Raw genomic sequence first — 115,343 nt, forward strand, 5'->3', positions numbered from 1 at the left:
GACTCCCTGAAAAACGTCCTGGGGGGCTCCGTCGACGAGTTCCTGAAGGGGGCCTGGCCCTCGGTCGCCGACCACCCCTACCACTCGGCCATCGCCGCCTTCCGGCTCAAGGCCACGCGCGACCACGAGGACTACAATCAACTCCTGGAAGGGGTGGTCGTCCCGGACATCGGTTACAATGAGTATCCGTTCATTTACCAGGTCGGCCAGGGCGACCTCGCGCGGCACGTCCATCTCCTCTCGATGATGCTCTCGCACGGCGACTCCTCCTACCGCGACTTCGTCGGGCAGTTGACCCACCTCAGGCCGGATGCGATGGCGGTCTCCGCCAGGGAAATGGGCCGGACTTGCCCCCATTCCCCGCTCTGGAAGGCCCGGCTCATCCAGGACGACTGGGGCTACGCGGGACCGTTCGCTCGCGAGTGGGAGGAAGGGGCGGGCGAGCACCCCGACATCCTCTCGTCGCTCGGCTCGAGGTTCCTCCACCTGGGGCGCTGGGATGACGCGGTGCGCTGCCTGAAGCGGGCCGTCGAGCTATCCCCGGACATCTCGAGCTCCCGACTCCTGGCCCGGGCATACCGGAAGCGGGGCGACCGGGCCTCGTGGGAGAAGACCCTCAGGGCTGCCCTCGAGACCGAGGATCTCGGCCTGGGCCATATGGTCGTCCGGGTCGAGCTCGCCGACGACGCGATGAGCCGAGGCGAGTGGGCGAAGGCCCTGCCGTTCGCCGAGGCCGCCGCGTCGAGCGGGGCGAGGGACGGCCTCCTCTGCCTCGCCCGCTGTCGGGAGGGCCTGGGAGACTGGCGCGAGGCCGAGGACTGTCGTCGCCGGAGTGCCCAGCAGCATCCGTCCGAGGGCTGGATGGACTGGTTCCTCTTCTGCAAGCGCACGGGCCACGGCGACGTCGACGGGGCCAAGAAGTTCGCCCAGGACTACGTCGCCTTGTCGGGCGAGCGCCCCGCCGAGGAACTCCTCGAGAAAGTGGGATACCTGCACATCGTCGATGGCAAGTCGCGCGAGGCGATCGACATCCTCCGCCCGCTCTACCTGAAGACCGTTGCCCCCTCCACCGGGCTCATCCTGGCCGCGCTCCTCGACGAGCTCCAGGAGCCCGCCGAGCGCGACCGCATTCTCAGCGAGCTCTCTCGGTCGCCGCAGACCCGCGTCGAGAAGCTGGACGGCCTCATCAACGTCCTCCGCCAGGGCTTCTCGGCCAAGGCCTCGGGGCCCTTCGACCCGGCGGCACTCGCCGACTCGCTCAGTCACATTTCCACGCCCCGCCAGTACACCGCATATGTTTTCGCGGCCTCGATTTTGCATAATCACGGGGAGTCCGAGAGGGCGAAAGTCCTCCTGCGCCAGGCACTCACGGCGATGCCCGACGACGCCTGGGAGCGGGCGTTGGCGACGATCTGGCTCAAGGCCTGGGAGCACGAGGCCGGGGCCGGGAGAACTCCACCGACGGATTGACGATGACGACGGGGACAGCCCAGGCCGGGTCCCCGAAGACTGCGGAGTGCTGACCCAACTGTCGCCGGGCGGTCGACCGGCTCTCACAAGGAAGGAGCGCCCGGATCCATGCCCGCCCGCACGATCGCCATTGGAGACATGCACGGCTGCGCGAAGGCCCTCGAGGCCCTGCTCGAACTCGTCCGGCCCCGCCCCGAAGACCTCGTCGTCACCCTAGGCGACTACGTCGACCGGGGACCCGACAGCCGAGGCGTCCTCGACCGCTTGATCGCCCTCGGCTCGCAATGCCGCCTGATCCCGATCCTGGGCAATCACGACCAGATGCTCCTCGACGTCCGGTCGGGGACACATCCCCTCCACTGGTTCCTCGACATCGGGGGAATCGCGACCCTGGATTCCTACGGTCAGGGGCGCGACATCGCCCTCGTCCCGCAGGACCACATCGACTTCCTCGAGGGTTGTCGCGACTTTTACGAGACCGACACGCACATCTTCCTCCACGCCAACTATTACCCCGACCTCCCCATGGACGAGCAGGAGCCGGCGATGCTGCGCTGGGAGTCGCTCCGGGGAATCCTCCCCGGCCCCCACGAGTCGGGGAAGACGGTCGTCGTCGGCCACACGGCGCAAAAGAAGGGCGAGATCCTCGACCTCGGCTATCTCAAGTGTGTCGACACCTTCTGCTACGGCGGGGGATGGCTCACGGCCCTGGAGGTCAACACCGGCGACGTCTGGCAGGTCAACCGAGACGGCAAGCCCCGCTCGAAACGCTGAGGGTAGCTCCGGGAGGCCTCGTGGTTCGTCCTCGCGTAGTCCCGGTGGGCGGTGCCCACCGGGCTATACGTGGTCTTCGCTGGTCTATACGCCTTCGGTTGGTAGTGTCCGCGATCCGTCCGCTCTCGACGTTGGGGCCAACCTCAGGGCGATTGGGTTCACTGGGAACCCTTCGGGCTCGCCGTCCTGGGCAAGGGTTGGCCGGTCGCCCCCTGGCGTTGGAATTCCTCGTCGCGTTGTTCCCAGACCGCCGCGAGTTCCTTGACCTTGTCGGGATGGCTCGCGGCGAGGTCCTGGGACTCGGCGCGGTCGTGGGCGAGGTTGTAGAGCTCCCAGGGGCCTCCCTTGACGGCGACGATCTTCCAGTCGCCGACGCGCAAGGCGCGATTGCCGATGTGGTGGAAATAGAGGAAGTCGCGAGCGACGGCGACATCCTTCGCGAATGCGGGGACGAGGCTCCGACCGGCCAGGGGGGGGCGGGCTTCGTCGTTCCAGGTCGCGGGGGATGAGAGCCCTGCCAACTCCAGCAGGGTCGGGACGACGTCGACCAGGTGCGTGGGGGTGTGCCGGAGCTCGCCGCGGGACGGGATTCCGGCGGGCCAGTGGACGATCACGGGGGTGGAGATCCCCCCCTCGTGGACCCACGACTTGTGCAGCCGGAATGGTGTGTTCGACGAGGTCGACCAACCCGGCCCGAGGCTGAGGAAGGTCTTCGCCGAGCCGGCAGGGGCGGCGGGGTCGTGGCCGCCGCCTCGGATCAGGATCTCGGCGCTCGCGCCGTTGTCGCTGGCCACGACGATGATCGTGTCGTCGAGGTGATGCGACGCCTCGAGCCTCGCCACGATCCGGCCGATCTCGCGGTCCATCCGGTCGACCATCGCCGCGTGGATCGCCATCTTCGTGGCCTGGAAGGCCTTCTGCGCCGGGTCGAGGTCGTCCCAGGCGACCGCGTGGTCGACCTCGCCGGGTCCGATCCGCTTCACCAACTCGGCCTTGGTGGTATTCCAACCCGGGACGGTCTTCGGGTCGCGTGCCGACAGGGACGTGTCGACGATCCCGAGCTCGCGCTGTCGCTCCAGGCGACGCTGGCGGGTCCGGTCCCAGCCCTCCAGGTAGCGGTCGCGGTAGCGGGCGATGTCCTCGGGGAGGGCCTGGATCGGGAAGTGGGGGGACGTGAACGCCACGTAGAGGAAGAACGGATCCCCGCGGTGCGTCGCCTCGTGCTCGTCAAGCCAGTCGATCGCGTGGCCCGCGATCGCGGTCGTGGCGTAATATCCCTCGTCGGCCTTGGGTTGAGGAAGTCGACGGTCGTCGAGGCTGTGGAACTTCGGCGAGAAGAAGCGGTCGGTGTCCTCGAGGTGGTACGACCGCGCGAACCCCGCGTCGAGGACCGGCCCGTCGACGTGCCACTTCCCCGAGTGGTACGAGCGATACTCGGCGCCTTTCAGCAAGTCGGGGAGCAGCGCGGCCCATCGGGGACGCTCCCCCGCCGGGTCGCGATTCACCTGCTGGGCATAGTAGCCACTCAGGAGCGCGGCCCGCGACGGCCAGCAGCGGGCCGTGTTGTAGCCCTGGGTGAACCGAATCCCCCCCTTCGCCAGCCGGTCGACGTGCGGCGTCTCGATCTCGCCGCCGTAACAGCCCAGGTCGGAGAACCCGAGGTCGTCGGCCAGGATCACGACGATGTTCGGCTTCGGAGCCGCCGCGAGGGTGTCGCGAGCCGATGCCAGCGGGAGCATGAGGGCCAGGGCTATTGCCAGGCCGGATATTGAATGTGCCAAGATCACACCTCAAAAGAACAACGACCCGACATCGGGCGAGATTCTACCACGTTTTGGGCTCTCGGTTTTTAGCCTCGGGTAGAACGTGGACCAGAGAAGGCGGTTGTATCATTGTATAGTGAAAACTTATGAAAGTAAAATATATTAAAAATGGGTGTGTTTATCTGTGCCATCTGCGGATCGTCTCCAGCCCTTCCTTTGCTCGGGCGAAAAACCAACCACAACCAAAGGGTTCGCCACCGGATGGATGCGTCCTAGCCCGCACTCGGGCCGTTGCTCCTCGATCCCCGAGGCCCGCGATTGGCGATAGCCTATAACTTTAAATTGGGATAAGCAAGATTTGAAAATCATAAATTCGATCGAGTTAGTGAAATTTGCGTCTTCACCCACCCTGCTTGGTTCTGTAAAGTCTTGGTGAGTCAGGTGGATTGTGCTGCCGAGGGCTGCCCGAGTGTTGTCGCCCCTCCGACTCTCGGTGAAGTTGGGAAGGGCATGTGTTGTGGAAACCGACGCCCGGCGGGCTCGTTTGGGCGATCAGTGCTCCTACTTTGGACGACACCCACCCGGACCGAGTGCTCTTCGGGCCGGCGGTGAGGCGAGTCAAAATGGTGGTGAGACTCGGGAAGTCTCGTCGGTTGCCGTCCGATCCAAGGCCTCGACTCGGACCTGGATATTTGGAGAGTGGTGATGCGAATCGTGATGATGATTGCCGCGGCCATCGCGGCCTGGGTTTTCGCGGGCTCGTCGTCCGGCGCGGCCGAGGGACCCCGGAAGCCGAACGTGGTGTTCATCCTCGCGGATGACCTCGGGTACACCGACGTCGGATGCAACGGGGGCGGCTACTACGAGACCCCGAACATCGACCGGATGGCCGCCCAGGGGCTCCGATTCACGAGCGGATACTCCTGCGGCCCGAACTGCCAGCCCACCCGCGCGGCCCTGATCAGCGGCCAGTACGGCCCGCGCACCGGCGTCTACACGGTCGGGTCGATCGAGCGGTTCCCTTGGCGGACCCGGCCGCTCCGGCCGGTGGACAACGTCGTGACCCTCCCGCTCGAGAAGGTGACGCTTGCCCAAGGCCTGAAGTCGGCGGGCTACGCCACCGGGCTGTTCGGCAAGTGGCACCTCGGCCAGGACGGCCCCTACCATCCCTCGCGCCGGGGGTTCGACGAGGCCATCGTGTCGGCGGGCCGGCACTTCGACTTCGACACGACTCCGAAGACCGACTACCCGCCCGGCACCTACCTCGCCGACTTCCTGACCGACCGTGCCGTCGGCTTCATCACCCAACACAAGGAAGAGCCCTTCTTCCTCGCGCTCCACCACTTCGGCGTGCACGCGCCCCACCAGGCGAAGCCCGAGTTGATCAAGAAGTTCAAGGACAAGGCCCCGGTCGGAGGTCACTACGACCCCACCTACGCGGCCATGATCGCGAGCGTCGACGAGAGCGTCGGTCGCGTGCTCAAGACCCTGGACGACCTGGGCCTGTCGGGCGAGACCTTGGTGATCTTCGCGAGCGACAACGGCGGCGTCGGCGGCTACGCCCGCGAAGGGATCAAAGGCGGCGGCAAGATCACCGACAACGCCCCGCTCCGAGGCGGCAAGGGGATGCTCTACGAGGGGGGGATTCGGGTCCCGTACGTCTTCCGATGGGCCGGCAAGATCCCGTCGGGGACGACCAGCGACGAGCCGATCAACAGCGTCGACCTCTACCCCACCCTGCTCGAGCTCTCGGGGGGCCAGGCCCCCGCGAACACGACACTCGACGGCGTCAGCTACCTGCGCCTGCTGACCAGCGGCGGCCGGTCCAGCCTCGGTCGCGAGGCCCTCTACTGGCACTTCCCGGGATACCTTGGCGCGGGCCCAGGGGACTGGCGGACCACCCCCGCCGGCGCCGTCCGCGCCGGCGACTGGAAGCTGATCGAGTTCTTCGAGACCGGCAAGCTCGAACTCTACAACCTCCATGACGACCTGAGCGAGACGAAGGACCTCGCCGCGGCCCACCCCGACCGCGTCAAGGATCTTCACGCCAAACTCCTCGCCTGGCGCAAGTCCGTGAACGCCCCGATGCCCACCCCTCGAAAGCCCGGAGATGCCACGGAACCGGCGCCGAAGAAGACAAGAGCCAACGCCGAACCCGATTGATCGGCCAGACATCCCCGGTATCCGACCTTCGGGGGCCCTAACCCTTGGCTATGCAGGGCCCCTTCTGTCTCGATGCCCTGAGAGAAAAATGTTGGGAGGTTCGAGACCTCTTAGCGATGATAACCATTCGGCCACATCGCCAGGGCTTCGGCGTACAGGCTGGAGTGAAGGTAATACGCCGCCAAGATGTCGGCAAGTATGCATGCCGACAGCCAGGCGACGCAAGCCGCCCGGACGAATCGCGATCGCTTCGAATCCAAGCTCATGGCGAGGCCGATGACACCGCAGACCCCCAACTCCAGAGTCGCCAAAATTGAGACCATCCCGGCCGTCAGCCCGATCGACCAAACTTGATGGATCGGTGTCCCCGAAGGCCACCCATTGGCCCAACCCGGGGCGAAATAAAGACCGAACACGAAGAACACCTCGAAGGGGACCACCAGGAAGGCGAACAAGCTGAGTGCGCCGAGCGTGGATTTTTGCATGTCAATCTCTCATGAATGATTGATGAGGGGCAGATTTCGCTCAAGTTGACGATTGGTTTGGCACGATTCATCCGTGTTCACCCGGGGAATCGGTCCGGGACCGCCTCGGAGGCGAGATCGATGGTGACTCTCGTGCCACGCCCCTCGGCTCCGATCTTGAAGCCGGCCGACTCCTACGTCAGGGCCGAGACACCTCTCGCGGACGGCTCGGGCAGGCGACGCCGAAGGGCGATCCGGGTCGTGCGGGCAGGGACGAAGATTGATCGGGGACTGGGCCATGATCGCGTTCACATGCCAGGGATGCGGCAAATCGTTCCGGGCCGAGGAGGCTATGGCCGGGCGTCGTTCCCGCTGCAAGCAATGCGGGGCGGTGACGACGATCCCGGTCGCGGAGATCCCGCTCTTGCCCGTCGCTCCCAAGGTTCCGGACTCGTCCGAAGCCACCCCGAAACGGGCTGCGGCCCGGCGGGAGCGGGGGACGTCGAAGGCGATCGACCGGGAGGCGGTGAAGTCGCTGGTGATTGGCGCGGGGCTTGCGGCGGTCGCCCTGGCCGTCCCGCTCGTTGGCCTGGTCCCCGCGGTGCTCATGACGGTCATCCATGAGCTTGGCCACGTCGCAACTGCCTGGATCTTCGGTTGCCCGGCGGTGCCGTCGTTCGACCTGACCTACGGCGGCGGCGTCTCGCACCGATTCACGCAGCAACCGCTGCTGGTCCTCCTCGTCTTCGTAGCCTTTGCCGTCGCGATCGTCCGTTCGAGGAGGGATCGGCCGGCGCTCATCGTCGTCCTGGTTGCGGTGGGGTTCTACTCCCTTGCGGCCTTCTCCCCGCTCCGCGAGTTGCTGATCACGGCGATGGGTCATGGGATGGAGCTCCTGATCGCCGGGATCTTCCTCTACCGTGCCTTGAGCGGCCGCCAGGTCCTCCGCGGTGCCGAACGGCCCCTCTACGCCTTCCTCGGGCTCTACATCATCCTGGCCGACGCCCGATTTGCCTACCAGCTCATCTCCAGCCGGGAGCACCGCGAAGCTTATGGCGACGCCAAGGGGGGCGGCCACTGGATGGACTTCAGCCGGATCGCCGATGAACATCTCCACCTCCGCCTCGAGTCCGTTGCCACCCTGTTCCTATTCGCCTGCGCCCTGGCTCCCTTGGCCGCCTTCCTTATCCATCACGTGCAGAGACGTCGATAGGATAGGCGCGTCGCTCACCTCGTCGAGTGGGATAGCCGTCAGGTCGTCAGGGCCTTCGGTGATGAAGCTCGCCTCTTTCGCGGGGGGTATCCATCAACTCGCCCTCGCGGTGGAAGGCGGCTATTATGATCTGGCGTTGGGAAGGGCTTCGGCCGAGCGACGGCGGCCTGGCGTCACCTGACCGACCGCGGTGAACGTAATCGGTGAGGGCAGGAGCCCATGCCGCCCTGAAGTCGACGAGGTCGTCGAGCGCCTGTCTCACTTGGAACGGATCGACCAAGCCTGGGTGGAGTGCAAGGCCGATGATCGCCGCTTGCCGATTCAGGCTTGGCCTGATGTTCTTCCTCGAGTACTTCATCAAGGGGGCGTGGCTGCCGCTCTTGGGCCTGTACATGGGGAGCCGCTACCTGAATTTCAGCGGCTTCCAGCAAGCCTGGATCTTCAACACGTTCGCCATCGCCTCGGTCACCGGGATGTTCTTCGGGGGCCAGCTCGCCGACCGGCACGTCTCCCGAGAGCGGTTCCTGGCCGTCAGCCACCTGTTCGGCGGGCTGGCGATCCTCGGGCTCGCGTACGTCAAGACGTTCTGGCCGTTCTTCAGCCTGATGCTCATCCATTGCTTCTTCTATGTCCCGACGTTGTCGGTCGCCAACGCCATCGCGTTCGCCCACGTCGCCGACGGTCGGAAGGAGTTCGGCACCTTGCGGCTCTGGGGGAGCGTGGGATGGGTCGCGGCGGCCTGGCCCTTGGTGTTCATCTCGATCGACTGGGCGCGTGTGCCCGCGATGGAGCAGGCCGGGGGATTCTTCTCCTGGCTGGGCACCGCGCTGTCGACGACCAAGACCGGCCCGGCGATGGAACGTGCGTTGACCGGCACGTTCCTCGCCTCGGGGGCTGCGTCGCTCCTCCTGGCGGTCGCCAGCCTCACCTTCCCGCGCACCCCGCCGCCGACCGATCGGGGCGAGCCGTTCGCACCGCTGGAAGCGATCCGGCTCCTGGCCAACCCGAGCCTCCTCGTCCTGTTCATCGCGACCTTCTTCGACTCGATTGTCCACTTCGGCTACTACTTCTGGACCAGCCGCTTCTTCCAGTCGATCGGCCTGCCCGAGAACTGGATCGCCCCGGCGATGAGCATCGGCCAGACGATGGAGGTCGTCGCGATGGCGATGCTCGGGACCTTGATCAAGAGGCTGGGCTGGCGCCGGACGCTGATCTTCGGGGTCCTCAGCCAGGCGATCCGGTTCGGCGTCTACGCGATCGGCGACCGGGACACGCTCTGGGCGGTGATCGCCGTCAACCTCGTGCATGGGTTCGCCTACGCCTGCTTCTTCGCGACGGTCTTCATCTACGTCGACGAGCACTTCCCCAAGGACATCCGCTCGAGCGCCCAGGGGCTGTTCAACCTGATGATCCTGGGGATCTCGCAGTTCGCCGCCAACTTCCTCTGGGGAGGGCTCGTCGACGTCTTCGGCACGACCGCGACCGTGGGCGGGAAGGTCGTGAAGGTCATCGACTACCACCACCTCTTCCTCGTGCCGTTCGGGATCTCCCTCGTGACCGCGACCCTCCTGGCGGTCTTCTTCTGGCCGCCCGCCGAGAAGAGCGTTGCAGGGGCTTCCGGACTGGCGGAGGAATTGCAGCCGGCCGCGAGTTGAACGAAGGGTTCCCAAGCGACGTTCCCCGTGCACCGTCGAGGAGACAACGCGGCATGTTCACGATCGGGCTCACCGACCATCTCGAAGGACCCTCGGCCCGGCCCTCGGGGGCGATCTTCGACGAGGTGGCCGAGTTGGTCCGCCTGGGCGATGCGCTCGGCGTGCGCTACGCCTGGTTTGCCGAGCACCACGCGCATGCCCACAAGGGGCACCTGCCCACGCCCTTGCTCCTCGCGCTGCACCTGGCGGGGCAGACCAGAGAGATCCGCCTGGGGACCGCGATCATCTGCCTCAACCTCCACCACCCGCTCGACGTCGCCGAGCATGTCGCGGTGGCGGACGTCCTGACCAAAGGCCGGATGGCGGTCGGCTTCGGCAGCGGGAGCACGCCCGAGGAAGCCGGGCTCTTCGGCACCCAGACTCCGGACGATGCGACCCGGCAGGCTCGATTCGCCGAGGCCCTGGGAATCATCCGCTCGGCCTGGAGCGGAGACTGGACGGGCGAATCTCCGAGGTTCTTTACGGTCCCGCCTCATCGTGCGCTTCCGACCCCATCGCAGGACTTGCCTGGGCGCTGCTGGGTGGCCGTCAACAGCGTCGGCTCGGCGCGGATCGCCGGGGCCTTGCGGTTCAACATGCTCTTCTCCCACCTCCGGACGCCGGAGCAGTATCGGCAATACGTCTCCGCCTACCGGGAGCAGGGGGGTGAGGGGCTCATCGCGGCCAACCGCCCGGTCTTCGTCGGCCCGGACGACCAGGCCGCCTTCGCGCTCGCCGAGCCTGCGTTGCGGACCCTCTGGCGGCGATTCCGCGACGAGGGGAAGATCCCCGCCGGGACGCCCGAGCCCGACGACCTCGCGGGCCTCTGCGCCCACCCGATCAACTTCATCGTCGGCGGCCCCGAGTCGGTCGCCCGACAACTCCTCGAGCTGCACGCGCAGGCCCCCTTCGACGTCGCCAACGTCGAGGTACGCTGGGCGGGCCTGTCGCACGAGCAGGTCCTCGGGAGCCTCCGTCGCCTGATGGAAGAGGTGGTGCCTCGGTTGGAATGCTCGACCGTTTCTGATGTTTAATCGGAGGGATCGCCATGCCCGAGAAGTTGTTCAAGCTGCGGTCCGACGAGATTCGGCCACTGGCTCTGGGACACGGCGGCTGCTACGCCACCGATCGCATCACGGTCGACGGACTTCCCGTCGGGTATATGTACCGCGAGCAGGCCGACGTCGACTTCTTCGACAGCGGCTGGCGTTTCTTCTCGGGGGACGAGTCGGACGAGTACGTCAACGACCCCGACAACATCGCGATCTACGACGTTAACACCATCGCCAACTACGACCCGGAAATCATCTCGCTCCTCGGCTCGCCCGCGGGGTCGGCTTTCGCGAGGCATGCGGGCACGAGCGAATTCGTACCCGAATCGTTCACCCTGCCGGAAGGTTAAGGTGTCGAGACATGTGAGACGAGTTTGCAGAAGTACGGCCTGCAACTGCGGGGCACTCCTGCCCCGCGGGATCAGCCAGTGAGAGGGCAGACCGTGTGACAGAAGCCCTGTGTGAGTCGGCTGCAAACCGCTCCAGATCGGATGCTATGCCAGAGCCGCTGGCCAAGATTCGCTTGTTTATTAATATTGAAGGATTGTTAAGTGTTTGGATTGTAGGTGGTCTTGCTGGGCTCGTCGTCCTCGCTCGGAGATCCCCTTGCGGTGTATCGCAGGATACACTCAAAAACGATCCGGGGTCGTACGGGTTCGTCCGAGGGCCCATCCCGACCGATGGCTAGCCTTCCGTTCATGGGGGCGGGCGAAGCGAACTTGATGTTTAACTGGGATGTCTCGGCCCGGGTTAGCGTCATAGGTTTCGGCGGCGAGAGTTTCCGGGGTAGGCGACCCTCTTCTTCGATTGGGAACTGATCCGATGTCCGAATTTCAGCGCAGGGATTTCCTGGCGGGCGCGGCGGGCCTCGCGGCGGCCTCGGCCGCCTTCCTGGCGACGACCAGGGACGCGAAGGCGGGTGACTCGAGCTTCATGAACAACGTGCCCGACCCGGCGCTCGCGGGGAAGGAACTGCCGACGTTCAAGTTCGCGCTCGAGAAGTCGACCGGGAAGGTCATCGGCGAGAGCTACGGGAAGGAAGCCACCGTCGAGCAGCTCCCGATCTCCAAGGGGATCGCCGGGGTCTCGATGAAGATCGAGCCCGGGGCGATGCGCGAGCTCCACTGGCACGCCACCGCCGCCGAGTGGGCGTTTGTCACCGAGGGGCGAGTGCGGACAACCGTCATCGACCCCGACGGGGCCGCCGAGACGAACGACTTCGAACCGGGAGACGTCTGGTACTTCCCCCGAGGCCACGGCCACATGCTCGAATGCCTCGGCGACAAGCCTTGCCACTTCATCCTCATCTTCGACAACGGGTATTTCTCCGAGTTCGGCACGTTCAGCATCTCCGACTGGATCGGCCACGTGCCCAAGGCGCTCCTCGCGAAGAATTTCGACCTGCCGGAGTCGGCCTTCGACGGCTTCCCCAAGGAGGAGGTCTACTTCGCCAAGGGATCGCTCCCCCCCGAGGAGCCCGCGAAGCCCCTCCAGGGGTGGAAGACGCCGGCGCTCACGCACAAGTACCAGCTCCTCAAGCGGCCTCCCCATCGCGAGTTCAAAGGGGGTCGGGAGTGGCGGGTTGATTCCGAGACCTTCCCGATTTCCCAGACGATCACGGGCGTGGTCCTCGATCTCGATCCGGGTGCCCTGCGCGAGCTCCACTGGCACCCGACGGCCGACGAGTGGCAGTACGTCATCAAAGGAGACATCAGCGTCTCCCTGTTCGGCTCCCACGGCCGATACCGGACCGAGGCCCTGTCGAAGGGCGACGTCGGATATATCCCGCAAGGCTACGGGCACTCGATCGAGAACGTCGGCGACGAGCCGAGCCGGATCCTCATCGGCTTCAACACCGGCGTGTACAAGACGATCGACCTCTCCCAGTGGATCGCCGGGAACCCGGCCGATGTCCTGGCGACGAACTTCGGCAAGCCCGCGAGCCTCTTCGAGAGGTTCCCGAAGTCGGATGTTTTCATCGCCGACAAGGACGTCCCTTGACCGGGCGTCCCGGCCTTCGGGATGATCGGTCGGCGCCGAGGTGCGCAACGCGGGAGAGATGAAGGATTTCGGGGCCGATCGGCGGACCAAACGGGTGCGACGGGATGGTCCTACGCAACAGAGGCCGACGCATGGCGAGAGCAAATTCCGACCGTCCGCCGGGGCCGATCGAACGGCTCAACCGGCTCTACACGCCCGTGGTCGCGGACGTCCTGGACCGCCTGGGGTATCGCGACCAGTCGCTCCGGCCCGAGGTCCGTCCGCTCTTCCCCAAGGCCCGGACGGCGGGCTATGCGCTGACGGTCAAGGTCATCGCGACGACGGATACCGCCCCGGCGGAACCCTACAAGGGAGAGCTCGCCGCGGTCGATGCCCTCGCGAAAGACGACGTCATGGTCGTCTCCCTGTGCGAGTGGAGTTTCTGGGGCGAGCTGCTCTCGACGGCCGCCACGTATCGAGGCTGCCGGGGGATCATCATCGACGGATATACGCGCGACACCCAGGCGATCGAGGAGATGGGCTTCCCCGTCTTCTGCCGAGGGGTCCACCCCGCCGACAGCCTCGGCCGGCTCGACGTCGAAGCGCACGACGTGCCGATCGTCTGCGGCGGCGTCGCGATCGAGCCCGGCGACCTGATCCTGGCCGACGCGGACGGCGTCGTCGTCCTCCCCCACGCCGCGGCCGAGAAGGCGATCGAGCAGGCCGAGGAGAAAGTCCGGGGCGAGAACCTCGTCCGGGTCAAGCTCGCCGAGGGGATGTCCGTGACCGAGGCGTTCAAGCGCTACGGGATCCTCTGACGTCTGGGCATCGGGGATCACCCCCTTGCGGAACACCCTTCGGCGAGGCACCTTGGGACGTCGCGGTTCCGACCACGGGCCGCGCGATCCCACCCCAGGAGCCTCGACGATGGATGCCCCCGAACCCATCTCGCGACGACGCTGGCTCGAGGCCGCCTCGGCCCTGACCGCCTCGGGAGCTTTCGGGGTCGCCCGAGGAGGGCCCCTCGACGACCTCCTCGAGCCGACTCCCGCCCGCGCGGCGAAGCCGGTCGCGGCGATCCTCACGACCTACTTCAAGGGGTCGCACTCCGACGTCCTCATCGGCCGGATCCTCGAAGGGTGGAAGTTCGACGGCGGCCCGGGCCCTCGGCTCAAGCTCGCCTCGCTCTACATCGACCAGAAGGAGAATGCCGACGCCGCTTTCGGCCTGGCCCTGGCCAAGAAGTACAAGATACCGGTCTTCAACACGATCGAAGGGGCCGTCACGGTCGGCGGCAAGGGGATCCCCGTCGACGGCGTCATCAGCGTGGGCGAGCACGGCGACTACCCTTATAACGCGATCGGCCAGCACCTCTACCCCCGCCGACGCTTCCTCGACGCCATCGCCGCGACGTTTCGCAAGTACAGGCGCGTCGTCCCGGTCTTCTCCGACAAGCACATCGGCCCCGTCTGGGAAGACGCCCTGGCGATGTACGAGACCACCAAGGCCCTGAAAATCCCGTTCATGGCCGGCTCCTCACTCCCGCTCTCCTACCGGGCCCCCGAGCTCTCCATCCCGCTCGGCTGCGAGCTCGAAGGGGCTGTGGGCGTCGGTTACGGCGGCCTCGACATCTACGGCTTCCACTCGATCGAATTCCTCCAGGCGTTCGTGGAGCGGAGGAAGGGGGGTGAGGTCGGGGTGAAGTCGGTCGAGTGCCTCACGGGCAACGAGATCTGGCGCGCGATCGACGCCGGCCGGGTCCGCAAGGACCTGCTCGAGGCCGCGTTGAAGGTCAGCCTGAAGGCGGAAGGGTTGAACCCCCGCGAGGTCCACAACAAGGATGTCGCCCTGTTCTTGTTCGAATACAACGACGGATTCTCGGCGGCCGTGCTGATGCTCAGCGGGTATGCCACCAGCATCAACGTCGCCCTCAAGCTCAAGGGGGAGGCCGAGCCCCTGGCCACCCGCGCCGAGGAACGCACGGAGCCCCACTACCCCCACTTCGGCTTCATGCTCCACGCGATCGAGCGGATGATCCACTACGGCAAGCCGAGCTACCCCGTCGAGCGGACCTTGCTCACCGCCGGCATGCTCGACCGCGCCCTGACCTCGCGATTCCAGGACGGCCGACGCCGCCAAACCCCCGAGCTCGCCATCGCCTATCGACCAGCCGACTACCCGCACGCCCCCAATCCTCGGTTACCTCTCTGATTGGGAATGACCGCTGGGCTTTCGATTTTTAGCCACGGATGAAACACGGATAATAAAATTTATTATCTTTAAATTTTTTTAATTTGTCTGCGTCAATTCGCGACATCTGTTGAAAAAATTATTCTCTGATCCGTGTTCCATCCGTGGCTAAAAACGTTCGAGACTCAGGAAAGGGGCCCGAAGTGCGCATTGGCATCGGCGGGATCATGCACGAGTCGAACACGTTCGCGACCGGGCGGACCGACCGGGCCAGGTTTTTGGAGGGGAGTCTGGCCGTCGGCGAGGCGATCCTGCCGGTCTGGCGCGACGCCCATCACGAGATGGGGGGATTCGTCGAAGGGGCCTCGCGGTTTGGGTATGAACTCGTCCCCACGACCATGGCCTGGGCGACTCCCGCCGGGCCCGTGACGGACGGCATGATCGACGAGGTGGTCGACGGGATCGTGTCCGAGTCGCTCGCGCGGAAGGTCGATGGCCTCCTGGTGGCGCTCCACGGGGCGATGGTGACCGACTCCTATCTCGACGGCGACGGCGAGGTCTTGCGGCGGCTCCGCGACCGGCTCGGGCCCGACCTGCCGATCATCGCCTCACTCGACTATCACGGGAACGTCTCGGCGCTGATGGCGGAGTCGACCAACGCCCTCGTTGGCTACCAGACGTATCCTCATGTCGACCAACGTCAGTGTGGCCTCCGCGCGGCCTCGATCATGGCGCGGGCGGTCAAGGGGGCAATCCGGCCGGTGGTCGCGTTCGCCAAGCCGCCGATGGTCTTGAACCTGCTGGGCCAGGAGACCGACCGCGAGCCGCTCCGCTCGATGCTGGCCGGGGCCCGCGCCGCCGAGCGCCGGCCGGGGATGCTTGACGTGAGCCTGATGGCCGGGTTCCCCTACGCCGACGTCCCCGAGATGGGACCCGCCGTGATCGCCGTCGCGGACGGCGACCGGGCGCTCGCCCAGGCGGTGGCCGACGAGTTCGCTGGCCGGATGTGGGATGCCCGGCACGAGCTCTTCGTCCCTTGCCCGACGCCCGAGGAGGCCGTCCGCCTGGCGATCCAGTCCGAGTCGACGCCCGTCGTCCTCGTCGACCTCGGCGACAACATCGGCGGCGGTTCGGCGGGCGACGGCACCGTCCTCCTGGCCGAGCTCCTCCGCCAGAAGGCCGAGCGTTCCGTCGTCGTCCTCTTCGACCCGGATGCCGTCGCCGAGGCCACGCGCGTCGGTGTCGGCGGACGATTCGAGCGCGCCGTCGGGGGCTCCGTCGACCGAATGCACGGCGACCCCGTGCCGGTCCACGGGGTCGTCCGATCGCTCCACACCGGGACCTGGGTCGAAGACCAGGCCCGTCACGGTGGCCGCCGACTCAACGACCAGGGGCCCACCGCCGTCATCGACCTCGACGGTTCGAACACCCTCGTCCTGAACACCCTGCGAACCCCGCCCTTCAGCCTCGGCCAGCTCACCAGCCTGGAAATCGACCCGGCCCGTCAAGCGATCCTCGTCGTCAAGGCCGCCATCGCCTACAAGGCCGCCTACAACCCCATCGCGGGCCGCGTCATCGCGGTCGATACCCCAGGTCTGACCGCCATCGACCCGGCTCGGTTCTCTTACCGACACATCCGCCGGCCGATGTTCCCCCTCGGAGAGTAGGGGCTCGTGCCCGCGACAGCTCGGGATCGGGGTAGACCGACTACGGCCTTGAGCGTGACCTCGGGGCAGCCGCGGACCACATTCCAGACTCTCGAGACCGATCTCGGCCAAGCGATCACCACGCGGGTTTCTCTCCGCGAAAGTGCCAAGGCAGGAACGGGAGGATCCCGAGCGGACGAAACTCCCTCGGACTCCCTCCCTGAGTTCTTGGTGCCTTTGTGGTGCGCCTCCAACCGAGTCGACCGGGCTGTGCTCCTTGGGCTTCAGCGAGGAGGGCTACGGGGACCGTCTCAGATTGCACCGTTCACCTCATGCGGAACGCATGATTTCGGATTGGGTCGAAGACGCTTGGGAGACGCTGGGTTTTGCGTAACTGGCGTCGGGTCAGTCGGTTGCGGCCTTCGTGGGGGCCGTGGCATGGTTCGTGCATTTCTATGGGCGTCGTCTCGGGCCGGATCATCCACGCTATGTGTGTCGTGTGACGGCCGGGGCGAACCTTTTTGATACCGCATATGAACAGGAAAAAGGTTGCGGCGATCGGGATGGCGTCCCTGGTCGCGTCCTTCTCGGGGTGCAATCGTCCCGAGGGGCTCTACATGGTCAAGGGGCAGGTCCGCTACAAGGGTGAGCCGGCCGAAGGCGCGACGGTCTATTTCCACCGCAAAGGGGGCGAGGTCGCGATGGCCGGCGGGATCCCCGCCGCGGTCGTCGACAAGGAGGGGACGTTTCGGCTCGCCAGCGCCGAGTGGGACGGGGCGCCGGCCGGATCCTACGACGTCCTGGTGGAGTGGCGGGACCGCCGTCAGGGGATGTCGCTCGCACAAGGGGCGGCGAAGCCCGCCGGGCGGGGCGGCCGGAAGAAAGGTGCCAGGCCCGCGTCGCAGATCCGCTCGTCGCCGAGCCTCCCCGCCGACCGACTGCTCGGTCGCTATTCCGACCTCGGCCGGCCTCGCCTGAAGGCGGAGGTCAAGCCGGACGTCAACAACCTCGCCCCCTTCGACCTGACGGACTGAGTCGGGCACGTCGTCCAGCCCGTTTCTGAGTGACGACCTTTGGGAAGACAACCCACGGGCGGCCGATGCCCGTCCCTGTTTCGGAGATGAAACGATGAGTCGGTGTGCTTTGATGAGTCAACAGGATGTCCGAGTGGTCCCCGCCGCCCGCCTCGAGGGGCGCCGACGGCCGGGATTCACGCTGATCGAGCTGCTGGTCGTGATCTCGATCATCGCGGTCCTGATCGCGCTGCTGCTGCCCGCCGTCCAGGCGGCCCGAGAGGCCGCGCGTCGCGCCCAATGTACCAACAACCTCAAGCAGATCGGGCTGGCCACGCTCAACTTCGAGAGCACGTACAACTCGCTGCCGCCGGACTCGATGAAGCTGCCCGTGGCCGACACCAACCCCGACGCCCAGGCCGCGATCCCGGTCAACGCCGCGTCGTACCTCACGCAACTGCTGCCGTACCTGGAGCAGGCGAACATCTACAACCAGATCAACATCAACCTCTCGGTGTTCAACACGGCCAACCTCCCGCCGACGACGGGGGCGGGGGCCTTGCACTCGGGGACGAACTCGGTGTACATGACCGTGATCAACGCCTTCCTCTGCCCGTCGACCCCCGCGCCACCGACGGTCAACTACTACAACGCCAACTGGGGCCCGTTCGGCAACGGCGGCGGCGATACATGCTCCCCGGGCACGCCGGGGGGCTCGTCGACGGTGTCGAACCTCGACCCTCCGCCGACCCAGATCTGGGCGAGGACCGACTACTTCCCGATCCCGGGGCTCCACGACGCCGTCCTGGTGGCCGGCGGATTCCCCGCGAGCTACATCGCGGCGGTCGGCGACACGACCGACTCTGGGACGATCACCAACCCCGAGATCACCGGTACGATCCGGATGGCGTCGATCACCGACGGCACCTCGAACACGGTGATCACCTCCGAGTGCGCCGGCAGGCCGGCCGGCTACGACGGGTCGAGGAAGATCTACTTCTACGCCCCCGACAACAAGCTCGTCGACGGGGTCATCGAGCCCGTCAGCGCCGCCGGTGGGGCCTGGGCCGACCCCTTCACCTACGCCAGGCTCGCCGGGGCCCAGGGGAAGACCGGCGGCACTCGCGGCGGCACCTGCATGGTCAACTGCACCAGCGACGATGAGATCTACTCCTTCCATCCCGGCGGGGCCAACGCCCTCTTCGCCGACGGCTCGGTCCACTTTCTCAAGGACACCATCTCCGTCCGCTCCGTGGTCGCGCTGATCACGCGGGCCGGCGGCGAGATCCTCTCCTCCGACCAGTATTGATCGTCCGCGAGGGGCGGCCACGAGTACGAGCGTGTACCCGAGGCCCGACACTCCTCGCCGGGAATGTTCTTCACCACAAAGGCACCAAGGCACAAAGGGGAGAATCCCGTGAGGACGATTTCACCTTCGAGCATCCTCCCGGAGTCCTCGGTGCCTTTGTGCCTTCGCGGCAAGAATCCAATCGCGTCGACCGAACAGAACTTGGTGGACTTTGACGAAGGATTTCCGCTTAGGTTGCTGCCTCGAAAGATATCGTGAATATTTATGACTTTGATAAAGCGAAAAACCATTGGACTCATATCGTGCCTCGCAATGATCGTCGGTTGCGACCTGCAGGGCCGGGCGTCCGCGCCGGGGACGGCGGCCCTCGCGCCGGAGCGTCGCGAAGGGGAGCCGGCGACCGTGCTCGCATCGCCCGTCCGCCCGCATCCTGAATACGGCCGGGACGTCGCCCCGTTGATCGAGACGTACTGTGCCCGGTGCCATTCGAGTGAGGTGGCCGAGGGGGGCGTCGTCCTGGACGACGTCGACGCCGGGCCGATCGACGACGAAGCCCGGGCGGTCTGGCTCCGCGTGGCGGCCCAGTTGAGCTCGGCGAGCATGCCGCCGCAAAAGGCTCCCCACCCCTCACCGGTGGAGTTGGAGACAATTAACACCTGGCTCGACCACGCGGTCTTCCCCGCGGACTCCGCCCCTCCGCCGAGCGTGGCCCGACGGCTCAACCGTGCCGAGTACAACAACACCATCCGGGACCTGCTCGGGCTCGACCTCCGCCCGGCCGAAGACTTCCCATCCGACGACCTCGGCTACGGGTTCGACAACATCGGCGACGTACTCTCGACGTCTTCGGTGCATGTGGAGGGGTACCTCGCCGCCGCCGACGCGGTGATCGATCGGGCGTTCGCTAATCCCGAGGCCCGGGGACGGATCATGGACCCGACGCCGGACCGAGTCCCCCGGGCGTTCCGGCGATTCCGGCCTCCCGTCCTTTCCCGAGGGGAGAAGCGTCTTTACGTCCCCAAGAAGGCTGCCGAAGACCCCGAGTTGGCAAAGCAGCAACGGATCTACGACATCCTCCGCGGTTTCGTCGACAGGGCTTATCGTCGGCCTGCGGCACATGAAGAAGTGATGCGGTTGCTTGGGATCGTCGAGTCGGCCGAGCGAGACGGCGAGGGCTTCGAGCCGGCGATCAAGCTCGCTCTCAAGGCGGTGCTTGTGTCGCCGCACGTCCTCTTCCGGCTCGGTCCGGGCGCGGCCGAAGGCCCGGCGGACCTGCCGATCCCGGACAACGACTTCGACCTGGCGTCGCGGCTCTCCTACTTCCTCTGGAGCAGCATACCGGACGAGGAACTGTATCGGCTGGCGGGCCTGGGTCTGCTCCGCCCCCGCGCGACCCTTCGAGCCCAGGTCGGGCGGATGCTCCGCGACCGCAAGGCCCACGCCCTGGCCGAGAACTTCGCTGGCCAGTGGCTCCAGACGCGCAAGCTCGAAGGGCTCACGCCCGACCCCGCCCTCTTCCCCGAGTTCGACGAGCCGCTCCGGGCGGCGATGCTCGAGGAGACCGAACGATTCTTCGCGTCGATCGTCGACGAGGATCGACGCCTCCTCGAATTCCTCGACGCGGATTACACGTTCGTCAACGAGCGGCTGGCGCGGCACTACGGGATCCCCGGGGTGAAAGGCGAGGCATTCCGCCGAGTCTCGCTCGAGGGCACGGCCCGCGGAGGTGTTGTGACCCTCGCGAGCGTCCTCGCGGTCACGTCGAACCCGACTCGGACGTCGCCGGTCAAGCGCGGCAAGTGGATCCTCGAGAATATCCTGGGCAGCTCCCCGCCACCGCCTCCGTCGGGCGTGGAGGCCCTGAAGGACGGTGGAGTGCTGGGGCACGCGGGGACACTCCGAGAGCGGATGGAACGCCATAGGGCCGACCCGGCGTGCGCCTCGTGCCATCGGCAGATGGATGCGCTCGGCTTCAGCCTGGAGGATTTCGACGCCGTCGGCGCCTGGCGGACCCTGGAGGGCGGCCGGCCGATCGACTCGTCCCTCGGGCCGTCCGGGCTCCGCGCCGAGCTCTCGTCGCGTCGGGAGGCGTTCGTCCGCTGCTTCTCCGAAAAAATGCTGACATACGCAATCGGGCGAGGGTTGACGCGGGCCGATCGCCGCGAGGTCGATCGGATCGTGGCCGCGGTCTCGAAGGACGGATACCGGTTTTCGGCGCTCGTGCTCGCGATCGTCGAGAGTGGGCCGTTCCTGTCCATTGAGGGGAGGCGGTGAGGACCATGAGACGACCGATCTCGCGACGGACGATGTTGAGGGGGATAGGCGTGACGTTGGCATTGCCGTTCCTGGAGGCCATGGCCCCGGCCGGGTCGGCCTCGGCCCGGGGGATGTCTCCCGTCCGCATGGCCTTCTTGTACGTCCCCAACGGCATGCATATGCCGGACTGGACCCCGAAGGGAGTCGGTGCCGGATTCACGCTGACGCCGACGCTCGAGCCGCTCCGAGAGGTCGAGCAACACATACTCGTCCTGAGCGGCCTGACGTTGGACAAGGCCCGCGCTCACGGGGATGGCGGCGGCGACCACGCCCGGGCCATGGCCGGCTTCCTGACGGGCTGCCACCCGAGGAAGACCGACGGGGCGAACCTCCACGCCGGTGTCTCCGTCGATCAGGTCGCGGCGCGGATGATCGGGAGGGCGACGCGTTTCCCCTCGCTCGAGCTCGGATGCGAAGGGGGCAAGTTCGCCGGCGAATGCGACCATGGTTATAGTTGTGCGTATCAGTCGAACTTGTCATGGCGGGGCGAGACGCCCGTCGCGAAGGAGATCAACCCACGCCTGGTCTTCGACCGCCTCTTCGGGGGCGCCGTCGGCGACGAGGGGCGTGCGCGGGGGGATCGCCGCCGCAAGAGTATCCTCGACTTCGTGGTCGAGGACGCCAGGAGGTTCGAGTCGACGCTCGGCGCCTCCGACCGTCGCAAGCTGGACGAGTACCTCACCGGCGTGCGCGAGGTCGAGCGGAGGATCGGCGTCGGGTACTCCGCTCTGGCATCGGGACCGTCGCGCCACCCGAGGCCGCTCGGCATTCCCGCCGACTACCAGGAGCACCTCCGCGTGATGGCGGACCTCCTCGTCCTCGCGTTCCGGGCCGACCTCACGAGGGTCGCGACGTTCGTCTTCGCGAACGACGGGAGCAATCGCGGCTACCGCGAGATCGGCGTGCCCGACGGCCACCACGACCTATCCCACCACGGGGGCGACCCCGCCAAGCAGGAGAAGATCCAGAAGATTAACGCCTTCCACATCACCCAACTTGCCTATATCTTGAAGGCCCTGTCGTCGGCTTCCGAGGGGGAGGGGACCTTGCTGGATCACAGCATGATCCTGTACGGGAGTGGCATCAGCGACGGCAATGCCCACAGCCACGACGAGCTCCCCATCCTGCTCGCGGGGAAGGGGGGCTCGATCAAGCCCGGCCGGCATGTCCGCTACCCGAACGAGACGCCGATTACGAATCTCTACCTGTCGATGCTCGACCGCGCGGGGGTGCCGATCGAATCGTTCGGCGACAGCACGGGCCGCCTAGGTGGCCTGGACGGGTGAGGCGGGAAGGCCCGGCTCGCCTCCTCACGCGGATCGCGACCGGGCGACCATAGGACTGACTTCGCCGGGGACTCGTGGGCTAATGCGTGTCCTGATCGTCGACGACGAGCCGAATGTCCGCCACGTCCTGGGGGTGGCCTTGGAGGCGCTGGGCCATTCCGTCGAGCAGGCGGCCTCGTTGGCCGAGGCACTCCGTCGCATCGAGCAGCGGCCTTGCGACGCGGCGTTGGTCGACCTCAGGCTCGGGCCCGATTCGGGGTTGGAGCTTTTGGAGCGACTGAAGGCCGTCCGGCCTCGCCTCTTGGTGGTCATCATCACGGCCTATGCGAGCATCGGGACGGCCGTCGAGGCGATCCGCCGAGGCGCGTCGGAGTATCTCCCCAAGCCGTTTACGCCCGAACACCTCCGCACCGTCCTGGAAAATCTCCCATGGCCGTCCGGCTCGGCGGACGACGAGACGGATGCCGCCGAGCTCGAAAGCCCCGATCCCCACATGAAACGCCTCCTACATCAGGCCCGCGTCGTGGCCGTGACCGACGCCGTGGTCCTGATCCGTGGCGAGAGCGGGACGGGGAAGGGGGCGCTCGCGCGGGCCCTTCATGCCTGGAGTAAGCAAGCGGGCGGTGAATTCGTCACCGTCAGCAGCCCGAGCCTCGGGCCAGAGCTGCTCGAAAGCGACCTGTTCGGACACGTGCGCGGGGCATTCACCGGGGCCGTCCGCGACGTCGTCGGCAAGGTGGCGATCGCCGAAGGGGGCACCCTATTCCTCGACGAGGTCGGAGACATGCCCCTGGCCCTCCAACCCAAGCTCCTGCGATTCCTCCAGGAGCGGAGGTACGAGCGACTCGGTGAGGCCCTGACCCGCTCCTCCCGAGCCAGGCTCGTCGCGGCGACCAATCGCGACCTTGAGTCCGCCGTCGCCTCGGGCCTCTTCCGCGACGACCTCCTCTATCGGCTGAACACGGTGGAACTGACCCTACCCCCACTCAGGGAACGGAAGGACATCCTCGACCTGGCGGACCGATTGCTCGCCTCCTTGGCGCGTAAGGCGGGCCGGCGCATCGACGACTTCTCCGAAGGCGCCCGTGAGGCCTTCGCCCGATATCGCTGGCCCGGCAACGTCCGCGAGTTGCGGAACGTCATCGAACGCGCGGTGATCCTCGCCGAAGGGCCAACAATCGGCCTCGCCGACCTGCCGGAACGCGTCGTGATGCCTGGTCGAACAACCCACGACGGCCCCGTCGAGGTCGGCCGCCGGGTCTCCCTCGAACGCCTGGAACGCGAGCACATCCGCCGAGTCCTGGCCGAGGCTGCCAACGTCGAGGAGGCCGCGAGGATCCTCGGGATCAACCGGAGCACCCTCTACCGCAAGCGGAGAGGCTTCCGCCCTTGATCCCCCGCGAGGATGGAGCCGCCGGCGTCACTCGGTGCCTCGATGCGGTGTCTTTGCCCGATAGCCCTCGAGTCGCTCCTGCCAACCGCTCTTGTCCGGGCCTGAATGGAAGGCGATCGCCTTCTGCTGGCATCCGACGGCCCTGGCAAAGTCGCCCGCTTCGGCGCATGCCGCGGCGAGGGCGTTGAGGGCGAATGGGTCCTTCCAACCATTCAGCTCGCAAGCGAGAGTTGCGGATTCCACCGCTTTCGGACCGTCGCGGAACGTCTCCTCGGGGCATGTCGACCACAGCCAGGCGCGGACGCTATACGCTTTGGCGAACTTCGGGTCGAGGCGGATCGCCTCGTCGTAATCGGCGATCGCTCTCGCAAAGTCCTTCCGGCATGCCCAGGCATTTCCGCGGGCTGTATACGCTTTGACATATTTGGGATCGAGTTCGATCGCCTCGCTGTAGCCGGAGATGGCCTTGGCGTAATCCCCAGTCATCTCCCAGGCGATGCCTCGGTTGTAATACGCGGCAGAGAGGCCCGGATTCAGGCGGATCGCCCTATCGAAGTCCTCGATGGCCGCCTCATATTCTTCTTTCGCGATCCGAACGGATCCGCGGCAGACATAATGGCCCGCATCGTTAGGGTTTGAAAGAATCCTGTCGCTGTAATAGTCAGCCGCTTTCTCGTGAAAGATGATTTGCTTCGCCTGGACCCAACCCGAGGTGCCGCTCGCCTCGTCTTGGAGCCAGAGCCACTCGCCGTTCACCCGCTCCACGCGATAGACGCGGACCGATTGCCTGCGGGTCCCCGAGACCGCCAGGCTTTTCGCCACCCCCTCGTCGTCGACGACCTCGTTGCCGACCTTCAACACGGTGCCGACCTTCGTGAAGACCTTGCGGCCGATCCACGGGTCTTTGACGACGTCCTCGGCGAGGGCCGTTGATGCCCACGCGATCGTGACCATTGCCGCCTGCCACATCCTCGAATGCCGCATCACTACCTCGCCTCGACGTAGGCCGTCCTGAACCACTATCGACGATTCTCGAAGGGCTCGACATCGGATTTCCGGGGCGCACGTACCCCTCCGACCGACCCCTCGGCGGGCCGCGAAGGCGGATCGACGGTGTGTTTCAAAGGGCCGGGCCACGCCCGACTGGTGGTGGGTATGCCTTCGCACGAATGTACCCGGCTGAATGGTTATGCAGGGCGCATGCCGCGCGCGGCATGGTTCTCGCACGGTCTATTTCAGGCTGCGGTCTCGGGATCGCCTTCGCCGCGTACTCGACGCGGCATTGCATTTCGCCCGAGCCGCATTGAGAATTGCACGCCGAGATCGAGGGCGGCGGTCCGGCTCGTGGCGTCGGTGTGGCAGGGGCCATCCACCGGCACGAGAATCGCCCGCGGAGCGGTCGGACATGTCTGTGATGGATTATCTCTTCGGGAGGCCCCTGGCCACCGACGAGGAAGGTGAGCAGCGCGTCGGGGTCTGGACCGGGATCCCCATGCTCGGCCTCGACGCCCTCAGCTCGGCCGCCTACGGCCCCGAGGCCGGCCTCACGCTGCTGCTCCCCCTCGGGATCTCCGGGATCGCCTACATCGGGCCGATCTCCACCCTGATCATCCTCCTGCTCCTGATCGTCTACGTCTCCTATCGTCAGACGATCGGGGCCTATCCGCACGGCGGCGGCTCGTACACCGTCGCCCGCGAGAACCTGGGCACGACGGCCGGACTCCTGGCTGCGGCGGCGTTGATGCTCGACTATGTGCTGGTCGTGGCCGTGGGGATCTCGGCCGGCGTCGGGGCCCTGGTCTCGGCCATGCCCTCGACCCAGCCGTATACGCTGCCGCTCTGCCTGGCGATCCTGGTGATGATCACGGCGATCAACCTCCGCGGCATCCGGGAATCCGGCCTGGCCTTCCTGGTGCCGACTTACCTCTTCATCGGCTCGCTGCTCACGGTGCTGGCTGTCGGGATGTTCAAGGCCTTGTCGTCCGACGGGCCACCGACACCGTTGGAGCCGCCGGTGCCCCAGGGGCCTGCGGTGGCGGCGAGCCTATGGATCCTGACCCGCGCCTTCGCCAGCGGTTGCACGGCGATGACCGGGGTCGAGGCGGTCAGCAACGGCGTCTCCGTGTTCCGGGAGCCGACGGTCGCCCACGCCCGGCGGACCCTGGCGGCGATCATCGGGCTCCTGGTGGTGATGCTGGCCGGGATCGCCTACCTCTGTCGGGCCTATAGCATCGGGGCAACCGAGCCGGGAGCCACCGGTTACCAAAGCGTCCTGTCGCAGCTCGTGGCCGCGGTGGTCGGCCGGGGAGTCTTCTACTACATCACGATCGGGTCAACGCTGGCGATCCTGGCCCTCTCCGCCAACACCGGATTCGCCGACTTCCCCAGGCTTTGCCGCGTGATCGCCCAGGACGGCTTCCTGCCCAACGCCTTCGCCCACCGGGGCCGCCGGCTCGTTTACACCTGGGGCATCCTCGTCCTCGCGGCGTTGGCCGGCGGGTTGCTCGTGGCGTTCGGTGGGATCACCGACCACTTGATTCCGCTCTTTGCCGTGGGGGCGTTCCTGGCGTTTACGCTGTCGCAGGCGGGGATGGTCATCCATTGGCGCCGCACCGGCGGCCGGCACGCGTCGAAGGCGATTGCGATCAACGCCGCGGGCGCGTTCTGCACGGCCGTGACGCTGGTGGTGGTGCTCGTCTCCAAGTTCGCCGAGGGGGCCTGGGTGATGGCCTTGCTCATCCCGACGTTGCTCAGCCTATTCGTCGGGGTCCATTCGCATTATCGCAACGTGGCCCGCGAGGTGGCGACGGACGCCCCGCTCGATGCCGAGGGCCTGACCCCGCCCCTGGCCTTGTTGCCGATCCGGGGGTGGAGCTCCCTGACGCGCAAAGCCCTGCGATTCGCCCTGAGGGTCTCCCCCGAAGTGTACGCGCTGCACGTCGCCGGCGACGAGCAAACCATGGTGTCGCTCGAAGACGGATGGGAGAAAAACGTCCGAGAGCCGGCGCTGGCCGCCGGGCTCACCCCGCCGAAGTTGATCGTGGTCTATTCGCCCTACCGTCGGCTCTTCGGCCCGCTGAAGCAAGTCGTCTCCGATCTCCAGCAGACCCACCCCGGACGAGTCATCGCGGTCATCGTCCCCGAGCTCGTGGGGACGCGCTGGTACCATTACGTCCTCCACAACCGGACGGCGTCGGTCATCAAGGCCTATCTCCTCCTCAGTGGCTTCCGCCGCATCGTCGTGATCACCGTCCCCTGGTACCTATCGGAAGGCGTCGACCCCCCGCTCGCGGCCGTGGGAGAAAACTGAAGATCTGATGGAGTCATCATGCCTCTGCGCACGGCCGGCGATCGAAGGCCCGCGTCAAGAACCGTTGGAAAATTGTCAATCCATCATGTGTTCGAGATAGAGGGCCTCCAGGTCCGAGTGGCCGATCTCGGCCGTCGGCATCGTCCGGACGAGCTGGCCATGCTTCATGATGCCGATGCGGGTGCCGCTCTCCTTGGCACGGAAGAGGTCATGGGTGGCCATCAGGATCGCGACCCCCTCGCCGCTTAATTGCTCGAGCAGTTCCGAGAATTCGTTGGAGGCCTTGGGGTCGAGCCCCGAGGTCGGTTCGTCGAGCAGGAGGGCCTCCGCCCCCTTGGCGATCGCGATCCCGATCCCGACTTTTTGGCGCATCCCCTTGGAATAGGTCGAGACGCGACGGCGGGAAGCCTCCTCGGAGAGCCCGGCCCTCGCGAGGAATTCGCCCAGTTGGGTGCGCGAATAGTGCCCTTTGCCGGCCAGGGCCGCGAAGTATTCGAGGTTTTCGAGCCCCGAGAAGTTGCGGTAGAGCATGACTTGCTCGGGGATATACGCGAGGTGACGTTTCGTCTCCAGCGGATGCTCGGCGACGTTCATCCCCTTGACGATCGCCGCCCCCGATGTCGGCTGGAGGAAGTTGAGGAAGAGGTTGATCGTCGTCGTCTTGCCCGCCCCGTTCGCACCGAGCAGGCAGAAGATCTCACCCGCCTCGATCGTCAAATTGAGCCGATCCAGCGCGAGGCGGTCGTCGTATCGCTTCGTGAGGTCGATCGCTTGCAACATCGGGGGGTGTCTTCTCGGTTCGAGGGGGAGGGCAGGGGGCATCCCCTGGCCCGATGTCTGTGGGAAAGGGCGTCGGCGTTGACGGTGGCAGAAACCCGGCTTTGAAGAAAAAGCCGGGCTTCGGAAGAGACTGTCATTTGTCGCTGACCGGGATCGAGACGGTGGCCACGTAACGCTCGTTGTCGAAGGCGGCACGATTCTCTGGGTCGGACTCGATGATGTGCAGGACGTCGAGCACCCACGTCCCCGGCTCGACCAGTTCGAGTGCGACGCGCCCCTCGGAGTCGGTCTCGCCCGAGATCGTGGGGATGCCGTCGGGGTTTCTGCTCGTGCTCGCGGCCGACAGCTTGGTGTTCGCCAGCGGCTTGCCCTTGAAGAGGACGCGGGCGTGGACCGGGCGATCGGCCGAGTAGCCCGTCTTGCCAGGCGTCTCCTCGACGAGGATCTCCAGGGTGTGGCCGAGGGCCGGCGTCGGCTGGCCTTCGGAGATGTTGTTGAGCACGACCGCCTTCGAGAACTGATGGCTCCGCGCCGACGTGGTCAGCTTCGCACCGACGGGCAGCTTGGCCTCGGTCTTCGGGAGTCGCATGAAGCCGAGCTTGCCCGAGGCTTCGGTGTAGGAAACGTAGATGATCGGCTTGCGGACGACCTCGATCTGGTGGAGCCCGGCTTCATCGAATTGGACGTCGTGGGCGTGCATCGACTTGCCCGACTTCTCCAGTGGCTTGATCGAGCCGGACGGAGTGTGGATCTGGAACGCGCCGACCTCTTCGGCGGGGATCAACTCGTCGACCGGGAGCAGGTGCCCGTACGACAGGTAGACCGTGGTCTTGAAGCCTTCCTGAGGCACGGGCCGGGTGACCAGGACGCGGAGCGTGTGGGCCGAGGCCGGCAGGGCGGCCGCGGCGGCCAGGACCAAGGCGAGGAACGGGGGCCTGCGAAGGGTCATCGATCACCTCTCAAGATGGAGAACTCGGTGTTTCCCGGTGGAATGGCGCCGTGGCTTACTTGCGGAGTTGCTCGAGCCGCGTCCGGGCGTCGCGCGACAGGACCGGGTCGAAGCTCGGGTTGAGCTCGAGGGAGCCGGACAGGAGACGCTTGGCGTCGTCGGGTTTCCCCCGGGCCAGGGCGATCCGGCCGGCGTGGTAGAGGACCAGCGGGTCTTTGGACCCGAGCTCCAGGACCGGTTGGAGGATCGCCTCGGCCCGCTCGTCGTCGCCGCGAAGGTGGAGGACCCAGGCGAGCGTGTCGCCGGCCTGCACGCTTGGGCCGTCCTTGTAAACGGCCTCGGCCAGTCCAAGGGCCTCGCCCGCCGTCGCCTGGCTCTCGGCGAGAAGCAAGGCACGCGCCCCGCGGTGTGCGGGCTTCCCCTTCGACAACTTGATCGCGCGGTCGAGATGACGCTGGGCGGACTTCGCGTCGTTGCGGGCCCGGTAGAAGGCGACCAGGCCCGCGAGGATCGTGGGGTTGTCCGTCCGGGCCATGACGGCCCGCCAACTCCGCTCGGCCCGCGCGGCATCCCCTTGGGCGCCGTAGACCTGCGCGAGGCCGGCGGTGGCCTCGCCGGCGAACAGGCGCGGATCCCGCTCGTCGTGCGGGATGTCCAACGCGTGGAGCTTCGCGTGGGCGTCGCCGACGAGGGAGATCGCCTTCTGGAACTGCTCCTTGGCGACCTCGAGCCGACCGGTTCGGAAGGCGAGGCCGCCGAGGAGCGTCCGGTAGTCGCCGAGGGCGTTCGCCCCATCCAGAGACTCGGTCGAGCTCAGCGACGTCCGCTTCGCGTCGACCGCTTGATTCATCAGGGCCAGGGCTCGGTCGAGGTCGCCTCGGACCTCCGAGACTCGGGAGAGGGCCGCGAGTCGGGCGGGCTCGGACGGGTTCGGGCCCGGCGAGCTGAGCGAGGCCTCAGCCTCCGCATATCGCCCTAGCCCCAGGTAGGCCTGCCCGAGGAGGATGCGCGACTCGGCCTCGGGCGGGGCCGAGGTCTTCTCGAGCAGCGTCAGCGCCTCGCGATACCGGCCCGCCTCAATCAATCGTGACGGCTCACGAGACACCGAGTTGTCGGGGCCCGCGGCGGCGACGGTCGAGGCGAGCGCAAGTCCCAACAGGATCGGGCGGCGGATTCGGGATGAGGGGGATTCGCTCATATCGTGGCTCGTAAACATCAATGAGATTCTAGTCCTAGCCGACGACCGGGAAGCGTCGCATCGCGATTCGGCCCAGAAGGCCGACGACGAGCGTCGGAACGATCAGCCCCACCAGCCCGACCGCGACCCGAGAGGCGACCGCCCCCAGGGGCTCCTCCCGGAAGGCAAAGGTGGGGAGCTGCCCGAGGTCGACGGCCCGGATCGGTTCGCCGCGGAGGATCCTCGGGCGGAAGAATTCCAGCCAACGCCCGTGAAACGCGTCGACCTGCTCCGCGTAGGAGCGGTAGCGGGCCGATCCCGTCCCGGCCACGTCCTGGAGGGCTTCCAAGGTCGCGATCGCCGGGGAGAGGAAGCGGAATCGGTCGACCAGGGCCTGCTGTCGGACGAGCTGGGACTCGAAGCGTCCCAGGACCTCGGCCACGCCCGCCTCGGTCGCTTCCTGCACGGCGAGCGATTGGACGGCGAACTCGTTGGCCTCGTCGCGGCCTCGGGCGAGCTCCGGATGCGCCTCGAGGAACTTCGCATTCAGCCGAGGCCCCTCGGCCTGGGCCCGATCCGAGGCGGATCGGATCGACTGGATCAACTCGACCCGAGAGGGGACGGGGAAGCTCGTCCGGACGATCACGTTGCCCAGGGCCGGGATGACCGAGACGAGCACGAGCCACGTCCCGGCCAGGGCGAGCGCGTTCGTCGCCGACCCTCGGCCGAACGCATTGACGGCCACCGCGAGGGCGAACCAGAAAGCGCCATAGGCCGAGACGACCGCGATCCAGAGCCCGAGCCGCGCGACGTTCTCCCCGCCCGGTTGGCCCGTGGTGAGGGCGAATCCCAGCAGCGAGATCGCGATCGACAGTCCCAGGACCACCACCCCTCGGGCGAGGACCTTGGCGAGGACGAGCGTCCTGAGCTCGACCGGCTGCGAGAGGATCAGGACCAACGTCCCTTGCTCTTTCTCTCCCGAGAGCAGGTTATAGCTCAGGGCCAGGATGACCAACGGATACAGAGAAACGATCACGAATCCCAGGTCGAAGCGGCCCGAGAGGAGATGGGTCGGATTCTCGATCTCGTCATCGGCCTGATTCGACTGGCGGCTCGCGGTCGTGACCAAGGCGTGATACGGATAAAGATCACTTTGCCCGATCACCAGGGCCGACAGCGGGCCGGGGGACATCTCGGCTTCTCGTACCCCGAGCGCCGCGCCGACCTGGTCGGCGGGGATGCTCCGGCCCTCTCCGGATGAGCCGAGCCTCACCTTCAGGGCGACGAGCCGGGCTTCGTCCGCGCGGCGGACCTCGGCCAGGACGTTGCGCTGGAAAGAGGCCCACGAGGCACCGTTGTAGATCCCGTACCCGACGACTGCCGCCAGGACCGCAAAGATGGCGGCGAGCGTCCGGTCGACGGCCATCTGACGGGCTTCGTGTCCGATGATTCTGATCAAGGGCATCGCGAACGCTTCCGGAAGGTTTCAGTCGGCCCGAAGGCTGCGAGTCGAGCGCCGGACGAGCCAGACGGCGCCCAGGAACCAGGCCGCGAGCGAGAACCAGGCGAGCCCCTGGCCCTTCATGGTGGCCGTCAGGTCGGTCGGCTCGAATCGATAATCGGGCATGCTTCGCCAGAGCTCGGGGCCGGCCTGGTACATGAAACCGAGGTCTGCCCCGTTCACCTCCAGGTCCCGGTTCAAGGCCCGGACCAGCTCGCGGCGGTAGGCCTCGGCGGATTCGGCGAAATCCCGGGCGTGTCGGTTATCGGTCTCGGCCAGGGCCATCGACAGGTCTCGGATGGCGAGGGTCGGGAAGAGGAGGCCAAGGATGCTGCGACCGCGATCCTGGCGTTTAAAAGCATCCCAGAGGGCGCCGTAGTGGCGATCGAAGACCGAGTTGCCGTACTCCTCGCCCGCCTGGAGCGCGACCCCTTGGAAGTTGATCGGGAGCTCTTCGATCGTTCCGACGCCGTGCTTCGCGAGCAACTCCTGCTTGAGACGATCGAGGCGCTTGTCCTCGGGGTCATGGCCGTTCAGTCCACCTTTGATCTCGCGCTGAATCGAGGCGGTGAACTCGACCGAGGAGGGGGTCCGGACGGACCGTCGGGCGAGGTCGGTGGCCAGTCGAGGGGCGACCATGGCGTTGACGATCCAGAAGCCGAGCAAGGCGACCAGCGCACCTCGCGACGATCGGGCGTGGGCGGAGACGAGCAGCGAGATCGCGAGGAAGATGCCGAGGTAGAGGAGGTAGCCGGCCGCGAGTATGAGCGCCTCATACCACGCATGGGAGGCTCCAGGAGTCCCCCTCATCAAGAACAGAACCCCCAGGCCGATCGCAGGCAAGAGGATCAGTCCCAGGGCGGCGGCCAACCCCAACGCCTTGCCGATCAGCAGCGCCGAGGGGCGGACCCCGAGGCTGAGGAGCTGGCGCAGGGTGCCTTGCTCGCGTTCTCCCGCGAGGGCGGAGAAGGTCAGGAAGATGATCAGGAGCGGCACGAGCGATTGCAGCACCGCCGCGGCCGTCAGCTCCCCGAACCTCTGCAACGCGGTCGAGTCGCGGGCGGGGCGATTCCGGACCTCGTTTCTCCGGTGGGCCTCGAGGTGGACCGAGACCCCGGTATAAGGGTCGATCCCCGAGTCGAGGAACGCCATCGGTGATTTCGGCTTGAAGACATAAAGCCCGTAATGGGCGGCGGCGTGAGGGTTCTTCTCCTCCTGCCCCTCGAAATGGCGACGCGCCTCCGCCTGGGCACGCGCGTGCTCCTCGCGCACGTCCCGCCATCCTCGCCAGCCCACGGCCATCGCCGCCGCGAGCAGGAGCATGACCGTGGCCGCCGCCCAGCGGAAGCGGCCGTCGCGGACGAGATCCACGAATTCTTTGCGGGCAATGCGAAGGATCATGAGATTTTCATGAAACGAGGAAATTCCTAAACCACTGCCCTTTGCGATGCGTACGCTCGTCGAGGCTTTCCCGCCGAACCCCCGCCAACGTCATTGAGCTATGCCCGAGCAGTAGGCTCGCCCAGGCCATCCGGCACGAAGGGCAGGGGGTCGTAGTACGTTTTTTGGGAACGTAATACCTGTAGCCGCACCCGATCGTCGCGTCAAGCGTCGCCTCCCGAACTCCATGGAAAGCCGGATTTTTGCGGGAGAACGGCCTGGGTCCCGACTAAGGGGCTTGATGTCGGGCCAAACGGCGCCGAGCAGACGTCTTGATTTCGAGGGGGTTGCACCGGCCGGGAGGGCGCGGTATTACGTTTTTTAAGATCGTGCTACTGTGCCCTCGGTTCGTTTTACAGGGACCCCCCGACATGTCTCGACGTGCGTTTACGTTGATCGAACTCCTCGTCGTGATCGCCATCATCGCGGTCTTGATCGCCTTGCTCTTGCCGGCCGTGCAGGCGGCACGAGAGGCGGCCCGCCGGGCGCAGTGCGTCAACAACCTCAAGCAGTTGGGCATCGCCCTGCACAATTACCACGACACGCTGGGCCGATTGCCGTACGGGGCGATCGTGGCCCCGAAGGGCAATTTCTGGTATCCGTCGGGAGTGGGGGGAGAGCACTACCGATACTCGGCCCTGGCGATGCTCGCCCCTTTCCTGGAGCAGTCGCCGATCTTCGGGGCCTTGAATTTCAGCTATCCGATCTACATGCCGGACGGGAGCCTCTCGGCGACGAATACCACGGTCTTCTCGCTGAAGGTCAGCATCTTCCTCTGCCCGAGCGACACGGGGCGGATCGTCCAGCCGGGGTTCGCTCCGGCCAATTACATGGCGTGCGCGGGCAACGGGATGCCGGGGGGCTCTGCGTTGTATGAGAACCCCAACGGCTGCTTCTATTACAACTCGGGTGTGACCTTCGCCGGGATCCAGGACGGCCTCAGCCAGACGGCGATGATCAGCGAGAGCATCCTCGGCCTGGCCAGCGGCCCGTTCCAGGTCGCCCCCGGCACGGTCGTCAACCCGAAGGAGATCATGGCGCAACAAGTGGCCGTCGACATCAACGCCCTCCCGCCGGCCGACCTGACCGTCGCAGAGTGCAATTCCGCCGGCGCAGGCACGTCCGGCTACTACAACGCCCAGCGCGGAGGGAGCTGGGCCCAGGGCGACTTCCGCCATGCCCTCTACACTCACTATTACCCACCCAACTCCCAATCCTACGACTGCCTGCGTGGCAGCGACTATGGCTGGAAGACCGCCCGCAGCTACCACAACGGAGGTGTCAACGTCCTCTTCGGCGACGGCCGGGTCCAGTTCGTCAAGGACTCGATCGCCGTTGCATCGTGGTCAGCGTTGGGCACTCGCGCGGGGGGGGAAGTGGTTTCGTCGGATTCCTACTAATCCGTGCGTCGCAATCCGTCGAAAGGAGAGGTTTGTCCGAAGCGTTCGATTTTTTCGAAATCCGACATAGGGTTGACCCCGCCCTCCATGTTGGTGATGATAAGCCCGCTTCTGTACCAAGCCTTCCTGTTGAAATGCCCGCCGAAATGGAGTCATCGCCCTCCGATGGTCCGTCGCGTTCCAATGCTCGAGTGCCGTGAACTGCTCCGCCGGTTGTTACTGGCGTGCGTGTTCTGTTGCGGCCTGGGCTGGAATGGGGCGATGGCGTCCTCGATCTCGGTCGCCGTTGAGCGAGACGACGACCAAGCCCACCATTGCAAGTGCAAGAGCTGCCGACCGGAGTCCTGTTGCTGCGGCCCGCGCAAGGCCAAGGTGGCGAAGGCTCCTATGCCTCAAGGCGATGGAATTCCCTCCGCGAGCTCCGGTCCGTGCATGAGCTCCGCCCCTTGCGGCGACCCGGGGCTTCCCGGGTCGTCGAGTCCCCTCCTCTTCGGTAAGGCTGCCGCGCTCGCTTCGTGCGATAGCCTCGCCCCCATCCTGTCCGAGCGGCTTGACGCCGCGTCTCCCTTCTTCGCGCTCCCCACCCCGCGGGATTCCCGCCTCGATGAGCCGCCGGAACGCTCGGCCGTCGCCTGATCCAATGCCCGCATCGCCGATGCGACTGGACCCCCGTCCGCACCACCAGGCCGGGGCCTAGGCTACGTCCGTGCCAAATCCAACCGCGACCCATGAACTCCGCGGCCCGCCGGGTCGTTGGCTTCACGCCGGTCCACGTTCCGAGTTCCCCCTCCACCCTCCCCCTTCTATTCGGGAGTTGCGAGATGCTTCGGCGTCGAGGTTTTACGTTGATTGAATTGCTGGTGGTCATCGCGATCATCGCCGTGCTCATCGCCCTCCTCTTGCCCGCCGTCCAGGCGGCCCGAGAGGCGGCGAGGCGGATCCAATGCACGAACAACTTGAAGCAGTTCGGGCTTGCTCTGCACGGCTATCACGACGCATGGAACGTCGTGCCCCCATCCGACGGGATATACCCGTTCAATTTCCCCACGCACGTCTACCTACTGCCCTACATGGAGCAGCAGGCGTTGTACAACCAATGTCGATTCTACAACGTTGATGGCAATACGCCCAACGCCTGGACGGGTCTGAACCTGACCGTGACGCAAACGAAAGTCGCCGTATTCCAGTGCCCTTCGGACTCCGGGGGAGTGCCCGGCAGCGCTGTGGCCGGAACGAACTACTCCTCCAGCGGCGGGACGGGCTTCGATCCCGGCATCGGCGACTACGATGGCAACTACGCGACCATCGACGGGGCGTTTGTCCTGAAGCAGTCTTTCGGCTTTGCCGGCATCACGGATGGGCTGTCCAACACGTCGGCTTTCAGCGAATCGGTGTACGGCGACGGGACGCCGGACGGCACGGCGATCGCAGGTGCCGTCGATCCGATGAGGGTGGCGATCTTTCTCCCCGCCGGCACGCTCACCACTCCCGCCAACTGCAAGGGAAATACCTACACGGGTCAGCGTGGCGTCCCCTGGACCCTCGGGGGCTACGACAACTCGCTGTACAACCACTTCACCACCCCGAATTCCCCTACGCTCGACTGCGTCAACGCCTACGACAATCCCGGCCTGAAGGCCGCCCGCAGCCGACATCCTGGCGGGGTCAACGTGGGGCTGTGTGACGGAAGCGTGCGCTTCGTGAAGAACTCGGTCTCGCTCGTCACATGGAAGGCGTTAGCGACCCGCGCAGGCGGCGAGGTCATCTCGGCGGATTCCTATTGAGGAGTGTCCCTGGTGAAGCGACTTCCGACGATTCTTTTCTTGCTCGCGTCGGCGGCGGTGGGCGGCTTGTACGCCTGGGCCCGTGCCCGCTCGGAATATCCGGAGGAAGGGCCGGAGCAAGTCGTCATCGAGGGCTCGCCGAAGCATCTCGTGACCTTGAAGATGGCGACGGCGAGCCGGGCGATGCTGGATCGGCCGGTCCAGGACTTCGCGAAGCCGGCCACCGACGGCGAGACGCACCGCCTCGGGAGCCTCCTCGGCCGCGGCCCCGTGCTCCTGACGTTCATCAAGGACGGTTGCCCGTGCAGCGAAGCGGCCCAGAGATACTTCAACGAGCTGCACGCCGCCTATCCGAAGGTCTCGATGTGGGGCGTCATCGACCAGGAACTCGGCAGGGCGAAGGAGTGGGCGAAACGGTTCCACGTCGCCTATCCGCTGCTCCTCGACCCCGAGGGCGACCTGGTCAAGAGCTTTGAAATCGAGAACTCCGCTTACACCGTGCTCGTCGGACGGCAGGGGAGTATCGAGAACCATTGGCCAGGCTACTCGGGGTCGATGCTCCGAGAGCTCGGTTCCTTGATGGCGAAGATGACCCACTCCCCGGAGACGCCGCTCGACCTGGCGGATGCACCGGAGGAGCTCTACACGGGTTGCCCGTTTTAACTCCAGGCTGGCCACGAGATGAAGCGCCGATCCCGCCGGAATATCGAGCGGATCGCGGCGGGGAACTGCCCCGGCGGCCCCGGAATCGTGGCCCGGGACGGTGCCTTCGGCGAGCGATACGCCCTCGCCGGGCCCGGCTCGGCCGTCCCGCTCCCATGGACCGCGAACTTTCGGAGATGATGATATGCGCAGAGTCATTGCGATTTCCTACGTCATGGCGATCCTATGCGTCCTCCAGGCCGGTCGTGCCTCCGCCGAGGACGCTCGAATCGTGCTCAAGGGCCTCGACCCCGTCTCGCTCGTGGAAGGCCGGGAGGAGCGGGGGAAGGAGCGGTTCGGCTCGAGCAGGGGAGGGTTTCGTTACCTGTTCGTCGACGCCGAGCACAAGGCCCGATTCGACGAAGAACCCGGCCGTTTCGCGGTCCGGGGCGACAAGTGTACGGTGATGCCGAAAGCCCCGGCCTCCCCCGACCTGTTCCTCGTCCACGAGGGGAAGATCTTCCTCTTCGGCTCGCCCCGATGCCTGGCGAGCTTCAAGGTGGACCCCGCGAAATATCTCGACGTGACGCCGCGAAAAAATGTTGCGATCTTCCTCTACGACGGGGTGGAGCTCCTCGACTTCGCCGGCCCGGGCGAGGTTTTCGCCGTCGCCGGGGAGGGCCGTGCCTTCAACGTCTTCACGGTGGGGGCGGCCTCGGGGACGGTCGAGAGCCAGGGGTTCGTCGCCGTGACGCCGCAATACACGTTCGCCGACTGCCCCAAGGTCGATGTCTTGGTCCTCCCCGGCGGGGCGACGCGAATTCCGCTCGCCGACCCGAGCGTCGTCGAATGGATCCGGAAGACATCGGGCGATGCCGAGGTCTCCCTCTCCGTGTGCACGGGGGCCTTCCTCCTGGCGAAAGCGGGCTTGCTCGACGGGCTCGATGCGACGACGCATCGGAGCTCGCTCGATGCTCTGAAGGCGGCATCGCCGAAGACGAGAGTCCTCGAAGGCCGCCGGTTCGTGGATTGCGGCAAGGTCGTGACCTCGGCCGGGGTGTCGGCGGGCATCGACGGCTCGCTTCATGTCGTGAGCCGAATGCTCGGCCGGGCCGCCGCGAGCGAGGCGGCGCGGGGGATGGAATACCACTGGAAGCACGATGCAAAGTCGGAGTGACTCGGAGTGTCGGACGAAACGTGGCTCACCACGGAGATTCGCAACATGAAGACGCTGGTACGTGCATTATCGGTCCTAGTGGTCTCGTGCCTCGCAACAACCCTGGTCGGTGCGGACGAAAAGGAGACCCCGACGATCAAGGAGGTGATGCAGAAGCTCCACAAGGGGGCGAAATCCCCCCTCGCGAAGCTCAAGTCCTCCCTCAAGGCGGAGTCGCCTGACTGGAAGAGCATCCAGGATTCGACGAAAGAATTCGTGATCCTCGGGGCGGCCCTCGCGAAGAACGACCCGCCGAAGGGCGAGAAGGCGGATTACAAGACGCTTGCCGACTCGTATTTCGAGCAATCGAAGGCGATGGACGACGCGGCGAAGAAGGAAGACAAGGACGCGGCGAATGCCGCGTTTACGAAGGTCTCCACCTCGTGCATGGCCTGCCACAAGGCCCACAAGGGGAGTTGAGTCGCTCCTGAAAACGCCCGCGTGGCCGCTGGTCGGCCACGCGGGCGGTCTTCCCATTCCGCGTCCGGAGGTCGGTCGGTCCGACCGCTCCGGGCCGTCGTTCGACCGTCCAAGTGGCGCCCCCGGGATCCCCTGCGGGTTGCCGGAAATGCTGCCATCCGGGAGCTTGTTTGTGGTGCGGTCCCGCCAAACCTCATTGTGGAAGACATTCCTCCGCCGGCTCGTGCCTGCCATGGTGCTGGCCTTTGGCCCGGTTTGGCCCGGCGAGGCGGTGGCATCATCCGTCTCCCCTGCGGCCGCGTTCGATGTCGACGAGCACGGCCAACATTGCCGATGCGGCACTCGATGCCGGGGTGCGTGCTGCTGCTGCGGGCCTCGGACGGAGAAGACCCGTCCGGGTCCGGCGCCGCTCTTGTGGGCCGACGCCGGCCCCTGCATGGACGCGGCACCTTGCGGCGACCCCGGCTTGCCGGGCGATTCATCGGCCAGCCCTCTCGGCAAGGCTGCCACCCTCGCCGGCGACCGCGACGCGTTGCCGCCGGACGCCGGCAGGCGACTTCCCGCGGCGACCCGCTGCGAGTTGCCGCCCCGGCGAGCCTCTCGCCTCGACGACCCGCCGGAATTCCCGACCGTCGCGTGATCCCGGGCCCGTGCTCCCGATCGAGCACCTCCACCGGCCGCCGTCCTTCGGCGTGCCGGGTGGCCACGTCCATCGCCCGATTTCACCGGATCGCTTCGTCCGTGATCGACCCGGTCCGTTGGCGGTTGCGATTCCATGTCTCACTCAAGGGAATTCCTCCATGCGTCGTCGAGCCTTCACCCTGATCGAATTGCTGGTGGTCATCGCCATCATCGCGGTGCTGATCGCCTTGCTTCTTCCCGCGGTCCAGGCCGCCCGCGAGGCGGCGCGTCGAATGCAGTGCAACAACAACCTCAAGCAACTGGGGATCGCGCTCCACAATTACGAAGGCACGAACAACGTCCTCCCCGCCGGCCGATTCGGCTACCCCTATCTGTGGTCTTCGTTGGCCTCGTTGCTCAATTACATCGAGGCCGCGAACATGTACAACGCGATCAATTTCGCCTTCCCTTCGGAGACGGCGCAGTTGCCGTATCCCGCGAATCTCACGGCGGAGTCGGCGGTCGTCCAGGTGTTCCTCTGCCCCAGCGACGGGCAGCGGCGGGTGGACCCGACCAACTTCGGCGCGACCAACTACGTGTCGAACTCCGGTACGGGCACGCTGAACAACGGGAGCTTCAATGTGCTCTCTGGGGCCGTGCGGCCGGACGGCCCGTTTTACAACACCAGCGCCATTCGCTTCGCCGCGATCTCCGACGGGTTGAGCGGCACGGCCGCCTACAGCGAGACGATCCTGGGGAATAACGTGACGACCTCGCCGGGGAGCTCCGCCCCGGCGGACGCCAGGCGACAGTTCGCGGCCTTCACGAAGTCGGGCTACCTCGGGACGCTCCCGCCCTCGCTGTTCCTCCCCCCCAGCACCTCGATCCCCGCGTGCAGCACGCCCGACCAATGGTCCGGCGACCGGGGCCGCGAATGGTCGAGGGGGAGCTACATCATGGCCTCGTATAATCACTTCTACACCCCAAACAGCAAGTCTCCGGACTGCACGGACGCGGGCCGGGCCGCCGCCGTCACCGCGCCCCGGAGCTTCCACCCCGGCGGTGTGAACATGCTGTTCCTCGACGGCCACGTCCAGTTCGTCAAGGACAGCGTCGGCCTTTCTCCCTTCCGGGCGATGTCGACCCGGGCCGGGGGTGAGGTCCTTTCTTCGGATTCCTTCTGACCGACTCGACCCGGAGTGTGACCATGATCGATCCCGAACAAACGACCGAGGGCCGCCGATGGCCCGACTACCGGGCCGTCTGGCGTTGGCATTTCTATGCGGGCGTCTTCTGCATTCCCTTCGTGGTGGTGCTCTCGATCAGCGGCTCGTTCTACCTGTTCAAGGAGGAGATCGAGGCCTGGATCGACCGCCCGTATGACGGGTTGGCCGTTCAGGGGGCGGCCGCTGCCGCCTCGAGGCAAATTTCGGCGGCGCTCGCCGCGTTCCCGGGGTCGGAGCTGCAGGGCTACGAACTCCCGCAGGCCGATGACGAATCCGCCCGCGTGGTCGTGGTCCAGGGCGGCGAGGCGATACGGGTGTATGTCCACCCCGAGAGCCTCGCCGTGCTGCACTCCGTCGCCGAGGACGACCGCGTGATGCGGTGGCTCTTCCGGATCCACGGTGAGCTGCTCATGGGAAATCGTGGCTCTGCGATCGTGGAGCTGGCCGCCTCGTGGGCGATCATCATGATCGTCACCGGCCTCTACCTGTGGTGGCCGCGCGGAGGGACGCGACTGGCCGGGGTCGTCTATCCTCGTTTGGGGCGAGGGCCTCGCGTCTTCTGGCGTGACATACACGGCGTGACCGGGATGTGGATCTCCGGACTTGCGCTCATCCTGCTGCTCACCGGCCTCCCCTGGGCGAAGTTCTGGGGCGACTACTTCCGCAACGTCCGACGGCTGACCGGCACGGCCGTCGTCCGACAGGATTGGTCGAACGGGGCCAGCTCGCGCTCGACCGAGGAGTCTGGTCACGGGCATGCCGGCCACGGCAGTGGTCGCCGGAGCCGCACGGCCAGGGACCGGCCGCCGGTGGACCTCTCGGCCGTCGATCGGATCGTCGCGACGGTCCGGCCGCTCCGGTTGCCGCCCCCCGTGGTGATCGCCCCGCCGGGTGCGAAGTCGTTCGGCGGGGCCGGACCGTCCTTCGACTGGACCGCCAAGTCGATGACGGCCAACCGTCCTTTCCGCGTCGACCTGGTCATGGACGGGACGACCGGCGCGATCAAGAGTCGAAAGGGCTTCGGGGACCGCCACCCGATCGACCGGGTCGTCGGCACCGGCATCGCGCTTCACGAGGGCCGACTCTTCGGCTGGCCCAACCAACTCCTCGGCCTGATCACGGCGGGGGGCCTGGTCCTCCTCAGCCTCAGTGCCGTCGTCCTCTGGTGGAGGAGACGAGACGCCGGGACCCTGGGGGCGCCGAAGGCCCTCGCCGAACCCGCGTCCTCTCCATGGTTCGCCCTGATCGTGCTCGCCTTCGTCGTCTATCTGCCCCTGTTCGGGGCCTCGATGATTGCCGTCGCCGTGATCGAGAGGGTGATCCTGCGTCGAATTCCCCCCGTGAGCGAGTGGCTAGGGCTCCGACCCTCGAGGGCTTGAGTGTCTCCGATTCTCCGTACAGTCGAATGAATTGAAAATATATAGAGGTGTTGCGGCATTGCATTGTCCAATGCCGCGAAACTCGGCCGGTCAGTAAGAATCGGCGCTGAGGACTTCGCCGCCGGCGACGGTGCCGAGGGCGCGCCAGACGAAGCCGTCGATGGTGCTCTTGATGAAGCGGACGCTGCCGTCGCCGGCGACGATGTTGACGCCGCCGGGGTGGTAGCTCCGGGAGGTGACGGCCGCGTAGGTCGGGCCGCCGACCCGCTCGCGAAAGCTGTTGATGTCGACGTCCGGGAGGGAGTAGCCGGGGCCGCCGGGGGTCTTCTTGTTGGGGGGCCAGGCGGTGGTCATCCCGATGTGGTGGACGGCGACCTCGGGCCATTCGCAGTGGCCTTCGGGGTGGAGCGTGCAGCCGGTCGCCTGATACTCGGGGGCGACGGCCTTCGGGTCGGCGTAGGGGCTCGGGACGTTGTCGGGGGCGTTGATCTGCGAAAGGGTGCCGCAGTCGCGCACGGTCATCTGCCAGTTCTTCACCTCGGCCATGAGCATCGTCTGGCTCGTGCCGTCGGTGAAGGCGGCCCAGCTCCGGCTGAGGTTCGGGCCGAACGCGCTCCGGGTGATCGCGCCGCCGGAGGGCCCCGCCCAGACGAACCAGTCGCCGAGGCAGAGCCCGTAGTTCGTCGGGCCGACGATCCCGAACGTGCCGTTCGACTCGCGGTCCGAGCGGACCTCGCTCGGGCAGAGGAAGACGCCGATCGTCTGGGCGGTCGCGGTGAGGTTGCCGGGGTCGCCGTAGCTGGAGCTCAGGTTCAACGCGTTGTAGATGTTGCCCTGCTCGACGTACTGGAGGATGCGCGCCAGGCCGCCGAAGTCGCTCGTCCAGAGCGTCCCGCTCGGCCGCCTGATCACGATCGCCGAGGGGGGGAGGCCGTCCCAGGTCATCTGGTAATTATGATGGGCGAGCCCGAGCTGCTTCAGGTTGTTCGAGCACTGGGCGCGCCGGGCCGCCTCGCGGGCGGCTTGCACCGCCGGCAACAGTAGCGAGATCAGGAGCGCGATGATCGCGATCACCACCAGCAGCTCGATCAAGGTGAAACCGCGGTTGCGACGCAACGTCATCGGCCCGCCTCCTTCCGCATCGGTACGTGTTGAGGATAATCCCAGCGTCCCACGTTATCGCGCAGCCAGTCGTAATAGAATCGCACGCCGCGATCGGTCGCGCTCGTGCCGTAGCCGCCGCGTTCGGGGTTCGGGGCGGTGTTGCTCCGGTTGGTGATCCCCTGGATGTAGGCGGCGTGGAAGAGCATGGCCGAGTTGGGGGCGGCCTTGAATCGCTCCCAGTCGGCCTGCATCTCGGCGAGGTCCCCCTTGGTGAAGATCCCGTCGTTCTCGTAGTAGTCGTGCCGGGTCAGCTCGACATTGACGACGAAGCCCTTGCTGGGGATCGCCATCGACTTCTGGATGATCCGGACGTCCATCCCCGGGTACTCGTCCTCGGTGCCGGTCTTCTCGGCCGGGCAGACGCCGACCTCGATGTCGGGGGCGATGGCCTTGAACCAGGACGTCAGCTTGGCCTTCTTGGAGGCCCCGTCGGGCTCGCGCATGAGGACCTGGTCCATACGCTCGGGGTTGTTGTACTCGTGGACGAGGTCGACGAAGACGTTCCGGAGCTGACGTTCCTTGAGGAAGTGGGCCACCTCCTCGACGGCCCGCTTGATGGCCGCGTCGTCGTAGAGGTTCTGGTCCTTGCTCGGCGAGAAGATGCCGACCATGATCACCATCCCGCGCTTGTCGGCCTCGCGGACGAGCCAGTCGAGGCGGGCGGCGACGTCAGGCTTGAGTTTGCCGTCGCGCTGGAGGCCGTCGTACCCGGCCTCTCGGTTCGGGAAGCCGCCGTTCGACCCCTGGACGTACAGGCCGAGGGCGTTGATGCCGTGGGCGACCATCGTGTCGAGGCAGTTCACGTGGCGTTCGGTCACGTTCCAGCTATAAAGCGCGTTGCCGCTGCGGATCCCCCAGAGCCGGACCTGGTGGCCGCCGAGGTATGGCCGGTCGTCGCGGATCTCGAATTCCTTGGTGGGGGTGGCCGGCCCGAGCTTGGGCTCCTGGGCCGAGGCGGGCCGAGACGAGGTCGTCGACGAGAGCATCGCGGCCAGGACGAGGGCTGTCCACAGGTGGCGTGACATGGTGGTCCTCTCCGGTGGTCGTTGAAATGTCCTTGCGCGTTCGAGGTCGTCGGGCCGAGGGCTCATTCCGAGACCATCAGGTCGTCGAAATACGTCTGTGCGTCCGACTTCGACCATAGGCCGATCTTGCCGGCGTCGGGGAAGGTCGAGTCTTCGGCGACGAGGAGCTTCCTGCCGTCGAGATAGCCGAAGATCTCTTCGCCCGACATGGTGATGCGGAGCGTGTGCCAGTCCGAGTCGCCGGGCGCGTCGGCGTGGTCGAGCTGGGTGCGCTTGCCCCCTTCGACCTTGTAGACCCGGAGGTTGTCCTCGAGGGGGTTGTAGCGGGCGACGTAGTAGTTGTCCTTGTCTCTCGCCCGCCAGATGACCCCGCCCCCCTGGTCGTCCCGGCCCGAGCGGGCCTTCACGCGGACGCTGATGTCGAGGTCCTTGTAGCTCGTGCCATCGACGAGCGCCACGTTGAAGTCCTTTTTTCCGCTCTCCGCACGCTGGGCGATGACGCGATTCTTCCCGTCGTCGATCACGACCCAGGTGCCGGCCTCGCCCGTGAACCCCGGCGCGATCTTGCCCGTGGGGTTCGACTCGAAGTCCCAGACGGCCTTCCCGGCCGCCCCGAGGCTCGAAAGCCCGATCACCACAACGGCGCCCAGGGCCCAGGGCCTGCCGACGAACCTCGACTGCTCGCTCATGACTCAACCTTCCCGCTGAGGATCGCCCGACATCCGGGACCAAACGGAACGATGGGGCCGGTTCGGGCTTGCCGCGACTCTTCCGAGCCTACCCCAAGCCTGGCCTCGCGGCGCTAACCGCCTCGACGAGGTCCCTTGCAATCTTTCCGGCTCGCGTCGTCACGTCCTCACTCGGGCGCCTTCGGGTTGAGATGCTATGACAACCGTCCATGGCACGCAAGCGTCGTGAGAATGAATTAATGAGGACAGAGACTCGTCACCTTCTTTCGAGCTCTGGAAGAGCGACAGAGTTGGTTCGGGCTGGGCTGTTTGCTCCCGAAACCGGGTGTTGGGGAGAGGTTCTGCGCGGGCGGTTCATCCGAGAAGGGCGGTGTGTCGGCCTTGAGTCGATGCGGAGGGTGCGGGTATAAGGAAGGCAATGCCGGGCGAAGGCGACATGGAGCGTCTCGACCCTCGGCGGTCATCTCCGGCTTCGAGGTCGGAGAATGACGGTCTACGGATCGAATCTGGGAGACGGAGCCGTGCCCCTCACCTCGCCTCGGTCCCGGGCGGGACGCGACCAGTTCGCGCTGGTGCTGGCGTTTCTCGGCGTGCTCGCGACGTTCGTTCGAGACGAGGCCCGAGCCCAGGCCCCTGCGCCCTCGGGCGAGGAGAAAGTGCAGGCGCCGGCGCCGAGGCAGGTTCCCGACACGCTGAACTTCGCCAACGGCTCGTTCCGCGCCCGCCGATACGAACTGGCCGCCAAGGCCTACGAGCGGTTCCTCAAGGACGCGAAACCGGGGCCCGATGCCGATGAGGCCTGGTTCGGGCTCGCCAACGCCCGGCTCTTCCAGGGGCGCTACGACCAGGCCCGGCAGGCGTTCGAGTCCTTCCTGAAGGTCGCGCCCGACCACCCGAACTCCGCGACCGCCCTGTACCGGATCGGCGAGACCTCGTACATGCTCGGCGACCTGCCGGCCGCGCGTCGGGCGTTCGAATCGTTCACCGAGAAGGCCAACGGCCACAAGAACCTCGAGACTGCCTGGCCCTACCTGGGCGAGGTCTGCTTCCGGATGCGCGACCTCGTTCGGGCCCATCAGGCGTACGACCAGGCCCTGGCGCTGTTCCCCGACGGCCGCCTGGCCGACCGTTCCCGGTTCGGCCTGGGGAAGACCCTGGCCGCTCAAGGAGAGCTGGACGAGGCGAGGAAGGTGCTTATGGAACTGGCGAAGCGAGGGGGCGAGTGGGCCGACCGTTCCTGGCTCCAACTCGGGAAGGTCGAGGCGGGCGCCGAGCGGTTCGCCGAGGCGCTCGCCGCGTTCGACAACCTCGAACGGGTCGCCCCCAAGAGCCCGCTATTGGACGAGACCCGGCTGAGCCGGGCCGAGGCGTTGATCCACCTGAATCGCCGCGACGAGGCCGAGGTCGTGCTCCGCGGGCTCGTCGCCGACGCGCCCCACAACCTCGCGGCCCAGGCGGCCTATACGCTGGGGAAGTCGCAGCTCGACTCCGACCATCCCGCCGAGGCCTTCGAGATCTTGAACGACGCCCGAGGCCGGTTCTCGAAGACGGTGACCGCGCCGGCGTTGACCTTCTATGCGGGCGAGGCGGCCTGGAAGCTCAAGCGAGCGAACGATGCACGGGCCCTCTTCCTCAAGGTGGCCGAGCTCGGGCCGAAGGAACCCCTGGCCGACGACGCCATGGTCCGCGCCGCGAGGGCCGCACTTGAAGCGGCCGACCACAAGACGGCCGGGGCCCTGGCCGGCGCGTTCGCGACCCGGTTCCCCGACAGCCCCCTCCGCGCCGATGCCCGCCTGATCGAGGCCCAGGCGGCGGTCGCCACCGGCCGGCCCAAGGATGCAATCGCGATCCTCGAGGCCTCGATCGCCGAGGACAAGCCGACCGCCAACACCGCCCAGGCCCAGCGGTATTACCTCGGCGTGGCCTACCGCCGAGACGGGCAGACGGCCAAGGGGGACGAGATCCTCGCGACCCTGGTGAAGACCCCGAACGACCCAGCCGCAGCGAACGCCCAATACGTGGTGGGGCAGGGGCACTTCGACGCCGAGCGGTATGCGGAGGCGATCCCGGCGTTCGACGCCTACCTCGCGAGCAAGCCCGACGGCGAGGTCGCCGCCGACGCCTTGATGTCGATCGCCTGGTCCCGGATCGAGCTCGGCCAGCTCGACGAGGGGGCGAAGACCCTCGAGCAGTTGTCGAGTAAGTTCCCCATGAGCAAGTGGATCGCGCCGACGCGGCTCCGCCTCGCGTGGGCGCTCTTCGAGAAGGAGAAGCCGGTCGAGGCCGCCGCCGCGTTCGAGGCGATCGTGGCGTCGGGCGACGAGAAGCTCGCCCCCGAGGCTGCCTGGGGCCGAGCCCGGGCCCTCGACGCCGCCAAGCAGACCAACGACGCCTTGAAGGCCTACGCCCTGGTCGCCGAGAAGTACCCCGACGGCGAACGCAGCGGGCTCGCGACCCTCGCCCAGGCCCGACTCCTGACCGACGCGAAGCGCCCGGCCGAGGCCGCGGCGATCTACGAGCGTTACCTCCACGACCATCCCGACCCCAAGGCCGCGCCGAAGGGGGCCGAGGTCGACGCCTTGCTCTCCGAATGGGGCTGGTCGCTCGTCGACGCGGGCAAGACGGAGGACGCCGACCGCGTCTTCTCCCGCCTGCTCCAGGAATACCCCGAGAGCCCCTACGCCGCCGATGCCCGCGTGAACCTGGCCGACACGGCCTACCGCGCCAAGAACTACGCCGAGGTCGTCACGCTGCTCTCCCCGCTCGTCGCCGAAGGGGCGACGCTCTCCGAGCGCCTCGGCCCCTCCGCCTTGCTCCTCTTCGCCCAGGCCCAGGACAAAACCAAAGCCTGGGCCGAGGCGGCGAAGTCGCTCGACCGGCTCAATACCCAGTATCCCGAGAACCCCTACCGGCGCGAGTCGAAGTTCCTCCGGGCCGAGGTCGCGCTCAAGGCGGGCGACGCCGAGACGGCCGAGGCCGGATTCGCGGCGCTGGCAACCGAGCCCGCCGTCGAGGCCGACCCCGATCGCTTCGGCGCCGCGATCCGACGCGGGAGGATCCAGGCACTCCTGGCCTTGAAACGCTGGCAGGACGTGCTCACCGCCTCCGACGATTTCAAGGCGCACTCGCCCAAGGATCCCCTGATCGCCGAAGTCGACTACGCGAAGGGGCGCGCCCTCCAGGGCCTCGCGAAGTTCGACGAGGCCCGAGAGGCCTACCAGGCCGTGATCGAGGCCCGAAAAGGGGGAGACCTCGCCGCCCGCGCCCAACTGATGCGGGGTGAAACGTATTTTCACGTCAAGAATTACGAGGAAGCCCTCCGCGAGTTCTTCACGGTCGACACCCTCTACGACGCCCCGACCTGGCAGGCCGCCGCGCTCCTCGAGGCGGGGAAAATCTACGAGCTCCTCGACCGCTGGGCCGACGCCGCCGAAACCTACGAAGGGCTGCGTTCCAAGTTCCCCGACGACCCGAGCTCCCAAGAGGCCAAGTCCCGCCTCGAGGCCGCCCGGGCGCACGCCAAGAAGCCTTCCGACACCGAGACCCGCTGAGCCCCGAACCCCTCTCGCTTTATGAGCTAACCCGGTTTTTTAAAAAGAGACCGGGTGCCTGGGGAGATCTTGGGAGATGGGCCTCGCCGGAAATCGGGACGGATCCAGTGGCATGGATGGCGACCCGAGGCCGATTCTCTTATAAAAGTTGGTCACGGGCCCCGCATCCTCTCCGAAGCGGGTGCCCGGACGGAGGCCCCGGGATGATCTCCCCGGGAGGAGGCCGAGGCGTCCGAGGGCGGGACGGCCGCGTGGCGGAGCTCACCGACAGGAGGCTTCGGTCCGGAGGACCCCGGCGAGGCATGATGCGATGACCGGCCTGAACCTGGAATCGTTCCTGCACTTGCTCCGGGCCGACCTCGGCGCGTGGGCGACGCTCGCCCTGATCGCCCTGATCCTCGCCCTCATGACCTGGACGAGCTGGGGGTCGCGACGGGCCTTGCGCAAGTGCCTGGTCCTCTCCGTCGCCGCCCACATCGTCCTCGTCGCGTACGGCAGCACCATCCCGATGGTCCTCCTGGCCTTCACCCCGAGGGCCAACCCCGAAGCGTCCCGCGACCGGATCAAGCAAATCAAAGTGGCCCCCTGGGCGGTCGGCGACGACCGCTCCAAGTCGGCGGTCGCCTCGGGCAAGTCGGGGCATCGGGTCGACGATTGGGACGAGGCGAAAGAAGACCTCGCGCTGGCCGAGCCGAAGGTCAACCCGGCGAGGCCCGAAGGCCCGAAGCCCGAGGAAGCCCAACCCTCGGCCCCGCCCCCACTGCCTCCGGAGACGGCGACCCCCGTGCTAAACCCGCCGCTGTCGCCCGCCGTCGAGTCGCCCCCAGCCGAGACGCAAGACCCTTCACCAACACTCGATCAGGCTGCGCCCGCCGACCCTTCGGAGATTGCGCCTGCGGTGATCGCCCGCCCGAGCACCCCGGAGGTCGAGGTCTCGCCGCTCGACGCGGTCCAGGTCCGCCGACGCTCCTCGGCCGTCACGGCGGAGGCCAAAGACAAGGAGGGTGCCCGCCCCTCGCGCGACGACCTCCCGACCTTCGTGCCACCAATCCCCGCCTCGGTCGCCGATTCCGAAGGCCCTCCTCAGGTCGCCCTCGGCCCTCCCCTTGAACGGCCCAATCTCGCCGATGCTGATGCGGACGAGTCTTCGATGCGAAGGCCGGGGGAGGGCGGGCCTCCCGACTCTGTCGCCGGGGACCCGAACGCCTCCGGGGTCTCGGCCCCCATCGTCAAGCGTCGCGACGACGCACCGGCCGCGCCCGAGATGCCCGCGATCGACGTACGCCGGCGCACCCGTCCGAACCGGGCCGACACGAAGCCGGACGCTCGCACCCTGGATCGCTCGAAGGCCCTGGAGTCCTTGGCCCTGTCGAGGACCATGCCGGACGGGCTCCCGGCGCTACCCGAGGTCCGGGGCGCGACCGGCGGCCGGCCGTTGACCGACGTCCCCGAGGTCTACCGCTCCCGCCTCGATCCCAACCGCTCTTCCCTGGCCCAGCGGGCCGGCGCGAGCGCGGCGAGCGAGCAGGCCGTCGAGCGGGCCCTCGACTGGCTCGCGCGCCACCAGGACAACGACGGACGTTGGGACGCGGGCGTCGCCCGCTTCCCCGACGGCACCCCGGTCAAGGGGGACGACGACTTCACCGTCCATTGCCCCCTTGGAGAGCCCTGCACGGGCGAATGCTTCTACTGGGAGGCCGACACCGCCCTGACCGGCCTCTCGCTCCTCGCGTTCCTCGGCTCGGGCTACACCCACACCGACGGCAAGTACACCGAGACCGTCGGCAAGGGCCTGGACTTCCTCCGCAAGGCCCAGAAGGACAACGGCGACCTCCGGGGCGACAGCAAGGCCGTCGGAATGTACTGCCACGCGATGGCCTCGCTGGCACTCTGCGAGGCCTACGCGCTGACGGGCGACGCCCAACTCCGCGAGCCCGTCGGCCGTGCGATCGACTTCCTCGTCCGCTCCAGGGCCCGCGACGGCCTTGCCTGGCGTTATCAGCCCGGGGCCGACCGGGGAGACACCAGCATCCTCGGTTGGGTGGTCATGGCGCTCAAGTCGGCGAAGGTCGTGGGCATCCCGATCCCCGGCACGGTCCAGAACGGGACGCTCACCTGGCTCGGCCGGGTCGCGAGCGGCACCGATCGCGGCCTGGCGAGCTACCAGCCCGGCCAGCCGCCGACCCCGACGATGACCGCCGAAGCCTGGGTCTGCCGCCAGTTCCTCGGCGTCGGCGGCCCCGGCGCCACCAGCGACGAGTCTGCCGGCGAGCTCCTCGCCAACGCCCCCAACCGCCCCGGCCGCGACGCCTACAACCTGTACTACTGGTATTACGGCACCCTCGCCATGTACCAGCACGGCGGCAAGGATTGGACCCGCTGGAATGCCCAGGTCCGCGACCAGGTCGTCCGCCGCCAACACCTCGACGGCCACCGCGCCGGCAGTTGGGACCCCGACGACAGCGACTACGGCGCCCGCGGCGGCCGGATCTACTGCACGGCCCTCGCGACCCTGACATTAGAAGTCTACTACCGCTTCCTCCGCCTCTACGACGAACCCGACGCCTCCCCCGCCTCCCCACCTCTCTCCCCCGCCCGCGCCGGCAACCCTCCCCGGCGGAATCGCTCCTGATCGTCCCGGGGCCAGCCCTTGGTTGGAAGAGGTTATTAGCCACGGGCTGAACACGGATGAGCCATGGAAAATTAAATTAAATGATTAGTTAGTTGATTTTATGGTTTTGTTTCATCTGTGGCGATCTGCGTTATCCGTTGATAAATCTGCCTTCTCTGGTCTGCGTTCAATCCGGTTTCGCAGGCGACGTGGGGAGGCCGGGACTGTACTCGCGGGCGAGAGACTTCAGGATATCGACCGCCAAGGAGTCGACGGAGTTGGCCGTGTTCGACAACGCGAAAACCCCGTATTGATAGTCCTCGGTGAATCCGAGGTACGTCCGGAATCCACCCGTCCCGCCGTTGTGCCAGAGGATCGTCTGCGAGAGGCTGCTCTCGAACGATCGAATCCAGTTCATTCCTATCGAAAAGCTGGCATTCTCTTGGAAGAGCGCCTGGTGAGATCGCCGGATCCCCGAGTCGAGCGGGGTCGGAATGAGCCCCATGTTGGCTTTGAGGAACGTCATCATGTCATGGCCTGTCGAGCGAATGGCCCCGGCGCCCGCGAGATGATTCGGGAGTCGCCACTCCTCGCTCTCTGCCGCGAGACGCATCGGGCCCAGGTTGACAGAGATCCGATATTCTGCGGGCGTATGTTCTCGATGCCAATCGTCTGCCGTGATCACCGTTTTAAGCATTCCGAGGGGCTGGCAGATCCGGCTCGTGACGAGCGTCTCGTAATCCGACCCATGCCTCTTGGCGAGCACGAACCCCAGGAGTCCGACTCCGAAGTTGGAGTAGCGGTACCTGGTCCCCGGCTCGGATCGCAGTTCGACCGAGGCGAGCGCGTCGCTAAAGGACCCTTCGCTGTAGTCGCGATACGGGTCTCGGCCGGCGAAGACCAGGCGAAGCACGCTCGAAACACCGAGTAGGTTCGCGGGGAGTCGTGGGAAACCCGACGTATGGGTGGTGCAATGCCGCAGCGTGATCCCTCGCGCCGACTCCGACAGCGACCATCCTTCCGGTAGCCGATCCGAGACGCGGTCGTCGAGCCCCAACTCTCCCCTCTCGACCTCTTGAGCCAGGAGGATCCCCGTGAAGACCTTGGTGATGGAGCCGATTTCGAAGACGGTGTCCCCGTCGGGAGGTTGCCAACCCCCGAACTCTCGAGTTCCATACCCCATCAAGGTTTCTTCGCCTTTGGCAACGGCGCCGACGACGAGGCCGACCTGACCGTTCGGTCCGAACGCTCGCTCGACCTGTTGCGTGACGATCTCGGCGAGTCGACTCTCCTGTCCTCCTTGGTGGGAGACCACGCGCGGCGGCTTGCCGAGGCGGAGGCGCATGACATAGGCCAGCAGGCCAACGGTCGCCAGGCCCCATGAGTCGGGGTCGGGAGAAGTCCAGAGGAGGACGATCCCCAGGAAGAGCCAGGCGAGTCCGCGGATTCGTCCCTTCCAAAGGGATCTGGGCTTCCTGGCTCCCACAACTGCGGCTGATTCCGAGGCCGGCTCTCCCACCAGGCCAGGCCCGCTCTTGGCGCGAAACGCGGAGCACAGCCTTGATATTCCCAGAACGGTGAACAACAGGCCGCAGTTGATAACATAAAAGAAAATCAATTGATTCATGAGATGGTCTCGCACGACCTTGTCGCGTGGCAGCGTTGATGCCTGGCGAATCGATTAGTCGCGGCCCGCGGCCCCGATATTGCAGGAGTCGTACGAGAAAATCGAAAGAATTGGGAGATCCTCCTGCGAGATCGGCGTCGACCGGCCCCTGGCCCGCGTGGTTTGCACACCACGCGCAGGCATTGGAGGAGAGATGACCTCGGCCGGCTGCCTTGCGGCTGGGAGTATGGCGGCCCGATGTCGAAGGAGACGCCTCGCTTTGACATGTGCTCGGCCGACGGCCGGAGACTTGGACCGAGAATCAAACTCTTCCAAGGCGGACCAGGTCATCCCCCGAGCGGGAGGGTGAGGAGCGGGCCGACGGTCTTGCTGTCCGACTCCTGGAGGGCGAAGAGGATCTCGAGGATGGCCAGGACGGCCCGAGAGTTGACGTCGTCGGGGGCGATGGAGAACCAGTATCCGCGGTATCGGACGGCCACCTCCGCGTCTTTCGGCCGGTGCTTTTGCGATCGGACGAAGAAGTTGCCGGCGGTCACGCGGGTCCAGTCGAAAGGCCTGCCCTCGGGGCCTGGGGTGAGCGGCGCGACGCCGAGTCGGACGTGCTCCTCGGGCACGCAGACGCCTTTGGAGAGGAAGGTCATGATCTGGAGGACCGATCGCATGCTCAACTGGATGGTGTCGCTGCCGAGCGGGGCCGGGAAGTCCTGGTTCTCCCCGATGGCCAGCTCCGACTTGATCTTGTACTTGCTCAGCCCGGGCGTCAGCCGGAAGATTTGCGCGAGCTCGGCCATCTCGGGGGATCGGACGTAGTCGGGGCGGATCCGGAGGACGAGGTCTCGGGATCGCTTGACCAGTGTCACCTGGTTCTCGCCTCGGGTCCGGTAGACGTAGCCGTCCTTGGCGGCGTCGAGCAAGTCGTGGCCCTCGACGAGGGCGCCCGGCACGGGGTCGGAGATGCTGTCGGAGTCTTCGCTGGTCTCGAAGGCAAGCTCGGTGGCGTCCCGCTCCCGGAGCGACCGCATCAACTGGATCCCGCGGACGAAGAGCGTGTTGTCGTCGGGGACTTTGGGGGTCAGGTAGGTGGCTCTCGGGGCGTTCGGCACGTCGTTGAGGTCGTTGATGGTCAACAGGAGGAGCTGCTCGATGTCGGCCCCGGCGTTGACCACGCTGAACAGGTCGGAGGACAGGGGCGTCAGCATCGACTTGGCGATGTCCTGGCCCGCCCTCGGACGATAGCTCAGGGTCGGCGTGTCGCGCAGGGCGAGCTCGCCGAACCCGAGGCTCGCCTTGCCTGCGAACTGGTTGCCGAAGCCCCCGGTGTAGTTCCCCCGGCCGGCGACCTCGAACTGGCTGGTGATGTTGGGCAGGTCGACGAAGATGGGGGAATCGGCGTACCGGAGTCGGACGATGTTGGTCAGCATCTGCTCGTCGTTCGTGGCCCGGATCACCTCGTTGTAGCGCATCCGGGTGTACTGGACGGCCTTCGGCCCCGCGCAGCCGGTCCCGACGACCCAGGCGGCGAGCCAAAGGAGCCCCTGTCGAGCCGACCATCGCCAGAGCCGATTTCCCCGTCTGCGGTCGTCCATCAATTCGATCGGACCCGTCAACCTGTGCCGCCCGCCCCGCGCCACGTCACATGCGCGCAGCAATACCGAGGCGGCCTTATCGGTATCGTCGGATCAACCGGCAAACTTGATGAAGCTCGCAAACTCGGATCGGGGGTGACGCCTGCGCCGAGGCGAGCCGGTTGACCCGGACGTCGATCCTGGATTTCCTGACAGTTGTCGGACTTCGGCCTTGCGTTCGACCGCGAGGGGCTCGATAGTGGGAGAATTGAACGGTCCGTGCTCGTTTGCGCGGTGAGTAGGTCGCCGGCCGTTGGCGTGATCGAGGGGAGAGGCATGGCGGAAGTTACGGCAATCAGCAAGCGGATCGTCGCGAACATCGAGAAGGTCATCGTGGGCAAGCGGCAGGAGGTGGTGCTGGCGCTCGTGGCCTACTTCGCCGAGGGGCACATCCTGCTCGAAGACGTGCCGGGTGTGGCGAAGACGATGCTGGCGAGGGCCTTGGCCCGGAGCGTCGGGGCGACGTTCAAGCGGGTGCAATGCACGCCCGACTTGCTGCCGACGGACGTGACGGGGGCCTCGATCTTCAATCAGAAGACGTCGCAGTTCGAGTTCCGCCAGGGCCCGATCTTCGCGCAGACGGTCTTGGCCGACGAGATCAACCGCGCGACGCCGAGGACGCAGTCGTCGCTGCTCGAGGCGATGGCCGAGCGCAAGGTCTCGGTCGACGGGATCACGTACGACCTCTCGCCGCCGTTCCTCCTGATCGCGACGCAGAACCCGGTCGACCACGAAGGGACCTTCCCGCTCCCCGAGGCGCAGCTCGACCGGTTCCTGATCCGGCTCAGCCTGGGATATCCCTCGGCCGAGGAAGAGGCGGCGATGTTGGGGCGGCTCCAGCTCAAGCACCCGATCGACGACCTCCAGGCCGTGGTCTCGGCCGAGGAAGTCCTCCAGTGCCAGCAGGCGGTGCGGGCCACTCGCGTCGATGAGAAGGTTTGTCGATACATCGTCGAGTTAATCCGTCGTACCCGAGAACACCCCGACGTCCTGCTCGGCGGTAGCCCGAGGGCCTCGCTGGCCCTGTATCGGGCCTCGCAGGCGGTGGCGGCGATCCGGGGGCAGGACTTCGTCACGCCCGACGAGGTCAAACGCATGGCGCCTGTGGTCATGGGGCACCGGATCATCCTCAAGCCCGAGAGCCGCCTGAGGAAGGCGACTTCGAAGTCGGTCATCGAGGAAGTCCTGGATTCCGCGGTCGTCCCGACGAGCGGGGCGAGGGTCGTGGCCTGATGCGCGCCGTTTTCGTCGTCGTCCTGGTCCTGGTCGTCGCGGTCGTGTTCGACCTCGGGATGCTCGCCTGCGCGACGCTCGCGCTGGCGGGGCTGATGCTCGTCAGCCGATTCCTCGCCCGAACCTGGATCACCAACATCGAGGCGACCCGCGAGTGCAACCGGACCGAGGCCGAGGTCGGCCAGACGATCGCGTTCGTGGCGACCCTGGTCAACCGGGGACGGCTGCCGGTGGCCTGGGTCCTGGTCGAGGAGATGCTCCCTCGCGGGGCGATCACGTCGAGGCCCCCTCGGATCGAGGTGAAAGGGCGTCGCTTGGCCGTGGCGATGCTCGGCCCGCTCGCGACCAAGACCTTGAACTATCAGCTGCACTTCGCGATGCGGGGGTATTACCAGGTGGGTCCGCTGGTGCTGGAGACGGGGGACCTGTTCGGCCTCCACCGGCGGTTCCGGATCCTGACGGACCCGATCTATGTCGTGGTCTACCCGAAGGTCATCCCATTGCCGGGGTACGACCTGGCGTCTCGGCGTCCGATCGGCGAGATCCGCCTGACGCACCGGCTCTTCGAAGACCCGACGCGGATCGCCGGGGTGCGCGCCTACCAGCCCGGCGACCCGCTCAACCGAGTCCACTGGGCCGCCACCGCGCGGACCGGGACCCTGCACAGCAAGGTCTACGACGCCTCGACGATCGCGGGCGCGACGATCCTGCTCGACTTCCACCGCGACTCCTACCCGGCCCGGAACGAGCCCGGCCGCTCGGAGCTGGCCGTCACCGCCGCCGTCTCGTTGGCCAATGCGGTCAACCTGATGGGGCAGCCCGTCGGGCTTATCACCAACGGCCGGGACGCTGCGGAACGCACCCGGAGACGCGACGAGGTCGCCCGGGCCGGGGGCGGTGCTCGCGCCGATCGCGCGACGATCCACCGGACGGCCGCCATGCGCGAGGACGACGACCGGCTCCGCCCACTCATCGTCCCGAGTGGCCGGGGGCCCGAGGCCTTCGTCCAGATCCGCGAGGTCATGGCCCGGGTCGAGCTCTCCGACGGCCTGACCTTCGACCGCCTCCTGGTCGAGGCCGAGCACCGATTGCCCCGAGACGCGACGGTCGTCGCCGTCCTCGCCCAGGTCACGCCCGAGGCCGCGATCTCGCTCGGGAGGCTCAAACGCCAGGGGTTTGCCGTCAGCGTCGTACTCCTGGCCTTCGACGAGATCGAACGCATCGACGGCGCCGGCCCGCTGATCGCCCAGGGTTTGGCCGTCCGCGCCCTGTCGGATGAGGAGGATCTGTATCGCTTCTGCGAGCTCCAGTTCGTGGCACCGTTGTGACCATGGGCGATATGCCGGGTCGTTGAATTTTCAGCCACGCATGGGGCACGGATGAAACACGGATCAGAGAAGGCGAATTTTTCGACAGATGACGCGGGATAACGCAGATGGAAATTCGATAAAACAATAAATTAATTAAATGTATTTTTTTTATTCGGACGGGGACGGAAGGGTTTTTCGGAGCTGCCGCGATGGCCCGCAAGAGTTCGCGAGGGACACTGGTCGACTACCTCGTCGGGGCGATCGAGCCCGCGCTGATCATCGTGATGGTCGGCAGCATGATGTTTTACTTGCTCGATGTCTGGTATCAGGGCCCGTTCCTGGATCGGCTCCGCTGGATCCTGTTCTGGTTCGTCCTCGGGATCGTGATGATCACGCGGGTCGGGATGCAGATCGGCGGAGAGCTTGCGAAGGGGTATGGGGTGGCGCTCGGGGGCGCGGTGGCCCTGGTCGCCACGGTCTTCGCGGGGTTCCAACCGTTCTTGCTGGCGGTGATGGGCCTCGTCTGGTGGGCAACCCACAAGCTGACGTATGACTGCACGTTGACCGATGAGAACCAGGACACGGGCGTCGGACTGCTCCAGGAGAGCGGCCTCGATCCCGCACTCGCGCCCGAGGCGGTCGAGCACCACGACCCGGGGGAGATGGAATCGTCGCTGTTGCCCCAACGCCCCTGGTGGAAGCTCGGGGGGAGCGACCCCAAGGACGCGCGCCAGCCGCACCCGCCTTGCCTCTGGCTGGTCTACTTCTCGCTCGCCGCGATCCCGGCGTTTAGCCTCGGCCAGTGGCTCGTCCCGGAGGTCGAGAAGGAACGTCGCATCTGGCTCGTCGCCTACTTCCTCGCGTACCTCGCCAGTGCCATGGGCCTGCTGCTCGCGACGAGCTTCCTGAACCTGCGCCGGTACCTCCGGAGCCGCAAGGTCCCGATGCCTGGCGCGATGACGGCCGCCTGGCTGTCGACGGGTGGGTTTATGATCATCGGGTTGACCGTCGCCGCGGCGGTCCTGCTCCCTTCGCTCTCGGGGTTCCGGACGGGCGCCGCCGCGTCGATCAAGTCGAGCAACCTCCGCGCCTCGGGTTGGGCGATGCTCAAGGATAGTGGCGTCCAGGGCAAGGGGGCGGCGAGCGAGGGGGAGGCCGCTTCGAAGTCCGACAGCCCGCAGAAGGAGTCGGGCGAGCCCGAGGGCGCGGGGAAGACCAACGACCCCAACGCCGCCCAACAGACCAACGGAAAGGGCAAGGGGGGCGGGAAGAGCGGCCCGGGACGTGCCAAATCCGGAGCCCCACGCGGCAAAACGTCGTCGGGGAAGGGGGGGGCGTCGGGCAAGCAAGGCAAGGGCCAGGACCAATCGGGCGATCAGGGGAAGAATCAGGATCCGTCCGGCGATCAGGGGAAGGCCGAGGATCAGTCGGGCGACCAACAGAAGAATCCGGACCAGGGCGACGCCGGGAAGGATGGCGAGCGTGACAAGGAGCAGGGGGATGAGAAGGGGAAGTCGGACTCGAAGGACCAATCCTCGGACCAACAGGATCAGGGTTCGAGTCGTTCGTTCCGGCCGCCGTCGCTGTCGCTCCCGAGTTGGGTGCGGATCCCGGTGATGGTCGTCGGGGTCCTCTTCTTGCTCTTCGGCGCCTTCCGGTACGGCCCGGAGATGCTCAGAGGGCTCTGGGCGATGCTCGCCGCGCTGTTCCAGGGCCTCTGGTTCGGCGGGCCGAGGACACCGAGGCCGAAGGACGACGCCGAGGATTCCAATGAACCGGAGGTGCCCCCCCGGCCGTTCGCCTCGTTCGCGAACCCGTTCGATGTGGGGCTCGACCGCCAGTTCACGCCCGACGATTTGGTCCTCTACAGCTTCGAGGCCCTCGAAGCCTGGGGCTACGAGCAGGGCTTTGGCCGATCGCCCAACGAGACACCGACCGAGTTCGTCCGCCGAGTCGGTGCGTCGCGCCCCGGCCTGGCCGCGGACTCGAGCCGACTGGCGACCTATTTCGTCGCGATCGCCTACGGACGTCGCAGCCTCAAGCCGGAAGTCCTCCCGCAACTCCGACGCTTCTGGCAAGCCCTCGAGCAGGGTGGAATGTCCGTTGCTTCCGAGCATACGGCCGAAGTCTGAGGCGTGTCTGATCGTTGTTGGTGTTTATTTGGTCTCTTGTGCTCGTGTGGTTTGATCGATAAATTCTGGCGGGGCAGGAGTGCCCCACTTACCGATGGTTTGCCCTTGCCTCCCCCCGGGTAGGTGGGGCACTCCTGCCCCGCGTGCTCAAGGCACTGCCGACCGCGGAGCGCCGCCCTGTCCCCTCGCATCCCCGGTGTGTGGTGCACTCCTGACTCGCGCGTTGACGGACCTCATCGTTGTTGCGTCGAGACCGGCCGGGCATAATCGGCGATCGACGACGGGCGCGGGCCTCGTGGCCTGATCGCACCGTCGCTTGCGGGCGACTTCGGGAGTCATGAACCTATGATGCCGGCCAGGTCTTCTCGAGCGTTCGGAGTTGGTATCCTCTCGCTGTTGGCGGGGATCTCGGGCATGGCCCCGTCGCCCGAAGAGGTCCCCGCGAAACAGTTCGTCCTGTTCGACGTCACCTTCACGTTCACCAAGGAAGACGCGAACACGTCCAAGCCGAGCAAGTCGCACTATTACGTCAAAGGCAAGGCGATCAACCCGGACCGTCCCAAGGACTGGACCAATCCGGTCGACTTTCGCAACGGCACCGTCCACATCCGCGCCGAGGTGATCGAGAAGCCCAAGGGGGGCGAGCCCACGACGTGGACCCTCTGCTACATCCCGAACAAAGGGAAGGGCAACGGCTACGGCTGCACGGGGACCCAGCTCTATCGCGAGGAAGGCGTTTACGAAAAAGACGTCTCCATGAAAGAGTTCTGGGAGAACGACTCGATCATCTGGACCGAAGGCATCAAGCAGATGGACCTGGTGATCAAGGACAATAGCGGCGGCCGAGGCCACGCGCACAGACGACCGGACTCCGAGAAGTTCTTCCCGACCAAGATGCGGATCACCATGGTCCAGGTGGCGGCCGGCGCGACCTACGACCCGAGCCTGGTGCCCAACCTCCCTCCCAAGAAGGCCGCCGAGGACGCGAAGTCGAACCCAGGCTCCGAGGACAAGACCCCTCCCAGGACCGGGGCCGTCAGCACGTCGGCGGGCGGATCGGGGGCGAATGTGGTGGCGTCCGCGAAGGACGAGGCTTGTGCCGCGTGCGAGACCGAGGACACGCGCTGATCGTGTTCGAGGACGACTCCTCAACGGGGGCGGGTTTCGCGAGACTCCGGGCAGGTGACCTACCATGCGACTCGGACTGATCGGCTCGACGGGACACTGGCACACCTACGCCCCGGCGTTGGAGCATGTCCCGGGCCTCACCCTCGTGGCGGTCGCGGCGGCCGGCCCGGAGGAGACCACCGGCGCCTTCGACCACGCCCCCGGCCTGACGGTGGACACCCGACGTTACGACGACCCCAAAGCGATGCTCGACGCCGAAAAGCTCGACGTCGTCCAGGTCAGCGCCCGCTGCGACCGGATCCCGACCTGGTCCCGCGTCTGCCTGGAACGCGGGATCCCCGTCGTGGCCGAGAAGCCGCTCGCGATGGACCTCCCCACGCTCGAAGGGCTCTACCTCGCCGCCCAGAAGACGAAGACGACGCTCCTCCCGATGCACACCATGCGGGGCGTCCCGGAACTGGCAGCCGTCCGCGAGGCCGTCCGCTCCGGCGCCCTCGGCGAGCCCTCGTTGAGCTTCAGCCAGAAGACCTACAAGTGGGGCAAGTCCCGCCCCGACGCCTACCGAGACCGCCGGACCTTCCCCGGGCTGGCCCCCTGGGTCGGCATCCACGCCTTCGACTGGCTCCACTGGATCCTCGGCGACGTCTTCACCGAGGTCGTCGGCCGAGAAGGGACGACCGCCCGGCCCGACTTCCCGGCCTGCGGCAGCCAGGCGGCGTTCGTCCTGACCATGCGAAACGGCGGAGTGGCGTCGCTGACGCTCGACTACCTCCGCCCCGAGGCCGCCCCCTCGCACGCCGACGAACGCGTGCGGATCGCCGGCTCGCGCGGCGTCGTCGAGACGACCTTGATCGAGCACAAGGTCACCCTCACCACGACCGACGAGCCTCCCCGCTCACTCCCTCTCATCCCTCAGACGGACCTCTTTACGCAATTCGCCCGCTCCCTCCGCGGAGATGGGCCGCCTCCTCTGACCCTGGCCGAAGGCTGCCGGATCACCGAGATCGCGATCAAGTCTCAACAGGCCGCCGACACCGGCCGAGCCGTCTCGCTTCGCGACTCGCCCTATCACACGCCTTGAGTCGCTCCATTCGAACTCTTTGTCACGAGGATCGATAAGCATGGCACGGGATCTCGCGCTTCGAACGCCAATTTCCCGACTGCCTCGGTTTCAATTCCGGGTGAGGGTACTGATCGTCGTCGAGGCGCTATCCGCGCTCATGATGGCCTACGTAGGGAGCTATTATCGCCTTTCGAGGAGAGGGATGGACGAAGCCCAAAAGTACGGTCTTCCCGGTTTTCTCTTCGTCCCAATGGCAGATGCCGCGGAATCCAGAGACCTTGGATACCATTATGCGATAGCGACCTTCTATGAACCGCTGAACTGGATCGATCGCATGTTCTTCGGCACTCCGAGCCCGTGGCTTTCCATCCACTGGCGACTCAGCGGGTGATCCTCGCGATCGGGCCTCGATGGCCACGGTACGTCATGAGAGGAACCCGGCTTGGGAAATTGTCGTCCCGTCGGTTACGGGTGAATCGCGGTCGAGGTTGGCCAGGAGGTTTCCTGGCATTCCTTGTAGTTGAAAAACCGTAAAACATTTTAATGCGGTTAGCGATGATTTCGACACGGTTCAGTCCGGGGTCTGGAAAAGAGATCGAGCCGCGTGCGGAACGATTTCGGGCCGTGACGTGGGTCATCTGTCGCTTACACAATGGGGGAGACTCGGTTCGAGGGGATTGCGGAGGACGCCCCATGAATACCGTCGCGACGATGAGCATCACCGTGAATGGGCGGAAGCGGCCGGTGACCACGGATCCGGATCGGCCGTTGCTGGAGGTCCTGCGCGAAGATCTCCAGTTGACGGGCACGAAGTATGGGTGCGGCGAGGGACAGTGCGGGGCGTGCTCGGTCTTGCTGGATGGGAGGCGCGTCTTCTCGTGCCGGACGCCGGCCTCCCGGGCCGACGGGCGGACGGTCACGACGATCGAGGGGCTGGCCACGGGGGATGGCCTTCATCCGGTCCAGGAGGCTTTTCTCGAAGAGGGGGCCTTCCAGTGCGGGTATTGCACGGCCGGGATGATCCTGGCGGCCGTCGCGCTGCTCGAGGAGAAACCCAGGCCGACGGACGCCGAGATCGTCGCGGGGATGAATCGGAATATTTGCCGGTGTTGCAGCTATCCCAAGATCCTCCAGGCGGTCCGGCGCGCGGCCGGGCAGGGGGGGAGGTGACACCATGCCGACCCAGGACGAGCTGCTGACGGCCTACCTGCACGGCGTCGAGGGAGTTGACCTCGAATACGACGAGGAGTACGACCGGGTCGCCTTCCACTTCGACCCCATCGAGGTGACCCGGCGCGACTTCCTCCAAATCCTCGGGGCGGGGTTGCTGATCGCCGTCGCCGCGGATTCGGCGTCGGGGCAGGTGCCGCCGGGGGGGCGTCGTCGAGGGGGCGGGGGCGGGGGCGGAGGTGGCGGGATGGGGCGAGGGCCCTCGAACCTCGCGGCCAGGCTCCACGTCGGGAAGGACGGCGTGATCACCGTGATGACCGGCAAGGTCGAGTGCGGCCAGGGGGCCCGCGCCGAGCTGACCCAGGCCGCGGCGGAGGAGCTCGGCGTCGGGGTCGCGCAGGTCCGACTCGTCATGGCCGACACGCGGCTCGTCCCCGACGACGGCGGGACGTTCGGCAGCCGCTCGACTCCGTCGACCGTCCCGGCCATCCGCCAGGGTTGCGCCTCGGCTCGCGAGCTCCTCGTCGCGCTGGCCTCCCGGCGTTGGGGCGCCGATGCCGGGCCCGTCGAGGTCCGCGACGGCAAGGCGACCGACCCGTCCTCGAAGCACAGCATGACGTATGCGGACCTGGCGAACGACGCCGAGGCGGCCAAGGGGTTCGCGGCGTCGGCCGTCGGCAATGTGCGGCTCAAGGCCGTGGAGGCCTGGGCGGTGCTCGGGAGCTCCGTCCCCCGGCCCAACGGGCGAGATATCGTGACCGGATCGCATCAATATCCGTCGGACATCGTCCGGCCGGGGATGCTCTACGGCAAGGTTCTCCGACCTCCTTCCTACGGCGCAAGGCTGGTCGAGGTCGACCTGGGGCCCGCCAGGGCGCTCGAAGGGGTCGTGGTCGTCCGGGACAACGACTTCGTCGGCGTCGTGGCGCCGTCCTCGAGCCGTGCGCAGGAGGCGATCGATACGGTCGAAGACTCCGCCCAGTGGGAGGCCTCGCCCCACCCGTCGAGCGGCGAGCTCTTCGGATACTTGCGCGAGCATGCCCGTGGAGGAGTGCCGAAGAACCCGTTCGCCGAAGATGTCGCGAAGGCCGACCGGTCGTTGCGTCAGACGTACCACGTGGCGTACGTCCAGCACGCCCCGATGGAGCCTCGCGCGGCCGTCGCCGAGTGGGAGGGGGGATCTTTGACCGTCTGGACCGCGAGCCAGAACCCGTTCGGCGTCCGGGGTGAGCTCTCGAGGGCGTTCGGCCTGCCGGAGGATCGCGTCCGCGTCATCATCCCGGACTTCGGCGGCGGGTTCGGGGGGAAGCACCCCGGCGAGTGCGCGGTCGAGGCGGCGCGTTTGGCGAAGGCGGCGGGCCGGCCGGTGCGGTTGCAATGGACCCGCGCCGAGGAGTTCACCTGGGCCCAGTTCCGCCCGGCGGCCCTGATCGAAGCCGAGGCGAGCCTCGACGCGTCGGGCCGCTTGACGTCCTGGCACTATCTCAACATCAACTCGGGGGCCCAGGAGATCCAGTCCCCATACAAGGTCGAACGCAGCGAAGGCCGGTTTATCGCGTCCGAGCCGCCGCTGAGGCACGGGTCGTATCGGGCCTTGGCGGCGACGGCGAACACGTTCGGGCGCGAGTGCTTCATGGACGAGCTGGCCGCCGCCGCGGGCCGGGACCCGCTCGAGTTTCGGCTCGCCCACCTGGAGAAAGGGCGGCTGCGCGACGTCCTCGAGGCCGCCGCGGCCCGGTTCGACTGGCCTTCACGGTCGAAGGTGAAGACGCCCGACGTCGGCCTCGGGCTCGCGTGCAGCACCGATAAGGGTTCGTTCGTGGCGGCCTGCGTCGAGGTGGCCGTCGACCGGAAACGCGGTTCGATCCGGGTGAATCACGTCTGCCAGGCCTACGAGTGCGGCAAGATCCTCAACCCGGCGAATCTCATGTCGCAGGTGAAGGGGGGACTGATCATGGCGCTCGGGCCCGCGCTCCACGAAGAAATGCGGTTCGAAGGCGGCAAGATGCTCAACGCCGCCTTCGCCCGCTACCGGGTCCCCCGGCTCGCGGACGTGCCCGAGCTGGACATCCACCTCCTCGACCGCCCGGACCTCCCCTCCGCGGGCGCGGGGGAGACGCCGGTGATCGCCGTCGCCCCGGCCATCGCCAACGCCGTCCACGCCGCGACCGGACTCCGGATCCGACAGATGCCGATCCGGTTGGAAACGGGTTCTTAGCCACGGATTGAACACGGATGAAGGAAGGAGGAGGATCTCTCCACAGATGACGCGGATGGACGCAGATTTAAAAAACGGTATTTAAAAATCTGCGTCCATCCGCGTCATCTGTGGAGAGATTGGATTTTTCCCATCCGGGATTCAGGGTCGGCTCAGAGGCCGCTCAGGTCCGCCGCGAGGGCGCGGACGCCGTCTTTCAGGTGCAGGCGGGCCACCAGCTCGGGGGAGGCGGGGACGGTCAGGCTCTTTGCGGGGGGGAGGCAGAAGCCGGAGAGGACCGAGGGGGCCTGGTCGGGCTCGGCCGGCTTCGTTCCGCCCAGGGCGAGGCCGTTGAGGATCATCGGCGACTCGTTGACGACCTTGATCCGATACGTGTCCTTCCCCTTCACCTTCGGACCCTTCGCGAGCTGCACGCGGACGAGGCGAGTCAGGATCCCCTCGGCCACGAGGTTACCCAGTTGGGCCGCCGCCAGGTCGCGCTTCGGCTCGTCGGGCGTCGTCGCGGCGGCGCCCTGGGCCTTCGGCTCGGGGGAGGGGGCGGATCGCTTGATCGGGAGGGTGCCGAGCGACACCCAGTCGGAGCCGGACGGATGGCTCGCGGCGAGCTTGAGGGTGACGGCGGCTTCAGAGATCACCAACCGGCAGGCGAGCGCCGGGCCGTCGGGTTGGTCGGGGATCCCCTCTTTGGCCGTCAGGCCGAGCACCGGGTACTTGCCCCAGAGCGAGCGGAGGTCGCTTTCGAGGTCTTCGAGGCCGTCGCCGTCTCGCTGGATCTCCCAATAGAGCGGCCCCGGGTCGGAGGCCTTGTCGTCCTCATTCGATGCCTCGAGCCGCGCGACGAACCGACGCGCCAGCGCGAGCTCATGGGCGTTCCCCCAGCCTTGCGAGAGCCTCCCGACGTCGTCCCAACTGGCCCCCGACGTGACGTACCAGAGGACCATCTGCGAGATCGTCTCCGGGGCCTTCGCCTCCGCCAGCGTCTTGAGGGCCGACTTTGTCCTCGAGTCGTCGGTCCATTGGTCGACCCCGCTGATCTGCAAGGCTTCCCCCTTCGCCGGGAACAGCGGTCGGGCGTTCGCGTCCGGCCCATTCAGGCTGACGACCGGGGTCGGGAGCCGCCGGACCTGGCTCGGCTCGAGCGTCGCCTCGCGGGGACCCGTCGGGGGCACCGACCGGAAGCCTCCTCCGCCCATGCCGCCCATTCCACCCATCCCGCCCATGCCTCCCATGCCACCACCCATCCCGCCCATCATCCCCATCATGAGCGACCGCTGATCCCAACTGTCGCGGTCGCCGACGAGCTGCATGATGAGCCGGCCGAGCATCATCATCCCCATGGACGAAGGCATGGTCCCTCCGCCCGACATCCCGCCGCGCATGCCGCCGCCCATGCCGCCGCCCATGCCGCCGCCCATGCCGCCGCCCATGCCGCCCATGCCGCCGCCCATGCCGCCGCCCATGCCACCGCCCATGCCACCGCCCATGCCGCCGCCCATGCCTCCCATCCCTCCGCCGAACTGGCCCGTGGCACCGGAGGCGATCAGGCCCGGGGGCAGGACGACGCGGAGCCTGGTCCTGGCGTGGTTGGTCACTGAGAGGGTCATTCGACCGTCTCCGGTCCCCTCGCCGGAGACCGAGAGTTGGCCGTTACGGATCCCGGTGAGGACGTCGATTGTGGGCAGGTCGGTGGCGTCGGTCGACGTCGCGGGAGTCGAGCGGTCGTTGCTGGGGTTCGCTGGGGCCGGGCGGGTTTGGGTGACCCGACGCCCCTTCGGCTTGGATCTTGGCGAGGCGGCTTCGATCGGCGAGCCCATCGCGATGAAGGCGAGGCCGAATGCGCCGGCCTGGACGAAACAAAGGATCGAACGCTTCGGCAGTACGAAACGTGTAGGCATGAGGATATAACCCCCAAGAGGAAGGAGGAGAAAGAGGATCCGTAACCGGTCGGGCGATCGGGCCTCTTCGGCCCCGGTCGCGGGGAAGGTATGTCGCTTCGAAGACCGACCGAGGACGAGGGGCAAAAGGGGGGGGCCGCAACGAGCTCGTAAGGCGACTGACAACGGGGTGGCACTGGCCGACGACGTAGCCGGTCGGGGCCGCGTTCGTGACGGACGTTCCGAGACGAGTCCTCAGCGGTCATGAGGGGCGTGGTGGGAACGACGTCGATCACGACGCCCGAAGGGACGCCGGGCGCGGCCCGCGTTCAACACGGGGGTGCGCACACCCCCTGTGCAGTCCGGGAGCACCTGCGGGTTCGGGATCGATCGACGGTCGTTAACTGCGGCTCAACACCGCAGGGGTGGATTCGGCCGGACAACCAGGGGGTTGTGGGTCCGGGCGGCCAGGGGCTTGAGAGGTGTCGGGAGCAAGGTCGCGAAGAGCAAGGAAGTCTGTCGGGGAGGTGCGAGGACGCCGCCCCCCTTGGAGAGGCCCACGACCACGCGATGACCTACCGACGCCCCGGGCGGCGAAATGGCCCGGACTCGGACAATCGACCGAGTCGCGACGTGCTGCTGTCGCATGTCGTCGAGGAACGCCCGGCCCAGCGTGGAGGTCCGGAACGGAGCCCCGACGTTCGCCGTGAGGAGCACCAGCGAGAGGATGAGGCGGCAACCGATTGTGGTGCGGTATGGCCTGCGCATGGAAATCCCGCCGACGTTGGCGACCTGACTCGACTTCAAATTATCCCACGATCATCCGATCGTCAAATGGAATTTGTTGATGTTGACGCGGTGGTGGCAAGTCGATCGCGACGTTGAATGGGAGGATTTCACCACAAAGGCACAAGAGACACAAAGTGGAGGAGCCTGAGAGAACCAAGACGCCTCGAGTCTGTTTTCGAATAACGTCTGCACGTTTTCAATAAGATAGTTTATCTAGGTATAAAAATAGATTATCATAACAATGATAATTAATTAATAGGTTGTATTTTGATTGGTTTGGTTTCTGGTCTCCTGAGTCCGATCTTTTGTATCGATGAAGAAACGAGATCTAGAAAATGAGCGGGCCTCATAGAAACCCGTGACACAAGACGTTCTCCTGCGGCGTGCGCGGCGGAAACGTGAGGCGCTCTCTTCGCGACAGCTCCTGGGCCTGTATCGGCATGACTTGGTCCATGGAATCGCTCGGACATCTGTGGTATTGTCGGTCGGGGTACTGGGTATCGGGCCTGGAAGACTGAGGGACGGATGATGGGCACGACCGGATTGGTTGGGATTGTGGCGCTGGTCGGCCTCGTCGGGGCGGGCGAGGCGGCGAGGCCGGCGGCCGACTTCCGGCTCCAGGACCACCGGGGGGCGTGGCACACGCTCGACGAGGCTCGCGACCGACAGGTCGTCGTCCTGGCCTTCCTCGGGACCGAGTGCCCGCTGGCCGAGGCGTATGCCCCGAGATTGGCGGAGATCGCCCGCAACTTCGAGACGCGAGGCGTCGGCGTCTTCGGTGTCGACGCCAACCCGCAGGACGGGCCGGTCGCGATCGGTCGATTCGCCGAGAAGCACGGCCTGCCATTCCCGATCCTGAAGGACGTCGGCAATACTTTGGCCGACCAGCTCGGGGCCGAGCGGACGCCGGAGGTCTTCGTCCTGGATCGGTTGAGGGCTGTTGTCTACCGAGGCCGGATCGACGACCAGTACGGCATTGGCATCCATCGCCCTTCGCCGACTCGGCATGAGCTGGTCGACGCCATCGAAGCCGCCCTTGCCGGGCGGTCGGTCGCCACCCCGAGGACGGACGCGGTCGGATGCAAGATCGGCAGGGCGACGAAGGCGGCCGAGAAGGGGGCGGTGACGTACGCGAAGGAGGTCTCTCGGATCCTCCAGACGCACTGCGTGACCTGCCACCGACCGGGCGAGATCGCCCCGTTCTCCCTGACCGACTACCGCCAGGCGTCCGGTTGGTCGAGCATGATCGCCGAGGTCGTCGACGATGGCCGGATGCCCCCCTGGCACGCCTCGCCCGAGTACGGCAAGTTCGCCAACGACGCCCGACTCTCGGCCGTCGAGAAGAAGGCGATCTTCGACTGGGTCGCCGCCGGCTCGCCCGAGGGAGACCCGGCCGACTTGCCCCCGCCCGCCCAATTCGTCGAGGGGTGGCAGATCCCCCGGCCCGACCTCGTCCTGGAGATGCCCCGCGAGGTCGAGATCCCTGCCGAGGGGTCGATGCCTTACGAACTCGTCGAGATCGACCCGAAGATCACGCATGACGTCTGGGTCCGGGCCTCGCAGGTCCGCCCGGGGAACCCCGCGGTCGTGCACCACGTCGTCGTCTTCGTCTTGCCGCCTGGAGTCGAGAAGATCGACGAGGCCGGCGGCGACTTCCTCGCCGCCTACGCCCCCGGGATGCCCCCTCGGGTCATGCCCGACGGCGTGGCGAAGCGGATCCCGGCCGGGTCGAAGATCATGCTCCAACTCCACTACACCCCCAGGGGGAAGAAACAGGTCGATCGGAGTCGGCTCGGCGTCGTCTTCGCCGACCCGGCGACGGTCCACAAGGAGCTGATGTCGGGCATGGCGCTCAACTTCCACCTCCAGATCCCGCCCGGGACGGCCGACTACGTCTCGCGGGCCGATTTCCGGTTCTCGCGACCCTCGAGGCTCCTCTCGGTATTGCCGCACATGCACCTGCGGGGCAAGTCGATGAAGTTCGTCGCGGAATACCCCGACGGCCGGCGCGAGGTCATTCTCGACGTCCCCCGATACGAGTTCGACTGGCAGAACCTCTACGCCCTCGACACGCCCAAGCCGATGCCCGAGGGGACGATCCTCCACACCGAAGCCCACTTCGATAACTCGGCCGATAACCCGAACAACCCGGACCCGAGACGCGCCGTCACCTTCGGCGAGCAGACGCGGGATGAGATGCACGTCGGATACCTCAACTTCACCCTCGCCGACCAGGATCTCGCCCTCGGTGTGCCCACGTCGAAGCGACTCGCGAACGGCCGTTACGAGGTCACCTTCCGCCACCATCCCGAGGGCTCGGCGAAGTCGGTCGCCCTCGTCGGTACGTTTACCGACTGGAAGCAACGTCCGCTCGCCATGACAGGCCCGGACGCCCAGGGAAACTACTCGACGACCGTCGCGCTCGCATCCGGCTCGCATGAGTACAAGTTTCTCATCGACGGGACGGTGTTCCGCGAGGACCCGGGCAACCCCGACTCGGAGGGCTTCTTCCACAACAGCCTGATCCGGCTGCCCTGAGCCGGGCCTGACCGATCAGTCGTGCCGGAGCGCCGAGACGGGGTCGACCTTGGCGGCGCGTCGGGCCGGGTAGAGCGCGGCGACGATCGTGACGCCGACGGTGAAGAACAGGACCGTCGTCGCGATCCAACTCGGGAAGGCGAAGATCGAGCCCGAGAGGTCGATCTTCATGTCTCGGCGGACCATCGAGCGGACCCACGTGTCGCCCGGGAATGAGACCGTCCAGGCCAGGAGCAGGCCGAGGGACCCGCCGACGAGGCCGATCAGCCCCCCCTCGATGACGAAGAGGGTCTGGAGCTGCCAGTTCGACGCCCCGACGGCCTTCATGATGCCGATCTCGCGGCGCCGTTCCAGGACGCTCATCAGCATCGTGTTGGCGATGCCGAGCGACGAGACGAGCAGGGCCACCCCGGCCACGCATGTCATCCCGCCGAAGATGAGCAGGTATGTGAGTCGCTCGCGCTCGAGGAACTCGACGATCGAACGGCTCCCCAGGCCGAGGGCTTCGACCTTGTCGACGACCTCCTTGACGTTCTTGATGTCGTCGACGAACAGGATCGCCTTGGCCAGCCCCTGCTGGCGATGGGCCGGGTCGCGGAAGGCCAGGTCGACCGCCGTCCGCCGGGGCAGGACCAGGTCGGTGTCGGCGGGGAATTGGCTCCAGGCTTCCTTCCTCTCCTCGTCGTTGAACTCGCGGAAGATGCCTACGACCTGGAAGTCCTCGACGACGATCGCCGGGTCGACCTTCTTCGATTCCTGCTGGATCGCCTTCCGCAGGGTGGCGGCTTCTTCGCCGGTCAGGCTGAATCGGTCGAGGGTCTCCGGCATCTGCCAGGCCAGTTGGCGGAGGGCCATCTGCTCGTCGCGGTTACCGCTGGCTTTCGACCGGTCGGCCAGCGAAACGTGGAAGCTCGGCCCGCTCTCCAGGTTTCTTATCTCGATCCGGAGGGGTTTGCCGAGGACCTGTTCCAGGTCGGTGTCGTCGATCAGGCCGATCCGGTACGCGAACATCTCGGAGAGCAGGACCGATCGTTCGTCGTCCGAGTGGAAGGGCCGGCCGGCGACGATCCGCTTGCGAAATTCGAGATCCTCGCCGGCGCCTGACGAGACGCTCGCGTCTTCGGGCCGGTTGCCGAGGGTCGCGATGACCGGGCCACCGACGATCGGGATCATCTGTCGGACGTGGGGGATGTGCGAGAGCGTTTCCAGCCGGTCCTGGGTGAGGTTGACCTGGTGGCCCGCATTGCCATGTCGAGCTCGCTCGGCGAGGACCTTGTGGATGCGTTCGCGTCGATCGGCCGCCATTCGCCCGGACACGGTTACGTCGTCCTTCGCCTTGGTCTCGGTCGACTTCCAGCCGGGTGAGACCGTCACCTTCCGGGCGACGTCACCCTTGCTCGACTCGCGCTCGATCGTGATCTGGACGCCTTCGTTGATCGACAGGCTCGCGGCGAGCACGAACGCGCCGAAGACGACGCCCAGGGTCGTCAGGCTCGTGCGCATCTTCTGCTGGCCGAGCGAGGCGAGGGGCAACCCGAGCAGATCGATCCAGCGCACGAGGCGACCCTCCATCCCGTCCCGATCAAGCGACCTCTTCCGCGTCCGCGATGCGGCCGTCGACCAGGCGGACGACGCGGTCGGTGCAGGTTGCGGCCAGTTCTTCGTCGTGGGTGACGAGGACGAGTGTGGCGGCGTGCTCGCGGACGTGGTCGAGGATCAGGGCCATGACCTGCCGCGCCGTCTGGCTGTCGAGGTTGCCCGTCGGCTCGTCGGCCAGGACGACCCGAGGTTGGTTGACCAACGCCCGAGCAATCGCGACCCGCTGGCTCTCGCCGCCGCTCATCTGGCCCGGCCGGTGATTCAGCCTCGCCCCGAGCCCGACCGACTCCAGCGCCTCCCGGGCGGCCGCCCTCCGATCTCGAGGCGTCCGGCCGGCGAAGACCATCGGCAGCTCGACGTTCTCGACCGCGGACCTCGAGGCGATCAGGTTGAACGACTGGAAGATGATCCCGACGGTCGTCGACCGGAACCGGGCCATCTCGCGCCCCGAGATCTGCTGGAGGTCCCGGCCGCCGACCCACAACCCCCCCGTGCTGGGCCGGTCGAGGCCGCCGAGCAGGTTCAGCAACGTCGATTTCCCCGACCCCGACTTCCCCAGCAGGGCCACCCGCTCGCCGCACTCGACCTCGATCGAGACCCCCCGCAGCGCCTCGACCTGGGCGTCCTTCGTCCCGTACGCCTTCCGCACCTCGACCGCCCGGATCGCCACGCCGCCCTCGTCCTCGCGATCCGCTCCCATCGTCGTCTCGCCCTGATCCGATCCGTACGAGTCCACTCGACGATCGATCATCCTAAACCAGAGGGCCCCACCCCGACCAGGGCCGAGCGCCTGGCCGCCGGTGCCGTCCCTTTCGATGAGGCGGGCCTTGGACTCGTCGGGGATGTTGCCGTCGAGCAGGGGGCGGATGTCGTCGGCCGTGAGGAGCGGCGATTTCCCGTCTCGACGTCATGCTTGGGGCCGCTTTCCGACCCCCTCGCGAATCGATGACGGGCCCCACTTCCGGCGGCCCCGGAGGAGACTTCGCCGATTTTCAAGAAATCCGGATCATTCGGGCCAGGGAGGGGGAGTATTAGTGGATTGACGGGGGCGGCGTTCGTCACGAGCCGTCGGCCCTCGACGGCAAAGCCGACTTGGTCGGCCCGCCACTCATTGGTCCATCGGGCATGGTTCGTTGTCAACGTCACGCTCGCAAGGATCGGCGGAGGGCCCTGGGATTCCGGTGCTTGAAAGGTCAGTCATGCGGGATACGCCATTGAGAGAATTCCAGGTGCTCTGCGGCGCGGGGACGCAGGCCGGACTGACTGACGGTGAACTCCTGGAACGGTTCATCACGAAACGGGGAGTTGCCTCGGAGCTCGCGTTCTCAACGATTGTGGGAAGATACGGTCCGATGGTCCTCCGGGTCTGTCGGCAGTAGATCTTCGATGCGCACGAGTGTCAGGACGCTTTCCAGTCGACCTTCTTGATCCTGGTCGAGAAGGCCGGCTCGCTCAGGGACCGCGGCTCCCTCGGGCCTTGGCTATTCGGCGTGGCCAACCGGGTCGCCGCGAGGTCCAGGACCGCGAACGCGCGGCGCACGCGGCACGAGTGCCGCTATGTCGAGCGACTCGCGCTCGGGGGCCCGGGGGAGCACGAGATCCAGCGGGACGTGGCTGTCGTCCTGCACGACGAGATTCGGCGGCTCCCGGCACGGCTTCGAGCCCCTCTCGTCCTTAGCTATTTCGAGGGGCTGACGCGGGAAGAGGCTGCGAGCCGGCTAGACTTGCCGGAAGGGACGGTGGCGAGCCGCCTCGCCCGTGCGAAGGAGCGGCTCCGGGGCCGGCTGGCCCGTCGCGGCGTGGTCCTCTCGATGGCGGCCCTGACGGGCACGCTCGCCGGGACTGCGTCGGCGGTGCCCGCGATGCTCGCACTCGCCACGGTGAAAGCCGCTGTCGGTCTCGCCGGAGGCCGATCGAAGGCCGCGTGGACCATCAAGACATTCGCGAGTCAGGCTCTCGGCAGCCTGCTCGGAAGCATCCCGCTGAACAAGTTGAAGGTCGCGGGCGTGGTCCTGGCCGCGGCGGGAGCACAGGCGGGCGTCTCGGGGGCCCTCGCCTACCGGCCCGTGCCGACTAACGAGTCAGGAATGTCGGGGCCGCCTGGGCGGCGCCTCGAGGAGTCGGGCAGGGAGGACCAGACGCCCATCGCGCCGCCGCGGTTAGCGGACGACCTTCGGCTGCGGGACAAGGTCGTCCGAGAAAAGCAACTCCGAGCGGCGCTCCGCAACGTCTCGAAGAGGGCATTGATGGAGGCCGTGCCTCGGCTGGGCATGGGGAGGGATCTGGTTCGATCCTTCTCCGCGTCCGGCGACCCCTCGCGGGGCGAGCGGGTCATCCTCGGGAAGCGGATCCAGGAGGTGTTCGACCGCGTCTCGGAAAGCCCATCGGTGGAGACGGCCCTCCGTTCGGGAATCGCGGCGGCCTTGCTTCGAGGGATTCTCCCGCCCGGCGGCCCCTCGCAGCAGGACAAGCTCATCCTCGAAATGCGGATTCGAGAGGCGCTCGAGGCCGCTCCCGGGCGATCGATCGAGGGCGGCTCCGCGCCGTCCGATCGCCCTGGGGAGTCGAGGCGGAAGGACGAGATTTGACCCGCAATCATCGAATCAATAGGGAGACAACAAGCCGATGACTCACCGTCACTGCTCGAGCCGACTCGGCGGGATTTCGGCGACGATCGGGCTCCTCGGAGCCGGGATCCTCTTGGTGGGGTGCAACTCGGGCGAGGACGGAGGGGGCCGAGTCGCGGCCGCCCCGGGCCGGGCGTCTCGGACACCGGCGCCCGACGTCGCCACGCGTCGATCGCCCCCGCCGGTGATCGAGCCCGGAGACTCCGAGGAGGCGATCATCGGGAAGAAGCTCCGGGCGGAAGCGGAACTCGCCGAGGCCCCGGAGGAACCGCCGGACCAGGGCCGGAAGGCCCACGCCCTGAGGGCCAATACGGCCTCCCGCCGGGAGCGCCAGAAGCAACAAGCCGACGAGCGAGCCAAGCCCAGATAAGGGCAGGCGGCCCGCGACGTCGCGGGCCGCCCCGGATGGCATGGGCTTGATGAGGCCCGTCTTCCCCGAGGGTTCTGTCATGCGATACGGCACTCGGCCCCTTGCCAGGGGTTTCACTCTGATCGAATTGCTGGTCGTGATCGTGATCGTCGCCGTGATGGTCGCGTTGTTGCTGTCGGCGGTGCAGTCGGCGCGCGAGGCCGCTCGCCGAGCACAATGCGCCAACAACTTGAAGCAACTCGCCCTGGCATGCCACAACTACGAGAGCGTCAATGGCACGTTCCCCATGGGACGCAACAGCCAGAGTTACGTCGGGGTCGACGGCTCGTTCGAGGGATATCATGACGGGTGGGGGCCGTTCGGCGCCCTGTTGCCCTTCATCGAACAGGCCGCTCTCTACAATGCGATCAACATCGGTCTCGGACCCTATCAGCTCCGGAACCACACGTTCCCCGGCATCGGCATCGCCACCCTATGGTGCCCCAGCGATGGCCCGATCCAAGGGCTCCGCTTCTCCTTGCAGAACGCCGGGTGGGATGGCACGACGATCGGCGTTTGTTACACGAGCTATCGCGGGATCGCAGGCACGTTCATGCAGGGCCCCGGCGGCCTCGAGACTCAACGGAAGTATCTGAGCGCCCTGAATGGTGTCTTCCCCGATACCGGCGGCCCCACGTGGTACAACGGCCTCCCGAGCCAACCCCCCGTCAAGACATCCGGAATCACCGACGGCACGAGCAATACCCTCCTCTTCGGGGAGAGCGCGCAGGGCAAGTTGAGCATGGCCGGCTGCGACCAGTATGGGGGATGCGCCTTTCAGGGAGAGGGTTGGTGGGCCGACGCCGATTGGGGCGACTCCACGATGTCGACCCTGCTCCCGCCGAACCACGCCGGTATCGGCGGTACGAACCCGCCGAGCGATTGCTTCCCGGCCTCGGCCGGGGGGACATCGGCTTCGAGCTATCATCCCGGCGGCGCGAGCTTCGCCTTCGCGGACGGCTCGGTGAGGTTCCTCGCGGACTCGATCAATTCGTGGAATTGTCTCCTCATTATGAAAATTCAGATGGAAAAAAATAACTGTATACCAAAGGCGTCGACGACGCCCCCCGGCGTCTACCAGGCACTCTCGACGCGCAACGGCGGCGAAGTGGTCGGGGCCGACGAATATTGATCGATCGGGGACGTCCGGGACGCATGGTGCCGGCCACGTCTCCGATATCTCGGTCCCGAAATGCCATGGTATCCGGTTCCTGATGATTAGGCCGTACTTCCCGTCCTGCCACAAATTCGGGTGGCCGGCGCGTACCGATCCCCGCGCCGGTGCCCTTGATCGACCGGAGCGGCTGCCACGCGCCTATCGGAGAAGTATGTGTAGGCTAGTCGACTCCGGCCGCTTTCCCCCCCATCCGCCAGCCAGCCCGAGACGAGGCGCCGAGAGTCCTCGCGGCATCGTCCGGGCGAGCATGCGACGCCCGGTACTCTAGGGTGATCCCGCTTCGGGCACCAAGGCGGGCAATACGACCACCCCATCCCCCCTGCCGCCTCCAGCGGGAATGGTACCAGGCGCGACGGGCCCATCTGTCATCCTTTGGGCGAGAGTTGACCGCCCGATCGGTGCCTTGGCCCTCGCAGGGCATTCCTCCCACCCGAGGCGAGGCTCCAGGTCTCGCGGGACCTGTCCTCCTGCCGGAATCGCGTCGGGAAGAGTCGCATCATCTCCAAGCCGATCAGTCCCGGGGCCGGGGGCACGGTGATGAAACGCCTCCCGTAGGTCGCCACCTCGGCGGCCACCGCGTTCGGTCGTACCGCCGAGCCCCTGGACTTTCGGAGGCATAAGCCTCCCCTCCTATCGGAGCTCGCGAGACCGGTCATCGTCCTGTGTGCCGGCGTCGAGGACTTCGTTGCCATGGCAAACGGGCCCGACAGCGTGCCGACCGGCTCCAGTCCCTCAATACGGCATATCTTGTTGGAAGTGTTATTGCACAATGGTTTACGGTGCGATCGTCCTGAATACAAGTCCCGCCGTTTCCCCATGTATCCCGGCTTTCGCTCTCGTGCGAGATTGCATTCGCATCGTCGGATGGCTCCAATGACAACCAAGGCTTAGAAAAGTTTGCCCAGGATCTCTTGGATTCTCTTCAAACGAGGGCTGGCGAACCCGAGCAGGGCCGTATCCAGACCCCGGGTTTCTCATGGGATTAGGTAGGGATTTGGGATCATGAAAGTACTCCATGTCGATGACGATGAGGCGAGCCGATACATCGTCGGCCGGATCCTCGCGGATGCCGACTTCGGCGTCGAGTACGCCTCGACGGGGGCCGAGGGTTTGCAACTCGCCGCGTCGTGCCATCCCGACCTGATCATCCTGGATGTGAAGCTGCCCGACATGGACGGCTTCGAGGTCTGTCGGCGACTCAAGGCCGACCCCTCGACCGCGATCACGCCCATCCTGCACCTATCCGCGCATTTCGTCCGGGGCCGCGACCGGGTCCGCGGCCTCGACATCGGGGCGGACGCCTATCTCGCCCAGCCGGTCGAGCCCGACGAACTCGTCGCCACCGCCCGCGCCCTGATCCGGATCAAGGTCGCCGAGGAGGCGTTGAGGCAATCTCGGGACGAGCTCGAAGTGAAAGTGCGGCTCAGGACCGCGGACATCGAGCGGTCCTACGACGCGACGATCGACGCGCTGGCCAGGGCGTTGGAACTGCGCGACCACGAGACCGAGGGGCACAGCCGTCGCGTCGTCCAGTTGACGCTCCGACTGGCGGGGGCCCTCGGCATCGACGAGGAGAGCTTGATCCATATGCGTCGCGGGGCGCTCCTGCACGACATCGGCAAGATCGGAGTCCCGGATCGCGTCCTCCTGAAGCCCGGCCCGTTGGATGCGTCCGAGTGGGCGATCATGAAGCAGCATCCGATGCATGCGATGACGATGCTTGGCTCGATCGAGTTCCTCCGCCCGTCGATGGAGATCCCGTTCTGCCACCACGAGAAGTGGGATGGGACGGGCTATCCTCGCGGCCTCAAAGGCGAGGAAATCCCGCTATCCGCCCGCATTTTCGCGATCGTCGACATCTGGGACGCCCTGGCCCACGACCGGGCCTATCGCAGAGGCTGGCCCCCAGAAAAGATCTACACGCACTTGGAAAGCCTTGTCGGCACCCATCTGGACCCGGACATCGTCCCGGCTTTCCTCTCCCTCATGCAAGGAAGCATGCGCGATCCCGCGACCGCAGGCCCGGATCCCAGCAACCCCGACGCGATCGAGCCGCTCTCGGGTTACGAACGCGAGCCCGACCCCCTGAAGATCGAACCCGTCGATCGTGACCTGGCAAGGGATTGCCCGATCGCGATCGATACGCCTTCGATCTGACGGCCTCGACCACTCGCGTTTGGACCCCGCTACGACTCGTCCCCGAGCGAGGGTTTCGGCAACTTCCTCTCGAGGCCTGCGTACCTCTCGCCCGCCTTCTTGAAGGCCTGGCCGTTGTCGATGTACTTGCGCTGCTGACGTTGCTCGTTCGCGACCGCGAACAGCTTGCGCACGATCGCGGGGCTGTTCTCGTTGGCGGACTCGCTGCGGCTGCTCTCCTTGTCCGGCCGCCAGGTCTCGATCATCTCGGGAATGATTTCGAGGAGGAGCTTCACACGGACGGCCCGAGCGAGCTTGGCATCCTCGAGCTTCGCCAGGACCTGGGCTGGGGTCCTCTGAGAGGTCCCCGAGACGATCTTCGGCAGGCCGTCGTCGGTCTCCTTCGGGGCGAGTGCCGTACGCGCAAACGCTTGGAGCGCGAGCTTCTCCACCTTGAGGGGATCGCGGTCCAGGACGCCCGGCTTGTACGCAAGCACTTCCTCGAGGATACTGCGCATGGCCGCGGCGAGCGGCGTCTGGGACTCGACCCGAGTCGGGTCGAGCGAGATCCGCATGAGGTTCGCGAGGTGTTCGCTCTGGAGCTTCCGATCGCTCGGGTAGCGTTCCGCCGCCTGCATGAGGAGCCCGTTCGCCCACCTCGCCTGTCCCGCCTTGGCTTCGATCAACGCTCGGAGCGAAACGATCTCGCCTTCTTCGAGCGCCCGGACCATCGGACTCGCCGAAGCAACGGTCGTCGCCCTCAACCCCTGTGGGGCGGGTGGCGTGACGCCCTGGTCTCCGAGCGGCGCGGATTGTGAGGTTGGAGAGGCCTCGGGCGTGCCTGCCGCGGGTGCTGGGGCCGCCGCCTCGCCATATTTGCGGAGCGGCCCGGTCGGCATCCTCCGTTCGCGGACCGGCTCCGGTGGGGCGGCCTCAGGTTCGGGTTCGACCTCCTCGGCTGGCGAGGAATCCTCGTCACCCAGCCCGAGCTCGGCCATCGCGAGCGCGTGGAGTCGATCTTCGTTGTCGACCTCGGTGTCCAACTCCAAGTCGTCGACCGGGGGGACGGCGACGGGCAGGTCCTTGACCTTCTCCCCCTCGGCGTTCTCGAAATGCGTCAGGACGAGGGCGTCCCCGTCCATCTTGCAGAAGATTTCGCGGATCGCGAGCTTCTTGATGTCGCCCGTCTCATCGACATAAGTAAGCCTGATCGATGGTGCCGAGGGACGCTTGGTCATCCCGTCCCGGTATCTCGGGTCGGCCTTGGCGGTCGCGAGGAACTGAGACGCGGTCTGCGCGCCGTAGGTGGCGGGGTCGGTTTGGTCGATCCGCAGACGGCCCTGATCGTCCTTGACGATCCGGATCTCGGGTATCGACCAGCCCGCCGACGCTCGAGGCGCATCGGCTCCTGGTCCCGCGTCCTTCTGTCCACCTTGATCGGTCGCTCCTGCCACAGCGCCCTTCCTCGAATGTCTGTAAGGTCGAAATTGAAGTCCAGGGGCACCCGATGGAGGGCGCCGCTCATGTCAATGTACCGCCGCCCTGCACGGTACGTGACTTCCTACCCGAATCGAATTGTGGGAGTCCTTGAACAGGATAGGTCCTCTATTATCCTTGTTTGACGCTTCATCCTACCGGGAAGTTCCAGGGCTTTCGGAGCAACCTAGGGTCGGTTGAGAATGCATGGCCAGACCGCGATGGCGGATCTCCGCCGACCGTCAAAAGAACGTGTAGAGGAACGGGGCCGCGCCACTGGTCGCGAGGATGGTGAGGACGCCCATCAGGCCGAGCATCAGGAGGATGGGGATGAGCCACCACTTCTTGTTCTGCTTCAGGAACTCGACGAACTCCGAGGCCAGGCTGGGGGCGGGCTGTCGGGCGAGGTCGTCGAGGCTCGGCTTGCGCTCGGTCTCGTGGGGCATTGGGGGCGGAGCTCCGGGGATTCGGTCGCGGTTCGAGGATCGGAGTCAGACGTCAGTAAGGTCGGAGGTATTGCTCAAGGCCCCGGTCGTGCCGGTAGGGCTCCCAGTAGGACTCGAGCTTGGCGTCGGATCGGCGCGAGAGGAGGTCGCGGCCGAGGAGGCGGAGGAGGATCGCGACCGGCGTGACGACCGCGTAGTAGATCACGGCCAGGACCACGTGGGAGACGACCCAGCCGATCGGCCAGGTGACGAGGGTCAGGCCGAGGAAGACCCAGCGCAGGTGCTTTGGGCTCACCATCCCAACGATGCGGAGCAGGACCGCCGCGACCCAGAAGGTTGCCGCGAGGGTCGGTCGACCTCGGAAATAGGTGAGGGGGGCGGCGACCATCCCCAGGAAGAAGAGGCCGAACTCCGAGAACTGGACCAGGAGTTTGCGGTCGGGATGCCAGGGGATCGGGGCCAGGGACATCGGCAAGTCCTCCGGTCAGTCGGGTTGGAACTGGGCCAGGTGGGCCTCGACCTCGGCCCGTTCGCGGGGGCGATGCTCCGACTTTCGGAGCAGGAACCGGCCCAAGGCCAGGACGTCGATGTCGGTGGCCAGGAAGCATCGGTAGGCGTCGGCCGGCGTGTTCACGATCGGCTCGCCGCGCACGTTGAAGCTCGTGTTGATCAGGAGCGGGCAGCCGGTCCGACGCTCGAAGGCGCGGATCAGGGCGTCATAGAGCGGGTCACGCGCCGGGTCGACCGTCTGGATCCGCGCCGAGTCGTCGACGTGGGTGACGGCCGGTATCTGGCTCCTCGGCGTCTTGAGCCGGTCGAACCCCTCGGCCGAATCGTCGACCTCGAGGCGCTTCTCGGGCCGGACCTGGGCGACCAGGAGCATGTAGGGGCTGTCTTCCTCCGGGCGGACCTCGAAGTATTCGTCGACGCGGTCGCGGAGGACCGAGGGTGCGAACGGTCGGAACGACTCGCGGAACTTGATCTTGAGGTTCATCACCGACTGCATCTCGGTGTTCCTCGGGTCGCCGAGGATGCTCCGCGAGCCCAGGGCCCGGGGGCCGAACTCCATCCGGCCCTGGAACCAGCCCACGACCTGGCCGTCGGCCAGGTGGCCCGCGACGGCGTCGCAGAGCGCCTCGTCGGAGTCGAACCGGGTGGCGGGGGCCTCGACGGCGCGGAGGTATCGCCCGATCTCGTCGTCGGAGTAGGCCGGCCCGAGCTTGGCCCCCTGCATCGAGTCGTCCGGGGAGGGAGTGCGGGGGTTCCCGAGCAATTGGTGGTGGATCAGTTGCGCGACGCCGAGGGCGCCCCCGGCGTCGCCGGCCGCGGGCTGGATCCAGATCTGCTCGAATGGGCCTTCGCGGAGGATCCGACCGTTCGCCACGCAGTTCAGGGCCACGCCGCCGGCCAGGCAGAGGGCCTTGGCTTTCGTCTCCGCGTGGACCTTCCGCACCATGCGGAGCAGGATCTCCTCGGTAACGACCTGCACCGACGCGGCCAGGTCCATCTCTCGGCGAGTGATCGGCGACTCGGGCCGGCGCGGGGGGCCGCCGAAGAGGCGGTCGAACTTCGCCGAGGTCATGGTGAGACCCTGGCAATAATCGAAGTACGACATATCCATACGGAACGACCCGTCGTCCTTCAGGTCGATCAGGTGGCGATAGATCTGGTCGGCGTACCGGGGCTCGCCGTAGGGGGCCAGGCCCATCACCTTGTACTCGCCGCTGTTGACGCGGAACCCGGTGTAGTACGTGATTGCCGAGTAGAGCAGGCCGAGCGAGTGTGGGAACTTGAGCTGATGCGTGAGCGCGATCCGGTTCCCACGGCCCATCCCGAAGCTGGCGGTGGCCCACTCGCCGACGCCGTCGACGGTCAGGATCGCCGCCTCCTCGAACGGGGAGGGGAAGAAGGCGCTGGCGGCGTGCGACTCGTGGTGGTCGGCGAAGACGAACCGCTTCTGGTAGGCCCCGTCGAGTGCCCGCGACATGATCCGGGGGAGGAAAAGTTTTTCGCGGAGCCAGATCGGCATCGCCATCGAGAACGACCGGAAACCTCGAGGTGCGAAGGCGAGGTAGGTCTCCAGGAGCCGTTCGAACTTCAGGAGGGGCTTGTCGTAGAACCCGACCCAGTCGAGGTCGGCGACCGATAACCCGGCGGCTTTGAGGCAATAGGCGACCGCGTGGGTGGGGAACGCCGAGTCGTGCTTCTTCCGCGTGAACCGCTCCTCCTGGGCCGCCGCGGCGATCTGGCCGTCGACCAAGAGGGCCGCGGCCGAGTCGTGGTAGAATGCGGAGATTCCCAGGATAGCGGTCATGTCGTCGGCCGAAAGGGCTCGTTGATGTCGGAACCGGTCGCCATCGACTCTAACATCATGGCCCCTCGGGGGTGAAGACGACGGCCAGGTTCGTGGATTGGGTGGCTCGACTTATCCGGTCGCGTTGGCTCGCCGAGGGTGGGCGGATTGATCGGCTCCGAGAACCTTGCGAGAATCGAGGGTCGAGTGGATCCGGGGGTGGATGAGCCGAAGGCGAGGCTTTTGATGCGGCGGAGGATCGGATCCCGGGCCTGGCCCGGTCGTCGGGAGCGGCAGCGTCGGTTCGGGTTCGTGGAGCGTGGGGAACAACTCGAGCGCCTGTTCAAGCGAGGGATCCTCGCCGCGACGGCCCTGGTCCTCTGCGGCTTGGTCGCGGGGACGGCCTCCGGGCGCTATCTCACACGCTACGCCGAGACTCGCCTGAAGTGGATGGTGGCGTGGTCGTTCGGCCTTCCCCCTGAGCGTTCGGAGATCGACGCCGATTGGCAGCTCCGCCGGCAGCGGGACATGGCGCTCACCCGCCCGATCTTCGAGACGGTCTACAAAGAGGCCGAGCCGCCGATGCGCCGGCTGCTCGACGCGATGAAGATGGACCCCGCCCGGGCCGTGCTTTGCTGGGGGAACTACGACCTGACGATGATCCTGCCGTCGTCGCTGTTCCAGGCGGATCCGAAGCGGTCGTATCGGATGCTGCCCAACACCCGATCCGTCTGGCTCAAGCCGATCGTCCTTGCCAAGCAACTGAAGGGGTGCTTCCTCGTCCCTGAGACGCCGGGCCTGCCGAAGCTGATCGAGGGGACGGGGGCGTTCATCGTCGGCGGGTCGTCGCAGACGACGAACTCGTGGGGCTGCCGAGGTCCTGAGCCCGACCTGAAGTCCCCACTCCGAGGCCTGGTCCTCGGCGACTCGAACATGCAGGGGCTGTTCATCGGCGACGACGTCACCCCTCCCGAAAACCTGCGCCGGGAGCTCGAGGAGAGACTGAAGATCCGCGTCTCGATCCTGAATACGGGCCATCTCGGGTACTCGCCCGAGCAGTATTACTACAGCCTCGAAGAATACGGCGACCGATTCCGGCCCCAGTTCGTCGTCCTCAGCTTCTGCGGGAACGACTTCGGGTTCGGTGGCGAATTGATCCGGGGATTCGACGGCTGGCAGGAAGGGGCCTACTGGTTCGAAAGGATCTTCCACTACTGCCGGGTCCGCAACATCATCTGCCTCACCACCCTCGTCCCGGGCGAGGACCAGGTCACCGCCGTTCGCAACGAGGGCAAGTTCCCCGGCAAGTTCACCGACCTCTGCCAGCTCAGCACCTCGCGCTACTACAACCCGCTCGAAATCCTCATCGACGAGAATCTCCGGCTGGTCAACGAGCAAGAACGGAAGGGGGGCGGCCCGTCGAACAGCCAGCTCTACAACGGGCACATCGGCGACGGCCACTTCTCCCCCAAAGGCTCGAAAGCCTGGGCTCGCGGCGTGGGTCATCGCTTGACGCTCATCCTTGAACGTGAACGAATCAGCAAGCGGGTCGCGTTTTGAGGAGTCACCCCTCCTTCGAACCCCGATTTATACTCAAGAGCCGGGATTCTGTCGCAGAGCGCGGGGGGCGTCGGAGATTGCCCGAATTCCGGATGGGGTTGTCGCCATGCCTCGCATCAGAAACCCGGCCTTGAAGAAAAAGCCGGGTTTCGAAGAGCGGCACTCAGGCCGCGAGATTCTCGGATGAGCTACTGTCCTTCGTCAGCCGTGCGACTCGCCACTGTTCGGCGGCGAGGACGAACGACTCGGCCGAGGCGAGCGAGGAGAAGGCCGAGCGGGGGATGATCAGGGGGATCCGCCGCGACCGGACGGCGACGACGACGCCTCCGGGGTCGAGCGAGGTTCGCTCGACGGCATTCCAGCAGATCTGCCAATCGCCTCGATGCGGAGAGCGGACCGAGACGCCCGCAGCCGAGAGGCCGACGGTTTGCTCCTCGAAGAGGCCGACCTTCGCCCAGTTGTGGCGCGTCCACCAGCGGTACATCCGCAGGAGTAGACCGTATTGCAGGACGAGCAGGGCCCCGAAACCGAGGGCCTGGGCCCACTCGACGAGGTTGTCGGGGGGGACGAACATCGTGACCGCGAGGAGTTCGAGCCCGAGGACGGCGGCCAGGGACCACCGGACGCTCTGATAGCACGGGCGGGTCCACGACCGTTCGTAGAGGCGGTCGAAATCGGCGTTGGTGAGCTGCGAGCGGACCTCGAGCTCGCCGACAGTGAGCCGCTCGGCTCGAGGATCTTCAGTCTTCGGCTGGGGATTCCGACCGGCTGCGGCGACTCGACGGCTCTCGGCAGCTAGAGCGAACGCATTGGCCTCGTCGGGTTGCGTGAAAGCATGGTTTGGGATGAACAGGGTGCTCATCGCGGGCCATTCGGCGGGCGGACGGGGGCTTAAGGCGAGTGCCACGTCGCCGTGGTCGACCTCGATACGCCGGATGGTATGCCAAGGGAATCGTCGCTCGCAGGAATGGGCCTCGTCGACGACCACCCCATCGGCCGTGAGGACGACCCGGCGTTCGTCGAAGAAGCCCGCGGCCCGCCAGGCCCGGGTGACCGACCAACGAAGCAGGCGATGGATCCCCCAGACGGCAACCTCGCCAACCACGAGGATTGGCAGGATGATCCAGGGCCCGTGATACGTGACGTGCCCGAGCACCGTGGCCACGAGCATCGCGACGCCCCCGACCGCGACGCCGAAGGCCATGAGGATGCTGGCCAGCGGCTTGTGCTCGTGGTGGTGGACCGTGAGGTGCCCGAGGGTCGGATGGTCGGGGAGTCGTCTGGTTCTGTACAGACGCTCGAAGTCCTGGCCCGTGAGTTGGTACTGGACGGCGAATTCATTCGCTCCGGGCATCCCTACCCCCACTACGTTCGGTGTGTGCTCGTCGTCGACGGCCCATCGCCCGGGCCGACCCGCCGGATGGTGGGCGGGCCCTCGACTCTATCCATCTTCGGGGCTCTGGTCCATCGCGATCAGTGGACGACGGTCTTGGAAAAGAGATTCAGGACCATCACCCCGGCGACGATCAGGGCGATCCCCACCATGGCCGCGAGGTCGAGCGTCTGCTGATAAAGTGTCGCGCCGATGACGGCGATCAAGACGACCCCCACCCCCGACCACAGGGCATAGGCCGTCCCGATGCTGATCGTCTTCAGGCAGAGCGAGAGGCAGTAGAACGCGCAGCCATAACCGACGACGACGATCAGGCTCGGCCACGGCCTGGTGAACGACTCCGAGGACTTTAGCGCCGTCGTGGCGGCGACCTCCGAGACGATCGCGATCAGCAGGAAGAGTTTGTGCATCGCGTCCTTTCGATGCGTCACCAAAAGCCCTCGCAAGAGATGGGTCGCCTTCGCCTGTTCGATGATTTGCCCGGTTGCACGCCCGAACCTCGCCGGGGATTGTGGCAATTGACCTACATTTTGGCAACCGTTCTTCGAACACTCCTCGTCACCCGGACCGACCTTGGAGCCCGTCAAACCCAAGGCTCGATTTCGAGCCGGCCCTTCGTACTGAACTCGTGGCTTACCACGCGAGTCCGATCCGTCCGAGCTCGGTGCGGATGCGGTCGAGGTCCCAGACGGCGACCATCTTGTCGCTACCGCCGGTGGCGAGGTAGCGGCCGGTGGGGCCGTAGGCGAGGGCGGTGATGAAGCCGCGATGGCTGGGGAGGCGGAGCAGGGGGGTGGTGGTGTCGGCGAGCGACCAGATCTCGACGTGTCCCTGGTTCGTCCCGACGGCGAGCTCCTGTCCGTCGGGGGTGAAGGCGAGGGCCTGGATCTGGCCCCCGGTCTCGCCCGAGGGGAGGCTCAGCCGGGAGCGGGTGGCGCCGTTCGCCGTGTCGATGAGCGTGACATTGCCTTGGTGGTCGCCGATCGCCAGGGTGTCGCCGTTGGGCGAGACGGTCAAGGACGTCGCGGAGCCTGGTAGCTGCCAGTCCAGGTAATGCCCACGCGGTCCTTCGAGGGCCAGGGCGTGGACGTCGCCCGCGACGCTGATCAAGTAGAGGCGATCGCCGGCCTGGTTCGCGGCGAGCTGTCGCCAGGAGACCAGTTCACCGCTCCGCCGTCGGTTCTTCGTGTCCCCTTTACGCCGATCGGCGTCCGTAGGCTCGGTCGGGAAGGGCAGGGCGAGGGTTTGCAACTGGTCGGGGTCGTCCGAGTGCCAGACGAAGATCTTGGACCCTCGGCCGATAAACATCGTCCGCCCGCCCAGCGTCCGGGCGAGGGGCGCGGGGCCTCGGGACCAGCCACCGTTCCGGAGTTCGGGAAGCGGCGTCCGGATGGGCTCGGCGTTCTTCGTACCGCCGGGCGTGGAACGGCCGAGTGTCTCGGGGTCGACGGTGATCAGCCGCTCTTCGTTGTCGAAGGACAGGGCGGTCGGCTTGAGGCCATCGAGCCGCTTCGCGGGCGTGCCCGGGTTGGTGCTGGTCCCCGTCCCTTCGCCCGAGCAGACACGCTGGGTGGCCCCCGCGCACTGGCCGGGCCGCCAGAAGTAGACGCCGCCGCTCAGCGATCCCATCGCCAGGAGGCTGTCGTTGCGGAACGCCAGGGCGCTTACGGGTGATTCAAAGCGGCTGATCTGGACCCGGCCGATGGGGTCGACCACGTTCCAGAGCGACGTCGTCGAGCCGCGACCCGCGGCGGCCAGGGTCCGGCCGTCGGGCGCGAAGGCCAGGTCCTCGACGCGGTCGGGGGTGGGGAGGACGGCAACCACGCTGTTCGTCGCCGGGTCCCAGAGCTCGATGTCGGAGCCGGTCCCCGCCACGGCCAGGAGGCTCCCTCGGGGGTTGAAGCGGAGGAACCGGACGTAGCTCTGGTAGGGGTTGAAGCCGGGGAGGGGCGTCCCCGAATTGATCTCCCAGAGACGGATCGTGCCGCTCCCGGCGACGGCGAGTAGCCCATGCGGCCCCAGGGCGAGGGCGGTGAGCTCGGTCTGCGCCTCGATCGGGATCGGGTCGAGCGCCCGGCCGTCGTCGGCCGACCAGATCGAGACGGAGGTGTCGTTATACCGGGCGGTGGCCACGGTCTTGCCGTCGGGCGAGATGGATACGATGGGGAAGCTGAACTCGCGGCCGGGTGTCCCTGTCTCCCAACTCGCGAGCTTCGCGATCGGTTTGGCGACCTGCTCGAAGGAATAGAGGCAGACCTCGAACGCGCGGTACGTGCGCCGACCACCGTCGCGTTCGCGAGGCCGGGGCGTCTTGGCGTCAGCCGTGGCGGTAGCAGGCGGTTCGAGCACACCTTCGATCGTCACGAGCCGCTGGCCGTCGGGTGCGGCGAGGAAAGAGAGGACGTGCCGGTCGGGCATCTCGAGGTCGCGGAGCAGGGCTCCGGTGGTCGCGTCGAAGAGCCGGAGCCCTTGGCCATCGGCACGGACGACCGTGATGTAGGGGCCTGCGGACGCGATCCCGCTGTGGATTTGCCCTCGGGGGCGGTTCGCGCCCGGGGCGGAGCCCGGAGAGGACGAGGCGGACCTGGTGTTCACGAGGCTGTGGTGCGCGAGGCGGGTGCGTTTGGTGACGTCCCAGAGGTTGAATTCCGCGCCTTCGCCCTCGGTGAGCACCCCCAGGCGTGTCCCGTCGGCGCCGAAGACGAGGCCGCGGGCGGAGCCGGTGGAGAACTCGGCGCTGGCCTTGATGTCGCGGAGCACGAGGAACTCGACGGCCTCGTCGCGGAGCTTGGTCCGCAGGCTCGGCTCGGGGCCGCGACCCGCGGCCTCTTTGAGTCGGTTCAGTCCGATGGCGCGTCGGTTCGGGACGTTCGAGAGCCGAACCACGGTCGACTCGCGCCAGAGCTGGTTCATGATCGCGGCGTTGGTCTGGTCGCGTTCCTGAACGATGCTGACGAACGCGGCCGTCGCGACGATGAGGACCGTGGCCGCCGCCACGGCGGAGACGGCCGAGGCCCCGGGATGCCGGCGGGTGAACCGCCAGGCTCGCCCGATGGGGCTGATCCGGCGTGCGCGGACGGGCTCGTGGTGGAGGAACCGTTCGAGGTCCTCGGCCATGTCGCCTGCCGTGGCATAGCGGTCGGCCGGGCGCTTCGCCAGGGCTTTCAGGACGATCGTCTCGAGGTCGCGGGGGATTCTCGAGTCGAACTGGTGGAGCGGGGCGGGCTCTCGGCCGCCGATCTGGGCGATGAGCTCGGCGGCGGTCTGCCCCTGGAACGGCGGGCGGAGGGTCAGGAGTTCGTAGAGGGTCGCTCCGAGACTGTACACGTCGGTCCGGCCGTCGATGGGTCCGACCTTGGCCTGCTCGGGGCTCATGTAGCGGGGGGTGCCCAGGAGGCTGTCGTGCTGCGTGAGGCCCGGGTCCGCGAGGCGCCTGGCGAGGCCGAAGTCGGCGACCCAGACGACCCCTCGGGCGTCGACCAGGAGGTTGGAGGGCTTGACGTCGCGATGGACGACCCCGCGGCGATGGGCGTGGGCGAGGGCCTCGGCCGCCTCGCGACCGACCTCGGCGACCCAGCGGTAGTAGGCCGAGCCTCGGGGCGGGTTGAACGGCGGGGGCTCGTCGTCGCGTTCTCGACCGACCACCGGGTTGCCCGGCGAGGAGCCTTCGCTCCGGCTCTGGCCGAACCAGGTGGCGGTCTCGTCGACGGATCTTTGGACCGGCGCGGGCTCGATGGTGGTGCCGAAGAGGCGGGGGGTCCAGCCGAGCCATCCCGAGTTGCCGGGCGCGGGGGTGTTCGAGCCGTGGCTCGTACCGGCGGCGACCGAGCGGTCGCGACGGAGGTGGCGGAGGACGAGGTCGAGGCCGCTCCCCTCGATGCGCTGCATCGCGTAGTAGCAGAGACCGCCGACCTGGCCGACGTCGAAGACGGGGACGATGTGGGTGTGGTGGAGCCCGGCGGCGGTCCGGGCCTCGTTGAGGAACCGTCGTCGACCCGTCGAGTCGGGGGTCGCGTGGGTGCCGAGGACCTTCAAGGCGACCGGTCGGTCGAGCCCGACGTGGACGGCCTCGTAGACGGTCCCCATGCCTCCCCGGCCGAGCTCGCGGACGATCCGATAGCCGGCGATCCGCCGGCCGGACTCGAGCCGATGCCCCGGCCCTCCGCCGTCGCCGACCAGGCCCCGGACCAGGGCGAGGCCCTCGAGTGCGGCGCGGAGGTCGTCGTTCAGCTCGGGGTAACGCGCGGCGAAGACCTCGGGGTCGGGCGGCTCGCCCCCTTCGGCGAGGGCGAGGTACGCCTCGATGGCCTCGCCGAGGCGTTCGTCGCGGTCGATCGGATCGGTCTCAAATCGGCGGACCATCGGTATACCTCAGCGACCCCCCAGGGGGGCCGTCCAGCGACCGTTTCAGGCTCTTGAGCCCCCGCGCCCAGACCCCCCGTACCGACTTGCGGCTCACTCCGAGGCGATCGCCGATCGCCTCGAACGAGAGGCCTTCCGCGTGATAAAGCCAGAGCACTTCCGCCTCGGGGCCCGCCAGGATGGCGAGCGCATCGGCCAGCAGGACGGTGAGCTCGCGACGGCTGGCCGCCTCGCTCGGGCTCGTCTGGTCGAGCGCGAGCATGTCGAGCAGCCGACCGCCCCCCCGTTCCGGATCCGCCCCCGCCTCCAGCCCCCAGGGGGCGTCGAGCGGCACGTCCGGGCCCCCCGCCGACCGTTTGGCCCGATTGTGGTACCGCGCCAGGTCCGCCAATTTCTGCCCGACCAACCGACGGAGCCAGCCCACCAGGGCGGCTTCGTTCTGGCCGGTGAATTGGGGAAACTGGCGGACGACTTCGACGAGAGCTTCCTGGACGACGTCCGAGAGCTCGACTCGTTCGCGGAGTCGAGGCCCCAGTCCGGTCCGGACGACCATGCGGAGGTAGTTGCGGTACAGCGCGCAAAGTTCCCCAAGCGCGTCGGCCTCCCCCGCACGGGCCTTGGCCATTAATTCCAACGGACCCGCGCCCATCGGCCCTCGCTTTCCTCTCTCGAAATAGGCGTCGGACGGACTCGTCCCGGTCCACTCTTCCCCATGATCGGCCCCGAATCGTGTCGTGGCAAGCATCGTTTTTTCAGAACGAGCCTCCGAACGGTCAGATCCTCATGACGACGGGCCCTCCGCGACCCGTCGCGCAAGGGGACGCCCCGCGCGGGAACGCGGGGCGTCGACGCGGTCGAGGACCGCGGTGATCGGCCCAGGAAGCAACGTTTCGTCAGACGCGGGCGCGTCGCCAGCGGCGGGCACCCAAGGCCAAGAAGACGGTCCCGAAGAGTGCGAGCGTCGTCGGCTCGGGGACGGGGACGAAGGTGCTGTAGGCGAAGACGGGGGTGGTCCCGTCCGGCCTCGCCTGGGAAAGCGCATTGATGTGGACCGGCCCGATCATGCTCAGGGTCGGTAGCGGGAACGGCAGCGGGTTGCTCCCGACCTGATCGATCGACGTGAAGGTCGCCTCCAAGGTCGACTCGGTGTTGCTCGTCAGCGTGCCGTTGATGACACCTTTTACCTCCACCTCGGAGGCCGGGGCGCTCGTCTCTCCGGTCGAGAAAAAGATATCAAGGACGAAGGGGGTATTGGTGAAGGTCAGGGGCCCGGTCGAGGTCATGTTCGGCACGTGGAAGTTGCCGACCTGGAAGGCACCGGGGGGATTGAAGGGGGGGTCGATCCCCCACAAGGCGACGGGACCGTTGTTGTTCCCGTCGACGCTTCCAACCGTCCAGTACTGATACTGGATCGGGTCGGCCTTGGCCGACGGGCCGAGCCAGCCGATGAGGGCGGTCATGATCGCCAAGGTGATGAAACGGAGTCGACTCGCTATCATTCCTTTCGCTCCTACTCCTGGGTGTCAATCTCTCCGGCAGACAGACTCTCCGGGGTGGTCCCGGCGGACGCGTCGACGGCGTCCGGGGATCCTCCCGAGACGCCGGCGATTGGATCAGCGGGGGCCCACGACGATGGTGCGTCGGGGCGAGGCTCGCGGGATAGGCCGCGGCCGATATCCGTCAGCGCGAGGACGGCCGGCGCCAACGGCGCAGGCCGGCCCCGGCGATCACGGCGCCGAAGAGGGCGAGGGTGGTCGGCTCGGGGACCGCGTTCACGGACGCGACGACCATCGTGTTGCCGCCGTTGATCCCGGCGGGCGAGAGCGCCTGGGGGGCACCCACGGCCAGGCTCGCGAGCGGGAACGGCAAGGGGCCGCCGAAGCCCGTCTGCTGGATCGACGTGAACGTGGCGATCACGTCGGACGACAGGTTCCCGGTGACCGAGCCGCTCAGGACGCCGCTGATCTCGACGACCGGGAGCGTACCCCCGCTGGGATTGAGCGCGTTGTCGAACGTGACGTCGATCGTGAACGGAGTGTTGCTGTACGACTGGGTCACCGAGGGGTCGAGCCCCGTGATGTGGAACTGGCCGAGGATGAACGTACCGGGGGCGAGGAAGATGCTCGACTCCCCCGAGAAGCTGATGGTGCCGCTATTGGAACCGTCGATGCTTCCCGTCGACGTGTAGGAGATCGGTTCCGTGATCGGGGCCGCGCCGGCCGTCGAGGCGAAGCCGCCGATGGTCAGGGCGAGCACCAGGATGTGAAGTCTCGGTCGCACTCCGTCGCTCCTTTTACAATGAGATCCGAGAAGTCGGCAGGGATCGATCCCGAAGTTGGTGAGAGAAGGATTCGAGGGCCTGGACCCTCGGCCGGGACAAGCGGCAAGCCCCCCGCGCCTCGGGGGGGGGGGGGGCCCGGGCGCGCACGCCCTGGGCGCAGCGATGCGCCCCGCGCCTTGGGGCGCGGGGCTCTCGGCCGTCCGGGTCGGCGGCGGGTCTCCGTCAGGCGAGGACCTGGCGGCGATAGCGCCGCACGCCAAAGCCCAGCAGCACCGAGCCGAACAAGGCGAGGGTGGTCGGCTCGGGGACCGGGCTGTACGACGTGTACGCGTACAGGTCGGTGACGCCGCCGAGGATTCCCCGGGGGGCGACGAGCTGCGGGCCGAGCACACTCAGCGTCGAGAGCGGGAACGGCAGCGGGTCGCTCCCGGGCGCCAGGGCGATCGACGAGACGGTCGCGTAGAGCGTCGACGAGAGGTTGCCGGTGAGCGTGCCGTTGAGCAGGCCGGAGATCTCGATGGTCGAGACCGAGGAGCCGCTCGTGAACGTCACGTCGATGGTGAACGGGGTGCCGTTGTAGGTGAGGCTGGCCGAATCGGGCAGGACCGGCGTCTCGAGCTGACCGAGGTTGAACGTCCCCGGGGTGAGGAACGTGCCGTAGGTGCCGGTGAAGGAGATCGGCCCGCCGTCGGCGCCTCCGACGTTCCCGGTGGTCGTGTAGTCGATCGGCTCGGTGATCGGGGCCGCGTCGGCCGCCTGGGCGAGCCATCCGAAGGTCAGTGCCAGAATCAAGGTGTGAAGTCGTGTCAGTCTCAAGGCTGTGCTCCTCAGTCTCCGAGGGTTGAACAAAGTTGGGTCGGCAACAGACGATGCGATCGCCCTCGCCTAGGCGAGGGGCGGCCGCTCAACGACCGCCCTGCCCGGCCGCCTCGCGCGGAGTCGCCGGATCCAGGCGAACCCGGCCAACGCCGACGCCGAGAAGGCGAGGGTCGAGGGCTCAGGTACGGGCGTGATTCGCGCCAACAACGGGGTGGAGCCTCCCGCCGACGAAGCGGCCAGGGCGACCGGCCCGACGACGCTCAGGGAGGACAGGGGAAACGGCAGGTCCAGCACCGGCACGGGTTGGCCCACGACGGCCGCCGAGAGCATGTCGGGCGAGATCGATCGGATCGTGGCGACCACGTCCGACTGACCACCGCCCGTCACCGTGCCGTTGAGCACGCCCTCGATCAGGAGACGACTGTAGGGGGTGATCGTCGGCGAAGCCGCGACATTCCCTCCCAGGTTGGTCGTCAACTCGACCGTGAACGCAGTGTCTTGGTAGGTGGTGCTCACCCCATCGGCGAGCGGGGCGAGCTTGAAATTGCCGAGCGAAAACACGCCGGGGGCCTGCGCCGTCCCGTCCGTGATCCCGTCGAAGCGGATGACGCTGGTGCCGACGATGCCGGGGGTCGCGATGCCGTCCCCGGACCAGGGCCAGACGTTGCCCTGGGTGGAATATGTGATCGTATTCGCCTCGGCGCCCCGGAATCCCGGCGCGGCGAAGGCGAGGATGAGTGCGAAGATCCGAGTCCAGTTCGGTGCGGGTCGGCGATCCATCGTGCGGCTCGCGGGGTCGGGGTCAGGGCTCAGCCAGGTCGCATGAGTCCGGTTTGGGGGGGGAAAAGCCCCTCGTCGTCGAGGGGCTGCGATCCGTACTCACCGGGGAGCATTCCTCGTCAGGCCGCTCAGGCGGCCCGGCGGCTGCGGAGGCGATGACGCACACCGAAGCCCGCCAGGGTCGTCAGGAACATCGCGATCGAGGTCGGCTCGGGGATCGGCGGGGCGAGGACCGTGTCCAGGTGCGCCTGGGCCGAGGTCTGGCCGTGGTTCGTGGTGTTGGGCACCAGCGACAGCGGGTTGTCAAGGATTCCGATCGTGTTCAAGTAATCACCAGTCCGGAAGTTCGGGGTGGTGATCGGGTCGAACTTGGCCACCACGTCCGACTGGTCGCCGCCGGTGACCGTGCCGTTGAGCACGCCGGTCACCTGGATCGGGGTCTCGTTCGGGGTGGGGGCGGCACCGTTGACGGTGTTGACCAGCAACGTGATGTGGAACGGGGTGTTCGTGTAGGTCGTCGACTGCCCCGAGGGGAGCGCGGCCACCTGGAAGTCGCCCAGGCTCAACGATGAGGGCGAGTTGAACGAGCCGTTCATCACCGAGTTGAAGCTGATCACACCCGGGCCGCTGACGCCCGAGGAGTCGATCGATCCGGACGTGTCATAGTTGATGATCGTGTCGGCAAGACCGCTCCCAGCGGTCGAGGCGACCAAACCCAGGGCCAAGACCAAACCCTTCAGCCCGGCCCACTGATGTGACTTGCGCATCTCTATCCTCCTGAATTGAGTGTCGCGTTTCGAGCGACTTCGCCGACGCCAGAACCGGGCCAACATCGCTCGACGGCCCGCTCCAGCCTTTGGAGCGCGGCCAATCTCCGAGGTTCTTCGACCACCCTACCAGGGTCGAGTCGATCAAGCCGGACGACCCAACCTGGGCCGTGATCCGTTCGCGATCGCTCGAACACATGGCGTGCGGCGATCGAGCTCAACAGTCACGGTCCAAACCGTGACCGAACCCAGAGAGCAACGACATGGGGGGTTCGAGGGAGATGGATTCAAGAGGTGTGTTCATACCTGGCCTCCGTGCCTGGTCATGCCGATGCATCCTTGGGCTTCGTTGCCGAAACCTCGGAGCAAGAACCAACAGGCCGAAAATTACTCCAAACCCCTCCCGGTGTAAACCGGAAATCTGAAAAAAAGGTCAAAGGTTCGCCGACGAATTGCCGATGGCCAACAGATTCGTCGATATTGAAAATCTATCGTGAGAACCTAAGAGGGCGACCGGCGGGCGCTTACAGCAGGTTGACGGGATCGACGTCGATCCCTAACTCGACCCCCGAAGGAGTCGGGACCGTCGCGACCACGTCCTGCAAAAGCACCTGGAGCGGGCGCGGCGTGTCGCAACGCAGCCGAAGATGGTGGCGGAATAGATTGCGAATCTTCGCGACCGGAGCCGGGGCCGGGCCGAGGATCGAGATCCCGGGCGGTGCCGAGGCCCGGAGTGCGCCGGTGAGGGCGTCCAGGTAATTGCGGACCGAGGGCTCCTCGGGCCCCCGCGCGATCAGCCGGACCAAACGCCCGAACGGCGGCATCCCCGATGCAAGGCGGTGGGGAAGCTCGCCCGCCACGAACCCCTCGTAGTCGTGTTTCGACGCGCACGCGATCGCGGGATGCTCGGGCTCGAACGTCTGGACCAGCACCCGGCCAGGCCGGTCGCCTCGGCCCGTCCTCCCTGCCACCTGCGCGACGAGCTGGAAGGTCCGCTCCGAGGCGCGGAAATCCGGCATGTGCAAGGCCGTGTCGGCGTTGACGACCCCGACGAGCGTGACGTTGGGAAAGTCGAGCCCCTTGGCGATCATCTGGGTCCCGAGCAGGATCTGGATCTCGCCCGCCCGGAATGCGGAGAGCACCTGTTCATGGCTCCCCGGCGTACGCATCGTGTCGGAGTCCATTCGGCGCGTGGCGACGTCCGGAAATGCCGTGTTGACCTCGCGCTCGAGCCTCTCGGTTCCGATTCCCCCGTAATGGAGGTTGGCGGCCCGGCAATGCGGGCAGGATGGGGGCCTGGCTCGCTCGGCGTCGCAGGTGTGGCAGATCAGGAGCCGACGCTCCTTATGGTAGGTGAGTGCCACGTCGCACGCGTCGCACTTCAAGACCTGGTTGCAGCGCGGGTTGGGGCAGATGACGAAGGTGTGGAATCCTCGGCGGTTCAGGAGGAGGAGCACCTGCCCCTTGTCGGCCAGGGCGGCGATCATCGCCTGGCGGAGCGGCTCGCTGAGGCCGCCGAGGGGGAGCCGTTCGTGGCGGAGGTTGATCAACTCGACCTCTGGCATCGGCCTGGACCCGACGCGCTCGGTCATCGGCAACCGGACATAACGTCCGAGCTCGGCGTTCCGCCAGGTCTCCATGGCAGGAGTGGCCGAGCCGAGCAGGATCGGCAGCCGCTCGAGCTGCGCCCGCTTCACGGCGACGTCACGCGCATGGTAGCGCGGGGTCGTCTCCTGCTTGAATGTACTCTCGTGCTCCTCGTCGATGACGATGAGGCCGAGCCGGCGAGCCGGCGCGAAGACGGCGGACCGGGCGCCGACGACGACCTCGACTTCGCCCGAGGCGATCCGCCGCCAGTGCCGGTGTCGTTCGGCGTCGCTCAGGTGGCTGTGCAGCACGGCCACCTTGGAAAAACGGCTCCGAAACCGCCGGATCGTCTGGGGTGTGAGGCTGATCTCGGGGACGAGGACGATCGCCTCGCGGCCTCGGGCGACCACACGCTCGATGGCGCTGAGGTAGACCTCGGTTTTGCCGCTTCCCGTCACCCCGTGGATCAGGAACGTGGCGAAGGCGTCCCCCTCGAGCGCCGGGGTGAGGCGGGCCATGACCGCCTCTTGCTCGGCGGTCAGGGCAGGCCTGGGCTTGGACGAGTCGTCGTCGTGTCCCGGCCCGTCGTCATCCGCCTTCTGGTGGACGCGATGCTTGACCGTGCTCACGAGGCCTCGCCGACGCAAGGCCGTGATCGGCCCCTCGGCGCACTTGGCCAGGCGGCCGAGGTCGGAGGCTGTCAGCGGCTCGTCCGACCGGCAAAGGATCGCCAGGGCCTCCGCCTGCTTGGGGGGGAGGCTCAAGGTCTCGTATGTCTGGCGGATGTCTTCGGGGACCGTCAAAAACGTCCCGATCCTCGTTCCCGCCTGCTTCTTGACCCCGGCGGGCACCACAGCGTCGAGCGCCTGGCCCCAGGAGCAGGCATAGTAACCCGCCATCCACCGCGTCAACTCGAGCATCGCCGCGTCGATGAGCGGCGGGTCGTCGAGGACCTCGAGGACCTCCTTGACCCGCCCCGGGTCGACCCCCTCGGGGCCCTGCGTCTCGATCCGGACGCAGTAACCGACCGCCGGCGTGTTGCCCCTCCCCAGCGGGACGCGCACCCGCTGCCCGGCGCAGACCTGCTCACGGAGCCGGTCGGGGATCCGGTACGTGAAGACCTGGTCGATCGGCCGGTTGAACACGATGCCCGCGAACAGGCCATCCGCCCCGGCCTCCGCCTCTTCGGCGAACCAGTCGGCCTGGCGTTTGCCGTCGACAAGGCTCATCGTGGGCCCCCACCATTTCGTCGAACCTCAACCAACCCAGTTCACCTGATTTCTGTGCGCCTGTCCATGCGAATTAGGCGGCATCCGGCGCAGCTTGACCGGGGTTTTCTCTCTGTCGCACTTGCTTGAAGCCCGGCCGGGGCGTCAGAAACGTGGAGGACGATCCCGACCTGATCGTCGCACAAGTTCTGGTTTGGGCCGCTGGATACCACGTCGAGATAGGTTCGTGGCCCATGCGCGACCTCGGTCCGATAATGGGAACATCCGGCGAGACGTGGTCCGCCATCGCATGGGCATCGGTCGTAGGCGTGCGCAGGTTGCTTCAGTAGCCACTGGCTCAGCGTCTTGCCACCCACCGTACCGTCCGCAACCACAGGAATGCGCCAGGGTTGTCGGAGGCTCCGTCCTCTTTCCGGCATCCGAGGGCTGTAGACTGTCGTGAACCGAGCGAAAGGAGCGAGACCATGAGTGTGTTGCTGAAGGGCTTCATCCGCAATGGCCGGGTGGAGGTGGATGAGCCAATCACATTGCCCGAGGGAACCGAAGTCGTGGTCTCTCCGGAGGCGGCCGGGAGAGAGGACGGTCCGGTGTCGCCCGAGGAGATCGCCCGCGTCCTGGCGGCCATGCACCGCCTGCGACCGCTCGACATCCCGGACGAAATCGGTTCCGACCTCGATGCCTGGGAAGGGAAATTGAACCAGCACGGGATCGACCGCAGCGAGTTCGGCATTGAGGATGTGTTCCGGTGAGACGCTTCATCCTCGACACGGGTATTGCCGGGCTCTACCTCGATCATAAGCGCGGGGTGTTCGAGCGAGCCGTGGCCGAAGTCGCCGCCGGCAACCGTGTCGGCGTCGCCCCCGATCGTAGGGAGCACGTCCATCGTCATCGGAAGAGCCTCCTGGAGTGTTCTTCGGAAGACTAGCCGATTTGCGGTCTCGCAGGCGCTCTCAAATTAACGTCAATAAAATAAATTATTGTGTAAACTATTTTCATGTTAATACATGGATTTTTCTGATTGATGGGTGGCTTTGGAGGTTCGCCCACCCGGGAATGGGCGTCGCCCGTCGTTCGACGCCTCTCGCGAGGGCGTCGAACGACGGGCGATGGGTTGAAACAGGAGAACCCGCCCGGGGATGTCAGAAGTCGTCGGCGGGCTCGCTGGTGTCGGCGTCATCGCGGCCGGGGAGGACACGGGACGGGGCCGCAGGGAGGACCTTGGCCTTGGGCTGGAGGGCTTCGCCGATCCAGGCACGCAGGTCTTCGAAGTGCAGGCGGGTGGCGGCGTCCTTGAACTTCTCGCGATTCGCGTCGATCTCGGCGAGGGTCCGCACCAACTCGCCCCGGGACAGGGCGGTGACGTCGGAGCTTCGCCCGGACGACTCGAGGGTGCCGATCAGGATCGTGACGAAGTCGCGCTGGAGGTTGCGACGGTAGAGGTCGACCTCGTTGGGTTCGGCCTTGAGCTCGGCCCAGATCCCGCTGTGGAGATCGTCGAAGAGCTCGGTCGGGGCGTAGGCCGACTTGGGATCGCGGTTCGCGAGCTCGGCCATGCGGCTGAGACGCCGATCCATGAGGAGCGAGCGGAGCAGGCTCGTCTGCGCCTGGGCGATCCGCGAGGCTGCGCCGTGGGCCTCGAGCCGGTCGAGGATGTCGGGGGCGAGCAGGGGGGTCGGTACCTGGAATCCGTTCTCGATCAGGAACTTGACCGCCTCGCGTTGCTTGGCCGCGGGGACGGTCTCGTAGACCCGGTCGCCGTCGCCGAACCAGACGTTATTGGCGACGGCGCCGCCGACGAGATGCACCACGTGCCCGAGCTCCCGGTTCCGCTGGGCGATGAGCTGGGTGTACATGTTGCGGAGCTGGTCGTAGTTCTCCCCCTTCTTGGTCGTGGCCTTGACGAGGAAGCCGGCGACCCGGTCGATGTTCTTGAGGCCGAGGGCCGTGGCCGCGATCGGGTCGGAGCCGAGGTCCTCGGTCTGCTGCGAAGGGTCCTCGGCCGGGTTGGGGTCGCCGAAGCGGAGCGTCGCGTCCTTGAGCTGGCGGGCGACGATCTTGTCGAGCTCCGTCTTCTCGTCCTCGTAGGTCTTGGCCCCCTTGAACTCGCGGTAGCCCCACTCGACGGCGAACCGGTCGTAAGGGCCGATGATCGGGATCAGGCGGGCCCCGTCTCCAGGCTGGGCGACGTAGTTGAAGCGGCCGTAGTCCATGATCGACGCCTCGACCCCGTTCTCCTTGGTGAACACGGGGTTGCGGAGCTGATCCACGGTGTACGAGGAGCTCGCCTTCATGTTGTGGGGGAACCCGAGCGTGTGCCCCACCTCGTGCGAGACCACGTACGCGATCAGCTCGCCGATCAGGTCGTCGGGCAGGGGGAGGCCCTGCGCCCGGGTGTCGTTGGGCGAGGCCTGGACGAAGTACCAGTCTCGCACCAACTTCAGAACATTATGATACATGAGGATGTCGGACTCGAGGATCTCGCCGGTCCTCGGGTCGTGGACGTGGGGTCCCATGGCGTTTTCGACCTTGGCGGGGAGCCAGCGGATCGAGGAGTATCGGGCATCCTCGGCGTCCCAGTCGGGGTCTTCCTGCGGGGTGGGGGCGTCCTTGGCGAGGATCGCGTTCTTGAACCCGGCCTTCTCGAAGGCGCCCTGCCAGGCCTCGACCCCCTTCTTGACCCAGGATCGCCACTTCTCGGGGACTTCGCGGCCGATGTAGAAGACGATGGGCTTCTTGGGCTCCGAGACGTCGGCGGAGGAGTCCTTCTTCTCGAGCCGCCAGCGGGTGATGTACTGGACGTCCTCGACCTGGTGGCTCTTGATGTTGCCGTACTCTTCGAACGTTTCGGTGAAGAAGCCGACGCGGTCGTCATAGCGGCGGGGATGCATCAGCGATTCGGGCAGCTTGACCATGCTATGATGCAGCCGCACGGTCACCGCGCCGACGCTGCCGCCGACCCGCCGGCCGCCACCAGGGCCTCCGCCGCCCCCCGCCGGCCCGTCGGAGGGGCGGTAGGTCATGAGGACCTTGGCCTCGATGTTCTCGGGGAACGACTTCACCACGTCGATGAACGTCCGCTTCGCGTCCACGCCCGACGCGCCGAGCTGTCGCTTGGCACTGAACTCGGGGAGGTCGCCCGAGAACAGGTTCGTCGCGTCGACGACGGGCGTCTTGTCCTTGCCATACGCCCGGACCGGCAAGACCTCGATGATCGCCGCCACCGAGGTCGACTCGACGGCGTTGCGGATCGGATCCTTGGCCTCGGCCCGGATCGCATAGTTCACATCGCGGAGCAGGACGTCATCCCCCCGCTGCTCCCAGCGCACCACGCGATGCCCGATCGGGCTGCCGCCGTAGCCGTGCCCCGACTTCGTCGCCTCGAGTTGCGTCACCCAGAGCATATCCTTGCCGAACGCCGGAGTGGGGATCTCGAAGAAGATCTTGTCGCCAACCCGATGGACCAGGAACAGGCCGGGGTCCGACTTGGCTTCCTTCGTGATCACATCATCGTAGGGCCGGATCTTCGTCCGCTCCCCCTTCGCCTCCTTGCCTTCGCTTCGCTCGGATTTTATTTCTTCCTTCCCCTCCTCCTGCTGCGCGAAGACGGAACCGACGACGGGTATCCCCCCCGCCAAGAAGAGAGCGATGCCTCGAACCCAGAACGACGGCATTGGCAACCTCCCAAACACAACTCAACCCAGCTCAAATCATTGCGCCCGCCACAATCCTTAAGCGTCAAACAGTCGCCCCACTTTACCCTGGCCTCTCCCCATTCATTGACTTCTCCACGCTTTCGGGTCCTGGTTGGGCACTTGGCACCAAGTAAGCGGTTTGACCATTCGAGCGCGGCGAGTCCCCCGACGATTCCGGCGCCTCGATCAGCGAAGGGCGCGAGCCTCACCGGAGCGATCCGGGAAGTTCCCGGCCGTGGCCATCGGTCGATCGCAAATGCTTTGATCTGAAGGCCTATCGACCGTAATCGCATGGGAATTTTTCCATCGACTCCGCGGCCGGGAGCTCGCTCACCGCGCGTGCCGTCCGTACATAGCGCCGAGGTGCTCGGAACCGTTCACCTCCTGTGTTATGTCTGCCTTCCGCAGTGACGAGCGGGTCACCTGAGCGGCTCCCCTCTTCGTATACTTGGGAGAAGGCAATGTTTCTGGAACTCTACCACCCCGCGAGTAGGCAAGTCTTCCGCGGCAAGCGTGGCCAAGGGTCGGAATACGGGCACGTGTTCGGCGGCGTGAGCAACTACGCAGGCCTGGCGGCATTCAGCGGCCAGCCGACGGTACATCTGCTACTCCGCCGCGTCTCAAGTTCAACAAGGATCGCCTCCGAGACGCCTTCGATGGCCGGGAGCAGCCCCGCCACCATTGATGCCGCACACGGTTTGGATCCTGGCTCCGCTCACGAGAGCGACTCCGCCGGCATCGGCCGAGGTCCGAGCATCCCCCCGGCCTCGGCCTGCCGATCGGCGATCCACCACGCCTCGGCCCTCGTCTCCGCGTCGGCCTTGATCGGGTTCTTTCCTTTTACCCCTGAGACGAGCCAGTAGCGGCGGCCCTCCGTCACGTCGATGGCAGTGTCGCCGATCGACCATCCGGCGCGGTCAAGGGCGAGGAGCGCCTCGTTGGGTGTCACGAGGCCACCTCCTCGATCGCCCGTTGCCACCTGGCCACGATCGTCTCGTGCGAGAGCTCGTCGATTGCCTTGGCGGGGAGGGTCGACTTGAGCGTGGCCAACGTCCGGCGCCGCGACTCGACATCGTCCCGCCCGTCGACTCGATGATGGGCGAGCAACGCCCGGACCATGGCCAGCGTTGCCGGGTCTGACGTGAGGGGCTCATAGGGCCTCTCCGTCGTCCGTGGCGTGTCAGATCCGCTGATCGATGAACACGGGCATGCGCGGGCTCCCGGTCATGACCCCATAGTAGTGGCTCGACGGCTCGCAGACCATGTACACGACTGCCATGCCCCGCTCGTCGGGTACCAGGAGGCCGCGGACCCCTTGCTCGACGAGGTACCAGACCCCGCGTCCCTCGACGCAGTAGTTCGCCGGGATGTCGACGGGCCGGGCATCGAGCCCACGCCAACCTCCCCGGTTGATCGTCTCGAGCCACGTCCAACCCGTGCGGGGGAGGCGCCGGCTCTGGCCCCGCCCGTTCCCCCACCTGACGAACATGAGCCGCCCGTCCCGCCAGACCGGGAGCCGCGGACGACGGTCGTTCCAGTAGAAGCGATACTCGGGGCGTCTCCCGCGCTCGGCATAGTGCCGCCCGAGTTGGCTGCGCCCGATCAGATCCGTGGGCAGCTCGCTCCCTATCAGCGCGATTCCGAGACACACGGGAGGAAGGGAATCTCCGGCAGGACGGCTTTGACTGACTATCCGTCCAATACTATACTCCCGCACATGCGACAAGGCCAACTGGTCGGACATCTCGATGCGGATTGCTTCTACGTGTCCGCCGAGCGGGTGCGCTACCACCACCTCGTCGACATGCCCGTGGGGGTGTTGGGGAACCAGGGCGCGTGCGTGATCGCCAAGTCGTATGAGATGAAGGCGGCGGGGGTGAAGACGGGGGAGCCGATCTGGGAGGCCTTGAAGAAGTGCCCGGACGGCCTCTACGTGAAGCGGGATTTTCGATGGTACGAGGTCCTCTCCCGCCGGATGCTGGAGATCGTCCGGGACCTGTCGACGCGGGTCGAGTACTACTCGATCGACGAGTTCTTCTTCGACGCGACGTCGCCGCGTGGCGAGGCCCCGGAAGCCTACGCGAAACGGATCCGCGATCGGATCTGGGAAGAGCTTCGCGTCCCCGTGACCGTCGGCATTGCGCGGAGCCGGACGCTGGCCAAGCTCATCAGCGACTCGGCCAAGCCGTTCGGGTTCAAGGCGGTCTTGAACCGGGACGAGGAGGAGCGGCTCCTCGCGGACCGTCCCGTCACGGAGATCACCGGGATTGCGGGGAGGCGGGAGAAGCGACTCCTACCATGGGGGATCAAGACGTGCCTCGACCTGGCGAACGCGGATCGTCGGCTCGTCCGGGACCTGCTGACCGCGACGGGCGAGGCGCTCTGGTGGGAGCTCAATGGCGAGCCGGTCGTCCCGATCCACGCCGATCGCCCCTTGCACAAGGTCCTCTCCCGAGGGGGGAGCTTCGGCGAGGCGACCGACGACCCGTGCGTCATCTATGCATGGCTGGTCCGGAACATCGAGCGGCTTGTGGAGGAGCTCTACTACCACGAGCTCCGGGCCGGGCGCCTGGCGGTGTGGGTGGGCTACCGGGATGGTCGGTTCGGCGAGGGCCATGCCTCGCTCGGCGCGGCGGCCGATCGGTTCGACCAGTTGCTCGACGTGGCCCGGCCATGCCTGCGGAAGGCGTGGATCCCGCGGGCCCAGGCCGGCCGGATGCACCTGTTCGCCGAGAACCTGACGCGGCGCCGGTCGAGTCAGCTCGGCCTGTTCGAGCCTCCCTCCGACCGGGCCGAGGCGGTGGCGCGGTTGAAGCGGGAGATCAACGAGAGGCACGGGCGGTTCGTGCTCCGGAGCGCGGCGACCTTGCCGCTCGTGGGCGTGTACCGGGACACGTCGAACGGCTATGACATCTGCGACGTGCGTGGGAAGATGTGCTTTTGAGGCCCAGAGATCGAGGCGGGACCCGGCTTGCCAGGCTCCGGTTTGGATGGTTCGACCCAGTTGCCCGCCGACTACCCTACCCTTTCCGACTACCTGACCCCACGAAAAACGCGGGCGTTTCCCGACTTCCGTCGAGGGCGAGGCGGTCGACGGACACCCGCACAAGGATGGCGATACCGCCGTCGAGCAGGTAAAGCTCGCCGCCCTCAAATTTGCACAACCGCCCTAAGATTGCGCCAAGACTATTCTTGGAATGGGACATGATCCTGCATGGCGTCTCCAGCAAACCCTCTGGCAATCGAGGTGGGGAAAGAAGGAAAGGACAGGCAACGCAACTTTGACGACCGACGTCTTGACGATGGGTCTCTCTGTGGCCAGTTTTCTGAAGAACACCCCCCGAGGCCCTTCCGATGACCATGGCACGTGCTCATTTGGTGGATCCGACCGTCACTCGTTGGTATCACTGCGTCACCCGCTGCGTCCGACGCGCCTTCCTCCTGGGGAACCCCGAGCACGACCGGAAGACCTGGATCGACCAGCGGCTCAAAGAACTTGCGGAGATCTTCGCGGTCTCGGTCGCCGCGTTCTCGGTCATGGATAACCACCTGCACGTCCTCGTCCGCCTCGACCCCGACGTCGCCGGGGGATGGTCCGATGAGGAGGTCGTCCGACGCTGGGGACGACTCATCCCGCCCCGCGACCGATCCCGCAAGCCGCTGCCCGTCTCCGACCTATGGGTCCAGGGACGGCTCGCTGATGCCGAGTGGGTGGCGAACGCACGCCGATGACTGCAAAGTCTGAGTTGGTTCATGAAGTGTTTGAAATAACCAATTTCAAGCCTTGCGAATATTTAAGACCGACGTCGAGGGGCGTTCTTCGAGGGCCGCTTCAAGAGCGTGGGAATCCTCGATGAGGAGGCGCTGCTGGCGACCTGTGCCTACATCGACCTCAATCCGGTCTCGGCCGGACTCGTCGACGTCCCCGAGTCGAGCCCGCACACTTCGATCAAGGAGCGCGTCGACCACATCAAGGACCAGGAGCGGTGCGAGGACCTCGAGGCATCGCGTCGCGGTAGCGTGGCGGGGTCGGAGGCGTCGTCGGGCCTTGAGGGCGCGCTTTGGCTCTGCCCGGTCGAGGATCGTCGCCCGTTGGATTCGACCCGGGAAGGGATGCGGGAAGGTTTCCCGCTGGGGAGCTACCTGCTCCTGGTCGATGACACCTCGCGGCTGTTCCGCGAGGGTAAGGCGACGGTGGCCCGCGAGGTGTCCGAGATCCTCGATCGATTGGGGTCGAGCGCGGAGACCTGGCATGCACGGCTCGAGAGCCTGAGAAAGGGCCGACTGCTCGGGCGATTCTTGGCGTCGAGCCGATCGCGTCTCAAGGATGTCGCGGACCGTATCGGTCTGGGTCGTGTGGCGAACCTCAACGGCTGCCCTGCCGTCTGAGGAACGGCCGAAACCGAACCACGCCCCGTCTCATCATTCGGTGAGGGTGCGTCCTGTTCGCCTGAGCCTTGGGATCGACGCATCTCTGTTAACACAATTGTCGCATCCCAGGGCATCGAGCCTTCGATTACGGGTGTTGCGACCCGAGGTGCAGGAGAGAAATCCCTGATTCGCCTCCGGTAGACTCTGGAGTTGTCGTTGCTTGCCCCTCCGCATTGCATGTCCTTTTTACACGTCTGCCCCTTCGTTTCCCCGAGCCGAATGCTATTCGTTCATGACCCAGTTTCCTGCGCCCTCTTCAAGTGTCGTGAAATAATATCAATATAAGGATTATTAAATTCCAATCTTGTGACCGAGTTCAAATGCACCAAAATTGGTTCGCGATCCCATTCTCCTGTACTACTAAAATTCAAAAAATGAATAGTATCGGATTCCAATGGATACAACTCTTCAAATATAAAAAAGATTGACATTGAAATCTATAATATTTTCACATTCAATGATAATATTAATGTTTTTATTGTAAAAATGCTGCGCAAGTTGCCTAAAATTTCCAAGATGATGTGTAAATTCTTGATTCCTGAACTGCAGCAACTGCTCGTCAGTTGTGATTTGGTCCGATTTAATGACGTCCTCAAAGAATTCTTCTCTGCTCTTGCGTTGGATCTTTTCGACGTCCGCGATCCGAATTGCGGTAAACCCATTGGGGCTGAAGTCGTGAAATTGCAATAATAGCACAAGTTCATTTCCAACACCAATCACAAACCCATTGTGAGTCTGATCGCCTTGGAATCGCCTAGATAGCCAAATCATCTGAAAAGAGTCAGAGAACTTCTTGAGGGCAATTCTTAGATCCATGTTTGCGCCTTTTTGACGACCAGACGAACGTCCTGCAACGCTGCTCTAAAGCCTAGCACTTACCCTAGCAAACTAGACCTTAGAGGCTATCCGGTACTCCGAAAATTTCGTAACCTACGCCTGTGGAAGGAGTCAGGCCGACCGGCACCTGTCCGAGGATTGTTCCCATGCGTAAGTCCTAACATGCGAAAGGGGACGGAGCGAATTACTGGCCGATCTGGTCTTTGCGTGGCCGCCCCCGGGAGCGTACCGTCGACTCCAACGCCAACCGCTTGACCGTCTCACGCATCCACGAATCGTCGCCGTAGGGTCGCCCTCGCTGGGCCGAGAGTCGAACTCGAGACAGGTCCCCTGCCGACAGCGGCGCGTTCACTCGCTCCAACCAATCCGGGGCACGTACGATGGAGCCCCCGCCCCAGAGCCACGACTCACCACGTTGCCACAACGGCAGGCTCGACCAGTTCCATTGCTCGGCACGCGCCACCAACTCCGCACGCAACGCATTCCGCTCCACGTACCGAAGCACCGTCGCCAAATGGTCGTCGTCCTGGACCGGAAAGGCTTTGTACCGCCCCTGCCAGACGTGACCGCTGGTCCCATAGTGGCGATGATACCGAGCGGCATGCGCGGTCAAGAGCCAGCGCATCCAGCGCCCCAAGTCGCCGTCGGCGTGGGGGCGCAGCACGATGTGGAAGTGATTCGGCATCAAGCAGTACCCGAGGAGGTCGACGGGCAACCGCTGACGTGCATCGACGATAGCCTCGACGAAGGCGTCGAAGTCGGCAGGCTTGTGAAAGACGGCAGCGCGTCGGTTGCCCCGATTCAGGGCGTGATACCACATACCGCCGGCGGAGGCTCGAGCAGTTCTGGGCATCGAAGGAGTCTATTGCTAACCCTCACCGAAGTCAATAATTCGCTCCGTCCCCTTTTAGTAGCTCAACACATGCACCCCAAAATTCTTGGCGGGGCCCAGCCCGTCTCATACGCAGGAGACATGACCATTAAGAATGGCGTTGTCTGCGATGTGACGAATCTCTCTGGGACTTTTAGATTTTCAGATCCGGAAGGTTTGCTGGAGGCTGCAAAACAGTTGGAAGGCCAAGGTCTGACCATCAAGCCTGGTGGGGTTCGATTCTTTCCAGAGGATGGCAGTCGACCGTATTCGTTGCGATAAATTCCAAAAGAACAAAGGTTGAGATTTATGGCAATGAAAATCGTAATTCTCGAAGATGACATGCGTCGCATGGAAGCGATGCGTGACTGGCTTGTCGACAGATTTTATCAGTTCGAAATCTTGTTCTTTGATTCCGCATTTGATTTGATCGATTATTTGAAATACAGCACTGAGGAAATTATAGCATTATCTCTTGACCATGATTTGCTGCCAAAAGTGAGTGATGATGGGCAAAATTGTGATCCTGGCACTGGTCGGGATGTCGCGGATTATTTGGCGACTATTCGTTCATTTTGTTCAGTCGTAATTCATGCGGCAAACCAATTCGGCGCAATTGGCATGGAATCAGTCCTTGTGGAGGCAGGTTGGCAAGTTTGCCGCGTTTCTCCTTTTGACGACCTGCAGTGGATTCATGACACCTGGTATCCTGCCATCCGTCGGGCGATTGTCTTTTTTGGGACAACCGAAGAGAGCGACAAGAAAAACCCCTGGTGCTCGCCGGATGGAGCGTAATGTCCGGCGAGATGCGCGAGACAGGGAAAGTGGCTAATATCGATATTCTTTCCAAGCCCTATGACCTCCCCGCGACATCTCATGGGATGGCTAAAAGGGGACGGGGATGAATGCCGCGTAGATAGCGCATAAATTATGGCCGGTGAACAGCTTATAGCTTCTTGAGCACAGGAGGGGCGTCCGTCACCCTGGTGGTAGCTTACAACGCCACTCGGGTCACAGACGGAGCCCTCCCATGCTGTCGCGTATCATCTCCATCCTCGGACGACTGCGCCAAGACATCGCCGCCGATTTGACCAAGGAAGCCATCGAGGAAGGCTGTCGCCAGTGCAACCACTCCTGGCGGAGCCGTGCCCTCGACCCGGCCATCACCATCTACGCCTTTCTGCTCCAAGTCCTCCACGGCAACACCGCTTGCAAGCACGTCGCCCACTTCGGCAACCGGTCCTTCACCGACAGCGCCTACTGCCAGGCACGCAAGCGGCTCCCGCTGGCCGTCCTCCACTGGCTCCTCGAGAAGGTCGCCGCCACGTCGCGAGCGGCGCCCGCCGACACCTCGCGATGGCTCGGCCATCGTGTCTGGGTCGTCGACGGCTCTGGCTTTTCCATGTCAGACGAGCCCGAGTTGCAACAACACTTCGGCCAACCCGGTAATCAGACGAAGGGCTGCGGCTTCCCCGTCGCCAAGTGGTTGGTCATGTTCGATCTCACGACCGGGATGCTGCTCCGCTCGATAACGGCGCCGTTGCGAAGTCATGAGATGTCTCGAGCCGCGGCGATCTCGAGTGAGTTGGAGCCCGGCGACCTCGTGCTGAGAGATCGTGGGTTCTGCTCCTATGCCCATCTCGCCCTATTGCGCGGCCGCAAGCTGCACGGTGTGTTCCGGATCCATCAGAAGCAGATCGTCGATTTCACCCCCGGCCGGCCGGGGACTCGAGGGGGGTCGAAGGATGTGCCGGGGCTGCCCCGTTCGCGATGGGTGCTGGCGCAGGGGGACTCGGACCAGGTCGTCGTCTGGTACAAGCCGAGGAGTAAGCCTTCGTGGATGACGGCGGAGGAGTATGGGGCACTGCCCGAGGAGATTACGGTGCGTGAGTTGCGTTACCGAGTGGAGGTCCCGGGCTACCGGGTGCGCGATATCACGTTGGTGACAAGCCTGCTGGATGCTTCGGAGTACCCGGCCGAGGCGCTGGCCGAGCTCTACTTCCGAAGGTGGCAGGTCGAGATCAATATCAGACATTTAAAAATAACGATGAAAATGGATGTCCTGCGATGCAAGACGGTGGAAGGTGTGTTGAAGGAACTGGCGATGTTCTCGTTGGCGTACAACCTTGTGCGTTCGGTGATGGGTGAGTCGGCCCGTCTGCAAGGGGTAGATCCCGACCGGATCGGGTTGGTGGATGCGATGCGTTGGTTGATCGGTATCGAGGGTGGTGACTTGTCGGTATTGGTAGTCAATCCCTCGCGTCGAGGTCGGGTCGAGCCGCGGGTGAAGAAACGAAGGGCCAAGCAGTATACACTCATGAAGAAGCCGCGGGCGGAACTACGCAAATCATTGCCGACGAAGAATTTATAAACTATATTCGTGGCATTCTGTTATGTCCCCTTTTACCGCCCCATCAGGTCCATTTCCATGTCGGCCGTCATTTTCATTTGATGGTTGATGAACTCGCCGTAGAGTCGGCCGTCCCTGAAACGACCGCGGCACTCGCTGCCGCCGACGACCGTCTTGTGCGGGGCGTCGGCGATGGCTCGGGTGAAGGACCAGTGGATTTCGTCGCCGTCGAGTTCGCCGTCAACGTCCCATTCGTAGCGGTTCTCGGAGCGATAGACGCCGTTGAACCGGTTGCCTGAGCGTGAGGTAACGCGAAGCTCGACCGCTCCAGCGAGGTCCACGGCGGTGCCGTCGGCCCTGGGGCGGAACCGGAACTGGCCGACCCAGCGTTGCCCTGCCTCGAACTGTGGTGGCTGAGTGGTTGCGTTCGTACTCGGCTTCGAATTTGCGATCAGGTCTGGGGCGGGCGGGATGTCCTGGGGCGGGGCAGGGACGGCGGGAACCTCGGCTCGGTCCGTGGTTGCCGGGCGATTCGTCGCGCGGAAGGCGATGAATCCGAGGGTGGCAAGGGCGATGACTCCGAGGACAAGGGCGAGCGACCGGTCTCGACGGGGTCGGGGCGGTTTCGCGGGGGGGAGCAGGACGGATTGCGCGACGACCGACTCCCGGTCGAGGACCTCGGCGAACTCGGCCATCGACGCGAACCGCGCGTTCGGGTTTTTGTTCAGGGCCTTGCGACAGACCTGATCGAGCCGTTCGGGGATGTTCGGGGCGAGTGCCGAGGGGAGTTCGAACGAGCCCGACTCGATCTCGGCCCTGAGTTTGTGCCAATCCCTGGAGAAGGGGAGTTGGCCGGTCAGGAGTTGGTACAGGATCACGCCGAGGCTGTAGACGTCCGACCCCGCCCCGATCGTGGACCACTCTCCGGATAACTGCTCGGGTGAACTGTAGGCGGGGGTCCCGATGTAGGCCCCCTGGGCGGTCATCCTCGGGCTGGCGCCGACGGGGTTCACGGCCAGGCCGAAGTCCATGACCATCGGCTCATCGTCCGGCGGTCGGAGCATGACGTTCGCCGGCTTCAGGTCGCGGTGGAGCACGCCGGCGGAGTGGGCGACGTGCATCGCCCTGGCCAGTCGGGCGACGAGGCGGACGGCCTCCTCCGGGGAGACGTGCCCGACCCGTTTGAGGCGATCGGCGAGCGACTCGCCGTGGATGAGGGGCATCGTCAGGAAGTGGACGCCGCGGTACTCTCCGACGTCGTAGACCGGGCACAGGTCGGGATGCCGGAATCCCGCGGCGATCCGGGCCTCGCGATGGAATCGGGCGAGCCAGGCTCCCGACTTCGCGCTCGCCCTCGGCGGCCTCGGCATCTTGAGGGCGACCTCGCGGTCGAGGAGGCTGTCCTTCGCCACGTAGACCGTCCCCATCCCCCCTTCGCCGAGCGGCCGAAGCAGGAGGTACCGCCCCATCTCGCGCGAAGGACCGCTCCAGTCTGCCGACCCACTCCCCTCCTCGAGCAGCTCCCCCTCACGAGTCGAGGGGAGGTCCGTGGGGCCCGTCGCGTCGAATGTGTCGGCCGGCGTTGGATCACGCGAATCCATCTGTCAGCCCTCGCGACGCCCTTGGATCCCACTCGAATCGTAACCCATACGGATTTGTCACGCAAAGCAAGACGCGATGGCCGGGATTCTCGGGGGATTTTTCAGGAACCGCAACGAACGTCATCGGAGTGATGGGCCGGCCCGCTCGGGAATCTTCGGGACGGCCTTTGTCCGCATCCTCCTTGGAATGCGTTCTCGCCTGTGACGGATGAGTTGCTACCCCCTTGAAGGCGGACCAATCCATGCTCTCCCCCAAATTCTCGACTCGCCGCTCGACCCGCAAGGCCGTCTCCGCCGGACGTCGTCACAGCCGAGACCTGCGACCCGTCCTGGAGTTCATGGAAGGCCGACAACTCCTGACGACCCTGTCGGTCGACTTTACCCAGCCTCTGCGGACGATCACCAATCCGAATATGATCGGGGCCAATGTCGAGAATTCCGACCCCTACGTCGCGACCACGTTCGAGTCGGGCGAGATCGCGGCCGGCGGGCTTAAGACCCTCCGCTTGAGCGGCGGGGCCGCCGGGGACGACCAGCACTTCACCGACTTCCTCGCCAGCGGCGACTATCCGCCCAGCGTCACCGACATGGCCGCCCTCGCGCAGCGGTCGGGGGCGAACGCGATGCTCTCGATCAACTACGGCGGCGGCAGCCCTCAGGAGGCCGCGGCCTACCTCGCGTACCTGACCGGCGACCCGAGCAAACCCGACGTCCCGCTAGGCCATGGTCGATATTACGACAACAATACGGGAACGTGGGGAGATAAGGACTGGCATACGGCAAATTACTGGGCCAATCTCCGAGGCTCGGCGCCGTATTCGATCCAGTATGCCGAGGTCGGCAACGAAGTCTATGGCTTCTGGAACCCCGACCACCACGGCACCGACCCCATGGTCCCCGCAGACCAGCCGCACGACCCCGCGACTTACGTCAACTTCGTCAAGCAATTCGCGGCCCTCGCCGCGCAGATCAACCCGAACGTGAAGATCGGGGTCGACGTTGCGACGCCCACGCCCGGCGCCTACCTGGGTTGGGACAGCCAGGTCCTCGCCCAGTGCGCCTCGGGGACCCCCTGGGTGCCGGGCTTCCTGGCCGATCATAATTACATGTTCGACGTCGGCCAGGAGAACGACCAGGCCCTGCTCAAGTCGACCGCGACCGTGGGCCTGCCGAACACCAATAGCGTGGGCGCCCAGAACGACGTGAGCTGGAGCACCCGCATCTCGACCTTCCGAAACATGCTCTCCCAGAACTTCGGGGCTGCGGCGAGCAGCGTGCAGGTGATCGCGACGGAGTTCAACTCGGTCGCCGGCGGCGGCGACAACATCAGCAAGCAGACCACCAGCCTGGTCAACGGACTCTTCCTCGCCGATGCCGTCGGCGGCCTGCTCCAGCCCGGGTACAACGCCCAGGGACAGCCCGTCTACGCCGGATACGACGGCGGCTACGTCTGGGCTTTCAGGAACAACTACTACGGCCAAGGGCCCGACAACCAGCGTTCCCAGAGCCTCTACGGCTGGCGCACCGGCGCCGACTATGGACTCTTCGGGGCCGACCAGTGGAACGGCGGCGGTAACTCGCAGTCCGACCTGATGACACCATATCCGTCGTTCTATGGCATGCAACTCGCGTCGCAACTGGTCACTCCGGGCGCGACGGTCGTCAAGGCGTCGAGCGACAACAACGGGCTCAGTGTCTACGCGGTCCGCCGGCCGAACGGCAGCGTCACCCTGTTGGTGATCAACAAGAACGCCCCCGGCACCGCCAATGCCGACGTGAACGCGACGATCCAGTTCGCCGGGCTCTTCCCGCAAGGGACGTTCGCCGTCCAGCGCTACGGCGTCGACCAGGACAATGCCCAGAAGAACGGCCAGCCGGTGAACATGAATCTCCCGACGTTCTCGGTCCCGAACCTGGGTGCCACCAACTTCAGCTATTCCTTCCCTGCGTACTCCATGACGGTGATCAGTGCGAGCGATTGCGTGGCTCCGCTGACGGTGACCAACCTGAACGACTCGGGCGCCGGGAGCCTTCGCGACGCGATCAGCCGGGCCGAGACGTCGCCGAACTCCGACGTCATCGTCTTCGCACCGAACCTCGCCGGGGGGACGATCACGCTCACGACCGCCGGCGACCAGTCTTCCCAGGCGTCCGCGTTCAAGGTCTCGACGAGGATCGCGATCGTCGGCAACGGCGAGATCCTGAACGTCTCCGGCTCGACGGCGATGCGGCATTTTCTGGTGACCACCAACGGCGTCCTGGCCTTGCAGGGGCTGACCCTCTCGGGGGGCCATGAGACGACCGGGACGTTGTCCCAGGGCGGTTCGATCCTGAGCCACGGGAAGCTCACGCTGACGGAGGTCTCGCTCCTCAACAACTCCGTGCTGGTCCAGAGCGGGAACGCCTTCGGCGGGGCGGTGTACAGCGACGGGATCCTGAACGCGGTCCGCAGCCTCTTCGCCTCGAACACGGCCGGACCGATCAATGGTACGTCGACCGGTCGAGGGGCCGGAGGGGCCCTCTACAACTACGGCAACATCTACATCGTGAACTGCACCTTCACTCAGAACCTGGCCGCGTCGAACGTCGCGAGCGCCTTGGCGTCCGGGGGGGCGGTCTCGAATCAAGGGGGGACGGCCAGCTTCATCAATGTGACGATGGCGTCGAACCGGCTGTCGAACCCGCAGACCACGACCCAACTCGGCGCGGGGATCGACAACCACGCGAGCTCCGCGACGGCCTCGACCGTGGGCCTCGCCTCGGTGACGCTCCAGAACTGCATCCTCTGGGGGAACACCGGCGGGCTGGACCTGGTCAACCGCGTGGATCCGGGATTGAACGTCTCGGTCACCTCGGAGACGAACAACGTGGTCGGGACTCGCGCCCAATTCGGCTCGGGGACCATGCCCCTGGCCGGGTTCGTCGGCGGCGACCCGCTCCTCGGCCCCCTGGCGAACAACGGCGGCCCAACCTGGACGATGAGCATCGCCAGCAACAGCGTCGCTCGCAACCGAGGGTCCAACAAGTACGGCAACGGGGCGGACCAGCGAGGCCAATCCCGGAGCGACGGACAGCCCGACCTCGGGGCCTACGAGTACAAGCCTTGATCCGGGGCTGGACCGCGTCGGACAATTCGGGCGAGCGGTGGGGACGGCTTCGACCCCATCGCCCGCCTGCCCGTTTACCTCTTGTAGTTCGAGAAGTTCTCGGTCTGCCAGAGTTCGATCATCTTGGCTGTGGTGTCGTCCGCGCCGCTGAGCAGGCGCCTCCCGTCCCGGCTGATCGCGACGTCGCGGACCCTCGCGCTGTGGCAGGGGATCTCGTAGACCAGCCGCCCGTTCTCGGCGTCCCAGAGCTTCACGCGGGCTTCCGAACCGCCTGTGGCCAGATGTCGGCCGTCGGAGCTGACGGCGAGGGCCGCCTCCGCCCCGGGGTGGGCCGCCCACTCGCGCGACACCGCCCCACGCGCGACGTCCCAAACGATGACCCGTCCCCCGGCGGTCAGGCCGTAGAGCGTCCGCCCGTCCGGTGCCCAGCGGACGACCTGGATCGCCGCCCCCGACTTCGGGAGCGGCGTCGAGTCGTCGAGGCCCTCCGGGCCTGCGATCTTCACGCCCTCACGCGTGAGCTTGGCAACGCGACCGCCGTCGGGGCTCCAGACGAAGTCGAGACAACCGGCGAAGCTCGTTCCTTCAGCCCGCTTGTCGGAGCCGAGGTCCCAGAGAGTCGTCGTCCCTGCCACATCGACGGCGGCCAGCCTCCGGCCGTCGGGGCGGAAGGAGAGCCGGCGGACCGTCGGGCCCTTCGACACGAGCCGTCCGGCGGCTTGGCCGGTCTCGGTTTCCCAGAGCCGGATGCCTCCGTCCTCCCCGGCCGAGGCCAGGAGGCGACCGTCCGGGCTGTAGGTCGCGGCGATGGACCCTCGGTGCCCTTTGAGGTCGAATTGGACCTTGCCGCTCGAGGCGTCCCAGAGTTGGAGCGACGCCTCCAACGTGGCGATCAGAAACTGCTTCGAGTCGGGCCTGAACCCCACCACCCCGACCCCTCCGGCGTAGGCGTGGATCGACTCGATCGGGTCGCCGATGCGGAGGTCCCATACCCGGAGTTGGGCGTCATTCCCGGCCACGGCCAGCCGGCTCCCGTCCGGGCTGACGGCGAGTTGCGTGTAGCCGGCCTTGGAGTCGATCGAGAGCAGCTCCATGAACGATTGTGAATTCCAGAAGCGGACTGCGCCGTCCATCGACGCCGTGACGATGCGACGGCCGTCGGGGGTGAACGCGGCCCCGATCAGGGTCCGGCCCCGGCCGTAGACCGTCGCCAGGGGGTGGCCGTCGCTCGTCCGCCAGACGGAGTAGGTCTCGGCCCAGGTCGTGGTCACCAGGCGCTCGCCGTCCGGGCTGATCGCCACGCGGATGGCCGGGGCGGGCGTGTGGATCGTGACGAGGCAACGGCCGTCGGATCGATCCCAGACGCGGACGGTTTGGTCCATGGAGGCCGTCACGATCCGGGTTCCATCGGGCGTGTAGGCGAGGGAGACCGGCGACTCGGTGTGGCCGACGAAGGAGCGGATCCGACGGCCAGTCGTCGAGTCGAAGGTCCGGAGCCGGCCACCCCCGCTCCCGACTACGATTTCAGGCAACGTCGGATGGTGTGCGATGGAGACCGCCCAGTTGTTCTCCATGGGGATCGTCTTCGGCCGGTCGCGATCGGCCAGGCCCCAGACCTGGATGTCGGAGTCCACCCCCCCGACGATCAACCGGGTGCCGTCCGGAGTGAAGCAGACGCAGTTGATGGGTTCCGAGGGGCGGGGAATCTTGCGCTCGACGTTCTTGAATGCAACGTCGTGGATGGCGGCACCGCCGTCGGGCGTGGGGGCCGCGAGCCAACGGCCGTCGGGGCTGAACGCGAACTGGAAGTGGTCGAGGACCGCGACCGGGAAGTGAAGGACTCCGGACTCCTCGCCCGAGTCGAAGACGGTCATCACCGGATACGTGCCGGGCGCCGCCGCCAGGCGGTCACCGGACGGGGTGAGGGCGAGGCTGTTGATGCCCCCCGGACTACCGCCGAAGATCACCCGTCCCTTGCTCGTGGACAGGTCCCAGGCCCGCACGAATCCATCCTTGCCGCCGCTGAACAGGACCTTGCCGTCGCCTCGGTAGGCCAGGACCTGGACCTCCTCGTCGTGTCCGGGGAGGATCTGGGCGGGGATTCCCGACGCGGCGTCCCAGAGATGCACGAGGGAGTCGGCTCCCCCGGCGGCCACGGACCGACCATCCGGGCTCATCGCGACGCCCTTCACCGC

90 protein-coding genes (2 of these 90 running past the window's edge) are annotated in these 115,343 nt (G+C 66.3%); 51 read left to right on the forward strand and 39 right to left on the reverse strand.

Annotated features, from left to right (window positions below):
- Both ACYOEI_RS13410 and ACYOEI_RS13415 read left to right on the forward strand, forming a co-directional pair.
- Positions 1-1,470: the final stretch of a tetratricopeptide repeat protein gene (locus tag ACYOEI_RS13410; protein ID WP_462850005.1), read on the forward strand. Its footprint begins 1,521 nt before the window's first position; only the last 1,470 of its 2,991 coding nucleotides appear in the window; the start codon falls outside the window, past its left edge; it ends in the stop codon at positions 1,468-1,470.
- Between the two features lie 108 nt (positions 1,471-1,578).
- Positions 1,579-2,244 (forward strand): metallophosphoesterase family protein, encoded by a 666-nt coding sequence (locus ACYOEI_RS13415; RefSeq protein WP_462850006.1) that lies wholly within the window; start codon positions 1,579-1,581, stop codon positions 2,242-2,244.
- A gap of 158 nt (positions 2,245-2,402) precedes the next feature.
- On the opposite strand, the gene ACYOEI_RS13420 is transcribed toward ACYOEI_RS13415, so the two are convergent.
- Positions 2,403-4,025: an arylsulfatase gene (locus ACYOEI_RS13420; protein WP_462850007.1), complete on the reverse strand. Its 1,623-nt coding sequence runs from the start codon at positions 4,023-4,025 to the stop codon at positions 2,403-2,405.
- A gap of 687 nt (positions 4,026-4,712) precedes the next feature.
- Here ACYOEI_RS13420 and ACYOEI_RS13425 point away from each other — a divergent pair.
- Positions 4,713-6,170: a sulfatase gene (locus tag ACYOEI_RS13425; protein ID WP_462850008.1), complete on the forward strand. Its 1,458-nt coding sequence runs from the start codon at positions 4,713-4,715 to the stop codon at positions 6,168-6,170.
- Between the two features lie 110 nt (positions 6,171-6,280).
- Here the strand turns inward: ACYOEI_RS13425 and ACYOEI_RS13430 are convergent, their stop codons facing one another.
- Positions 6,281-6,655 (reverse strand): hypothetical protein, encoded by a 375-nt coding sequence (locus ACYOEI_RS13430; protein WP_462850009.1) that lies wholly within the window; start codon positions 6,653-6,655, stop codon positions 6,281-6,283.
- A 277-nt stretch (positions 6,656-6,932) separates the two neighbouring features.
- Here ACYOEI_RS13430 and ACYOEI_RS13435 point away from each other — a divergent pair, with 277 nt between their 5' ends.
- The 13 genes from ACYOEI_RS13435 (at position 6,933) to ACYOEI_RS13495 (ending at position 23,726) form a co-directional block, all read left to right on the forward strand.
- Positions 6,933-7,847, forward strand: a complete 915-nt coding sequence (locus ACYOEI_RS13435) for an FYVE zinc finger domain-containing protein (protein WP_462850010.1) — start codon at positions 6,933-6,935, stop codon at positions 7,845-7,847.
- 302 nt (positions 7,848-8,149) lie between these two features.
- Positions 8,150-9,502, forward strand: coding sequence for an MFS transporter (locus ACYOEI_RS13440; protein WP_462850011.1), 1,353 nt, complete (start codon positions 8,150-8,152; stop codon positions 9,500-9,502).
- Positions 9,503-9,555: 53 nt separating this feature from the next.
- Positions 9,556-10,575, forward strand: coding sequence for an LLM class flavin-dependent oxidoreductase (locus tag ACYOEI_RS13445; RefSeq protein WP_462850012.1), 1,020 nt, complete (start codon positions 9,556-9,558; stop codon positions 10,573-10,575).
- 14 nt (positions 10,576-10,589) lie between these two features.
- Complete coding sequence (locus ACYOEI_RS13450; protein ID WP_462850013.1) at positions 10,590-10,943, forward strand: DUF2185 domain-containing protein; 354 nt, start codon at positions 10,590-10,592, stop codon at positions 10,941-10,943.
- A gap of 472 nt (positions 10,944-11,415) precedes the next feature.
- Positions 11,416-12,594, forward strand: coding sequence for a cupin domain-containing protein (locus ACYOEI_RS13455; RefSeq protein WP_462850014.1), 1,179 nt, complete (start codon positions 11,416-11,418; stop codon positions 12,592-12,594).
- 131 nt (positions 12,595-12,725) lie between these two features.
- Entirely contained in the window at positions 12,726-13,391 is a 666-nt protein-coding gene (locus ACYOEI_RS13460) for an RraA family protein (protein ID WP_462850015.1), read from the forward strand.
- Positions 13,392-13,500: 109 nt separating this feature from the next.
- On the forward strand, positions 13,501-14,784 hold the full coding sequence (locus ACYOEI_RS13465; protein ID WP_462850016.1) for a hypothetical protein: 1,284 nt from the start codon (positions 13,501-13,503) through the stop codon (positions 14,782-14,784).
- 182 nt (positions 14,785-14,966) lie between these two features.
- A complete protein-coding gene (locus ACYOEI_RS13470) occupies positions 14,967-16,430 on the forward strand; it encodes a M81 family metallopeptidase (RefSeq protein ID WP_462850017.1) in 1,464 nt (487 codons plus the stop codon).
- A 542-nt stretch (positions 16,431-16,972) separates the two neighbouring features.
- Positions 16,973-17,443 carry a hypothetical protein gene (locus tag ACYOEI_RS13475; RefSeq protein WP_462850018.1) on the forward strand — a complete coding sequence of 157 codons (471 nt, stop codon included), beginning with the start codon at positions 16,973-16,975 and terminating at the stop codon, positions 17,441-17,443.
- A 112-nt stretch (positions 17,444-17,555) separates the two neighbouring features.
- Positions 17,556-18,731 (forward strand): DUF1559 family PulG-like putative transporter, encoded by a 1,176-nt coding sequence (locus ACYOEI_RS13480; protein WP_462850019.1) that lies wholly within the window; start codon positions 17,556-17,558, stop codon positions 18,729-18,731.
- Positions 18,732-19,043: 312 nt separating this feature from the next.
- Positions 19,044-21,005, forward strand: coding sequence for a DUF1592 domain-containing protein (locus tag ACYOEI_RS13485; protein ID WP_462850020.1), 1,962 nt, complete (start codon positions 19,044-19,046; stop codon positions 21,003-21,005).
- 5 nt (positions 21,006-21,010) lie between these two features.
- Positions 21,011-22,333: a DUF1552 domain-containing protein gene (locus tag ACYOEI_RS13490; protein WP_462850021.1), complete on the forward strand. Its 1,323-nt coding sequence runs from the start codon at positions 21,011-21,013 to the stop codon at positions 22,331-22,333.
- An 82-nt stretch (positions 22,334-22,415) separates the two neighbouring features.
- Complete coding sequence (locus ACYOEI_RS13495; protein WP_462850022.1) at positions 22,416-23,726, forward strand: sigma-54-dependent transcriptional regulator; 1,311 nt, start codon at positions 22,416-22,418, stop codon at positions 23,724-23,726.
- Between the two features lie 27 nt (positions 23,727-23,753).
- Here the strand turns inward: ACYOEI_RS13495 and ACYOEI_RS13500 are convergent, their stop codons facing one another.
- A complete protein-coding gene (locus ACYOEI_RS13500) occupies positions 23,754-24,710 on the reverse strand; it encodes a tetratricopeptide repeat protein (protein WP_462850023.1) in 957 nt (318 codons plus the stop codon).
- Positions 24,711-25,131: 421 nt separating this feature from the next.
- Between ACYOEI_RS13500 and ACYOEI_RS13505 the strand changes: the two genes are divergently transcribed.
- Positions 25,132-27,036 (forward strand): APC family permease, encoded by a 1,905-nt coding sequence (locus ACYOEI_RS13505; RefSeq protein WP_462850024.1) that lies wholly within the window; start codon positions 25,132-25,134, stop codon positions 27,034-27,036.
- Positions 27,037-27,111: 75 nt separating this feature from the next.
- On the opposite strand, the gene ACYOEI_RS13510 is transcribed toward ACYOEI_RS13505, so the two are convergent.
- The 5 genes from ACYOEI_RS13510 to ACYOEI_RS13530 all read right to left on the reverse strand — a co-directional run bounded on the left by ACYOEI_RS13510 (position 27,112) and on the right by ACYOEI_RS13530 (position 32,844).
- Positions 27,112-27,816 (reverse strand): ABC transporter ATP-binding protein, encoded by a 705-nt coding sequence (locus tag ACYOEI_RS13510; RefSeq protein WP_462850025.1) that lies wholly within the window; start codon positions 27,814-27,816, stop codon positions 27,112-27,114.
- A gap of 133 nt (positions 27,817-27,949) precedes the next feature.
- Positions 27,950-28,765, reverse strand: a complete 816-nt coding sequence (locus tag ACYOEI_RS13515) for a DUF4198 domain-containing protein (protein ID WP_462850026.1) — start codon at positions 28,763-28,765, stop codon at positions 27,950-27,952.
- Between the two features lie 55 nt (positions 28,766-28,820).
- On the reverse strand, positions 28,821-29,963 hold the full coding sequence (locus ACYOEI_RS13520; RefSeq protein WP_462850027.1) for a tetratricopeptide repeat protein: 1,143 nt from the start codon (positions 29,961-29,963) through the stop codon (positions 28,821-28,823).
- Positions 29,964-29,997: 34 nt separating this feature from the next.
- The gene (locus tag ACYOEI_RS13525; RefSeq protein ID WP_462850028.1) at positions 29,998-31,407 is read right to left on the reverse strand and encodes an ABC transporter permease; all 1,410 of its coding nucleotides are present in this window, start codon (positions 31,405-31,407) and stop codon (positions 29,998-30,000) included.
- A 21-nt stretch (positions 31,408-31,428) separates the two neighbouring features.
- Positions 31,429-32,844, reverse strand: a complete 1,416-nt coding sequence (locus ACYOEI_RS13530; protein ID WP_462850029.1) for a DUF2705 family protein — start codon at positions 32,842-32,844, stop codon at positions 31,429-31,431.
- A 410-nt stretch (positions 32,845-33,254) separates the two neighbouring features.
- Between ACYOEI_RS13530 and ACYOEI_RS13535 the strand changes: the two genes are divergently transcribed.
- The 10 genes from ACYOEI_RS13535 to ACYOEI_RS13580 all read left to right on the forward strand — a co-directional run bounded on the left by ACYOEI_RS13535 (position 33,255) and on the right by ACYOEI_RS13580 (position 41,571).
- Positions 33,255-34,283 (forward strand): DUF1559 domain-containing protein, encoded by a 1,029-nt coding sequence (locus ACYOEI_RS13535; protein ID WP_462850030.1) that lies wholly within the window; start codon positions 33,255-33,257, stop codon positions 34,281-34,283.
- Positions 34,284-34,715: 432 nt separating this feature from the next.
- A complete protein-coding gene (locus ACYOEI_RS13540; RefSeq protein WP_462850031.1) occupies positions 34,716-34,919 on the forward strand; it encodes a hypothetical protein in 204 nt (67 codons plus the stop codon).
- 185 nt (positions 34,920-35,104) lie between these two features.
- Positions 35,105-36,067: a DUF1559 family PulG-like putative transporter gene (locus ACYOEI_RS13545; protein WP_462850032.1), complete on the forward strand. Its 963-nt coding sequence runs from the start codon at positions 35,105-35,107 to the stop codon at positions 36,065-36,067.
- Positions 36,068-36,079: 12 nt separating this feature from the next.
- The gene (locus ACYOEI_RS13550) at positions 36,080-36,730 is read left to right on the forward strand and encodes a peroxiredoxin family protein (RefSeq protein ID WP_462850033.1); all 651 of its coding nucleotides are present in this window, start codon (positions 36,080-36,082) and stop codon (positions 36,728-36,730) included.
- A gap of 18 nt (positions 36,731-36,748) precedes the next feature.
- On the forward strand, positions 36,749-36,910 hold the full coding sequence (locus ACYOEI_RS13555) for a hypothetical protein (RefSeq protein WP_462850034.1): 162 nt from the start codon (positions 36,749-36,751) through the stop codon (positions 36,908-36,910).
- A gap of 4 nt (positions 36,911-36,914) precedes the next feature.
- Positions 36,915-37,886 (forward strand): DJ-1/PfpI family protein, encoded by a 972-nt coding sequence (locus ACYOEI_RS13560; RefSeq protein ID WP_462850035.1) that lies wholly within the window; start codon positions 36,915-36,917, stop codon positions 37,884-37,886.
- Positions 37,887-37,892: 6 nt separating this feature from the next.
- Positions 37,893-38,345, forward strand: a complete 453-nt coding sequence (locus ACYOEI_RS13565; RefSeq protein WP_462850036.1) for a cytochrome c — start codon at positions 37,893-37,895, stop codon at positions 38,343-38,345.
- 175 nt (positions 38,346-38,520) lie between these two features.
- Complete coding sequence (locus ACYOEI_RS13570) at positions 38,521-38,985, forward strand: hypothetical protein (protein WP_462850037.1); 465 nt, start codon at positions 38,521-38,523, stop codon at positions 38,983-38,985.
- 160 nt (positions 38,986-39,145) lie between these two features.
- On the forward strand, positions 39,146-40,150 hold the full coding sequence (locus ACYOEI_RS13575; protein ID WP_462850038.1) for a DUF1559 family PulG-like putative transporter: 1,005 nt from the start codon (positions 39,146-39,148) through the stop codon (positions 40,148-40,150).
- 23 nt (positions 40,151-40,173) lie between these two features.
- The gene (locus tag ACYOEI_RS13580; RefSeq protein WP_462850039.1) at positions 40,174-41,571 is read left to right on the forward strand and encodes a PepSY-associated TM helix domain-containing protein; all 1,398 of its coding nucleotides are present in this window, start codon (positions 40,174-40,176) and stop codon (positions 41,569-41,571) included.
- 90 nt (positions 41,572-41,661) lie between these two features.
- Here the strand turns inward: ACYOEI_RS13580 and ACYOEI_RS13585 are convergent, their stop codons facing one another.
- The 3 genes from ACYOEI_RS13585 to ACYOEI_RS13595 form a co-directional block, all read right to left on the reverse strand.
- On the reverse strand, positions 41,662-42,693 hold the full coding sequence (locus ACYOEI_RS13585) for a DUF1559 family PulG-like putative transporter (protein ID WP_462850040.1): 1,032 nt from the start codon (positions 42,691-42,693) through the stop codon (positions 41,662-41,664).
- The gene (locus ACYOEI_RS13590; RefSeq protein WP_462850041.1) at positions 42,690-43,760 is read right to left on the reverse strand and encodes a hypothetical protein; all 1,071 of its coding nucleotides are present in this window, start codon (positions 43,758-43,760) and stop codon (positions 42,690-42,692) included. The genes ACYOEI_RS13585 and ACYOEI_RS13590 overlap by 4 nt, the downstream gene beginning before the upstream one ends.
- Before the next feature lie 62 nt (positions 43,761-43,822).
- Positions 43,823-44,449: a 3-keto-alpha-glucoside-1,2-lyase-like domain-containing protein gene (locus tag ACYOEI_RS13595; protein ID WP_462850042.1), complete on the reverse strand. Its 627-nt coding sequence runs from the start codon at positions 44,447-44,449 to the stop codon at positions 43,823-43,825.
- Between the two features lie 521 nt (positions 44,450-44,970).
- On the opposite strand from ACYOEI_RS13595, the gene ACYOEI_RS13600 reads away from it, so the two are divergent.
- Both ACYOEI_RS13600 and ACYOEI_RS13605 read left to right on the forward strand, forming a co-directional pair.
- The gene (locus tag ACYOEI_RS13600; RefSeq protein ID WP_462850043.1) at positions 44,971-48,000 is read left to right on the forward strand and encodes a tetratricopeptide repeat protein; all 3,030 of its coding nucleotides are present in this window, start codon (positions 44,971-44,973) and stop codon (positions 47,998-48,000) included.
- A 310-nt stretch (positions 48,001-48,310) separates the two neighbouring features.
- Positions 48,311-50,632: a prenyltransferase/squalene oxidase repeat-containing protein gene (locus tag ACYOEI_RS13605; RefSeq protein WP_462850044.1), complete on the forward strand. Its 2,322-nt coding sequence runs from the start codon at positions 48,311-48,313 to the stop codon at positions 50,630-50,632.
- Between the two features lie 166 nt (positions 50,633-50,798).
- On the opposite strand, the gene ACYOEI_RS13610 is transcribed toward ACYOEI_RS13605, so the two are convergent.
- Together ACYOEI_RS13610 and ACYOEI_RS13615 are read right to left on the reverse strand one after the other, a co-directional pair.
- Positions 50,799-52,238 carry a serine hydrolase domain-containing protein gene (locus ACYOEI_RS13610; RefSeq protein WP_462850045.1) on the reverse strand — a complete coding sequence of 480 codons (1,440 nt, stop codon included), beginning with the start codon at positions 52,236-52,238 and terminating at the stop codon, positions 50,799-50,801.
- 326 nt (positions 52,239-52,564) lie between these two features.
- Positions 52,565-53,824: a hypothetical protein gene (locus ACYOEI_RS13615; protein ID WP_462850046.1), complete on the reverse strand. Its 1,260-nt coding sequence runs from the start codon at positions 53,822-53,824 to the stop codon at positions 52,565-52,567.
- Between the two features lie 315 nt (positions 53,825-54,139).
- Between ACYOEI_RS13615 and ACYOEI_RS13620 the strand changes: the two genes are divergently transcribed.
- The 8 genes from ACYOEI_RS13620 (at position 54,140) to ACYOEI_RS13655 (ending at position 64,117) form a co-directional block, all read left to right on the forward strand.
- Positions 54,140-55,096, forward strand: a complete 957-nt coding sequence (locus ACYOEI_RS13620) for an AAA family ATPase (RefSeq protein ID WP_462850047.1) — start codon at positions 54,140-54,142, stop codon at positions 55,094-55,096.
- Positions 55,096-56,424, forward strand: coding sequence for a DUF58 domain-containing protein (locus ACYOEI_RS13625; protein ID WP_462850048.1), 1,329 nt, complete (start codon positions 55,096-55,098; stop codon positions 56,422-56,424). The genes ACYOEI_RS13620 and ACYOEI_RS13625 overlap by 1 nt, the downstream gene beginning before the upstream one ends.
- 191 nt (positions 56,425-56,615) lie before the next feature.
- Positions 56,616-58,538 (forward strand): DUF4129 domain-containing protein, encoded by a 1,923-nt coding sequence (locus ACYOEI_RS13630; protein ID WP_462850049.1) that lies wholly within the window; start codon positions 56,616-56,618, stop codon positions 58,536-58,538.
- A gap of 414 nt (positions 58,539-58,952) precedes the next feature.
- Positions 58,953-59,666, forward strand: coding sequence for a hypothetical protein (locus ACYOEI_RS13635; RefSeq protein WP_462850050.1), 714 nt, complete (start codon positions 58,953-58,955; stop codon positions 59,664-59,666).
- 64 nt (positions 59,667-59,730) lie between these two features.
- Positions 59,731-60,747, forward strand: coding sequence for a Gfo/Idh/MocA family protein (locus ACYOEI_RS13640; protein ID WP_462850051.1), 1,017 nt, complete (start codon positions 59,731-59,733; stop codon positions 60,745-60,747).
- A 40-nt stretch (positions 60,748-60,787) separates the two neighbouring features.
- The gene (locus ACYOEI_RS13645) at positions 60,788-61,120 is read left to right on the forward strand and encodes a hypothetical protein (RefSeq protein WP_462850052.1); all 333 of its coding nucleotides are present in this window, start codon (positions 60,788-60,790) and stop codon (positions 61,118-61,120) included.
- Positions 61,121-61,422: 302 nt separating this feature from the next.
- Positions 61,423-61,899, forward strand: coding sequence for a (2Fe-2S)-binding protein (locus ACYOEI_RS13650; protein WP_462850053.1), 477 nt, complete (start codon positions 61,423-61,425; stop codon positions 61,897-61,899).
- 4 nt (positions 61,900-61,903) lie between these two features.
- Positions 61,904-64,117 carry a xanthine dehydrogenase family protein molybdopterin-binding subunit gene (locus ACYOEI_RS13655; RefSeq protein WP_462850054.1) on the forward strand — a complete coding sequence of 738 codons (2,214 nt, stop codon included), beginning with the start codon at positions 61,904-61,906 and terminating at the stop codon, positions 64,115-64,117.
- Between the two features lie 152 nt (positions 64,118-64,269).
- Here ACYOEI_RS13655 and ACYOEI_RS13660 read toward each other — a convergent pair whose 3' ends face one another.
- Together ACYOEI_RS13660 and ACYOEI_RS13665 are read right to left on the reverse strand one after the other, a co-directional pair.
- Complete coding sequence (locus ACYOEI_RS13660) at positions 64,270-66,012, reverse strand: hypothetical protein (RefSeq protein WP_462850055.1); 1,743 nt, start codon at positions 66,010-66,012, stop codon at positions 64,270-64,272.
- 390 nt (positions 66,013-66,402) lie between these two features.
- On the reverse strand, positions 66,403-66,759 hold the full coding sequence (locus ACYOEI_RS13665) for a hypothetical protein (protein ID WP_462850056.1): 357 nt from the start codon (positions 66,757-66,759) through the stop codon (positions 66,403-66,405).
- A 546-nt stretch (positions 66,760-67,305) separates the two neighbouring features.
- On the opposite strand from ACYOEI_RS13665, the gene ACYOEI_RS13670 reads away from it, so the two are divergent.
- Positions 67,306-69,318, forward strand: a complete 2,013-nt coding sequence (locus ACYOEI_RS13670) for a redoxin domain-containing protein (RefSeq protein ID WP_462850057.1) — start codon at positions 67,306-67,308, stop codon at positions 69,316-69,318.
- A gap of 15 nt (positions 69,319-69,333) precedes the next feature.
- On the opposite strand, the gene ACYOEI_RS13675 is transcribed toward ACYOEI_RS13670, so the two are convergent.
- Together ACYOEI_RS13675 and ACYOEI_RS13680 are read right to left on the reverse strand one after the other, a co-directional pair.
- Complete coding sequence (locus tag ACYOEI_RS13675; RefSeq protein ID WP_462850058.1) at positions 69,334-70,875, reverse strand: ABC transporter permease; 1,542 nt, start codon at positions 70,873-70,875, stop codon at positions 69,334-69,336.
- A gap of 25 nt (positions 70,876-70,900) precedes the next feature.
- Positions 70,901-71,617 (reverse strand): ABC transporter ATP-binding protein, encoded by a 717-nt coding sequence (locus ACYOEI_RS13680; RefSeq protein ID WP_462850059.1) that lies wholly within the window; start codon positions 71,615-71,617, stop codon positions 70,901-70,903.
- Between the two features lie 679 nt (positions 71,618-72,296).
- Between ACYOEI_RS13680 and ACYOEI_RS13685 the strand changes: the two genes are divergently transcribed.
- The 3 genes from ACYOEI_RS13685 to ACYOEI_RS13695 all read left to right on the forward strand — a co-directional run bounded on the left by ACYOEI_RS13685 (position 72,297) and on the right by ACYOEI_RS13695 (position 75,085).
- The gene (locus ACYOEI_RS13685; RefSeq protein WP_462850210.1) at positions 72,297-73,505 is read left to right on the forward strand and encodes an RNA polymerase sigma factor; all 1,209 of its coding nucleotides are present in this window, start codon (positions 72,297-72,299) and stop codon (positions 73,503-73,505) included.
- Between the two features lie 37 nt (positions 73,506-73,542).
- A complete protein-coding gene (locus tag ACYOEI_RS13690) occupies positions 73,543-73,914 on the forward strand; it encodes a hypothetical protein (protein WP_462850060.1) in 372 nt (123 codons plus the stop codon).
- 79 nt (positions 73,915-73,993) lie between these two features.
- The gene (locus ACYOEI_RS13695) at positions 73,994-75,085 is read left to right on the forward strand and encodes a DUF1559 family PulG-like putative transporter (protein ID WP_462850061.1); all 1,092 of its coding nucleotides are present in this window, start codon (positions 73,994-73,996) and stop codon (positions 75,083-75,085) included.
- A gap of 410 nt (positions 75,086-75,495) precedes the next feature.
- Here the strand turns inward: ACYOEI_RS13695 and ACYOEI_RS13700 are convergent, their stop codons facing one another.
- Positions 75,496-75,705: a hypothetical protein gene (locus ACYOEI_RS13700; protein ID WP_462850062.1), complete on the reverse strand. Its 210-nt coding sequence runs from the start codon at positions 75,703-75,705 to the stop codon at positions 75,496-75,498.
- A 427-nt stretch (positions 75,706-76,132) separates the two neighbouring features.
- Between ACYOEI_RS13700 and ACYOEI_RS13705 the strand changes: the two genes are divergently transcribed.
- On the forward strand, positions 76,133-77,287 hold the full coding sequence (locus ACYOEI_RS13705) for an HD domain-containing phosphohydrolase (RefSeq protein WP_462850063.1): 1,155 nt from the start codon (positions 76,133-76,135) through the stop codon (positions 77,285-77,287).
- A 29-nt stretch (positions 77,288-77,316) separates the two neighbouring features.
- Here ACYOEI_RS13705 and ACYOEI_RS13710 read toward each other — a convergent pair whose 3' ends face one another.
- The 4 genes from ACYOEI_RS13710 to ACYOEI_RS13725 all read right to left on the reverse strand — a co-directional run bounded on the left by ACYOEI_RS13710 (position 77,317) and on the right by ACYOEI_RS13725 (position 81,502).
- Entirely contained in the window at positions 77,317-78,720 is a 1,404-nt protein-coding gene (locus tag ACYOEI_RS13710; RefSeq protein WP_462850064.1) for a hypothetical protein, read from the reverse strand.
- A gap of 264 nt (positions 78,721-78,984) precedes the next feature.
- The gene (locus ACYOEI_RS13715; protein ID WP_462850065.1) at positions 78,985-79,188 is read right to left on the reverse strand and encodes a DUF5989 family protein; all 204 of its coding nucleotides are present in this window, start codon (positions 79,186-79,188) and stop codon (positions 78,985-78,987) included.
- Positions 79,189-79,240: 52 nt separating this feature from the next.
- On the reverse strand, positions 79,241-79,657 hold the full coding sequence (locus tag ACYOEI_RS13720; RefSeq protein WP_462850066.1) for an SxtJ family membrane protein: 417 nt from the start codon (positions 79,655-79,657) through the stop codon (positions 79,241-79,243).
- A 15-nt stretch (positions 79,658-79,672) separates the two neighbouring features.
- A complete protein-coding gene (locus tag ACYOEI_RS13725) occupies positions 79,673-81,502 on the reverse strand; it encodes a carbamoyltransferase family protein (protein WP_462850067.1) in 1,830 nt (609 codons plus the stop codon).
- A 225-nt stretch (positions 81,503-81,727) separates the two neighbouring features.
- Between ACYOEI_RS13725 and ACYOEI_RS13730 the strand changes: the two genes are divergently transcribed.
- The gene (locus ACYOEI_RS13730) at positions 81,728-83,041 is read left to right on the forward strand and encodes an SGNH/GDSL hydrolase family protein (RefSeq protein WP_462850068.1); all 1,314 of its coding nucleotides are present in this window, start codon (positions 81,728-81,730) and stop codon (positions 83,039-83,041) included.
- A 163-nt stretch (positions 83,042-83,204) separates the two neighbouring features.
- On the opposite strand, the gene ACYOEI_RS13735 is transcribed toward ACYOEI_RS13730, so the two are convergent.
- From ACYOEI_RS13735 to priA, 10 genes are all read right to left on the reverse strand, one after another.
- The gene (locus tag ACYOEI_RS13735) at positions 83,205-84,395 is read right to left on the reverse strand and encodes a hypothetical protein (RefSeq protein WP_462850069.1); all 1,191 of its coding nucleotides are present in this window, start codon (positions 84,393-84,395) and stop codon (positions 83,205-83,207) included.
- A gap of 119 nt (positions 84,396-84,514) precedes the next feature.
- Positions 84,515-84,844 (reverse strand): DMT family transporter, encoded by a 330-nt coding sequence (locus ACYOEI_RS13740; protein WP_462850211.1) that lies wholly within the window; start codon positions 84,842-84,844, stop codon positions 84,515-84,517.
- Between the two features lie 223 nt (positions 84,845-85,067).
- Positions 85,068-88,796: a WD40 repeat domain-containing serine/threonine protein kinase gene (locus tag ACYOEI_RS13745; RefSeq protein WP_462850070.1), complete on the reverse strand. Its 3,729-nt coding sequence runs from the start codon at positions 88,794-88,796 to the stop codon at positions 85,068-85,070.
- Positions 88,780-89,445, reverse strand: coding sequence for a sigma-70 family RNA polymerase sigma factor (locus ACYOEI_RS13750; protein WP_462850071.1), 666 nt, complete (start codon positions 89,443-89,445; stop codon positions 88,780-88,782). The genes ACYOEI_RS13745 and ACYOEI_RS13750 overlap by 17 nt, the downstream gene beginning before the upstream one ends.
- A 244-nt stretch (positions 89,446-89,689) precedes the next feature.
- Positions 89,690-90,295, reverse strand: a complete 606-nt coding sequence (locus ACYOEI_RS13755) for a PEP-CTERM sorting domain-containing protein (protein WP_462850072.1) — start codon at positions 90,293-90,295, stop codon at positions 89,690-89,692.
- 181 nt (positions 90,296-90,476) lie between these two features.
- Positions 90,477-91,076, reverse strand: coding sequence for a PEP-CTERM sorting domain-containing protein (locus tag ACYOEI_RS13760; protein WP_462850073.1), 600 nt, complete (start codon positions 91,074-91,076; stop codon positions 90,477-90,479).
- A gap of 223 nt (positions 91,077-91,299) precedes the next feature.
- Positions 91,300-91,893, reverse strand: a complete 594-nt coding sequence (locus tag ACYOEI_RS13765; protein WP_462850074.1) for a PEP-CTERM sorting domain-containing protein — start codon at positions 91,891-91,893, stop codon at positions 91,300-91,302.
- A 69-nt stretch (positions 91,894-91,962) separates the two neighbouring features.
- Positions 91,963-92,676 carry a PEP-CTERM sorting domain-containing protein gene (locus tag ACYOEI_RS13770; protein WP_462850075.1) on the reverse strand — a complete coding sequence of 238 codons (714 nt, stop codon included), beginning with the start codon at positions 92,674-92,676 and terminating at the stop codon, positions 91,963-91,965.
- 128 nt (positions 92,677-92,804) lie between these two features.
- A complete protein-coding gene (locus ACYOEI_RS13775; protein ID WP_462850076.1) occupies positions 92,805-93,443 on the reverse strand; it encodes a PEP-CTERM sorting domain-containing protein in 639 nt (212 codons plus the stop codon).
- Between the two features lie 524 nt (positions 93,444-93,967).
- The gene (gene priA / locus ACYOEI_RS13780) at positions 93,968-96,259 is read right to left on the reverse strand and encodes a replication restart helicase PriA (RefSeq protein ID WP_462850077.1); all 2,292 of its coding nucleotides are present in this window, start codon (positions 96,257-96,259) and stop codon (positions 93,968-93,970) included.
- A gap of 464 nt (positions 96,260-96,723) precedes the next feature.
- Between priA and ACYOEI_RS13785 the strand changes: the two genes are divergently transcribed.
- Entirely contained in the window at positions 96,724-97,008 is a 285-nt protein-coding gene (locus ACYOEI_RS13785) for a hypothetical protein (protein ID WP_462850078.1), read from the forward strand.
- Positions 97,005-97,184: a hypothetical protein gene (locus ACYOEI_RS13790; RefSeq protein ID WP_462850079.1), complete on the forward strand. Its 180-nt coding sequence runs from the start codon at positions 97,005-97,007 to the stop codon at positions 97,182-97,184. Before ACYOEI_RS13785 ends, ACYOEI_RS13790 begins: the two co-directional genes overlap by 4 nt.
- Positions 97,185-97,398: 214 nt before the next feature.
- Here the strand turns inward: ACYOEI_RS13790 and ACYOEI_RS13795 are convergent, their stop codons facing one another.
- From ACYOEI_RS13795 to ACYOEI_RS13810, 4 genes are all read right to left on the reverse strand, one after another.
- Positions 97,399-99,930 carry a zinc-dependent metalloprotease gene (locus ACYOEI_RS13795; protein ID WP_462850080.1) on the reverse strand — a complete coding sequence of 844 codons (2,532 nt, stop codon included), beginning with the start codon at positions 99,928-99,930 and terminating at the stop codon, positions 97,399-97,401.
- A 736-nt stretch (positions 99,931-100,666) separates the two neighbouring features.
- Positions 100,667-100,900 carry a hypothetical protein gene (locus ACYOEI_RS13800; protein WP_462850081.1) on the reverse strand — a complete coding sequence of 78 codons (234 nt, stop codon included), beginning with the start codon at positions 100,898-100,900 and terminating at the stop codon, positions 100,667-100,669.
- Complete coding sequence (locus ACYOEI_RS13805; protein ID WP_462850082.1) at positions 100,897-101,070, reverse strand: hypothetical protein; 174 nt, start codon at positions 101,068-101,070, stop codon at positions 100,897-100,899. Before ACYOEI_RS13805 ends, ACYOEI_RS13800 begins: the two co-directional genes overlap by 4 nt.
- A 61-nt stretch (positions 101,071-101,131) precedes the next feature.
- On the reverse strand, positions 101,132-101,602 hold the full coding sequence (locus ACYOEI_RS13810; RefSeq protein ID WP_462850083.1) for a hypothetical protein: 471 nt from the start codon (positions 101,600-101,602) through the stop codon (positions 101,132-101,134).
- A 66-nt stretch (positions 101,603-101,668) separates the two neighbouring features.
- On the opposite strand from ACYOEI_RS13810, the gene ACYOEI_RS13815 reads away from it, so the two are divergent.
- The 3 genes from ACYOEI_RS13815 to ACYOEI_RS13825 all read left to right on the forward strand — a co-directional run bounded on the left by ACYOEI_RS13815 (position 101,669) and on the right by ACYOEI_RS13825 (position 104,340).
- Positions 101,669-102,895: a DNA polymerase Y family protein gene (locus ACYOEI_RS13815; RefSeq protein ID WP_462850084.1), complete on the forward strand. Its 1,227-nt coding sequence runs from the start codon at positions 101,669-101,671 to the stop codon at positions 102,893-102,895.
- A 410-nt stretch (positions 102,896-103,305) separates the two neighbouring features.
- The gene (locus tag ACYOEI_RS13820; RefSeq protein WP_462850085.1) at positions 103,306-103,683 is read left to right on the forward strand and encodes a transposase; all 378 of its coding nucleotides are present in this window, start codon (positions 103,306-103,308) and stop codon (positions 103,681-103,683) included.
- Positions 103,684-103,791: 108 nt separating this feature from the next.
- Positions 103,792-104,340, forward strand: coding sequence for a hypothetical protein (locus ACYOEI_RS13825; RefSeq protein WP_462850086.1), 549 nt, complete (start codon positions 103,792-103,794; stop codon positions 104,338-104,340).
- A 1,063-nt stretch (positions 104,341-105,403) separates the two neighbouring features.
- Here ACYOEI_RS13825 and ACYOEI_RS13830 read toward each other — a convergent pair.
- Complete coding sequence (locus ACYOEI_RS13830; RefSeq protein WP_462850087.1) at positions 105,404-106,072, reverse strand: transposase; 669 nt, start codon at positions 106,070-106,072, stop codon at positions 105,404-105,406.
- Between the two features lie 327 nt (positions 106,073-106,399).
- Here ACYOEI_RS13830 and ACYOEI_RS13835 point away from each other — a divergent pair, with 327 nt between their 5' ends.
- Both ACYOEI_RS13835 and ACYOEI_RS13840 read left to right on the forward strand, forming a co-directional pair.
- Positions 106,400-106,885, forward strand: coding sequence for a cyclic-phosphate processing receiver domain-containing protein (locus tag ACYOEI_RS13835; protein WP_462850088.1), 486 nt, complete (start codon positions 106,400-106,402; stop codon positions 106,883-106,885).
- Between the two features lie 235 nt (positions 106,886-107,120).
- Entirely contained in the window at positions 107,121-108,461 is a 1,341-nt protein-coding gene (locus tag ACYOEI_RS13840) for an IS4 family transposase (protein ID WP_462850089.1), read from the forward strand.
- Between the two features lie 32 nt (positions 108,462-108,493).
- Here the strand turns inward: ACYOEI_RS13840 and ACYOEI_RS13845 are convergent, their stop codons facing one another.
- Positions 108,494-110,041, reverse strand: a complete 1,548-nt coding sequence (locus ACYOEI_RS13845; protein ID WP_462850090.1) for a serine/threonine-protein kinase — start codon at positions 110,039-110,041, stop codon at positions 108,494-108,496.
- A 242-nt stretch (positions 110,042-110,283) separates the two neighbouring features.
- Here ACYOEI_RS13845 and ACYOEI_RS13850 point away from each other — a divergent pair, with 242 nt between their 5' ends.
- Complete coding sequence (locus ACYOEI_RS13850; protein ID WP_462850091.1) at positions 110,284-113,148, forward strand: choice-of-anchor Q domain-containing protein; 2,865 nt, start codon at positions 110,284-110,286, stop codon at positions 113,146-113,148.
- Between the two features lie 74 nt (positions 113,149-113,222).
- On the opposite strand, the gene ACYOEI_RS13855 is transcribed toward ACYOEI_RS13850, so the two are convergent.
- Positions 113,223-115,343, reverse strand: partial view of a WD40 repeat domain-containing serine/threonine-protein kinase gene (locus ACYOEI_RS13855; RefSeq protein WP_462850092.1) — the end only. Its footprint extends 2,187 nt past the window's final position; the window shows 2,121 of its 4,308 coding nt (coding positions 2,188-4,308); its start codon lies off the right edge, out of view — the gene reads right to left on this strand; it ends in the stop codon at positions 113,223-113,225.

Source organism: Singulisphaera rosea (genome assembly GCF_054877945.1).

What these genes read in the sequence shown, in the direction of transcription:
- ACYOEI_RS13415 (WP_462850006.1), top strand. Translation starts at nt 1,579, where the DNA reads ATGCCCGCCCGCACGATCGCCATTGGAGACATGCACGGCTGCGCGAAG.
- ACYOEI_RS13425 (WP_462850008.1), top strand. Translation starts at nt 4,713, where the DNA reads ATGCGAATCGTGATGATGATTGCCGCGGCCATCGCGGCCTGGGTTTTC.
- ACYOEI_RS13430 (WP_462850009.1), bottom strand. Translation starts at nt 6,655, where the DNA reads ATGCAAAAATCCACGCTCGGCGCACTCAGCTTGTTCGCCTTCCTGGTG.
- ACYOEI_RS13435 (WP_462850010.1), top strand. Translation starts at nt 6,933, where the DNA reads ATGATCGCGTTCACATGCCAGGGATGCGGCAAATCGTTCCGGGCCGAG.
- ACYOEI_RS13440 (WP_462850011.1), top strand. Translation starts at nt 8,150, where the DNA reads ATGATCGCCGCTTGCCGATTCAGGCTTGGCCTGATGTTCTTCCTCGAG.
- ACYOEI_RS13445 (WP_462850012.1), top strand. Translation starts at nt 9,556, where the DNA reads ATGTTCACGATCGGGCTCACCGACCATCTCGAAGGACCCTCGGCCCGG.
- ACYOEI_RS13450 (WP_462850013.1), top strand. Translation starts at nt 10,590, where the DNA reads ATGCCCGAGAAGTTGTTCAAGCTGCGGTCCGACGAGATTCGGCCACTG.
- ACYOEI_RS13455 (WP_462850014.1), top strand. Translation starts at nt 11,416, where the DNA reads ATGTCCGAATTTCAGCGCAGGGATTTCCTGGCGGGCGCGGCGGGCCTC.
- ACYOEI_RS13460 (WP_462850015.1), top strand. Translation starts at nt 12,726, where the DNA reads ATGGCGAGAGCAAATTCCGACCGTCCGCCGGGGCCGATCGAACGGCTC.
- ACYOEI_RS13465 (WP_462850016.1), top strand. Translation starts at nt 13,501, where the DNA reads ATGGATGCCCCCGAACCCATCTCGCGACGACGCTGGCTCGAGGCCGCC.
- ACYOEI_RS13475 (WP_462850018.1), top strand. Translation starts at nt 16,973, where the DNA reads ATGGCGTCCCTGGTCGCGTCCTTCTCGGGGTGCAATCGTCCCGAGGGG.
- ACYOEI_RS13480 (WP_462850019.1), top strand. Translation starts at nt 17,556, where the DNA reads ATGAGTCAACAGGATGTCCGAGTGGTCCCCGCCGCCCGCCTCGAGGGG.
- ACYOEI_RS13485 (WP_462850020.1), top strand. Translation starts at nt 19,044, where the DNA reads ATGATCGTCGGTTGCGACCTGCAGGGCCGGGCGTCCGCGCCGGGGACG.
- ACYOEI_RS13490 (WP_462850021.1), top strand. Translation starts at nt 21,011, where the DNA reads ATGAGACGACCGATCTCGCGACGGACGATGTTGAGGGGGATAGGCGTG.
- ACYOEI_RS13495 (WP_462850022.1), top strand. Translation starts at nt 22,416, where the DNA reads ATGCGTGTCCTGATCGTCGACGACGAGCCGAATGTCCGCCACGTCCTG.
- ACYOEI_RS13500 (WP_462850023.1), bottom strand. Translation starts at nt 24,710, where the DNA reads ATGCGGCATTCGAGGATGTGGCAGGCGGCAATGGTCACGATCGCGTGG.
- ACYOEI_RS13505 (WP_462850024.1), top strand. Translation starts at nt 25,132, where the DNA reads ATGTCTGTGATGGATTATCTCTTCGGGAGGCCCCTGGCCACCGACGAG.
- ACYOEI_RS13510 (WP_462850025.1), bottom strand. Translation starts at nt 27,816, where the DNA reads ATGTTGCAAGCGATCGACCTCACGAAGCGATACGACGACCGCCTCGCG.
- ACYOEI_RS13515 (WP_462850026.1), bottom strand. Translation starts at nt 28,765, where the DNA reads ATGACCCTTCGCAGGCCCCCGTTCCTCGCCTTGGTCCTGGCCGCCGCG.
- ACYOEI_RS13520 (WP_462850027.1), bottom strand. Translation starts at nt 29,963, where the DNA reads ATGAGCGAATCCCCCTCATCCCGAATCCGCCGCCCGATCCTGTTGGGA.
- ACYOEI_RS13525 (WP_462850028.1), bottom strand. Translation starts at nt 31,407, where the DNA reads ATGCCCTTGATCAGAATCATCGGACACGAAGCCCGTCAGATGGCCGTC.
- ACYOEI_RS13530 (WP_462850029.1), bottom strand. Translation starts at nt 32,844, where the DNA reads ATGATCCTTCGCATTGCCCGCAAAGAATTCGTGGATCTCGTCCGCGAC.
- ACYOEI_RS13535 (WP_462850030.1), top strand. Translation starts at nt 33,255, where the DNA reads ATGTCTCGACGTGCGTTTACGTTGATCGAACTCCTCGTCGTGATCGCC.
- ACYOEI_RS13540 (WP_462850031.1), top strand. Translation starts at nt 34,716, where the DNA reads ATGAGCTCCGCCCCTTGCGGCGACCCGGGGCTTCCCGGGTCGTCGAGT.
- ACYOEI_RS13545 (WP_462850032.1), top strand. Translation starts at nt 35,105, where the DNA reads ATGCTTCGGCGTCGAGGTTTTACGTTGATTGAATTGCTGGTGGTCATC.
- ACYOEI_RS13555 (WP_462850034.1), top strand. Translation starts at nt 36,749, where the DNA reads ATGAAGCGCCGATCCCGCCGGAATATCGAGCGGATCGCGGCGGGGAAC.
- ACYOEI_RS13560 (WP_462850035.1), top strand. Translation starts at nt 36,915, where the DNA reads ATGCGCAGAGTCATTGCGATTTCCTACGTCATGGCGATCCTATGCGTC.
- ACYOEI_RS13575 (WP_462850038.1), top strand. Translation starts at nt 39,146, where the DNA reads ATGCGTCGTCGAGCCTTCACCCTGATCGAATTGCTGGTGGTCATCGCC.
- ACYOEI_RS13580 (WP_462850039.1), top strand. Translation starts at nt 40,174, where the DNA reads ATGATCGATCCCGAACAAACGACCGAGGGCCGCCGATGGCCCGACTAC.
- ACYOEI_RS13585 (WP_462850040.1), bottom strand. Translation starts at nt 42,693, where the DNA reads ATGACGTTGCGTCGCAACCGCGGTTTCACCTTGATCGAGCTGCTGGTG.
- ACYOEI_RS13590 (WP_462850041.1), bottom strand. Translation starts at nt 43,760, where the DNA reads ATGTCACGCCACCTGTGGACAGCCCTCGTCCTGGCCGCGATGCTCTCG.
- ACYOEI_RS13595 (WP_462850042.1), bottom strand. Translation starts at nt 44,449, where the DNA reads ATGAGCGAGCAGTCGAGGTTCGTCGGCAGGCCCTGGGCCCTGGGCGCC.
- ACYOEI_RS13605 (WP_462850044.1), top strand. Translation starts at nt 48,311, where the DNA reads ATGACCGGCCTGAACCTGGAATCGTTCCTGCACTTGCTCCGGGCCGAC.
- ACYOEI_RS13610 (WP_462850045.1), bottom strand. Translation starts at nt 52,238, where the DNA reads ATGAATCAATTGATTTTCTTTTATGTTATCAACTGCGGCCTGTTGTTC.
- ACYOEI_RS13615 (WP_462850046.1), bottom strand. Translation starts at nt 53,824, where the DNA reads ATGGACGACCGCAGACGGGGAAATCGGCTCTGGCGATGGTCGGCTCGA.
- ACYOEI_RS13620 (WP_462850047.1), top strand. Translation starts at nt 54,140, where the DNA reads ATGGCGGAAGTTACGGCAATCAGCAAGCGGATCGTCGCGAACATCGAG.
- ACYOEI_RS13625 (WP_462850048.1), top strand. Translation starts at nt 55,096, where the DNA reads ATGCGCGCCGTTTTCGTCGTCGTCCTGGTCCTGGTCGTCGCGGTCGTG.
- ACYOEI_RS13630 (WP_462850049.1), top strand. Translation starts at nt 56,616, where the DNA reads ATGGCCCGCAAGAGTTCGCGAGGGACACTGGTCGACTACCTCGTCGGG.
- ACYOEI_RS13635 (WP_462850050.1), top strand. Translation starts at nt 58,953, where the DNA reads ATGGCCCCGTCGCCCGAAGAGGTCCCCGCGAAACAGTTCGTCCTGTTC.
- ACYOEI_RS13640 (WP_462850051.1), top strand. Translation starts at nt 59,731, where the DNA reads ATGCGACTCGGACTGATCGGCTCGACGGGACACTGGCACACCTACGCC.
- ACYOEI_RS13645 (WP_462850052.1), top strand. Translation starts at nt 60,788, where the DNA reads ATGGCACGGGATCTCGCGCTTCGAACGCCAATTTCCCGACTGCCTCGG.
- ACYOEI_RS13650 (WP_462850053.1), top strand. Translation starts at nt 61,423, where the DNA reads ATGAATACCGTCGCGACGATGAGCATCACCGTGAATGGGCGGAAGCGG.
- ACYOEI_RS13655 (WP_462850054.1), top strand. Translation starts at nt 61,904, where the DNA reads ATGCCGACCCAGGACGAGCTGCTGACGGCCTACCTGCACGGCGTCGAG.
- ACYOEI_RS13660 (WP_462850055.1), bottom strand. Translation starts at nt 66,012, where the DNA reads ATGCCTACACGTTTCGTACTGCCGAAGCGTTCGATCCTTTGTTTCGTC.
- ACYOEI_RS13665 (WP_462850056.1), bottom strand. Translation starts at nt 66,759, where the DNA reads ATGCGCAGGCCATACCGCACCACAATCGGTTGCCGCCTCATCCTCTCG.
- ACYOEI_RS13670 (WP_462850057.1), top strand. Translation starts at nt 67,306, where the DNA reads ATGATGGGCACGACCGGATTGGTTGGGATTGTGGCGCTGGTCGGCCTC.
- ACYOEI_RS13680 (WP_462850059.1), bottom strand. Translation starts at nt 71,617, where the DNA reads ATGGGAGCGGATCGCGAGGACGAGGGCGGCGTGGCGATCCGGGCGGTC.
- ACYOEI_RS13690 (WP_462850060.1), top strand. Translation starts at nt 73,543, where the DNA reads ATGACTCACCGTCACTGCTCGAGCCGACTCGGCGGGATTTCGGCGACG.
- ACYOEI_RS13695 (WP_462850061.1), top strand. Translation starts at nt 73,994, where the DNA reads ATGCGATACGGCACTCGGCCCCTTGCCAGGGGTTTCACTCTGATCGAA.
- ACYOEI_RS13705 (WP_462850063.1), top strand. Translation starts at nt 76,133, where the DNA reads ATGAAAGTACTCCATGTCGATGACGATGAGGCGAGCCGATACATCGTC.
- ACYOEI_RS13715 (WP_462850065.1), bottom strand. Translation starts at nt 79,188, where the DNA reads ATGCCCCACGAGACCGAGCGCAAGCCGAGCCTCGACGACCTCGCCCGA.
- ACYOEI_RS13720 (WP_462850066.1), bottom strand. Translation starts at nt 79,657, where the DNA reads ATGTCCCTGGCCCCGATCCCCTGGCATCCCGACCGCAAACTCCTGGTC.
- ACYOEI_RS13725 (WP_462850067.1), bottom strand. Translation starts at nt 81,502, where the DNA reads ATGACCGCTATCCTGGGAATCTCCGCATTCTACCACGACTCGGCCGCG.
- ACYOEI_RS13730 (WP_462850068.1), top strand. Translation starts at nt 81,728, where the DNA reads ATGCGGCGGAGGATCGGATCCCGGGCCTGGCCCGGTCGTCGGGAGCGG.
- ACYOEI_RS13735 (WP_462850069.1), bottom strand. Translation starts at nt 84,395, where the DNA reads ATGCCCGGAGCGAATGAATTCGCCGTCCAGTACCAACTCACGGGCCAG.
- ACYOEI_RS13740 (WP_462850211.1), bottom strand. Translation starts at nt 84,844, where the DNA reads ATGCACAAACTCTTCCTGCTGATCGCGATCGTCTCGGAGGTCGCCGCC.
- ACYOEI_RS13745 (WP_462850070.1), bottom strand. Translation starts at nt 88,796, where the DNA reads ATGGTCCGCCGATTTGAGACCGATCCGATCGACCGCGACGAACGCCTC.
- ACYOEI_RS13750 (WP_462850071.1), bottom strand. Translation starts at nt 89,445, where the DNA reads ATGGGCGCGGGTCCGTTGGAATTAATGGCCAAGGCCCGTGCGGGGGAG.
- ACYOEI_RS13755 (WP_462850072.1), bottom strand. Translation starts at nt 90,295, where the DNA reads ATGATAGCGAGTCGACTCCGTTTCATCACCTTGGCGATCATGACCGCC.
- ACYOEI_RS13770 (WP_462850075.1), bottom strand. Translation starts at nt 92,676, where the DNA reads ATGGATCGCCGACCCGCACCGAACTGGACTCGGATCTTCGCACTCATC.
- ACYOEI_RS13775 (WP_462850076.1), bottom strand. Translation starts at nt 93,443, where the DNA reads ATGCGCAAGTCACATCAGTGGGCCGGGCTGAAGGGTTTGGTCTTGGCC.
- priA (WP_462850077.1), bottom strand. Translation starts at nt 96,259, where the DNA reads ATGAGCCTTGTCGACGGCAAACGCCAGGCCGACTGGTTCGCCGAAGAG.
- ACYOEI_RS13785 (WP_462850078.1), top strand. Translation starts at nt 96,724, where the DNA reads ATGAGTGTGTTGCTGAAGGGCTTCATCCGCAATGGCCGGGTGGAGGTG.
- ACYOEI_RS13795 (WP_462850080.1), bottom strand. Translation starts at nt 99,930, where the DNA reads ATGCCGTCGTTCTGGGTTCGAGGCATCGCTCTCTTCTTGGCGGGGGGG.
- ACYOEI_RS13805 (WP_462850082.1), bottom strand. Translation starts at nt 101,070, where the DNA reads ATGGTCCGGGCGTTGCTCGCCCATCATCGAGTCGACGGGCGGGACGAT.
- ACYOEI_RS13815 (WP_462850084.1), top strand. Translation starts at nt 101,669, where the DNA reads ATGCGACAAGGCCAACTGGTCGGACATCTCGATGCGGATTGCTTCTAC.
- ACYOEI_RS13820 (WP_462850085.1), top strand. Translation starts at nt 103,306, where the DNA reads ATGACCATGGCACGTGCTCATTTGGTGGATCCGACCGTCACTCGTTGG.
- ACYOEI_RS13830 (WP_462850087.1), bottom strand. Translation starts at nt 106,072, where the DNA reads ATGCCCAGAACTGCTCGAGCCTCCGCCGGCGGTATGTGGTATCACGCC.
- ACYOEI_RS13835 (WP_462850088.1), top strand. Translation starts at nt 106,400, where the DNA reads ATGGCAATGAAAATCGTAATTCTCGAAGATGACATGCGTCGCATGGAA.
- ACYOEI_RS13840 (WP_462850089.1), top strand. Translation starts at nt 107,121, where the DNA reads ATGCTGTCGCGTATCATCTCCATCCTCGGACGACTGCGCCAAGACATC.
- ACYOEI_RS13845 (WP_462850090.1), bottom strand. Translation starts at nt 110,041, where the DNA reads ATGGATTCGCGTGATCCAACGCCGGCCGACACATTCGACGCGACGGGC.
- ACYOEI_RS13850 (WP_462850091.1), top strand. Translation starts at nt 110,284, where the DNA reads ATGCTCTCCCCCAAATTCTCGACTCGCCGCTCGACCCGCAAGGCCGTC.